At 39.0% G+C, this 115,343-nt stretch carries 107 protein-coding genes, 1 tRNA gene, 1 pseudogene, 2 riboswitches and 1 other annotated feature (1 of these 112 running past the window's edge); of the genes and pseudogenes, 27 read left to right on the forward strand and 82 right to left on the reverse strand.

All coding sequences use genetic code 11. The features are described from left to right. Positions 1-791: 791 nt before the first annotated feature. The 5 genes from mgtE to ACTQ5J_RS08295 all read right to left on the reverse strand — a co-directional run bounded on the left by mgtE (position 792) and on the right by ACTQ5J_RS08295 (position 5,319). Positions 792-2,159 carry a magnesium transporter gene (mgtE, locus tag ACTQ5J_RS08275; protein ID WP_441752300.1) on the reverse strand — a complete coding sequence of 456 codons (1,368 nt, stop codon included), beginning with the start codon at positions 2,157-2,159 and terminating at the stop codon, positions 792-794. Positions 2,160-2,198: 39 nt separating this feature from the next. Beyond that, on the reverse strand, positions 2,199-3,089 hold the full coding sequence (locus tag ACTQ5J_RS08280; protein WP_441752302.1) for an RluA family pseudouridine synthase: 891 nt from the start codon (positions 3,087-3,089) through the stop codon (positions 2,199-2,201). A 16-nt stretch (positions 3,090-3,105) separates the two neighbouring features. After that, entirely contained in the window at positions 3,106-3,717 is a 612-nt protein-coding gene (locus ACTQ5J_RS08285) for a TlpA family protein disulfide reductase (protein ID WP_441752304.1), read from the reverse strand. Positions 3,718-3,792: 75 nt separating this feature from the next. Then, on the reverse strand, positions 3,793-4,650 hold the full coding sequence (locus tag ACTQ5J_RS08290; protein ID WP_441752306.1) for an NAD kinase: 858 nt from the start codon (positions 4,648-4,650) through the stop codon (positions 3,793-3,795). Positions 4,651-4,683: 33 nt separating this feature from the next. Then, positions 4,684-5,319, reverse strand: a complete 636-nt coding sequence (locus ACTQ5J_RS08295) for a GTP pyrophosphokinase (protein ID WP_441752308.1) — start codon at positions 5,317-5,319, stop codon at positions 4,684-4,686. Positions 5,320-5,485: 166 nt separating this feature from the next. On the opposite strand from ACTQ5J_RS08295, the gene ACTQ5J_RS08300 reads away from it, so the two are divergent. After that, positions 5,486-6,076, forward strand: a complete 591-nt coding sequence (locus tag ACTQ5J_RS08300) for a CYTH domain-containing protein (RefSeq protein WP_441752310.1) — start codon at positions 5,486-5,488, stop codon at positions 6,074-6,076. A gap of 93 nt (positions 6,077-6,169) precedes the next feature. Beyond that, positions 6,170-6,850 (forward strand): DsbA family protein, encoded by a 681-nt coding sequence (locus tag ACTQ5J_RS08305; RefSeq protein WP_441752312.1) that lies wholly within the window; start codon positions 6,170-6,172, stop codon positions 6,848-6,850. A gap of 99 nt (positions 6,851-6,949) precedes the next feature. Here ACTQ5J_RS08305 and ACTQ5J_RS08310 read toward each other — a convergent pair whose 3' ends face one another. Beyond that, positions 6,950-7,843: a MetQ/NlpA family ABC transporter substrate-binding protein gene (locus tag ACTQ5J_RS08310; protein ID WP_441752314.1), complete on the reverse strand. Its 894-nt coding sequence runs from the start codon at positions 7,841-7,843 to the stop codon at positions 6,950-6,952. 61 nt (positions 7,844-7,904) lie between these two features. After that, positions 7,905-8,164, reverse strand: a binding site (T-box leader). A 122-nt stretch (positions 8,165-8,286) separates the two neighbouring features. Here ACTQ5J_RS08310 and ACTQ5J_RS08315 point away from each other — a divergent pair. Further along, on the forward strand, positions 8,287-9,456 hold the full coding sequence (locus tag ACTQ5J_RS08315; protein ID WP_441752316.1) for an aminotransferase class I/II-fold pyridoxal phosphate-dependent enzyme: 1,170 nt from the start codon (positions 8,287-8,289) through the stop codon (positions 9,454-9,456). 293 nt (positions 9,457-9,749) lie between these two features. On the opposite strand, the gene ACTQ5J_RS08320 is transcribed toward ACTQ5J_RS08315, so the two are convergent. From ACTQ5J_RS08320 to ACTQ5J_RS08350, 7 genes are all read right to left on the reverse strand, one after another. After that, positions 9,750-11,516 carry an ABC transporter ATP-binding protein gene (locus ACTQ5J_RS08320; protein ID WP_441752318.1) on the reverse strand — a complete coding sequence of 589 codons (1,767 nt, stop codon included), beginning with the start codon at positions 11,514-11,516 and terminating at the stop codon, positions 9,750-9,752. A 12-nt stretch (positions 11,517-11,528) separates the two neighbouring features. Continuing rightward, a complete protein-coding gene (locus tag ACTQ5J_RS08325) occupies positions 11,529-13,262 on the reverse strand; it encodes an ABC transporter ATP-binding protein (protein WP_441752320.1) in 1,734 nt (577 codons plus the stop codon). A 188-nt stretch (positions 13,263-13,450) separates the two neighbouring features. Continuing rightward, a complete protein-coding gene (locus tag ACTQ5J_RS08330) occupies positions 13,451-14,137 on the reverse strand; it encodes an HD domain-containing protein (RefSeq protein WP_441752322.1) in 687 nt (228 codons plus the stop codon). Between the two features lie 181 nt (positions 14,138-14,318). Beyond that, positions 14,319-14,675, reverse strand: a complete 357-nt coding sequence (gene rplT, locus ACTQ5J_RS08335) for a 50S ribosomal protein L20 (RefSeq protein WP_441752324.1) — start codon at positions 14,673-14,675, stop codon at positions 14,319-14,321. A 30-nt stretch (positions 14,676-14,705) separates the two neighbouring features. Beyond that, complete coding sequence (gene rpmI, locus ACTQ5J_RS08340; RefSeq protein ID WP_441752325.1) at positions 14,706-14,903, reverse strand: 50S ribosomal protein L35; 198 nt, start codon at positions 14,901-14,903, stop codon at positions 14,706-14,708. A gap of 61 nt (positions 14,904-14,964) precedes the next feature. After that, positions 14,965-15,489 (reverse strand): translation initiation factor IF-3, encoded by a 525-nt coding sequence (gene infC, locus ACTQ5J_RS08345; protein WP_441752510.1) that lies wholly within the window; start codon positions 15,487-15,489, stop codon positions 14,965-14,967. Positions 15,490-15,728: 239 nt separating this feature from the next. Next, positions 15,729-16,919, reverse strand: coding sequence for an O-antigen ligase family protein (locus tag ACTQ5J_RS08350; protein WP_441752326.1), 1,191 nt, complete (start codon positions 16,917-16,919; stop codon positions 15,729-15,731). 246 nt (positions 16,920-17,165) lie between these two features. On the opposite strand from ACTQ5J_RS08350, the gene ACTQ5J_RS08355 reads away from it, so the two are divergent. After that, positions 17,166-18,392, forward strand: coding sequence for a D-alanyl-D-alanine carboxypeptidase family protein (locus ACTQ5J_RS08355; RefSeq protein WP_441752328.1), 1,227 nt, complete (start codon positions 17,166-17,168; stop codon positions 18,390-18,392). Between the two features lie 494 nt (positions 18,393-18,886). Here ACTQ5J_RS08355 and thrS read toward each other — a convergent pair whose 3' ends face one another. From thrS to pepA, 12 genes are all read right to left on the reverse strand, one after another. After that, a complete protein-coding gene (gene thrS, locus ACTQ5J_RS08360) occupies positions 18,887-20,839 on the reverse strand; it encodes a threonine--tRNA ligase (protein ID WP_441752330.1) in 1,953 nt (650 codons plus the stop codon). Between the two features lie 373 nt (positions 20,840-21,212). Continuing rightward, positions 21,213-21,419 carry a hypothetical protein gene (locus ACTQ5J_RS08365; RefSeq protein ID WP_441752332.1) on the reverse strand — a complete coding sequence of 69 codons (207 nt, stop codon included), beginning with the start codon at positions 21,417-21,419 and terminating at the stop codon, positions 21,213-21,215. Positions 21,420-21,457: 38 nt separating this feature from the next. Further along, positions 21,458-22,375, reverse strand: a complete 918-nt coding sequence (dnaI, locus tag ACTQ5J_RS08370; RefSeq protein ID WP_441752333.1) for a primosomal protein DnaI — start codon at positions 22,373-22,375, stop codon at positions 21,458-21,460. Then, positions 22,347-23,912, reverse strand: coding sequence for a hypothetical protein (locus ACTQ5J_RS08375; RefSeq protein WP_441752335.1), 1,566 nt, complete (start codon positions 23,910-23,912; stop codon positions 22,347-22,349). The genes dnaI and ACTQ5J_RS08375 overlap by 29 nt, the downstream gene beginning before the upstream one ends. Continuing rightward, entirely contained in the window at positions 23,896-24,462 is a 567-nt protein-coding gene (nrdR, locus tag ACTQ5J_RS08380; protein WP_441752337.1) for a transcriptional regulator NrdR, read from the reverse strand. Before nrdR ends, ACTQ5J_RS08375 begins: the two co-directional genes overlap by 17 nt. A 98-nt stretch (positions 24,463-24,560) precedes the next feature. Further along, positions 24,561-25,154: a dephospho-CoA kinase gene (coaE, locus tag ACTQ5J_RS08385; RefSeq protein ID WP_441752339.1), complete on the reverse strand. Its 594-nt coding sequence runs from the start codon at positions 25,152-25,154 to the stop codon at positions 24,561-24,563. Positions 25,155-25,165: 11 nt separating this feature from the next. Then, entirely contained in the window at positions 25,166-26,011 is an 846-nt protein-coding gene (mutM, locus tag ACTQ5J_RS08390; protein WP_441752340.1) for a DNA-formamidopyrimidine glycosylase, read from the reverse strand. A gap of 126 nt (positions 26,012-26,137) precedes the next feature. Then, positions 26,138-28,804 (reverse strand): DNA polymerase I, encoded by a 2,667-nt coding sequence (polA, locus tag ACTQ5J_RS08395; protein ID WP_441752341.1) that lies wholly within the window; start codon positions 28,802-28,804, stop codon positions 26,138-26,140. Positions 28,805-28,885: 81 nt separating this feature from the next. After that, the gene (murC, locus tag ACTQ5J_RS08400) at positions 28,886-30,220 is read right to left on the reverse strand and encodes a UDP-N-acetylmuramate--L-alanine ligase (protein ID WP_441752342.1); all 1,335 of its coding nucleotides are present in this window, start codon (positions 30,218-30,220) and stop codon (positions 28,886-28,888) included. Positions 30,221-30,234: 14 nt separating this feature from the next. Continuing rightward, entirely contained in the window at positions 30,235-30,984 is a 750-nt protein-coding gene (locus tag ACTQ5J_RS08405) for a hypothetical protein (RefSeq protein WP_441752343.1), read from the reverse strand. 237 nt (positions 30,985-31,221) lie between these two features. Further along, positions 31,222-31,848 carry a YtpR family tRNA-binding protein gene (gene ytpR, locus ACTQ5J_RS08410; RefSeq protein WP_441752344.1) on the reverse strand — a complete coding sequence of 209 codons (627 nt, stop codon included), beginning with the start codon at positions 31,846-31,848 and terminating at the stop codon, positions 31,222-31,224. A 67-nt stretch (positions 31,849-31,915) separates the two neighbouring features. Beyond that, positions 31,916-32,992, reverse strand: coding sequence for a glutamyl aminopeptidase (pepA, locus tag ACTQ5J_RS08415; protein WP_441752511.1), 1,077 nt, complete (start codon positions 32,990-32,992; stop codon positions 31,916-31,918). Positions 32,993-33,229: 237 nt separating this feature from the next. Here pepA and ACTQ5J_RS08420 point away from each other — a divergent pair, with 237 nt between their 5' ends. The 3 genes from ACTQ5J_RS08420 (at position 33,230) to trmB (ending at position 35,146) form a co-directional block, all read left to right on the forward strand. After that, the gene (locus ACTQ5J_RS08420) at positions 33,230-33,586 is read left to right on the forward strand and encodes a hypothetical protein (protein WP_441752345.1); all 357 of its coding nucleotides are present in this window, start codon (positions 33,230-33,232) and stop codon (positions 33,584-33,586) included. A gap of 103 nt (positions 33,587-33,689) precedes the next feature. After that, positions 33,690-34,475 (forward strand): phosphotransferase family protein, encoded by a 786-nt coding sequence (locus ACTQ5J_RS08425; RefSeq protein ID WP_441752346.1) that lies wholly within the window; start codon positions 33,690-33,692, stop codon positions 34,473-34,475. Between the two features lie 29 nt (positions 34,476-34,504). Beyond that, entirely contained in the window at positions 34,505-35,146 is a 642-nt protein-coding gene (gene trmB / locus ACTQ5J_RS08430) for a tRNA (guanosine(46)-N7)-methyltransferase TrmB (RefSeq protein ID WP_441752347.1), read from the forward strand. A 26-nt stretch (positions 35,147-35,172) separates the two neighbouring features. Here trmB and ACTQ5J_RS08435 read toward each other — a convergent pair whose 3' ends face one another. The 5 genes from ACTQ5J_RS08435 to spxA form a co-directional block, all read right to left on the reverse strand. Then, complete coding sequence (locus tag ACTQ5J_RS08435; protein ID WP_441752348.1) at positions 35,173-36,501, reverse strand: hypothetical protein; 1,329 nt, start codon at positions 36,499-36,501, stop codon at positions 35,173-35,175. Positions 36,502-36,881: 380 nt separating this feature from the next. After that, positions 36,882-38,690 (reverse strand): oligoendopeptidase F, encoded by a 1,809-nt coding sequence (gene pepF / locus ACTQ5J_RS08440; RefSeq protein WP_441752349.1) that lies wholly within the window; start codon positions 38,688-38,690, stop codon positions 36,882-36,884. Between the two features lie 77 nt (positions 38,691-38,767). Next, a complete protein-coding gene (locus ACTQ5J_RS08445) occupies positions 38,768-39,883 on the reverse strand; it encodes a competence protein CoiA (RefSeq protein WP_441752350.1) in 1,116 nt (371 codons plus the stop codon). Between the two features lie 84 nt (positions 39,884-39,967). Beyond that, the gene (locus tag ACTQ5J_RS08450) at positions 39,968-40,711 is read right to left on the reverse strand and encodes an adaptor protein MecA (protein WP_441752351.1); all 744 of its coding nucleotides are present in this window, start codon (positions 40,709-40,711) and stop codon (positions 39,968-39,970) included. Between the two features lie 497 nt (positions 40,712-41,208). Continuing rightward, positions 41,209-41,607 carry a transcriptional regulator SpxA gene (gene spxA, locus ACTQ5J_RS08455; RefSeq protein WP_441752352.1) on the reverse strand — a complete coding sequence of 133 codons (399 nt, stop codon included), beginning with the start codon at positions 41,605-41,607 and terminating at the stop codon, positions 41,209-41,211. Between the two features lie 450 nt (positions 41,608-42,057). Here spxA and trpS point away from each other — a divergent pair, with 450 nt between their 5' ends. Continuing rightward, on the forward strand, positions 42,058-43,047 hold the full coding sequence (gene trpS / locus ACTQ5J_RS08460; protein ID WP_441752353.1) for a tryptophan--tRNA ligase: 990 nt from the start codon (positions 42,058-42,060) through the stop codon (positions 43,045-43,047). A 143-nt stretch (positions 43,048-43,190) separates the two neighbouring features. On the opposite strand, the gene ACTQ5J_RS08465 is transcribed toward trpS, so the two are convergent. Beyond that, the gene (locus tag ACTQ5J_RS08465; RefSeq protein WP_441752354.1) at positions 43,191-43,655 is read right to left on the reverse strand and encodes a Fur family transcriptional regulator; all 465 of its coding nucleotides are present in this window, start codon (positions 43,653-43,655) and stop codon (positions 43,191-43,193) included. Between the two features lie 207 nt (positions 43,656-43,862). Here ACTQ5J_RS08465 and ACTQ5J_RS08470 point away from each other — a divergent pair, with 207 nt between their 5' ends. Then, positions 43,863-44,957 (forward strand): FUSC family protein, encoded by a 1,095-nt coding sequence (locus ACTQ5J_RS08470; protein WP_441752355.1) that lies wholly within the window; start codon positions 43,863-43,865, stop codon positions 44,955-44,957. Between the two features lie 104 nt (positions 44,958-45,061). Here ACTQ5J_RS08470 and ACTQ5J_RS08475 read toward each other — a convergent pair whose 3' ends face one another. The 4 genes from ACTQ5J_RS08475 to ACTQ5J_RS08490 form a co-directional block, all read right to left on the reverse strand. Continuing rightward, positions 45,062-46,462 (reverse strand): L,D-transpeptidase family protein, encoded by a 1,401-nt coding sequence (locus ACTQ5J_RS08475; protein WP_441752356.1) that lies wholly within the window; start codon positions 46,460-46,462, stop codon positions 45,062-45,064. Between the two features lie 204 nt (positions 46,463-46,666). Beyond that, positions 46,667-46,939 (reverse strand): hypothetical protein, encoded by a 273-nt coding sequence (locus ACTQ5J_RS08480; protein WP_441752357.1) that lies wholly within the window; start codon positions 46,937-46,939, stop codon positions 46,667-46,669. A gap of 142 nt (positions 46,940-47,081) precedes the next feature. Next, positions 47,082-47,675, reverse strand: coding sequence for an RDD family protein (locus ACTQ5J_RS08485; RefSeq protein ID WP_441752358.1), 594 nt, complete (start codon positions 47,673-47,675; stop codon positions 47,082-47,084). Between the two features lie 26 nt (positions 47,676-47,701). Further along, entirely contained in the window at positions 47,702-48,346 is a 645-nt protein-coding gene (locus ACTQ5J_RS08490) for a DsbA family oxidoreductase (RefSeq protein ID WP_441752359.1), read from the reverse strand. A 167-nt stretch (positions 48,347-48,513) separates the two neighbouring features. On the opposite strand from ACTQ5J_RS08490, the gene ACTQ5J_RS08495 reads away from it, so the two are divergent. Next, positions 48,514-48,885 (forward strand): iron chaperone, encoded by a 372-nt coding sequence (locus ACTQ5J_RS08495; RefSeq protein ID WP_441752360.1) that lies wholly within the window; start codon positions 48,514-48,516, stop codon positions 48,883-48,885. Between the two features lie 196 nt (positions 48,886-49,081). Here the strand turns inward: ACTQ5J_RS08495 and ACTQ5J_RS08500 are convergent, their stop codons facing one another. The 3 genes from ACTQ5J_RS08500 to ACTQ5J_RS08510 form a co-directional block, all read right to left on the reverse strand. Then, entirely contained in the window at positions 49,082-49,540 is a 459-nt protein-coding gene (locus tag ACTQ5J_RS08500; protein ID WP_441752361.1) for a DUF1622 domain-containing protein, read from the reverse strand. A 62-nt stretch (positions 49,541-49,602) separates the two neighbouring features. Then, positions 49,603-50,640 (reverse strand): serine hydrolase domain-containing protein, encoded by a 1,038-nt coding sequence (locus ACTQ5J_RS08505; RefSeq protein WP_441752362.1) that lies wholly within the window; start codon positions 50,638-50,640, stop codon positions 49,603-49,605. Between the two features lie 30 nt (positions 50,641-50,670). Beyond that, entirely contained in the window at positions 50,671-52,077 is a 1,407-nt protein-coding gene (locus ACTQ5J_RS08510; protein ID WP_441752363.1) for an aldehyde dehydrogenase family protein, read from the reverse strand. A gap of 155 nt (positions 52,078-52,232) precedes the next feature. Between ACTQ5J_RS08510 and ACTQ5J_RS08515 the strand changes: the two genes are divergently transcribed. Continuing rightward, positions 52,233-52,508 (forward strand): chorismate mutase, encoded by a 276-nt coding sequence (locus tag ACTQ5J_RS08515; RefSeq protein WP_441752364.1) that lies wholly within the window; start codon positions 52,233-52,235, stop codon positions 52,506-52,508. A 411-nt stretch (positions 52,509-52,919) separates the two neighbouring features. On the opposite strand, the gene ACTQ5J_RS08520 is transcribed toward ACTQ5J_RS08515, so the two are convergent. Next, on the reverse strand, positions 52,920-53,360 hold the full coding sequence (locus ACTQ5J_RS08520; RefSeq protein ID WP_441752365.1) for a YtoQ family protein: 441 nt from the start codon (positions 53,358-53,360) through the stop codon (positions 52,920-52,922). 264 nt (positions 53,361-53,624) lie between these two features. Between ACTQ5J_RS08520 and ACTQ5J_RS08525 the strand changes: the two genes are divergently transcribed. Beyond that, positions 53,625-54,299 (forward strand): TMEM164-related integral membrane acyltransferase, encoded by a 675-nt coding sequence (locus tag ACTQ5J_RS08525; protein ID WP_441752366.1) that lies wholly within the window; start codon positions 53,625-53,627, stop codon positions 54,297-54,299. A gap of 51 nt (positions 54,300-54,350) precedes the next feature. Here the strand turns inward: ACTQ5J_RS08525 and ACTQ5J_RS08530 are convergent, their stop codons facing one another. Beyond that, complete coding sequence (locus ACTQ5J_RS08530) at positions 54,351-54,797, reverse strand: hypothetical protein (RefSeq protein WP_441752367.1); 447 nt, start codon at positions 54,795-54,797, stop codon at positions 54,351-54,353. Positions 54,798-55,010: 213 nt separating this feature from the next. Here ACTQ5J_RS08530 and ACTQ5J_RS08535 point away from each other — a divergent pair, with 213 nt between their 5' ends. Then, on the forward strand, positions 55,011-55,706 hold the full coding sequence (locus tag ACTQ5J_RS08535; RefSeq protein WP_441752368.1) for a YggS family pyridoxal phosphate-dependent enzyme: 696 nt from the start codon (positions 55,011-55,013) through the stop codon (positions 55,704-55,706). An 84-nt stretch (positions 55,707-55,790) separates the two neighbouring features. On the opposite strand, the gene ACTQ5J_RS08540 is transcribed toward ACTQ5J_RS08535, so the two are convergent. Further along, entirely contained in the window at positions 55,791-56,957 is a 1,167-nt protein-coding gene (locus ACTQ5J_RS08540; protein WP_441752369.1) for a hypothetical protein, read from the reverse strand. A gap of 190 nt (positions 56,958-57,147) precedes the next feature. Here ACTQ5J_RS08540 and ACTQ5J_RS08545 point away from each other — a divergent pair, with 190 nt between their 5' ends. Beyond that, positions 57,148-57,528 carry a YbaN family protein gene (locus ACTQ5J_RS08545; protein WP_441752370.1) on the forward strand — a complete coding sequence of 127 codons (381 nt, stop codon included), beginning with the start codon at positions 57,148-57,150 and terminating at the stop codon, positions 57,526-57,528. Between the two features lie 412 nt (positions 57,529-57,940). Here the strand turns inward: ACTQ5J_RS08545 and ACTQ5J_RS08550 are convergent, their stop codons facing one another. The 7 genes from ACTQ5J_RS08550 to ACTQ5J_RS08580 are packed head-to-tail and all read right to left on the reverse strand — an operon-like array spanning position 57,941 to position 66,916. Beyond that, a complete protein-coding gene (locus ACTQ5J_RS08550; RefSeq protein ID WP_441752371.1) occupies positions 57,941-59,050 on the reverse strand; it encodes a hypothetical protein in 1,110 nt (369 codons plus the stop codon). After that, complete coding sequence (locus tag ACTQ5J_RS08555; RefSeq protein ID WP_441752372.1) at positions 59,034-61,541, reverse strand: phosphoenolpyruvate synthase; 2,508 nt, start codon at positions 61,539-61,541, stop codon at positions 59,034-59,036. The genes ACTQ5J_RS08550 and ACTQ5J_RS08555 overlap by 17 nt, the downstream gene beginning before the upstream one ends. Before the next feature lie 2 nt (positions 61,542-61,543). Further along, a complete protein-coding gene (locus ACTQ5J_RS08560) occupies positions 61,544-62,443 on the reverse strand; it encodes a prenyltransferase (protein ID WP_441752373.1) in 900 nt (299 codons plus the stop codon). Beyond that, on the reverse strand, positions 62,433-63,302 hold the full coding sequence (locus tag ACTQ5J_RS08565) for a phosphatidylserine decarboxylase (protein ID WP_441752374.1): 870 nt from the start codon (positions 63,300-63,302) through the stop codon (positions 62,433-62,435). Before ACTQ5J_RS08565 ends, ACTQ5J_RS08560 begins: the two co-directional genes overlap by 11 nt. After that, positions 63,295-63,918: a CDP-alcohol phosphatidyltransferase family protein gene (locus ACTQ5J_RS08570; RefSeq protein ID WP_441752375.1), complete on the reverse strand. Its 624-nt coding sequence runs from the start codon at positions 63,916-63,918 to the stop codon at positions 63,295-63,297. Before ACTQ5J_RS08570 ends, ACTQ5J_RS08565 begins: the two co-directional genes overlap by 8 nt. Next, complete coding sequence (locus ACTQ5J_RS08575) at positions 63,915-66,308, reverse strand: PEP/pyruvate-binding domain-containing protein (protein ID WP_441752376.1); 2,394 nt, start codon at positions 66,306-66,308, stop codon at positions 63,915-63,917. The genes ACTQ5J_RS08570 and ACTQ5J_RS08575 overlap by 4 nt, the downstream gene beginning before the upstream one ends. A 14-nt stretch (positions 66,309-66,322) precedes the next feature. Next, positions 66,323-66,916 carry a CDP-archaeol synthase gene (locus ACTQ5J_RS08580; protein WP_441752377.1) on the reverse strand — a complete coding sequence of 198 codons (594 nt, stop codon included), beginning with the start codon at positions 66,914-66,916 and terminating at the stop codon, positions 66,323-66,325. Between the two features lie 587 nt (positions 66,917-67,503). Here ACTQ5J_RS08580 and ACTQ5J_RS08585 point away from each other — a divergent pair. Together ACTQ5J_RS08585 and ACTQ5J_RS08590 are read left to right on the forward strand one after the other, a co-directional pair. Then, positions 67,504-68,088, forward strand: a complete 585-nt coding sequence (locus tag ACTQ5J_RS08585) for a helix-turn-helix domain-containing protein (RefSeq protein WP_441752378.1) — start codon at positions 67,504-67,506, stop codon at positions 68,086-68,088. Positions 68,089-68,211: 123 nt separating this feature from the next. Further along, a complete protein-coding gene (locus tag ACTQ5J_RS08590; RefSeq protein WP_441752379.1) occupies positions 68,212-68,367 on the forward strand; it encodes a hypothetical protein in 156 nt (51 codons plus the stop codon). 425 nt (positions 68,368-68,792) lie between these two features. On the opposite strand, the gene ACTQ5J_RS08595 is transcribed toward ACTQ5J_RS08590, so the two are convergent. After that, positions 68,793-70,112, reverse strand: coding sequence for a ferredoxin reductase family protein (locus ACTQ5J_RS08595; protein ID WP_441752380.1), 1,320 nt, complete (start codon positions 70,110-70,112; stop codon positions 68,793-68,795). 308 nt (positions 70,113-70,420) lie between these two features. Between ACTQ5J_RS08595 and ACTQ5J_RS08600 the strand changes: the two genes are divergently transcribed. Beyond that, the gene (locus ACTQ5J_RS08600; RefSeq protein WP_441752381.1) at positions 70,421-71,377 is read left to right on the forward strand and encodes a glutathione S-transferase family protein; all 957 of its coding nucleotides are present in this window, start codon (positions 70,421-70,423) and stop codon (positions 71,375-71,377) included. A 150-nt stretch (positions 71,378-71,527) separates the two neighbouring features. Here ACTQ5J_RS08600 and ACTQ5J_RS08605 read toward each other — a convergent pair whose 3' ends face one another. From ACTQ5J_RS08605 to ACTQ5J_RS08620, 4 genes are all read right to left on the reverse strand, one after another. After that, positions 71,528-72,310, reverse strand: coding sequence for a M15 family metallopeptidase (locus ACTQ5J_RS08605; RefSeq protein ID WP_441752382.1), 783 nt, complete (start codon positions 72,308-72,310; stop codon positions 71,528-71,530). 64 nt (positions 72,311-72,374) lie between these two features. After that, positions 72,375-73,202 (reverse strand): exodeoxyribonuclease III, encoded by an 828-nt coding sequence (locus ACTQ5J_RS08610; RefSeq protein ID WP_441752383.1) that lies wholly within the window; start codon positions 73,200-73,202, stop codon positions 72,375-72,377. Between the two features lie 74 nt (positions 73,203-73,276). After that, a complete protein-coding gene (locus ACTQ5J_RS08615; RefSeq protein WP_441752384.1) occupies positions 73,277-73,885 on the reverse strand; it encodes a ribonuclease H1 domain-containing protein in 609 nt (202 codons plus the stop codon). 27 nt (positions 73,886-73,912) lie between these two features. After that, on the reverse strand, positions 73,913-74,239 hold the full coding sequence (locus tag ACTQ5J_RS08620; protein WP_441752385.1) for a DUF2568 domain-containing protein: 327 nt from the start codon (positions 74,237-74,239) through the stop codon (positions 73,913-73,915). Positions 74,240-74,532: 293 nt separating this feature from the next. Between ACTQ5J_RS08620 and ACTQ5J_RS08625 the strand changes: the two genes are divergently transcribed. Then, positions 74,533-74,997: a VOC family protein gene (locus tag ACTQ5J_RS08625; RefSeq protein ID WP_441752386.1), complete on the forward strand. Its 465-nt coding sequence runs from the start codon at positions 74,533-74,535 to the stop codon at positions 74,995-74,997. A 499-nt stretch (positions 74,998-75,496) separates the two neighbouring features. On the opposite strand, the gene ACTQ5J_RS08630 is transcribed toward ACTQ5J_RS08625, so the two are convergent. The 11 genes from ACTQ5J_RS08630 to ACTQ5J_RS08680 all read right to left on the reverse strand — a co-directional run bounded on the left by ACTQ5J_RS08630 (position 75,497) and on the right by ACTQ5J_RS08680 (position 87,704). Further along, positions 75,497-76,531 (reverse strand): S41 family peptidase, encoded by a 1,035-nt coding sequence (locus ACTQ5J_RS08630; protein ID WP_441752387.1) that lies wholly within the window; start codon positions 76,529-76,531, stop codon positions 75,497-75,499. Between the two features lie 22 nt (positions 76,532-76,553). Continuing rightward, positions 76,554-77,021 carry a hypothetical protein gene (locus ACTQ5J_RS08635; RefSeq protein WP_441752388.1) on the reverse strand — a complete coding sequence of 156 codons (468 nt, stop codon included), beginning with the start codon at positions 77,019-77,021 and terminating at the stop codon, positions 76,554-76,556. A 1,158-nt stretch (positions 77,022-78,179) separates the two neighbouring features. Then, positions 78,180-78,662 (reverse strand): macro domain-containing protein, encoded by a 483-nt coding sequence (locus tag ACTQ5J_RS08640; RefSeq protein WP_441752389.1) that lies wholly within the window; start codon positions 78,660-78,662, stop codon positions 78,180-78,182. A 587-nt stretch (positions 78,663-79,249) separates the two neighbouring features. Then, positions 79,250-79,555, reverse strand: coding sequence for a MupG family TIM beta-alpha barrel fold protein (locus ACTQ5J_RS08645; protein ID WP_441752390.1), 306 nt, complete (start codon positions 79,553-79,555; stop codon positions 79,250-79,252). A 15-nt stretch (positions 79,556-79,570) separates the two neighbouring features. After that, entirely contained in the window at positions 79,571-80,968 is a 1,398-nt protein-coding gene (locus ACTQ5J_RS08650) for a glycoside hydrolase family 1 protein (RefSeq protein WP_441752391.1), read from the reverse strand. After that, positions 80,961-82,337 carry a 6-phospho-beta-glucosidase gene (locus ACTQ5J_RS08655; protein ID WP_441752392.1) on the reverse strand — a complete coding sequence of 459 codons (1,377 nt, stop codon included), beginning with the start codon at positions 82,335-82,337 and terminating at the stop codon, positions 80,961-80,963. The genes ACTQ5J_RS08650 and ACTQ5J_RS08655 overlap by 8 nt, the downstream gene beginning before the upstream one ends. Before the next feature lie 1,238 nt (positions 82,338-83,575). Further along, positions 83,576-83,923, reverse strand: a complete 348-nt coding sequence (locus ACTQ5J_RS08660; protein WP_441752393.1) for a zinc ribbon domain-containing protein YjdM — start codon at positions 83,921-83,923, stop codon at positions 83,576-83,578. Positions 83,924-84,057: 134 nt separating this feature from the next. Then, the gene (locus ACTQ5J_RS08665; RefSeq protein ID WP_441752394.1) at positions 84,058-85,431 is read right to left on the reverse strand and encodes a DUF2130 domain-containing protein; all 1,374 of its coding nucleotides are present in this window, start codon (positions 85,429-85,431) and stop codon (positions 84,058-84,060) included. A 37-nt stretch (positions 85,432-85,468) separates the two neighbouring features. Then, the gene (locus ACTQ5J_RS08670) at positions 85,469-86,587 is read right to left on the reverse strand and encodes a GGDEF domain-containing protein (RefSeq protein ID WP_441752395.1); all 1,119 of its coding nucleotides are present in this window, start codon (positions 86,585-86,587) and stop codon (positions 85,469-85,471) included. A 112-nt stretch (positions 86,588-86,699) separates the two neighbouring features. Next, positions 86,700-87,221, reverse strand: coding sequence for a cyclase family protein (locus tag ACTQ5J_RS08675; protein WP_441752396.1), 522 nt, complete (start codon positions 87,219-87,221; stop codon positions 86,700-86,702). A 21-nt stretch (positions 87,222-87,242) separates the two neighbouring features. Continuing rightward, positions 87,243-87,704 carry a GNAT family N-acetyltransferase gene (locus tag ACTQ5J_RS08680; protein WP_441752397.1) on the reverse strand — a complete coding sequence of 154 codons (462 nt, stop codon included), beginning with the start codon at positions 87,702-87,704 and terminating at the stop codon, positions 87,243-87,245. 185 nt (positions 87,705-87,889) lie between these two features. Here ACTQ5J_RS08680 and ACTQ5J_RS08685 point away from each other — a divergent pair, with 185 nt between their 5' ends. Further along, entirely contained in the window at positions 87,890-89,347 is a 1,458-nt protein-coding gene (locus ACTQ5J_RS08685; RefSeq protein WP_441752398.1) for an FAD/NAD(P)-binding protein, read from the forward strand. A gap of 149 nt (positions 89,348-89,496) precedes the next feature. Further along, a tRNA-Ala gene (locus ACTQ5J_RS08690) sits at positions 89,497-89,569 on the forward strand. A 67-nt stretch (positions 89,570-89,636) separates the two neighbouring features. Here the strand turns inward: ACTQ5J_RS08690 and ACTQ5J_RS08695 are convergent. Together ACTQ5J_RS08695 and ACTQ5J_RS08700 are read right to left on the reverse strand one after the other, a co-directional pair. Then, the gene (locus ACTQ5J_RS08695) at positions 89,637-90,272 is read right to left on the reverse strand and encodes a pentapeptide repeat-containing protein (RefSeq protein ID WP_441752399.1); all 636 of its coding nucleotides are present in this window, start codon (positions 90,270-90,272) and stop codon (positions 89,637-89,639) included. Positions 90,273-90,586: 314 nt separating this feature from the next. Beyond that, positions 90,587-91,756 carry a cation diffusion facilitator family transporter gene (locus ACTQ5J_RS08700; protein WP_441752400.1) on the reverse strand — a complete coding sequence of 390 codons (1,170 nt, stop codon included), beginning with the start codon at positions 91,754-91,756 and terminating at the stop codon, positions 90,587-90,589. A 361-nt stretch (positions 91,757-92,117) separates the two neighbouring features. On the opposite strand from ACTQ5J_RS08700, the pseudogene ACTQ5J_RS08705 reads away from it, so the two are divergent. Continuing rightward, a pseudogene (locus ACTQ5J_RS08705) lies at positions 92,118-92,545 on the forward strand (IS30 family transposase); the annotation flags it as partial. 225 nt (positions 92,546-92,770) lie between these two features. On the opposite strand, the gene ACTQ5J_RS08710 reads toward ACTQ5J_RS08705, so the two are convergent. The 6 genes from ACTQ5J_RS08710 to zwf form a co-directional block, all read right to left on the reverse strand. Continuing rightward, complete coding sequence (locus ACTQ5J_RS08710; protein ID WP_441752401.1) at positions 92,771-92,926, reverse strand: lmo0937 family membrane protein; 156 nt, start codon at positions 92,924-92,926, stop codon at positions 92,771-92,773. Positions 92,927-93,200: 274 nt separating this feature from the next. Further along, a complete protein-coding gene (locus ACTQ5J_RS08715; RefSeq protein WP_441752402.1) occupies positions 93,201-94,247 on the reverse strand; it encodes a S66 family peptidase in 1,047 nt (348 codons plus the stop codon). Between the two features lie 252 nt (positions 94,248-94,499). Continuing rightward, positions 94,500-95,873: an MATE family efflux transporter gene (locus ACTQ5J_RS08720; RefSeq protein WP_441752403.1), complete on the reverse strand. Its 1,374-nt coding sequence runs from the start codon at positions 95,871-95,873 to the stop codon at positions 94,500-94,502. A gap of 480 nt (positions 95,874-96,353) precedes the next feature. Beyond that, entirely contained in the window at positions 96,354-97,025 is a 672-nt protein-coding gene (locus ACTQ5J_RS08725; RefSeq protein WP_441752404.1) for a YczE/YyaS/YitT family protein, read from the reverse strand. Positions 97,026-97,431: 406 nt separating this feature from the next. Then, a complete protein-coding gene (locus ACTQ5J_RS08730) occupies positions 97,432-98,844 on the reverse strand; it encodes a YfcC family protein (protein WP_441752405.1) in 1,413 nt (470 codons plus the stop codon). A 382-nt stretch (positions 98,845-99,226) separates the two neighbouring features. Next, positions 99,227-100,696: a glucose-6-phosphate dehydrogenase gene (gene zwf, locus ACTQ5J_RS08735; protein WP_441752406.1), complete on the reverse strand. Its 1,470-nt coding sequence runs from the start codon at positions 100,694-100,696 to the stop codon at positions 99,227-99,229. 274 nt (positions 100,697-100,970) lie between these two features. Next, a riboswitch (SAM riboswitch) is annotated at positions 100,971-101,069 on the forward strand. A gap of 67 nt (positions 101,070-101,136) precedes the next feature. Here zwf and ACTQ5J_RS08740 point away from each other — a divergent pair. Further along, a complete protein-coding gene (locus ACTQ5J_RS08740) occupies positions 101,137-101,436 on the forward strand; it encodes a hypothetical protein (RefSeq protein ID WP_441752407.1) in 300 nt (99 codons plus the stop codon). Between the two features lie 56 nt (positions 101,437-101,492). Here the strand turns inward: ACTQ5J_RS08740 and ACTQ5J_RS08745 are convergent, their stop codons facing one another. The 8 genes from ACTQ5J_RS08745 to ACTQ5J_RS08780 form a co-directional block, all read right to left on the reverse strand. Then, positions 101,493-101,633: a hypothetical protein gene (locus ACTQ5J_RS08745; RefSeq protein WP_441752408.1), complete on the reverse strand. Its 141-nt coding sequence runs from the start codon at positions 101,631-101,633 to the stop codon at positions 101,493-101,495. 178 nt (positions 101,634-101,811) lie between these two features. Beyond that, positions 101,812-102,531 (reverse strand): sugar-transfer associated ATP-grasp domain-containing protein, encoded by a 720-nt coding sequence (locus ACTQ5J_RS08750; protein ID WP_441752409.1) that lies wholly within the window; start codon positions 102,529-102,531, stop codon positions 101,812-101,814. A 17-nt stretch (positions 102,532-102,548) separates the two neighbouring features. Further along, a complete protein-coding gene (locus ACTQ5J_RS08755; protein WP_441752410.1) occupies positions 102,549-103,757 on the reverse strand; it encodes a ribonucleotide-diphosphate reductase subunit beta in 1,209 nt (402 codons plus the stop codon). A gap of 11 nt (positions 103,758-103,768) precedes the next feature. Then, entirely contained in the window at positions 103,769-103,993 is a 225-nt protein-coding gene (locus ACTQ5J_RS08760) for a glutaredoxin family protein (protein WP_441752411.1), read from the reverse strand. A 157-nt stretch (positions 103,994-104,150) separates the two neighbouring features. Beyond that, positions 104,151-104,293, reverse strand: a riboswitch (adenosylcobalamin (AdoCbl) riboswitch). 382 nt (positions 104,294-104,675) lie between these two features. Next, positions 104,676-105,017, reverse strand: a complete 342-nt coding sequence (locus ACTQ5J_RS08765; RefSeq protein WP_441752412.1) for a putative quinol monooxygenase — start codon at positions 105,015-105,017, stop codon at positions 104,676-104,678. Positions 105,018-105,148: 131 nt separating this feature from the next. After that, positions 105,149-106,579 carry a 6-phospho-beta-glucosidase gene (locus ACTQ5J_RS08770; protein WP_441752413.1) on the reverse strand — a complete coding sequence of 477 codons (1,431 nt, stop codon included), beginning with the start codon at positions 106,577-106,579 and terminating at the stop codon, positions 105,149-105,151. A gap of 54 nt (positions 106,580-106,633) precedes the next feature. After that, positions 106,634-108,058, reverse strand: coding sequence for a glycoside hydrolase family 1 protein (locus tag ACTQ5J_RS08775; protein ID WP_441752414.1), 1,425 nt, complete (start codon positions 108,056-108,058; stop codon positions 106,634-106,636). Positions 108,059-108,088: 30 nt separating this feature from the next. Then, entirely contained in the window at positions 108,089-108,928 is an 840-nt protein-coding gene (locus tag ACTQ5J_RS08780) for an HAD family hydrolase (protein ID WP_441752415.1), read from the reverse strand. A gap of 175 nt (positions 108,929-109,103) precedes the next feature. Between ACTQ5J_RS08780 and ACTQ5J_RS08785 the strand changes: the two genes are divergently transcribed. Continuing rightward, positions 109,104-110,018 carry a MurR/RpiR family transcriptional regulator gene (locus ACTQ5J_RS08785; RefSeq protein WP_441752416.1) on the forward strand — a complete coding sequence of 305 codons (915 nt, stop codon included), beginning with the start codon at positions 109,104-109,106 and terminating at the stop codon, positions 110,016-110,018. A 132-nt stretch (positions 110,019-110,150) separates the two neighbouring features. On the opposite strand, the gene rsgA is transcribed toward ACTQ5J_RS08785, so the two are convergent. After that, entirely contained in the window at positions 110,151-111,125 is a 975-nt protein-coding gene (rsgA, locus tag ACTQ5J_RS08790) for a ribosome small subunit-dependent GTPase A (protein ID WP_441752417.1), read from the reverse strand. 585 nt (positions 111,126-111,710) lie between these two features. Between rsgA and ACTQ5J_RS08795 the strand changes: the two genes are divergently transcribed. Next, a complete protein-coding gene (locus tag ACTQ5J_RS08795; RefSeq protein ID WP_441752418.1) occupies positions 111,711-112,433 on the forward strand; it encodes a YoaK family protein in 723 nt (240 codons plus the stop codon). A gap of 99 nt (positions 112,434-112,532) precedes the next feature. Here ACTQ5J_RS08795 and ACTQ5J_RS08800 read toward each other — a convergent pair whose 3' ends face one another. Next, the gene (locus ACTQ5J_RS08800; RefSeq protein ID WP_441752419.1) at positions 112,533-113,009 is read right to left on the reverse strand and encodes a GNAT family N-acetyltransferase; all 477 of its coding nucleotides are present in this window, start codon (positions 113,007-113,009) and stop codon (positions 112,533-112,535) included. A gap of 434 nt (positions 113,010-113,443) precedes the next feature. Here ACTQ5J_RS08800 and ACTQ5J_RS08805 point away from each other — a divergent pair, with 434 nt between their 5' ends. The 3 genes from ACTQ5J_RS08805 to ACTQ5J_RS08815 form a co-directional block, all read left to right on the forward strand. Continuing rightward, entirely contained in the window at positions 113,444-113,860 is a 417-nt protein-coding gene (locus tag ACTQ5J_RS08805) for an Rrf2 family transcriptional regulator (protein ID WP_441752420.1), read from the forward strand. 73 nt (positions 113,861-113,933) lie between these two features. Continuing rightward, positions 113,934-114,836, forward strand: coding sequence for an NAD(P)/FAD-dependent oxidoreductase (locus ACTQ5J_RS08810; protein ID WP_441752421.1), 903 nt, complete (start codon positions 113,934-113,936; stop codon positions 114,834-114,836). 12 nt (positions 114,837-114,848) lie between these two features. Next, a protein-coding gene (locus tag ACTQ5J_RS08815) for a class I SAM-dependent DNA methyltransferase (protein WP_441752422.1) crosses the window boundary here: on the forward strand, positions 114,849-115,343 show its 5' portion. Its footprint extends 93 nt past the window's final position; 495 of the gene's 588 nt are visible here — the first part of the coding sequence; the start codon lies at positions 114,849-114,851; its stop codon lies beyond the right edge, outside the window.

A 115,343-nucleotide genomic window follows, 5' to 3' on the forward strand; every position in this document is an offset into this window, starting at 1 on the left:
GAAAGTTAACCTAGAGCGTGTATTATTAAATGGAAAGTTTAATTTTCGGGGCTAATTTAAGCCAATTTCCATTAAATTACCTTTTAATTGTCCCACTCAGAAGATGAGTGGACACGTTAGATTTTTAATGTGACCACTCAAATCACGAGTGGAACAATTAGAGTCGAAAGTTAACCTAGAGCGTGTATTATTAAATGGAAAGTTTAATTTCCGGGGATAATTTAAGCCAATTTCCATTAAATTACCTTTTAATTGTCCCACTCAGAAGATGAGTGGGCATGTTAGATTTTTAATGTGACCACTCAAATCGCGAGTGGAACAATTAGAGTCGAAAGTTAACCTAGAGCGTGTATTATTAAATGGAAAGTTTAATTTTCGGGGCTAATTTAAGCCAATTTCCATTAAATTACCTTTTAATTGTCCCACTCAGAAGATGAGTGGGCACGTTAGATTTTTAATGTGACCACTCAAATCGCGAGTGGAACAATTAGAGTCGAAAGTTAACCTAGAGCGTGTATTATTAAATGGAAAGTTTAATTTTCGGGGCTAATTCAAGCCGATTTCCTTTAAATCCCCTTTTAATTGTCCCACTCAGAAGATGAGTGGGCACGTTAGATTTTCAATGTGACCACTCAAATCGCGAGTGGAACAATTAACGTCGATAGTTAAGCTGCAAACCTAGACTCTAACGCACTCTCGCTTCTCACCTTTTACCAACTTCAAGTCTTCCTACTCTTATGCATAAAAACGCCTGACAGCCACTAATGGTGAGCCGTCAGGCGTTTTATTTATTAAACTAGTTTTTCTAAAAATAGTGACGCAATTGAGAAGTATATCAAAACTGACGTTAAATCACTTAGTGTAGAAATAAAGGGACCACTCGCAACTGCCGGATCAAAACCTAAACGAGTCATTAATTTCGGAATTAAAGCTCCTGCCAAGTTAGCCACAATGATAGCTGCTGCCATCGCAATACCGATGACGAAACCAAGCGTGAAATTCTGCTTCCAAAAACCAGCTACAATGGCAATTGATATACCGACAATCACAGCTGTAATCACACCTGTTAATAACTCAAAGACGAGAGAACCAAAAAATTCATCCTCTTCTGATTTATTCGCTAATTTTCTAACCGAAACGGCTAATGATTGCGTCCCTGCATTCCCTGCTGTACCTGTAATTAAGGTAACAAAAGAAGATAAAACACTAGCCGTCGCAATAACTTCCTCATAACGACTAATTAACGAAGCCGTCCCTAAACCTAGAAACAGTAGGGTGATTAACCAAGGCAGACGACTTTTCGCTGCATGGAATGGTGTCTCATGTTCAACATTAACATTAACAGCCGCTAAACCAGAATAATCGCTATCGGCTTCTTCTTGAATAACATCAATAATATCATCAACCGTAATAATGCCTAATAACTCTTGGTCAAAGCCAACCACTGGTAAAGCAAGTAAATTATAATCCATCACCATCTTAGCGACTTCTTCTTGATCATCGTTTACTTGAACAGCAATCACACGCGTGTTCATTATATCTTTAATCAATTTAGAATCTTCGTTAACAATTAAATCTCTTAAAGAAATAACCCCAACTAAACGACGGTTTTCATCGACCACGTACACATAATAGATGGTCTCTGCTGAACTGGCAACACTTTTCAAATGTTGATAGGCGCTCTTTAAATCGTCCTCTTCTTGAACCGATACAAATTCAGTCGTCATAATCGACCCAGCCGTATCATCCAAGTAATTGATTAACTGACTTATTTCTCGCGCACTCGACGGCTTCATCAAGTGCATATATACATTGACCAAGTCGTGATTCTTTAAATTATTCAGTATATCTACCGCGTTATCAGCATACATATCGCCCAATACAGCTGCCGCATAGGCATTATTCATCTCTTCAAAATAAGCATCCATGTATTCATGTTGCTCGGTCTCTATTGCATCAAAGACATTTGCCAATTCTGAAGGAGAAAGATATTGGTAAACTTTCTCGCGATACTCTTGTTCAAACGCCAAAAATATTCTGGCTTGATCATATGAATGCAAAGCTAAATACTCTGTACGAAAACGTGTCATTCTATTTCCACTGAGTAATTGTTGCATTATTTCAATATTTTCTTCGAAAGATCGTTCAAATACTTCCATGCTTGAACCTCCTGACTATATCATTACCTTACTATCATATCATTGACGGTGTAAAAGAATCCACTCTTGCATATCAGAAGGCAAATCCTGCTTCACAATAATCGGCTCCTGCGTAAAAGGTTGCCTGAAACTTAACTCTCCGCAATGAAGCGCTTGACGCGTTAATGGTGCCTGTAAATGACCACCATATAAGTCATCTCCTAATAAAGGGCCACCCAAATGTTTCATATGGACTCTAATTTGATGCGTCCGTCCAGTATGTAATTGTAGCTTCAATAAACTGCTGTCTTTCAATGCTTCCTCAAGCCAGTATTCAGTTTCAGCTACTTTCCCCGTGTGATGCACACGACGAGTAATAATCGAATTTTCATCACGAGCAATCGGAGCACTGATTAAGCCCTGAGGTAACCAATCAGCACGCGAGCTGATCGCAAAGTATATTTTGTTAATTTGACGGGCTTGAATCTGACGATCCAATAGAGCGTGAGCCAAACGGTGCTTGGCAATCAACATTAAGCCTGATGTGTCGCGGTCTAAACGAGTCACAATATGAATGACTTGATCCGCGTAATTATGTTGAACATAGTAGCCACGTATACGGTTGGCCATCGATCCGCTCGGATTTTTCACCGACGGAATCGACACTACACCGACTGGTTTATTGACCACAAGGACATCGCGGTCTTCATAAACCACTTCTACACCATCAGGTGCTGGCACGACTGTTTCATGCCCCAATTCATCCGGTGCAATCAATGTTAATAAATCCCCCGCTTGAATAGTCTGTCTGACTGTCACCGCTTGATGATTTAACAGAATGCTTCCAGAAAACTTTACCCATGATGTAAAAGCACGTGGAATATCTAAATGCCTTAAAAACAACTTAATAGTCGTAGGCGTTTGCGCCTGATATTGCCAATTGAACTCCAACTAATTCCCAAACTTTCTATTGTGTTTTATCTACAAATTCTAATAAGAATGCTTCAATTTCTTCCATTGAGCTTTCGTGATTTACTTTGCTAGCTACCTTTACGTCCTCAACAATAAAGGCATGTGGTACAGTATCTACGTTATATAATTGCATGGCATCCGCGAAAGTCGCATCATTACCCCGTTCTTTCGTATTATAGTAATGAATTTCTACGCCTAATTCACTCGCCAATTGATTGATTTTCGGCGAGAAAACCTTACAGAAAGGGCACTCATCAAAGCCTAAATAAACAATAGCCGGCGTATTATTCGTCGAAACCATTAATTCTGCATAAGCTGTTTCAGACTCAACAGGCTTTAATTGACTGTAAGCTGCCGTATCCGTCTCACCTGTATAAATAGCTACCTCATCTAATTCGGCATAAACTGCGGCCTTTTCTTCTTCGTCTAAACTTAATAATTGCGTGCCGTCTTCAAAAGTCACTTCGCGCTCAACTAATTCGACAGATTCTACCGCTCCCGTTTCTTCTGAAGATACACTCTCTTCATTCATTTGTGATTGATTACAAGCTGTTAAAACGACTAACACGCTCGATAAACCCACTAATTTAACCAAAGCTTTCTTCATTCAACACTCTCCAAACTCTCTTTATTAAAATCATAAAACTCTTGATGACATCATTTGATCACGTTACAAACGGTATTATTTAAGGTAATTCAGGCTACCACTGGGTTGCCCTTGTTGACGCCCTTGTTTGCGACCGATGAAGGAGTTTTCCACTCGGTCCCAATAATGCATATGTCTAAAGCTAGCAAAACGAATACGTTCTGCTGCTAATTGAATACGAATGCTCTTAACTGGCAAATGATTAAATGTCATATTATCAATCGACATACCAAATTCCTTTTCTTCAGCTTCTACATATAACTGAAACCATTCATCTCTCGGGATAATGATTGGAGAACTTAAGGTTCGATACACTCGGTTATTGACAGAGGCCATTTCCGTTAATTGAATCGCATCTAATCGAGGATGAATCACAGCGCCACCTAAGGATTTATTTAAACCCGTTGATCCTGTTGGGGTTGATACACACAACCCGTCTCCTCGAAATGTCTCAAAAAAGTGCTCTTTAATATAGACCTCACATACCATCGTTCCTTTAAATGAACGGACAGAAAATTCATTTAGTGCTAGCCTTGTTTTTTTAGAACCGTCCTCTAATGTCATTTCAACTTTTAATAGAGGATAACTAACGGATTCACCTTTAGAGTCTAGAATACCTTGAATCACTTCATCTATCTCAAAACTTTGCCAATCAGTATAAAAACCTAGATGGCCCGTATGAATGCCAATAAAACGCGCCGAATTGACCGAATGGGTGAAGTCATGAAAAGCAGAGAGTAATGTCCCATCTCCACCAATAGAAATAATATAATCAGGTGCTTCATCCTTACCAACCACTTTAATCGCGGTCGTTTTCATTTTCTTTACCAATTCTTCTTTAAGTTCTAAAGATTGTGGCTTGTCATTTGAATAAATTAAAACTTTCTTTTCCATAGCTCCTCCTTAGTCATCGCACTAGGCGTGAAACTACATATAACGGCGATCGAAAATTTGAATGGCTTCGCGTATTTCTTCGCGTATTTCTGACATCTCTTCATCTAATAAGAAAGCTGCTTCTGACGCTCTTTCAAGTCTATTTAAGATGGCATCAGGATATTCCCCACTATATTTATAATTCAAAGAATGTTCGATTGTAGCCCAAAAATTCATCGCTAATGTCCGGATTTGAACTTCAACAATCACCGGCACTTCTCCTGACGCTCTTTGGACAGGATACTCTAACACCATATGATACGAACGATAACCACTTGGTTTACGATGTTGAATATAATCGCGAATTAGTATGACTTTAAAATCTTTACGATTCATCAGTAAATTAGCCACTTCATAGATATCTTCTACGAACTGACACATAATACGTATCCCAGCGATGTCTTGAACACCATCTAACATGTCTTCTGCTTCAATATTTCGTACATGCATTTTTTCGAGAATACTTTCTCTTGTTTTGGTTCGTCCTGTTACAAATTCAATCGGAGCATGACGATTGAGAGCATGATATTCCTTTCGAATATTCTTTAATTTTAATTTCAATTCTTCGACGGCTTGTTGATAAGGTGCCAAGAATACCTCCCAATCATCTACAAAATCATCTGCTAACAAAAATCTCACCCCAGGTCTTAGTATTTGACTATAATTTATGTTACTCACAGCACTATTTTAGCACACTTCTGTTTATAATTATGTACTTTGTCCGAAATATGATAAGCTTAAGTGCAAAGAATTTTGACTTGTGTAAAGAATGAGACAAATAGAAAGGGTTCGACTCATGACTGTTGAATTAGAACAAGAACTAAAAGTGTTACTCACTAAGGAGCAATTTGATGCATTGCTTCACCATTGGAAATTAGACAACTCTCAACCAAACTTGAGACAACATAATACCTACTACGATACCAATGACCAATTATTAAAACATTGTGATGCTGCTTTAAGGTTAAGAAATTTTGCTGACTCCAGCGTATGGACCATCAAGCATCGACAAAATGCTTTTCAATCTTTAGAGTATCACCAACCCAATCCTCGTCCACTCTCACCACCCAGCAATCTTTCAAGCGATTTTATTCAAGAGGTTGGTCTGTTAAACTTTTTAAAAGAACAAGCTATTGAGTTAAATGAATTAAAACAAACTTATGACATTCAAACACAACGCTGGTTAATTACCGCAGAGTTTGGAGAATTCGCCTTGGATGCGAGTCAATTTGGTGATCAGTTTGATTATGAATTAGAACTAGAAACTGATCAGCTTGTTCCCGCTCAAATCGCTTTTAAATCATTTTTAGATTCTTTTGGAATTAAATTACTTCAAGCTGAGACAAAGTTGAGTCGTGCAGCTAATTACTTTAAAACAAACTCATAATCAAACGTACAAAAGGCATATCGGTAGTATATTGGCCATGTTTTTGATACTATGATAGTGAGGTATACGACATGTGTAAAGGAGGGATACGAGATGTTACCTAATTATCAAGTCGAATATCAGGTAAATGGAATCCCCAGACTATTTGAGTTTTATCTATTTGTTAATCCATTAGGCAGAAAAAGCTATTATGCGGAGCAAGAATTAAATAAAACTGTAAATATGATTGCCGCCAAAGTAGACATACATATTCTGACTTTCCATAATCAGAAAATCATCACAGAATTTATGAAACATTTAGGCGCACCAGTCAACGACCTAAAAACGCGCAATCAAATCTACCGTACTGTTTATCAAGCGTCTCTGGCTTATAAAGCCGCCTCGATGCAAGGTAAACGCAAAGGTAGAATCTTTCTAATGAAAATGCAACAACATATTCAAGGTGACTTTGACTTATTCACTAAAGAATTTGTCTATGATTTAGTGCGTGAAGTAGGGCTTGACTTAGAAACTTTCCAAGAGGATTTCCAATCAGATTTCGTCCGACAATTATATTTAAATGATCAAAAGATTGCGGTGGATATGCAAGTTGAAAGAACCCCATCCCTAGTAGTATTTGAGAATAGTATTGATGGATTTCTCGTTGATGGGAAAATCACCTGTCAGAATATTCTAAGTCAACTAGACGATATGATGGAAGAAACTTGTCATGCAGATCAGACAAGCAAACCGCACAAACCACATTTATCATTATTAAGAAACAATACACTTTAATTAAATTAAAATCATCTACTTTCCCAAAAAATGTAGTCGATTTTTCACTAAAAAAGCCAGGACGCATTGTCCTGGCTTTTTTCTTTAAATAACTATCGTTTATTCTGCTGATTCGGACGACTCTTCGACACCGTCTTCACCTATTACTGGTGCATTTTCCCAGGCAGGTTTGTCGCCATTATTCGTTGTATCATATAAGGCTTGTGCTACTTCAACTGATTGATAGTAAGAAACAATTTGTAATAATAATGGTTCTTCCACATTTTCCGCTTGTGTCACAATGACGTTACGGTAGGCTTCACTCAATTGTTCTGGATGATCAGCATCGACAAATATTGCATCTTTCGTTAAGGATAAACCAGCATCTGTGGCGAAATTTAAATTAATGAAGGCTGCTGCCACGTCAGGTAAAACTAAAGGTAATTGCGCTGCGTCTAATTCTTCAAATGTGAGGTTCTTTGGATTGTCTGTAATATCGTCTAATGTTGGTAAATAGCCTGCTGCATCATCCACTTCAATCACACCAGCAATTTCTAAGCCAAGAATGGCACGTCCACCGTTAGTCGGGTCGTTAGGAATCGCAACTGTATCCCCTTCTTGCAAGTCATCTAATGAAGAGATCTTCTCAGAATATGCCCCCATTGGTGAAACGAAAGTGAAGCCGATAGGGGTTAGTTCTTCTTCGTTTGCTTCATTCCAGTTTTCTAAGAAGGCAACGTGTTGGAAAGCGTTCAAGTTAATTGAACCATCAGCTAAAGCAATATTTGGTTGAACATAATCATTAAATAATACCAGCTCCAACTCAATCCCATCAGCTGCTGCTTTCTCAACTACGACATCCCAAACATCTTCGGCTGGTCCAGATACGATGCCAACGGTCACTGTTTCTCCTTCGAATTCACTCTGAGCAGAAAGACGCGTGATACTACTTGCTCCTACAAAAACACTTGCTGCTAAACCAACGACACTTAATTTTGTTAATAATTTTTTCATATTTATCTTCTCCCTTTTTGTTATCTGATTTCCAAAACAATGCAAAAAACTCCCGCCCTTAGCAAAGGACGAGAGCGTAAATTCTCGTGGTACCACCTTAGTTTGTTATAACATCACTATTATAACCTCATCCAGTACGCAATAATAAAGAAGCTTGTTATACTGGGGCATTTTAACGGTCGCATCCGTTCATTCTTATTGACTAAGCATTCAGAATGACAGCTCAGTGGCCATTTTCAATTTATCACCTATACTCGCTTTCACCAGACGCGAGCTCTCTAAGATATGTTATAAATTTACTTTCCACTTCAAAGCTTTTTTGATTTAAATATAATATATAGCATAAACTCACATAAATCAAGCCCTTTTTTAATTTAATTTTAATTTAACTTCTGATATGATACACTGGTTCTAATATTTAACGTCGGAAAGGAAGCATATTTATGGATTATAGTAATATTAATCGTCATGTTAAACACGCACCAGAAAACACGATTCGAACTTTTAGCGACCGAATCAGCCACTTAGATAATTTATTAGCTTTTAATATCGGAGAACCTGACTTTTCTACCCCTATGAATATCAAACAAGCTGCCATTCATTCCATCGAGCAAGACCAGAGTTTCTACTCTCATTCTCGTGGTATTCTAGAATTAAGGCAAGAAATTAGCCACTATCTTGAACGTAAATATCAATTGACCTATTCAGCAGAGGATGAAATCATCGTAACTGCAGGAGCAACAGAAGCCTTGTACTTATCCTTAACTGGACTATTGAATCCGGGCGATCAAGTACTTGTAGTAGATCCAAGTTACGTGATTTATCATTCTCAAATCCTTTTAGCAGGTGGAGAAACGGTGCCGATTGATGTGTCAGAAAGTGGTTTTAAACTAACGCCTGCTCAATTAGAATCGGCTCTTGCGGTCAATCCCCGTGTCAAAGCCTTGGTATTTAATTTCCCAACTAATCCAACAGGAGTCACTTATACGAGTCAAGAAATTGAAGCTCTTGCCCTGGTTATTCAAGCTCACGAAATATTTGTGATTGCAGACGAGGTTTACTCGGAGTTTTCATATGAATCTGATCATGTGTCCATTGCGCGTTTTATCCCTGAACATACTTTACTAATTAATGGTGCATCAAAATCTCATGCGATGACCGGCTGGCGTTCAGCCTTTCTAGCAGGACCGGCCCCTCTTTTAGATGTATTCTATGCATTACACCAAGCCGTTGTCACTTCGCCAACCACTCAAGTTCAATACGCTAGTATTGCAGCTTATAGCAAGGAAAGCGACCAAGCAATTCTTGAAATGAAGCATTCTTATCAAGCGCGTCGTGACTTGTTATACGCCGGAATGGAAGCTTTAGGTTTTGAATCAGCACGAGCGACAGGTGCCTTTTATTTATTTACTAAAATCCCGACATGGTATCAAGGGAATGATGTGGAATTTTGTATTGCGCTTGCTGAAGAGTGCCGCATCGCCACAACACCAGGCTCAGTTTTCGGCGCTGCAGGTAAAGGTTATTTTAGAACGAGTTATGTCTCAAGTACAGATAACTTACGCCTATATTTAGAGCGATTAGCTGCTTTCAAAAAGCAGTATATCAAGTAATTTATAAGTTTTCATTGTCTGAGCGTCGTCTTATTCTTCCCCAATATAATAACTTGGAAGACTTGATGAATTGAATATAGTCAATGCTTCCTTGTGTTATATTGGCTTTGAGTGGAGGGGTTCGTTTAACGTGCTGACTGGGAAATTCAGTTAACATGTTAAAAGAAATAGCCTAAGGACTTTGCGGATTTCTTGCGATATTTAGACGAACTTCCAGTGTGTTAATGTTTTGAAGCGATTGATTCTTATAATCAAAAAAAGCCACTTCCGATCGGAAGTGGCTTTCTAGCGTGCTAATCTTTTGCAAATTGACTTTGATATAAATCATAATAGAAACCTTGTTTCTCCAACAATGTTTGGTGGTTTCCTTGCTCAATAATTTGACCGTTTTCCATAACTAGAATTTTATCTGCTTCTTGAATGGTTGATAGACGGTGCGCAATGACGAAACTTGTGCGTCCTTCCATCAAACGACTCATTGCTTTTTGAATCAATTGTTCTAAACGCGTATCAACAGAACTCGTCGCTTCATCAAGAATCAATATCTTCGGATCAGATAGTAAAGCTCGAGCAATTGTCAATAATTGCTTTTGACCTAGCGAAATATTCGAGGATTCTTGATTCATTTCCATATCATAGCCACCAGGTAATGTGCGTATAAAATGGTCAACGTTAGCTGCTTTTCCAGCTTCGACAATATCTTCATCCGTCGCATTTAAGTTACCAAAGCGTAAGTTTTCTTTGATGGAGCCTTCGAATAACCAAGCGTCTTGTAATACCATACCGAATTGTTCGCGTAGTTCTTGACGCGCAATGTCTCGTATATCCACTCCGTCAACTTTAATTGCGCCATCTGTGACATCATAGAAACGCATTAATAAGTTTATCATCGTCGTTTTCCCTGCTCCTGTCGGGCCAACTATCGCCACCATTTCCCCCGGATTCACTTCAACATTAAAGTGACGGATTAACGGCTTGTCTTCAACATATTGGAATGACACGTTTTCAAAGGTTACTCTACCTTCTACCGGCTGAGTGAAACTCGTTGTTTTCTCATTAGGTTCTTCTTCTTGGTCAAGCACTTCGTAAATACGATTAATCGCTGCACTGGCACTTTGAAGTGGTCCAGATAATTGTGAAATCATTTGGATCGGCTGATTGACTTGGTTAACATATTGCGTGAATGCCTGTAAATTACCCAAGGTTAGACGACCAGCTATGGTGAATAAACCTCCGATAATCACGACGAGTAAATAAGTCAGGTGAGAAACAACACTCACGAGTGGCATCATCAAACCTGATAAGAAACTGGCTTTGAAGCCGACATCTTGTAAGTCGTCCGTGATTTTACGAAAATCTTTACTCGATTGTTGTTCACGGCTATACAATTTTATAATGTTAAAGCCTGTGAAACTTTCTTGCACATAACCGTTCAGTCTGCCTAAAGCATCGGCTTGAGCTTTAAAGTACTTTTGAGATAGATTGACAACGTAACGTGCCACTAAATATGAAAGGGGCATACTAATCATAATCACTAGCGCGAGTTTCCAGTTAAGCCAAAGCATCATAACTGCCACAAATAGAATCGATAAAATGGCGTTTACGATTTGTAAGAGACTTTGTTGAAGCGCGTTAGAAACGGACTCAACGTCACTTGTAATACGTCCCAGAATATTTCCGAATTGATTTCGGTCATAATAGGATACAGGTATTAAGTTAATTTTATGAATGATGTCGTTTCTTAAATCTCTGACCATATTCTGAACGGCGACAGTAATAAAGTAATTCGACCCAAAGGTTGTAAATTGATTAACTAAACCTCTTAGACTATATAAAACGAGTATCCAGAAGATATAGTCATAATTAATCCCAGCGCCTTCTACCCCACGTGCCATATCGACTAAATTACTTGTCAGTTCAGTAATGGCTAAACCTAACATGAAGGGCTCAATAACCGTCATAAGGACTGAGACTAACATCATGAAAAAGGACGTGAAGAGAGAAACTTTATAGTGACGTAAATAGCGCCAAATTTTTGATACAACATTGTTTGTTTCCATATTCGCCGCCTCCTATTCTTCTAACGATGCATTTTTGATTTGCGACTCTGCAATTGAACGGTATATCTCGCTTGTTGCCAATAATTCATCATGGGTTCCACGCCCCACAATTTCACCTTTATCTAAAACGATAATTTGGTCGGCATTCATAATTGAAGAAACACGTTGTGCCACAATGACAGTAGTTGCTTCGGTCGTAATTTCTTTTAATCGACGACGTAATTCTGCATCTGTTTTATAATCTAGCGCTGAGAAACTATCATCAAAGACGTAAATATCTGGTTTTTTGACCAAAGCTCTAGCAATGGACAAACGTTGTTTTTGACCACCAGATAAGTTATTACCTCCTTCTGCTAAGAAAGAGCGGTAACGTTCTTGAGTCTTTTCAATAAAATCTTGCGCTTGAGCGACATCTGTTGCTCTTTCTAGTTCACCTTCTGTCGCGCTGTATTTACCGTAACGTAGATTATCACCAATCGTTCCAGTAAATAAGAGTGCCTTTTGAGGAATAAATCCAATTTTTTGACGTAAGGCATCTAATTTATATTTTCGAACATCTACACCATCAACTAAAATGCGCCCTAATGTCACATCAAAGAAACGTGGAATGAGTTGGACCAGTGTCGATTTACCACTACCAGTACTTCCGATAAAGGCAATAATTTCTCCTGGTTTCGTTTTAAAACTAATGTTATGTAAAACAGGATTTTCTGTTTCACCAGGATAAGCAAAAGTCACATTATCAAACTCTAAGTAACCTTTGGTTTCAGTTTCAGTAATCCCTTCTAAATTAGGATCTATTGAAATAGGCATATCCATTATTTCTTCTAAACGATTGGCTGAAACTGACATTCTAGGAAACATCATAAATAGGTTTGAAAACATTAAGAATGAGAATAAGGCATGGAAGGAATATTCAATAAAAGCCACTAAGTTACCTACTTGTAATTGACCTGCTTCAATCGGTTTTAAGGCAAACCAGAATATTAAAACAATCATCCAAATGATAATGTGGAAGAATAAGGGAGAGGCTACCCCCATCAATTTAAATAAATTCCCAGAAATAGTGGCATAATTTTGAACTTCATTTTTAAATCGTTTTTCTTGATAATCTTCACGAGTGAACGCTCGAATGACACGTAAACCCATTAAGTTTTCACGCGCATATTGGTTAATACTATCTAAAGAGGTTTGTTGACTTTCAGATAGTGGGCGTGATTTTTTAGCGATGATATAAATCATTAAAGCTAGGATTGGTAAGGCAGCTAGCATAAACCACGCGAGTGATGGTGCCGTAAGGATGATCATTATGATGCTTCCCACAAACATCATCGGGGCAATAACGCCGAGTCTTAGAGACATTTCAGCAAATTGCATTAACACAAAGGCATCGTTTGTCATTCGCGTAACGAGCGAGGATACACCAATTTTTTCGTATTCGTGATGCGAAAAGAGTTGTATTTTGTCGAAAAGGTCATTACGCATATCCTTTATCATCAGTGTCGTTAATTTACTTGCCACGTAGGTTAATATGACACGTCCTAGTAAGCCTGCCACAATAACCACTAACATCAGTGCACCGAGTCGATATAAGGCACTGGTGTCATTGGGGATAATTGCTTGATCAATCATATAAGCAAAGATGGTAGGTAAGCCTAGGTTTATTAGTACTGAAGATAGGCCCATGACTAGATTTATCACCAAATATTTAGGGTGTTGCTTCAAATAGCTCCAAATATATTGCATGTTTTTAAACTCCTCCTTTAAAATAAATAGTTAAGGGGAACGCTCGCAAGCGTCCCCAGTTTGTTTCCAAATCAAGTCTATCAATGTGTCTTAGTTAAAGTCAAACAAGAGCTCTACTTGTTTATGATTTTATTAAAGACTGATACCTTGTTCGGATGTTTTGGCTAATCGTTTGTTTATGACTGTATTTAACGCTTTGCTTCCCACTCTTGATAAAATTGGTCCAGGAAGTCTTCTAAATAATCGTGACGATTAATGGCTATTTGACGGCCACTTGAGGTATTCATTAAAGCCTTCAATTTCAATAATTTTTCATAAAAATGCATAATTGCTGAATCATTACCACTACGATAATCCTCTAATGTCATATCTTCACGTGGCTTCATAGCTGGATTATGGATTGGTCGCCCTTTATGACCAGAATAATAAATCGTTCGAGCAATTCCAATCGCACCAATAGCATCCAAGCGGTCGGCATCTTGGACGATTTGTCCTTCAAAACTTAAGGGATAGTCATTATTTAGTCCGCCTTTAAATGACATGTTTGTGATAATATCCATGATTGCCATCATCTGACTTTCGCAAACTCCTGAAGTCAATAAAAATTCTTTAACATTAGCAATCGCTACTGCTTCACTCTCTACTAATTTATCATCGATTGTGTCATGTAGCAGCGCAGCTAATACACAAGTCAAGAGATTAGCCCCTTTTTCTTCACGCGCTAATCGAATGGTCATTTTCGTGACACGTGCAATATGCCACCAATCATGGCCGCTTGTATCGTCTTTCAACAAAGTATATACAAAGGCTTGTGTCCGTTGAATCACCTGATTTTCTGCTTCACTTAATTCATTCAGTAGGAATTCTTGTTCCACTTTATCCCCTCACTTTCAATGGTTCAGTAACCAGTTTAACAGATATGAAAATAAAGAGGTATCAACTTTATACTTTTTCAGCCAATTTAATGAGAGCTGCTTTCGACTGAATAAGTGCCCGACAAAAGACAAAATAAAAAACCCTACTTATAATATAGTAGGGATAATAGCTAGCTTAAAATTAAGCTAACGCTTTTTTAGCTTGTTCAGTTAATGCAGTAAATGCTGTTGCATCGTGAACTGCTAAGTCAGCTAACATTTTACGGTTAACTTCGATACCTGCTTTGTTTAAGCCGTTCATTAAAACGCTGTAGCTTAAGCCGTTCATACGAGCTGCTGCGTTAATACGTGTAATCCATAAGCGACGGAAGTCACGTTTTTTCTGACGACGGTCACGGTAAGCATAAGTGTAAGACTTCATCACTTGTTGCTTTGCCATCTTGAAGCTGATGCTCTTCGCTCCATAATAACCTTTTGCTAATTTAATTGTACGTTTACGACGTTGGCGTGTAACGTATCCACCTTTAACACGTGCCATGATTTATTCCTCCTTGAAATGGTTGTTCGATTATAGTGCTGCGACTTGTTGTTTAATACGTTTGTAGTCTCCAGCGCTAACTAAAGATGCTTGACGTAATTGACGACGTTGTTTTTTAGTTTTACCGTGGAAACGGTGACTAGTAAATGCTCTAGAACGTTTTAATTTACCAGAACCAGTTTTCTTAACACGTTTAGCTAGTCCACGGTGAGTTTTTTGTTTTGGCATGATAATTCCTCCTGATTGGTATCTGTTATACTATTGTAAAACAGTGTGACATTGATAGTGCTTATTCAGCATCTTTTGATGAGATTGGCGCTAGCAAGATGAACATGCTGCGTCCTTCCATTTTAGGTCTTACTTCGACCGTTGAAAGATCTTTCGTATCATCGATAAAGTCATCTAGGACATCTTTCCCTAACTCTTTATGAGTAATGGCACGACCTCTAAAACGAATACTCGCTTTAACTTTGTCTCCACTCTCTAAGAACTTAACCGCTTGACGCAATTTAGTTTGATAATCATGATCATCGATGGTTGGACTTAATCGTACCTCTTTTACAGAAACAATCTTCTGAGCTTTACGTTGCTCCTTTTCTTTTTTCTGCATTTCGTAACGATATTTTCCATAGTCCATGATTTTTGCAACGGGTGGTTTGGCATTGGGTGACATTAGTACTAAGTCTAATCCGAAAGATTCCGCAATGGTTAAGGCGTCACTTAGAGACTTCACTCCAATTTGCTCGCCATCTCCACTAATTACACGTAATTCACGTGCTCGGATGTCTTCGTTAATAATTAATTCCTTAACGATAGATTTCCACCTCCATTATATTATGATCAAACAAATAGATTTAAGGCAAAATAAAAAAGGCCAGTTTATAATAATAAACTCGCCGTAACTGCATAAACGTATACTCATACTAATCGTATGGTAAAGAGGTTTATTTGCCAAGCAATTCATCACTTGGCGAGAAACGGCATGTCTCTACTTGTTGTCTCAACTAATATAGAATACCATGCCGCCCACCAGAATGCAAGGACTTTATTAAATTATATATCGATTGTGGCTACTTTTTTTAAAACGTCGGTCGGTACAGACACAACAGCCAAAAATATAAAGCCTGTTTGTAACCAGAAGATGGCCATATCCATAATACCATGGAATAAGACAATCACTATAAAACATGTAATCAAACCGACTTCATCACGAATACTCTTATCACGCAGTGCTGCTAACGTGCGTCTGAAGAAACCCGTAAAACTCACACACAAGATCATCAGGCCATAAATGCCAAAGTTAGCGAGCGTGTCAATAAGTAACTGATGGGCGTGCATTTTCCCTTCATCTACAAATAGATAATAATAGTTTACGTAACTCATCGCCCCACGACCCATTAAAGGTTCCGTTAGGAAGATGTTCCAACCTGTGTCCCAAATAACGAAGCGATCCTCAAAAGCATAAGCTAAGGTTGTCAACCTTGGAAGTAAGTCAGGATTCAGCATTAAACCTACCAGTGCAATCACGCTAGCGCCTATCGCAATAAATGCATACTTCCGGTTTAAAAAATAAATTAACCAAACGACAGCTACCACTACTGTAGGTATTAACCACCTAGAAGCGGTCAAAATAATACTAATTGAATTCAATGCCAAAACGATGACTGATAATAGTTTGGTATGTTTAAAATGACTCCTTTTAAATAAATACATTGCAATGACTACGACGAACACACAATAAAGACCGTAGTAATTCGCATTGAAAAATGTGGCCTCTGCCCGTGTTTGAGGGTTATGGTATTTAAAAATATAGAACATATCATAACCATTTGTATACGAATATAGTAGATACTGATAAATCGACATTAGCGATAGAGGAATACTCCCCCAACAGAAAATCTTAAGTAGTAAAACGTACAGCTCTGCATTTAATTTCCGCTGATAATAAACGAAAAAGAGTGCAATTAAAGCAACCGCAATCGTTGCTAAAACGCCAATCCAATTTCGATTAATGAGTGAGACAATGATCGAATAGGCTATAAAAATACCTAACCAACCGAGTTTTTCAATTGTTTGCTTTAACTGAGCTCGATCTTGCCAACAAAAATGGACAAGAATGACAATTAATATAGGTGCTCCAATAAAAAACGGTAAAAGGATAACGATTGATGCCGAAATTATCCCTAATATCATCACATCGTGCTCTGCTAAGAAATCCTTGAGAGCTTTTGTAGATGATCCCATCGTCTAACCCCTCCTTAATATATCACAGATATTTATTCTTTAAATCACCTTATTTAAAGTTATTAACATATATTAGCACATTTTCTCAACTTGCCCAATAATTAAGATCCACTTTCAGAAATTCTTAATTTAACAGAATTTAATTTCAATAAAAATATTAAGATTACTCTTAACTTTGACTATTACTTGGAAAAAAACTTATCTTTCGCTATAATAGTAAAGAATTCATTTTAGGAGGCGTACGTTTTGTCAGTAAAGCAAAAGTTAAAACACTTGGTGTTAAGCTCACTCGTTAGTATGAGTGTTCTTTCTGTTGGTACAACCGTTTCAGCCCAAGTTGAGAATATTTCGAAAACACCGAACCTATCCCAAGATATTCAAGAGGCTACTCAATATGACCCTGTTGAAATTCCTGAAGAATATCCACAGGAACTTCTTGATTGGTATGCAAGTAATATTGATGCGCGTTCATACGCTGTCATCGATGTTGAAACAAACAAAATTTTAGCACAAACACAAGGGAATGTCCCTTACCCCATCGCTTCAATGTCAAAAATTATGGCAGTTTACCTAGTATATAAGGCAATTGACGAAGGGAAACTCTCATTAGACACAATGGTAACCATCCCTCAAGAAATTGAAGATTATTTCTCATTTAATCCAGAAATGTCAGCTGTAGGGCTATACGCTGGCGAAGAATATAGCGTGGAGGATTTAATCCACGGAATCATGTTCTTATCTGGTAACGATGCTACATCAGCATTATTATGGGAAATTTATGGTACAGAACAAGCTGCAGTTCAAGCGATTCGCGAGCAGTTAACCGAATGGGGCTTTACCGACTTCGAATTTTATACGGTATCAGGCATTCCAAACATGTACTTACCTGAGGAATTATGGATCGATGGCTCAAACGAAACAAGCGAGAATAAAATGTCCGCTGTGGATGTCGCCTTAATGAGTCAATACGTTGTAAAAGAATTTCCACATTTACTAGAAGTCACCTCCAAATATGAATACACCTTTGCTGCTGGCACAGAATTAGAGCAAGTATTCTACACGTCAAACCAATTATTAGAAGGTCAAGCTTATGGTCGTGCAGGAATTACTGGTTTAAAATCTGGTATGACAGATGCAGCTGGTCGTAACTTTGTATCTACAAGTACTGAGAATGGCCGTGAAGTAATTGCGGTTGTTATGGGGCTTTTCCCACGTGAAGATGGACTTGATGTAACGACGTATTGGGAAACGGAAATCTTACTAGATGCTTTATTAGATTATCCTGATTTATATCAATTAGAAGGTCTTCCTTCAAACAAGCGCTTAACGCGTGCTGAACGTGAAGCTGAATTAGCAAAACTTGCTGAGGAAGAAGCACAAGCAGAAATGGCTGAAGAAGGTATTGAATTAGAAAATCGCCGTGACTCTCCAGTCACAAACTTCATGCGTGATTTATTCAACATGTTTAATTAATTACGTTCTAATAAGAACAGTCTCTCGAGCAACTATTCGAGAGACTGTTTTTTTGTGGTTCAGGATGATCTAGCATTATTTTAATGGATTAACTCACAATTTGAGTCGACAGGTTAACCCCTTTAACGTGTTAACTCACTTGGCGAATCGACACATTAAACCCACATCTTCTTCAAACAATTCAATCATTGCACTAAAAGATTCCTCGTTATCAATCCCAACGCCTAATTACTCCCCTTACACAAACTCTTCCTTTGATCATCAAATTTTTTCACACCCAAAGAACTAATTCGTCCTCTGCTACCTTCATTATCTTTCACTACTCGACGTCATCAAGTATCCAAACACTGTCCACGAAAAAAACAGACAAACTGTCCCAGCTGATTTTCAGCTCTAACAAGTTGTCTGTTTGTTTAATGTAATTTTTTTCGCATCATTTGCTTGACTCAAATTCAACTCAATGAGATTTGGATTTCTGTAAGTAGATGACTTACTTAAGCTTCTTCTTCTGGACGACTCTTGCGAGCAACATCTTCAGCTAATCGTTCGATGAAAGCTGTGTAAGCTAAGCTTTCAGATTTACTTGATCCATAAGGACGTATGTTTACTGTGCCGTTTTCAACTTCTTCGTCACCAATTACGATTTGGTAAGGTACTTTTGAAGTTTGCGCTTGACGGATTTTGTAACCTAATTTTTCGTTACGTAAGTCCATTTCTACGCGGTAACCCTTAGATTTTAAGTCATGATAGATTTCTTCAACTTTATCACCATGAGCATCCAAGTTAACAGGTAATAGCACGGCTTGGACTGGAGCTAACCACGTTGGGAAAGCGCCTTTGTACTCTTCGATTAAGTAAGCCACGAAACGTTCCATCGTTGAAACAACGCCACGGTGAATCACGACCGGACGGTGGTTATCTAACCCATCTTCACCCATATAAGTCAAATCGAAACGCTCTGGTAATAAAAAGTCCAATTGAACCGTAGACATTGTCTCTTCTAAACCAATCGCTGTTTTAAACTGAACATCTAATTTAGGTCCGTAGAATGCCGCTTCTCCAATGGCTTCGAAATACTCTAAGCCTAATTCGTCCATCGCTTCTTTTAACATTGCTTCTGCTTTCTCCCACATAGCGTCATCATCGAAGTACTTCTCTTTGTCGGCTGGATCACGGTAGCTTAGACGGAAACGGTAGTCGGTTATATTGAAGTCATCATAAACATCCGCAACCAATTTCAAGACGCGTTTAAATTCATCTTTAATTTGATCTTGACGAACAAAGATATGTGCATCATTCAATGTCATTTCACGTACACGTTGTAAACCTGATAAGGCACCTGATTTCTCATAACGGTGCATCATCCCTAATTCCGCAATACGGATTGGTAATTCACGGTAAGAATGAACATCATTTTTATAGATTAACATGTGGTGCGGGCAGTTCATTGGACGTAATACCAACATTTCGCCTTCGCCCATGTCCATTGGTGGGAACATATCTTCTTGATAATGTGCCCAGTGGCCAGATGTTTTATATAAATCTGTCTTGGCCATAATGGGTGTATACACATGGTCATAACCTAAAGCAATTTCTTTATCCATAATATAACGTTCGATGGCTGTACGAATAGTTGCGCCTTTTGGTAACCAGAAAGGCAAGCCAGAACCAGCTTCTTGAGAAATCATGAAGATGCCTAACTCTTTACCTAGTTTACGGTGATCTCTTTCTTTAGCTTCTTCACGCATGCGTAAAAAGTCATCTAAGTCCGCTTGCTTGAAGAAAGCTGTCCCGTAAATACGTTGCATCATTTTATTATCTGAGTTACCGCGCCAGTACGCACCAGCTAGTGATAGCAATTTAAAGATTTTAATTTTACCTGTTGAAGGCACATGGACACCGCGACATAAATCAGTAAAGTCTTCTTGTTGATAGACTGTAATGATCTCATCAGCTGGTAAAGCCTCAATTAACTCAACTTTATACGGATCTGCAGCAAAAATTTCTAAAGCCTCTTGGCGTGATACTTCACGGCGCTCGATTGGGTAGTTTTGAGAAATAATTCGTTTCATTTCTTTCTCAATTTTTGGCAAGTCTTCTTCTGAAATTTGTTCTTCTTTATCTGTATCGTAGTAAAAACCTGAATCGATGGCCGGTCCTACACCAAAGTGAATTTCTGGGTATAAACGTGTCAACGCATGAGCCAATAAATGCGCAGTTGAATGACGCATAATTTGTAAAGCCTCGTCACTCTTCTCAGTGATAATTTCAATTGTCCCATCTATTTCCAATGGACGGACATAATCGACTAACTCACCGTTAAATTTACCCGCTAAGCCTGCTTTACCAAGCGACTTGCTAATTGCTTGCGCAACACCCTCAGTTGTAATTCCCTTATCGTATTCTCTTTGACTACCGTCTGGGAATGTTAAAATAATTTTTTCCATTTGAATTCCTCCTATAAGTCACTTGCAACCATCAGCCAATACTCATTCAATAAAAAAAAGCCCCACTGTCCAATACAAAGTATCAGACAATGGGACGTGAAATGTTGACGTGGTTCCACCCAAAATTCGTTAAAAGAGACTTCGCCCCTTTAACCTCTACTGATCTAACGCATCAGTCAACGTTCATCCTTAATCGTCAGTGACTTTCCGGATGACATAATATGAAGGGGTCATGATAATCCTTTGTAAGACGTCGCAGCACCCGTCTCTCTCTGTGGACAAAATATGATTAACATGTTGTCTTCATTTACCTATTTTTAATATAGTTAAGTTATATCATGCTTCGTAGAAATTAACAAGTCAAATTCTCAACTTATCTTCTTTTTCCGAACTGATTCATGCGAACTAAAGCAGAAATTGTCATTAAAATACCTAAAATCATTGGAAAGGCTAATATTGTCTGTTTCTCTTTAAAATAATAACCTAATAACACAATGATTTGAATCATTAATGCAATCACTAAGTGTACAATAATAAACCGTTTTTCTTTTAAATACTCTTCGCCATCTCTAGGTGTCAAGTTCCCCCATCCTTTCAATTTGTTTCATCTTTAGATTTTTATTGAGCGTGATGACGTCTGTTTTCTCCGTCCAATGCAACTTCTTTGGCTAAGAAACGAATCCGTTCCATCAAACGATTTGCTTTCACTCTTTCAATGCCATCACGACTTTCAGATAAATGAGTTTGTAAATCATTCATACTGAAGTTTGAAGTGAAGAAAGTCGCTAGTGATTCCTTCATTCTGTATTCTAAAATAACCGCCAAAACTTCATCTCGCAACCAGGCAGAGTTCGACTCGGCACCAATATCATCAAGTATTAGAATCGCTACTTTTTTGACAGTGTTTAAGGTTGCTTGAGTGGTATTAAGAGAAATCGTTCCCTTAATTTCAGTTGTGAAGGTTGGATAGTGTAACATCGTGACACCTACATTTTGTTTGACTAATTCGTTAGCTAGAGCTCCCAATAGAAATGTTTTCCCTACCCCGAATGGTCCATAAATATACAAGCCTTTAGCTAAAAGTGGTGCTTGACGATATTGTTCGACAAAATCCGCCACTTCCTCCATTAGAGCTTCTTTCCTAGGTGTGTCAAAGGTAACATCAGCCAAGCGTGCGCGACGCACATCAGCAGACATCATACGGTTATCCAATAAGGCTTGACGTTTACGACGTTGTGAGTAATCATAATACTCTTGTGTTGGGACATATGTAATATCAATGTAGCTTGAATTAATAAATAACTGAGGTGTAAAACCGGGATTCTGTCCAGGTTCTCCACGGCGTTGAGCTTTCATTTCGATCACAAACTCATTTAATTTCGATAAACTATTACTAATCATTTCTTGGGATAATTCATTTTGGTGTTGATCCACAAAGTCTTGAACAGCATCAAATTCCAGAATCTCTTTGACAGTTTTACGAAAACTTTCTTGATGTTCCGGTCGATTAAGGTACTTTTCCATCATGTGACGCATCGATTGCATTCCCCTTCACATCCTCTCCGAATAATTTGTTTAATCTCGCGCGAATGGCTTGTTCGTTCTCAGTCGTTGCAGCTGCTTGAGGTTGACTAGTTGCAGGTGTCGTTGACGTTTGCGCTTGTTGCGCTACCTGTTGGTCTTGTTGTTTCATCCAATCTGGAATCACTTCTTGACGACGGTATTTCCGATTATAACCACCTGAAGGTTGAGTCTTAGCATTTTTTGCTTGTCTTGTTTCTTGAATTTGGGCTTTATTACGTATAAACTCTAAGGCATGACCAGTCGACTGAATGTTATGTTGTTGCCATTCACTTGCAGTTCTTTGTAAATCGCCTTTATAGACACTGTCTTTTCGTTCAATAACCAAAAGATAATAAACTAAAAAGTTAATAATTTCTGGTGCTAAGGTCGTTTTAGTTGCTAAATCTCGGACATAGAACTGTTCACTATCAGTTGCGAAGCCATTTTTGGCTTGCTTAGTTCTTTCTAAAAATGTATCATTTGGCATTTGTTCACATAGAACAATCATATGAATATCTTGATCCGAAAACTGCTTGAAAGTCTCTTTAAGATTCGCATGGCGCACTTTAAGTTCTGATTGCGTATATTCATAAGGGAATGTCTGGTTAGTACGTACCTGTTCATCATTAGATGACACCGTTTTCTGTGCATTTGTCGTTGGAGCAAAGGCTGTTTCTTGACGTTTTTGCGCAAAGAACGTTTTCTTGTCCGCAATGTCTTTTAATTTATCCAACTGTATCTGGTCCGTCACATCATTAATTGCCAATAAGACGATTTGAGTCATCTGGACTTCATTCAATTCATAAACTTGACTCGTGCTTAAGACTTGTTCCTTTAAAGCTTGAGTCAACTGAGTATGTTCAACGCCTTCCGCCATAATATAACGTAAGAATTTCGCATATTCAAAATGTTCTTGAGTTGCAGATACTTCTGTTTCAGCGCTTTGTTGTTTAAATTGACGCCCTTGAACAGACTCTTGAATTTCCTCATCTGCATCACGATTAATATAATAGAAAACATCTTCAAAATTAGCGGTGATTTCCGTATATTGGTCTTCGTCAATTGGTTCAACTTGCCACATTCTAAGTAATTGATAGTAATTTTGGTCTCCAATTTGCTTATAAAGGGTCGTACTCAAGAGTGGGTTTCTAAGGAATTGCTTGACATCAAGTGGTTGCTGTAATTCATACAACAAGGTTTGATAGCGCCAATCAGTATGCGATGTGCGGTCGCGGTAAGTTCTTAATAAGCCTGCTGCTTCTAGCCGTTGACGTCCCTCATCACACGCTTTGATACCGACATTCATAATTTGGATTAATTGTGCATGTAGTATCCTTTGGCTTTGATTAGCTGTTTCTAAGGGTTGATTCATTAAGGTTAAATACAAGCTAATTGCTGATGACCCGACAATGGGCTGATACAGTTGCATTAAACTTTGCATCTGTAAAGGTGCCAGACTATATTGGTGTTTCACTAAAAAAGGTTGTAGTGGGTTAATCTTCTGACTCATTCGCCTCATTCTCCAATCTATCAGAATCGGTCGGCGATTCTGTTGATTGGTCTGACACCACATGGGATTCAGACAATGAATGATTATCGCTATTAATACCAGCTTTTTTCATCGCTTCTAACTCTTTCAAGAACATATCACGTGATTGAAACTCACGGTAGACACTGGCGAAACGAATATAACTAACCTCGTCTAATTCCATTAATAAAGGCATCACAAATTCGCCAATGCGTTTCGTTTCAATTTCTTTATCCGTTACATCACGGATCGCATTTTCTACTTGAGAGGCTAAAGTCTCCATTTGCTCACGGCTAATCGGTCGTTTCTCTGCAGAACGGACGATGCCTCTAAGTAATTTATTACGATTAAATTCCTCACGTGTCCCATCACGTTTAACAACTAGCAATGGGGATTTCTCAACACGCTCATAAGTATTAAAACGGTGGCCACATTCTAAACATTCTCGTCGACGTCTAATGGCTGTCCCATCATCATATGGTCTTGAATCAATCACTTTTGATTGTTGATGCTTACATTTCGGACATTCCAATACAATCGCCTCCTTTCAATCTTTATCTTTATTTTATCATAGCTTAGAAATTATTAAACTAATACTCGCTAGAAAACAACATGCTTGAGCGATTTAGTTTAATTATTGATAGACTTTAATAACATCTGTACTTGTTCTCTTGTTTCTTCGATACTACCCGAATTGTTGATGATCACATCAGCTAACTTCTTTTTCTCTTCAATCGATAATTGAGAAGCCATTCTGGCTTGCGCTGCTTCTTGTGATAGTTGATCTCTTTTTTTTAAACGCTCCAATTGAATCTTCTCTGGAATATAGACTAACCAAATCGAATCAAAACGGTCTGTAGCAATTGTTTCAAACAATAAAGGGATATCTAACACGACAAGTGTCTCACCATTTGAATGGTACCGCGCTACTCGCTCAAACATTGTCTCATAAATTATCGGATGCAATAGTTGATTGACTTGCTTGCGAACTTCTTCATTATCAAATAGTTTTTGGGCTAAGACTGGTCGATTCAACTGTCCTTGCGGGTTCAGTAACTCTGCGCCAAAGGTTTGAACCAGTTTTTCCAAACCGGGAGTTCCCGGTTCGACAACTTCTCGTGAGATTAAATCTGCATCAATGACAGGAACACCTAAGGAAAGTAAATAATTTGAAACCGTCGACTTTCCTGTAGCAATCCCACCAGTTAATCCTATCACACGCACGTAATCCCTCCTTATTGCACAATAACTTGACAATGAGGACAAAAATGTGTTCCCCTTTGCGCAAATTGAATTTTATGAATCAGTGTCCCACAGACTACACAAGGTTCATCCTGGCGTCCATAAACCATTAAAATTTGCTGAAAACTCCCTGCTTCCCCGAGTGAGTTTTTATAGGAGCGAATCGTTGAACCCCCCGCTTCAATCGCCTCATCTAAGACAGCCATAATCGTTTGATGTAACAGACTGACTTGTTCTTCGCTCAAGCGATTTGCTGCTGTTCCCGGATGAATTCGCGACCTGAATAAGGTTTCATCGACATAGATATTGCCTAAACCGACCACCAATTTCTGTTCCAACAAAGCCGGTTTAATGGCCTTTTTAATTAGTCTCAGTTGCTTTTGGAATATTTCTAATAGAAATTCATCCGCGACCGGTTCTGGCCCTAATTTTTTCTCTAAAAAATATGTGTCCAAGTCAGCCGTTTTTAGTCGCTCAATGCGTCCAAACTTTCTGACATCATGATAATGTAATTGGCTACCATCCGTAAAGTAGTAACGAACGTGCGTATGTTTGGCCATTTCTGTTTGTAAACTGTTTTCGTCAGGATAATATAAATATTTCCCTTCCATACGTAAGTGAGAAATCAACAGATAGTCACTCAATTGAAAGACTAAATATTTGCCCCGACGACCAATTCCTTCGATTGTTTGGCCAATTAATTCATGTTGCCACTGTTCGAGCGACTCATCTGTTCGAATAATCCTTGGCCATGAAACATGCACTCTCTCAATCGTTTTACCGATCACTAGTTGCGCTAATCCTTTACGAACTGTTTCAACTTCTGGTAATTCTGGCAATCTGGTCAAATCCTTTCTAAACGATTAGTCATTAACTGGTAATTAATGATAAAACAGACACTGACAGCTCCCTATCATTAATGAGCAGATGGATAGCGGTTCTATGTTCATAGTGGGAAGATTTAATTATTTCAATTCAAACCAGTCTTTGCCACTATTGTAGTCCACCTTTAATGGCACTAACAAGTCTACCGCATGTTCCATGACTTGAGGAACAATTTCTTCTAGACGGCTAATTTCTTCAGCTGGTGCTTCTAAGATTAACTCATCATGCACCTGTAATAAGAGACGCGCTTGTAAATTTTCCTTCAGAATCACTTCACGCAACTGAACCATCGCAATCTTCAAGATATCAGCGGCGGTCCCTTGAATCGGCGAGTTAATAGCCGTTCTTTCCGCAAACGAACGTAAATTGAAGTTGCTTGAATGGATATCTGGTAAATAACGGCGACGATTGAACATCGTTGTGACATAACCATCTTCTTTGGCTTGGTCAACAACTTCTTTCATAAACTTCTCAATCCCTGGATATTGCTCGAAGTAGCGATCGATAAAACTTTTCGCTTCCGGACGTGAGATGCCCAAGTTTTGAGACAAGCCATAATCACTGATACCATAGACTATTCCGAAGTTAACGGCTTTGGCTTGGCGGCGATAGTCACTATTGACTGGCTCATCTTCTGGCAGACCAAAGACACGACGGGCTGTCGCAGCATGGATATCTTCGCCGTCTTTAAAAGCTTGCATCATATGTTCGTCTTGACTGATGTGAGCTAAAACGCGCAATTCGATTTGCGAATAGTCAGCGCCAAATAGTTGCCAATCAGCTTTAGATGGCACAAAAGCTTGACGGATTTTACGCCCTTCTTCCAAACGAATCGGAATATTCTGCAAGTTAGGATCCGTACTACTCAAACGACCTGTTTGAGTTAAAGTCTGGACAAACCGTGTATGTATTTTCCCGTCCTCTTTAATATAAGGCGGTAAACCTGCTAAATAAGTGCCTTGTAGTTTAGATAAGGTGCGATATTCCAGAATTTCCGCAATAATTGGATGACTGCCTAATAGTTTATCCAAGACATCTGCAGCTGTACTGTAACCCGTTTTTGTTTTCTTAATGACGGGTAAATTCAGTTTTTCGAACAGAATCGTTCCTAACTGTTTAGGTGAATTAACGTTGAAAGCCTCTCCAGCATGTTCATGAATACTTAATTCCATTTCCTTAAGTAAGGTAATCATTTGTTCATTACGTACCTCTAAGACTTCACGGTTTACCGCAATGCCTCGGACTTCCATTTCAGCTAAGATGAGTGCTAATGGCATTTCAATTTCATGGAATAAGTCGAGCATTTCTAAATCAGTCAGTTTTTTAATTAAAGGTGCTTCAAGTTCACCCATCGTAATGACTTTATTAGCTAAGTGTTGATCTAATACTGTTAGGTCTTCCGGAACTGCTTTTTTAGCCCCTTTTCCATAAACAGCTTCATCGTATAAAACGATATTGGGTACATCGACTAATCGCACAATATCCGTTAACTCTTGAGCATTGTGAACATCAATTAAATAGGTTGCGATTAAAGTATCAAATGTCACCCCGTCTAATTGTGCGCCATTAATGGCAGCAATGACACGTTCACGTTTACTATCAAAAGTTATCTTAGAGTGAGCCGCCGATGCCAACCAGTCCTTGAATAGTTCACTACCATACGCTACTTCAGCCGTTGCAGTATAAAGTGTTTGCGTGTCTAAATCAGACCATGCGACCCCAACAACTTTTCCGAAGTGATAATTATCTTCTAGCATTTCAGTGTATAAGACGGCTTTTTTAGGCAGATGCTCTGCTTTTATTTCTTCTAAACGTAATGTTTCATATTGCGGTAATTGGGCAGCGGCTTCTTGTGAGATAGTCGTATCCGTCATCTCACCTTGAAGTGCTTTCAAAGCCGCATTGAATTCCATTTGACGATAAAATTCCATTAAATCGTCAACATTGCGTCCCTTGTAAGTCAAGTCCTCAATCGTCAACTCAATAGGTGTTTCAAGTAAGATTCTTGCTAAATCCTTACTCATGAAAGCTTGTTCACGGTCATTGATAATGTTTTCTTTCATTTTAGAAGGTTTTAATTGATCTAAATTCTCGTACATATTCTCAACTGAACCAAATTGATGCAATAATTTAAGGGCTGTTTTTTCACCAATTCGTGTAATACCAGGGTAATTATCCGAACTGTCTCCCATTAAACCTTTCATATCAATGATTTGTTCAGGTGTAATATCAAATTTCTCACGAATAACATCTGGCGTATAAGGTTCCAAATCACTGACACCTTTACGTGTGATATATACCGTTGTATTATCGCTCGCTAGTTGAGTTAAGTCCTTATCTCCTGAAATGATAATAACTTCATCTTCTGGTGCTGCTTGATGGGCTAATGTCCCAATGACATCATCCGCTTCATAACGCAAGATGTCATAATGACGGATGCCGTAAGCATCGAGTAATACTCTAAAATAAGGCATTTGTTCTTTAAATTCACTTGGCGTCTTTTGACGGCCACCTTTATATTCCTGGTATTTTTCGGTTCTAAAGGTGATTTCACTTCTATCAAAAGCTACTAAAATATGCGTCGGTTCAAATCTTTTTAATACATCATCTAACATACGATTGAAACTGAATAAGGCGTTCGTATGTAAGCCAGCTCTATTTTTAAAATTCTCAATATTCAAAATTGAATAAAAGGCTCTAAAAGCTAAGCTGCTTCCATCAATTAACATTATTTTACGCTTGGTCATTAAACATTCTCCTCCGTTTTTAGCATGATGACACGAAAAGGCCAACGAGATATTCGAACTATCCATCGTTGACCTGTAGTTTTATAATTTATTAGGTTTCAATTGAGCATAAGATGTTTCAAATTGACGAGCAATTTGGTCAATGTCCCCTGCTCCCATAAATAAGATGACAGCATCTTGGTATTTCATTAAAGGTGATAAATGTTCATTAGAAATAATCTCTACATCATCTTTAATTAAGTTAGCTAAATCCTGAATCGTCACTTCACCAACTGCCTCACGGGCTGAATTAAAGATATCAACTAAATAAACTTCATCTGCTAAGTTCAGCGCTTCAGCGAATTCATGTAATAAAGCAACCGTACGACTAAAAGTATGCGGTTGGAATATAGCAACCACTTCACGATTCGGGTATTTTTGTTTAGCAGCATCAATCGTGGCACGTATTTCCGATGGATGGTGAGCATAGTCATCAATTAGTGTTAAGTCATGAACTTGCTTCACTGAGAAACGACGTTTCACGCCACTGAATGTTTTTAAATGTTCCGCAATATCTGTTGCTTTGAAGCCTTCTAATTGTAAAACAGTGATAATCGCTAAGGCATTTAAGATATTATGTTCGCCATAAGCTGGTAAATGGAAGCGACCAAAGCGCTCACCTTTGATGACAACATCAAAGTCAGAACCATCGACTGTCCGTTCAATCTTCGTTGCATATACATCAAATGCTTCATTAAAACCGTAGTAATAGATCGGCACATCAGCTTTTAAATCTGGCAAATAGTCATCTTCTCCACATGCTACAATCGCTTTTTTTGCTTGCATAGCAAATGTTTGGAAGGCTTGGAAAACATCTTCAATCGAACGATAGTAATCCGGGTGATCAAAATCAATATTTGTGATAATGGTATAATCTGGTTGATAAGCTAAGAAATGGCGACGATATTCACAAGCTTCTAAAGCAAAATAAGTCGACGATTCGTCACCATAACCTGTACCATCACCGATTAAATAACTTAATGGTGCTAAATTTTTAAGGGTGTGTGATAACAATCCTGTTGTCGATGTTTTACCATGAGAACCTGTTACCGCAATACTTGTATATTGTGAAATCAAATTTCCAATAAAGTCATGGTAGCGTGAAATTGGTAAATCTAATTCACGCGCACGAACAAGCTCTGGATGGTCGTCTCCAAAAGCATTCCCTGCTATAATTGTCTGACCAGCTTGAATATTATCTGCATCAAACTCCAACATGTTAATGTTTTGGTTTTCAAGTTCTTGTTGGGTAAAGAAATACTTCCCAATATCGCTTCCTTGAACTTTAAACCCTTCGCCGTGAAGAATTAAAGCTAAGGCACTCATACCAGAGCCTTTAATGCCGACAAAATGATAGGTCGTATTTTTGTTAATCATGTAAATTGTTCCTCCTAATGTTCAAACAGCAAAAACGTCTCTCGCGTTTTTACCAAACGTTTCGCAAGCTCCCTTATTTCTTCCACATCTTCTTTGCGTCGTTCATGACCTTTATAAGGTTTAGGAAGTTCTGTCGGTTGAAAGACAGTCTTGGACGATGGCTTTTCTTTCACACTTGTGTCATACGTCGTCGATGTCTTTACAGATGTTTCAATAGTTTCTTGCTGGTTCTCTTTTAGCGTCTTTGTAAGTTGTGGATAAGTTTCTGCAAGCGTTCGAGCTGGTCGATTAGGTTGAACAGGTTTACTCATCGGTTGTGTCTGTCTTTCATTCATTGCGTTTTCTAAAGACGCTTGATTTAATTTTTTTATTTGCTTTTCATGGTTCTTCAAAAAAGGGATCTCATAATCAGCTTGTGGGGTTGCACGATTGGCTTGTTCAAATGTCGAACGTTGAATCTGTTGTTGCGACGATTGCCCTTGCCCTTCATATTCTGGTCGTTTTTCTCTAACATCCATTTGTGAAGCAATCGCTTCGTGGTCACTTGCCTCTTTAGCTTGTTGCGTTGGAAGCAGCGGATGATCCGACCTATTGGATGCCTTTGGCATGTCTGATATTGTCGGAAACACTTTTCTGCGTTCTTTCATCGCAGGCTCAAAATATGTTTTAGAAGATTCACGTTGAGAAAGCTGATTAAAACGACGGTTCTTTAATGAGTGTGATTCTTTCTTTTGGTTAAAAGCAGGTCCATCATATTCAGTCATCGTTTTCCCCCTTCTTGATGTGCCATTATATTATAAAGCATTATCACGAAATACATTTGAGCAAACCAGTGTGACTTCATAACAAACATCGGCGTTTCAATGACTAAACATTAAAACGACTCGCTTACATAATCAGTAGTGGTCGCTCAACTATTATCGATTATTTAGAATAATTGGAATAATTGGAATAATTGGAATCATGGTGTTTATTCATACCACTTTCCTGATTCAATTGACTTAGTAAGCTGCCACTACATCTTTTAATGAAGTGCCTGCTTCAAACTGAGGTCTCAGTTCCCAGATCCCTGGCAAGTCTTCCAGGTAGGCTAAACCTAGTTCACGAGTTGAACAAATCATGCCCAAGCTTTCAACGCCACGTAAAGCACCTGCCCAAATAATGGCACCAGAAGGCATGACTGCGCCTGGCTTAGCCACCAAAACGTGTTGACCTTTTGCAATATTACGAGCACCACAAACAATTTGCAAGACTTCATCTTCGCTTACGCGTGTTTGAGTGATGCTTAAATGATCGCTATCTTGATGTGCGACACATTCTTCCACGTAACCTACGACAAATTTAGGTGAATTATCGAAAGCCACTGTCACATCAAAACCAGCTGCTTGAATTAATCCATTCACACTATCTGCTTGTTCTTGACTCAATGCTACTAGGCCATTGCCCGCTATTTCTAACGTTTTAGAAATATTGAAAAGGTTGAGCGCAACGACTGATTCGTTTGTACGATCTTTGATAAGTGTGACATCTCCATTTGATTTTGTAACAACATGATCATCTGAAATTGATCCACTTGTTAACATTAAAACATCACCAACGGCTTGTTGATTATAAAAAGCTAACCACATGTATAATATAGTCCTTCCTTGATTTAAAATGATTGTTATCTATAGCTCTACTATTCTACTACATTTCTTAACTGTTTTGAAGAATAGTTTCTAAAGTTGTTCGGTCAAAAGTAGTGACTATTTTTTGAACCATTTCTTTTGCTGCGTCATAATCAGAAATTCTGAATAATGTCTGGTGTCCGTGAATGTAACGTCCTGCTACTCCGATGACTGCACTGGGCACACCGGCATTCATTACATGAGCCGCCCCAGCATCCGTTCCACCTTTAGAGAAGAAGAATTGATAAGGGATGTTGTGCGTTTGTGCAGTGTCGAATAAAAATTCACGCATGCCTTTATGAGTGATATGTCCAGGATCTTGTACACGTAATAAGAAACCTTCGCCTAATTGACCGAATTCATCTTTTTTACCTTCTGTATCATTTGCTGGTGAACAATCCACCGCTAGGAAAACATCTGGTTGATACTCATGTACCGCTCCTTTAACGCCACGTAAACCGACTTCTTCTTGAACAGTCGCGCCAGCAATTAAAGTAGAGTCTAATGCTACATCTTTTACAGCTTGTAATGTTTCCAACATCACTGCACAACCATAACGGTTGTCCCAAGCTTTCGCTATAATATTCTGCTTATTGGCCGTATAAACGGTCTCAGTCTCTGGCACAATGGAATCGCCTGGACGAACGCCATACTCTAAAGCTTCTTCTTCAGATACAAAACCTGCATCAAATAAAATATCTTCTACTTTTAACTTGCTGTCTCCTTTAGCCCCTCTTAATAAATGTGGTGCTACAGAACTAGAAATACACACATAGTCTCCTTTGCGAGTTTGTAGTGTATAACGCTGCGCTGAGACACTGTAAGGATTCCAGCCACCAATTGGTACAACAGCTAAAGAACCGTTTGGGGTAATACGGCTAACCATAAAACCAACTTCGTCCATATGTGCTGCTAACATCAACTTAGGTGCATTTGTGTCGGTATTTTTTTTCACACCAAAAACATTCCCTAAACCACTAATGTTCACTTCATCTACTAATGGTGTCATGTGTTCTTTTAAGTATTGGCGAACACGGCCTTCATTACCGGAGATACCTTGTAATTCCGTTAAGTCTTTAATTAATTTAAATGTTTTATCTTCCATATGCATGTGACAGAATAAATCTGCCGCCTCCTTTTTAACAACATTATTCATCTGTATATCTATTCCATTTTTACACAAACCCCTTGTAAAATCAATGTTTTGCTGTTTAAGATAGCTCTCAAGTCTTTAATAGATTCTTAACTTTTGAAGACTGTAATCTACTACATTATTTTTCGCAGAAAAGACTGAATAATGTTACAATGTATGATACTAAGTGTACATACAAGGAGTGTAAGCATGTTAAATAATCGTTCGAACAACCTATTAAATACCTTACTCGTAGCCACAGGAATCATAATCGGTGCAGCAGGTGTTGCTTTCTATAAAGAAAACCGTGCGTTGAATGCAGGGAAAGTCTTAAATCAAGTCCGCAGTATTTTCTCTGTACAAGGTCCGATTGAAGGCTCATGGATAGATTACGAAGCCGTAGAATATGAAACCTTCGATAGCCAGCCACTTGTGTATATTGGCGGGATTAGCCGCATTGAACAAGATCGTTTGGTTCAGTATCAATTCGCTTGTGATATCTACACAGGTGACATTTTAGATACCTTTGTCATAGCAAATGATGCAGTCAAACAACAATATCATTAAATTTTAATGTCAAAAGGGCTTGACCCTACACATTTGCGTGATACAATGTAATTTCGTGATTAATTAAGGCAAGACTCTAAAAAATGAAGAAAGGAGCACTATTATGGCATTTAAAGAGAAAGAAGACTGGCAATTACACCCGATTGGTGGGAATACTGGCCGAGCATATATGGGTGTAAAAAGTGACGAGAAAGTCTTTCTCAAACGTAATACCTCTCCCTTCATCGCTGCACTATCTGCTTCAGGTATTACTCCCAAATTAAGATGGACACAAAGAACTTATTCTGGAGATATTCTAACGGCTCAAGATTGGACCGAAGGAGAATTACTTACAAAAGACAATATGGCAGATGAAGCAGTTATTAAACTGATTAAAGATATCCATGATTCAACTTACTTATTGAACATGTTACGTTTTGTAGATGGGAAAGTGTGTCGTCCACTCGATTTAATTGATTTGTATTTCAGCGACTTAGCTCCCTCACTTCAAAACCATCAATATTTTAATCAAGTTATCCAAAGTCTTGAAGACTCTATCGATGATGATTTTTACCAAGTAGACTATGTAGTGTGTCACGGCGACTTAAACCATAACAACTTTTTGGTTTCAGCCGATGAACAACTTTATCTTGTCGATTGGGACAACGTCCGTGTAGCTGATCCATTAAGCGATATCACTTTACTACTCGTCCAATACTTTACACCAAGCGAGTGGATGGAATGGTTCGAAGCTTATGACTTTAACATGAGTGAAAGTTTCTATAAACGTGTGAGATGGTATAGTATTTTAAACTGTTTATTCTTAATCAAACAATATTTCAACGAAAATCGTCACCATAAATTGAACGAGATCGTCTTATTACTAAAAAGTATTTACGAACAACATTAACAAGCAATAGACAAGGAGTCAGCCGAACAATGCGTCTAAGACACAAACCATGGGCAAAAGATAAATTAGCTGAATACCCACAATACGTTCCAGAAAAACCGGAAGACTTAATCGGCAAATGGCAAACACGCTTTGCTAAAGAGCAACCGATTCATCTTGAAGTAGGTTCAGGTAAAGGTAAATTCATTGTGGAAATGGCCGCAGCTCATCCAGAAATCAATTACATCAGCATGGAATTACAGACTAGCGTCATCATTTCTGTGCTTGAATTACAAATCGAAGCACAATTACCTAACTTACAAATTGTGAATGCTGACGGACGAGACTTATCTCAATACTTCAGCCCAGGTGAATTAGACCGCGTCTACTTAAACTTTAGTGACCCATGGCCTAAAAAACGTCATGAAAAAAGACGCCTAACCTCTTCTGATTTTTTAAAACAATATCAAATCATTTTAAAACCCAAAGGTGAGATTCACTTTAAGACCGATAACCAAGGCCTATTTGAATTTTCACTCGCCAGTATGTCTGAATACGGCATGTTCTTCAAACAAGTATGGCTTGACCTACATCGCTCAGGTTACGAAGGCAACATCATGACCGAATACGAAGAAAAATTCTCATCCAGAGGGTCAAGAATTTACCGTCTTGAAGCCGCTTTTCGAGATTAAATCATCAAAAAAAAAAGAAGAAGCCACTAGGCCTCTTCTTTTTTTATTTTCTGTTGCTTATCACGAAAAATTCCTTCATTAATAATAAACTTGGCCGAAATAAAGGACCATTCCTTTTGAGACTCACGCTCAAAGTATTCTAAATATGCCCCTGGAGTCAACACCCCATTCAAAGCTAGTATATCCACACCACTAGTGCCTATTAATTGATCTGCCAATAAAACACAATTCGTCCCTAGGACAAAATAAGTCTTAAACTTACCTCTTGAAAACTTAAAGAGCGTCGCTTCAGTTGCCTTCTGCATTTTCCCAACGTAATCTTGCCTTTGACTCTCTTCAGTTAACTCCCAACTTTGCGTATCTGCCATTAAATTTTCTAACTCTGCCTCTAATGCAATTTTCTGTTGACTTGATAAGCGAATCGCATAAACAAAAACCGTCGATCCTTCACTCATACAGAATTCAATATACTTAAACTTATCTGCAACGAATAAGACCCCATCACCAATCAAATCAAAGACCTTTCGAGACTCGATGTCATGATTGCCATAAGAATAGACCTGATTCTTATAACTAATATCCACATGTCCTACACGGTCAAAGCCAGTTTTCCCTACATGAATAAACACTTCTAAATCTTCGGCATTATACTGATTATAAGTCTTTCTATTCGCTTCAACTATTGCTACTGAAGTATTCGGACTCACACCTTCTACGGTAAAATACTGATTAAATTCACGAATCAAAGTATCAGGTAAAAGAACGGTAAAAATAACCGGAGCCCCAATTCGCCACCGTCTCTTATGACTGACAGATCTAACTGCTTGTTTAGCTGCATCTCTGCCATCGATAATTGACGCTACGCCTAATAGAATGAAGTACCACCCCACCCTAATCAATGTACTATCCACTGCGGTCGGCAAAACTAAACTAGATAAACCAAAGAATAAATGGATAGTCGCTCTAATTAATATATCAAAGTGGTGTTTCACTCCATCATTTACCATCAATAAATAAGACATCACATTGATTACTGCCATCAATAATTGATAATAACCAATGGCTTTTACAAGGAATACCGTCGTGAAATCTTGTTCGAGCAGTAGCCAAGACGCTATCATTAAGTGAGCACAAGCCACTAATAATTGCATAATAATTTGAGATAGTTGCTTATTCGATCGTTGCCACATAACCACCTGCATAAATTTAGCACCACCATTGATAAATAAGAAAGCAATAATCACTTGCGTAAAGAAAATAATGACTTGCTCGCGAAAGATAAACAAGGCGATTGCGAGACTAATCGATAAGATTCCACGCAAAATCAAATTCAAATTCTCATAACGATTTCTCATCCAATCACCCCTTAATCATTTTGTAGTTAGCTATAAGTATATCTGATTAACCGTTTGATTCAAGCTAGAGCTTAATTCAACATAAAAAATTCACATATTCTCCCAACTCCTCCGATTTCTTGGATCGTCACCTTGAAATGAGTGGTAGATGTGGAATGGTCAGTGAAATAAGAGAAGAGAGTTAACTTGAATGAATCCTTTCAATTTTTGTTTTTAAACCTATCGACCCAATCATTTAGTTGACATATTTAATCTCAATACCCAAGATAGCAACTTAAAATAAAAACTCTCACATATCACCAGTCCATTCACTTACAGTATATAAACTGTAAGCAACAATAGTTTGGCTAATGTGAGAGAAAAGACTCAATCGATTAAGCTTATTGTTTTGCTAATAATGTTTCGAATTCATTTAGACGCTCTGCAAAGACATCTAAAGCAGCATCAATATAATCACTTTGTGTCATATCAAGGCCAGCAATTTTCATTGTGTCAATGGCATAATGACTATTACCCGACTTCAAGAACCCTAAATAGTTATCCAATGCGCCTTCTTCTCCAGCAAGAATTCTATCTGAGAAAGCTGTCGCAGCAGCGAAACCAGTCGCATATTGGAATACATAATAGTTATAATAGAAATGCGGAATACGCGTCCACTCTAAAGCAATCTCAGAGTCTGAATTTACAGCAGGACCATAGTATTTAGCATTCATTTTCTGATAATTTTCTGATAAAAATTGTTGCGTTAATGGAATACCATTAGCATCAGATTCATACATAAAGTGCTCAAATTCAGCAAATTGTGTTTGACGGAACATCGTTCCTTTTAAGCCATCTAAGAAATGATTCAAGACATACAATCTTACCTTTGGTTCAGTGTATGTTTCTAACAGATAGCTTGTTAATAAGTTTTCGTTCGTTGTCGACGCAATTTCTGCTAAGAAAATTGAATAGTTACCATAAACAAACTCTTGGTTTTTATGCGTTAAGTAGCTATGTGCACTATGGCCCAATTCATGAACAAGCGTATATAACCAATTAACGTTATCTTGCCAATTCATTAATATATATGGCTTGCTATCATAAGTACCTGAAGAATAGGCACCGCTTCGTTTGCCTTTGTTTTCAAATAAATCAATCCAACGCTCATCAAAGGCTTCTCGCATAATTCCGACATATTCTTCACCTAATGGCGCTAAAGCTTTCAGTGTGATTTCTTTGGCTTCTTCGTACGTAAAGTTAATCGGTGCCTCACCAAGTAACGGTGTGTACATATCGTACATTTCTAAGTCTTCAACATTCAATAAGTCTTTACGTAAGTTAACATAGCGATGTAATAAATCTAGTCGATTTTCAACCGTTCCTAACAATGTATCGTAAACAGATTCTGGAATGTTATTTTGGAATAAGGCTGCTGCACGCGCTGATTCGAAGCGACGCACCTTTGCTTGATAGTTATTTGTTTTAATTTGAGTACTTAAAACAGAAGCCATCGTGTTTTTGAATTGTTCGTAAACACGATAAAAACCTTTGAAAGTATCACGTCGCACACGTCGATCTGAACTTTCTAATAGTTTCCCATATAAACTATGGGTTAATTGAACTTTCTGACCCTTCTCGTCTTCAATCGATGGGAAAACTAAATCTGCATTATTTAATAAGCCGAAAGTTTTCGTCGCTCCATCGAAAATTTCACTTGCTTGGGCTAGTAACATCTCTTCTTCTTTTGATAAAACATGGGCACGAAAACGCGTTCTGTCGTCTAACATCTGACGATAAACTGCTAAGCGTGGGTTTTCTTCTAACCATTTAGTAAGTGTTTCTTCCTCAATCGCAAGTAATTCTGGTTCAAAGAAAGACACTGTTTGAGAAAATTGGCTATACAATTGGCCAGCACGTGCATCCAGTGTTTGATAAGTTGAGTTGTTTTGATCTTGGTCATTTTTCATTGAAGCATAAACATATAAGTTACTTACGGTTCTTTGCGTATCCAAGAGCACTTCAATTGCTCCAACTAATTGATCCGAACTTTCGCTCAAACTGCCTTGAACGGCACTTAATTTAGGTAATTTTTCTTGTAATAATTCGAAATCAGCTTCCCAAGCTGCATCGTCTGCGTACATCACACTTAAATCCCAAGTGTATTTTTCCTCGACTTGGTCACGAGTCATGATTTGTTGAGTAGACATCCTCATCCTCCTAAGATAATTATCATAATTTTCACTACAAAATAATCTTAACACACGGATAGCCAATTTAAAACGTTTTAGCTATGAACTTTGGTATGTAATTTCCAGCGATGATAGCCAGCTCTTTCTATCAGTTCTTTTTCAAGAAACAGATTAACGAGACTTGGTACTAGTAAAGAAACAAGGTCCTCTTCAATAAGTGGCATGTCCGCCATTACTAAGTGACCTGCTTGAACCAATGCATGGATGCCATTTTCTAAATCAGTTTTGGTAAATGAGTCATGTTCACATTGACTGATAAGATAGAAGCACCACGCCAGGCAAAGCCAGCCCGGTGATTTAAACACAAGCATTTGCCATCTTTCCATCACCATCCATTGAGGCAAAGTTTGTAACAGAACCCCTTTAGCGTATAAATCACGAATTGCTTTTTGGTAGGTGCTTTGTGTCATGATTTGCTTTATGTGTCTATAATAGGTCGCTTGACGCTGTGGTCGTCGGTATAAAGGATAGTGAACCTTGTCATTCACATAGTTTTCAGGGAACTCCCAGACATTGTATAAAGGAACATCCAAGTCTAACCGTTTCTCGGACAATTGAATTCGATGCGCTTGATAAATGATCGGCATCTTAAATTTGATGACCCACTCTCGTTTCGAAACGTTCAATGCTTGCCAATGAAAGCCTAGGACACTAGAATAGGCTACCATCGTTTGAAGCCACGTTTGACGGTAGCCTCCTTTAAATACTTCTTCATCAATTAGCCAAGTACACTTATCGACAGCTTGAAGATAATTCTGTGTGCGTGAACGAATCAACTCAGCCCCAATGGGGACTCTTTGAAATTCAATCACTTGGCGCGGTGTCAAAGAATGACTATTTAATAAATAGACATCTGCTATTTGTTGAGCTATCTCGATTGGATGTTCTATCTGGACAGCATAGCCCGATGCTTCGAGAGTGTTTTGAAGTAATCGTTTGGCAGTGAGATGGGTTTCGGACTCTTGTGTGTGCCTTGCTGGTAAATCATTCTGGCAACTAGTTAGATGACTGAAGTAACCCTTGCCGGTACTACTGATTTTGTGAGTGAGCACTTGTTGGCAAGTCGGACAATAAAAAGTCGGCTGCTCAGCCGTCTCTTTCATTTCATTGGCATAGATGATTTGACCGTCACTTGTAATGGCTGCGTACATAAAAAAATCCCCTCCTATGTATAAATACACATTTAGGAGGGGATTATGCTTTTTTAATTGTTAAATTTTTGATAAGTTTTTAAACTAAAAATTTAACCCGAAAAATTCTAAGGCATCGCCTTCTCTAATTAAGGTTCCGTGTTCAGCTAAAACCGCTTCAGTAGTATGGTGTGTTTCACCATATTCAAGCATTGTTAATACTTTATGGTAAGCAGCTTCTTCCCTGATAGACATATCCACTTCAGTCACTACTAAGTAGTAACGTTCACTCATATGATATAAATTAGCAATTAATTTATCCGTCGGCAATTCACGGGCCATCTTGATAAAATCATTCAATTGATTGAAAACAATTACTTCGTCGTCATAGTTCATTTCTTCAGTATCATCTTCATTGTTCGCATATTCAGGGTTAAATAAGTCTAATAGAGTCATATGTTTGTCCTCATCGCTGCTTTTGACTTCTTCAGGCTCTTCGTTATCAGCTTGCTCGTTGTTTTGCTCTTCTTGGGCTTGTTTGCGCTTTTCGTTTTTATGTTTACGAATACGCTTTGTCACTTCATCTTCCCAGAATTCGTCCATCTCGTTTAGGTTTGTACGGCTAATATAGAGCTCTAGTCCTTCAGAACTAGGCATTACTTGAAAAGTAACCGCCTCTGACTCGTGGAAATGATTATCAACATCTACTTCTTCTAAAATTGAATAAAAGAACTGTTCGATGCTAGATTGATCTCCGATTAGATCGAGAAAATTAATTCCACGCTCTTCTAAATCATCCACGCCAATCATCACCTTGATTAAATTTTCATTTATACGTTCCATTTCCATATCGTCACCCCCTATTGATTCTATATCTATTATACAACTAATCAGACTAGAAACAAACTAATTGTCTTCCTATCATAGCACTTCTCGGTAGATAAATTCAAGATGTAATTCAGATTACTTTCAAATTCTAATATTAACTTGACTATCCTGACTGAAAACAAGCTATAAGGGATAGATACAATCCTTCTTCTGTTTTATGATAAACCATGCTTTTCTTAATTTTTAGTTATTCTAACCGTTTGTAAGTTGCTAAGTTCAACCTACAGGAAAGAGTCTAAATTAATTAATTGATCTACGCAGTTCTAGGCTGCGATATTGAATGACTTTAAGTTTAGCGACTCGTGAAGCGTGCTAATAATAATGAATCGGTTCGCATGCTTCCACCGTCAATCCCCGCTTTCATCAATCGCCAGCACCCTATAAATACACAAAGAAGTGAGACTAAGCCTAGGCTTAATCTCACTTCGTAAAATTCAATATAAGTCAGCTCTTAAGAATTACTCATTAACTAAAGCGCGAGCTCTTTGTAATTCTCTTGCACGTACTTCACGTGGCAAGAAACGACGGATTTCATCTTCATTAAAACCAATTTGAAGGCGTTTCTCGTCAATTAAAATCGGACGGCGTAATAGGCCTGGTTGAGTTTGAACCATTTCAAAGAAAGTATTAAGGGGTAGCTCACTTAATTCAACATCTAATTCAGAATAAGCCTTAGAACGAGTGGATACAATATCCTCAGTTCCTTCTTCGGTCATTCGTAAAATCGATTTGATTTCCGTTAAAGATAATGGCTCAGTGAAAATATTGCGTTCTACATAAGGAATGGAATGTTCTTCCAACCACGCTCGTGCTTTTCGACAAGACGTGCAGCTAGGAGTAATATACAATGTTACCATAAAAGATCTTCCTTTCTTTTCTTGAACATGTTTCCAGCTTCTATTCAACTAAATTACGTGCGTTTTCCTAAGTGTTGCTTACTTTATTGTTGCATTCTGACTTTAAGGATAAAAATAATTTTCAAAATCTATCCTAACTTAAACAGTACACTCCGTATAGCATTTCACAATATTATTCGCTTTATGATTTAAAGTATAGCATTGCCACACAAGAGGTTCAACTTGTCTTGACAACAACAAATCAATAATTTGAATTCTGCCATCATTTAATTGAAGGTCAATTTTTGTATATTATAAAATATTTAAATGATGAGAAACGCCTAATTATTTTGTTATTTAGTCGAATTTAGGCTATAATGAATTATCAATAACTTTTAAAAATATATAAAATTCGAATTAAATTTCATGTATTCTTAAGTATTTCTTATCATTTAGAAGCGAGGTAATTTTATGAAACCGACTATTTTTTCAGGCGTTCAGCCTTCTGGCATTCCAACCATCGGCAATTATATTGGGGCAATGCGTGGCTTTGCTGAATTGCAAGACACTTACGATGCCACTTATTGTATCGTCAACCAACATGCCATCACAGTTCAACAAGATCCAAAAGAATTAAAACTGATGACGCGTCAACTAGCAGCCTTATATATTGCATTAGGGATCGATCCAGAGAAATCAACGATTTTCGTTCAATCTGATGTTGCTGCACATGCACAAGCGGCATGGATTGTAATGTGCAATACAGGTCTTGGGGAATTAGAAAGGATGACTCAATATAAAGACAAGTCTTCAAAACAGGAATCCATCGGTGCTGGTTTACTTGTCTACCCTCCTTTAATGGTGGCAGACATTGTCCTCTATAATGCACAATACGTTCCAGTTGGTGATGACCAAAAACAACACGTTGAATTAACACGTGATTTCGTTGACCGTTTCAACTCACGTTACGGAAAAAAACTACTAGTAAAACCTGAAGGCATCTTTCCTAAAGCCGGCGGTCGCGTGATGAGTTTACAAGATCCAACCAGTAAAATGAGTAAATCAGACACGAATCCTAAATCATATATTTCAATGTTAGATACACCAAACGTAATTACAAAGAAAATTAAAAGTGCGGTGACTGACTCTTTAGGCATCGTTCAATACGACAAAGCCAACCAACCAGCCGTCGCAAATTTATTAGAAATGTACTCTGTTTTAAACAACGAAGCAATTGATGACATTGTGGCTCGTTACGAGGGGCAAGGATACGGGAAGTTTAAAGGTGATTTAGCTGAAGTAGTGATTTCTGTGCTCGAACCAATTCAAACACGTTATTCAGAATTACTTGAAAGTGACGAATTAGATAAAATCTTGGCAACAGGAGCTGCCAAGGCAAGTGAAATAGCTAATCGCACGTTAGCTCGTATGGAAACAGCTATCGGTCTAGCTTACACATAATAAATCAACCAATCGCTTACTTGCTTAATGGCAGTAGGCGATTTTTTAGATGGAAAACGTCCTTCAGAATATGATTCAAAGTAATATCGTAAGTTTTACTAGACCTTGTAGGATGTTTTAGAGTTTTATACCAATTAACTATATTAAAGTGTCGATTGAATAGCCGATTGACAAGTTGGACAGAGTCCATGCACCTCTAAGTTTGTATGATAAATGAGATAGCCTGTTTGTGATTGAGCAGCCTGTTCAACTTTCTTTATCTCTGCAAAATTAAAATCGGCAATCCGACCGCAATTCTCACAAATCACATGATGATGATCGTGAGCAATGAAATCATAATGACTGGTTGAACCAGATATCTTAAGCTCCTTGACAAGACCTTCATTAACAAAAGTTCGCAAGTTATTGTAAACCGTTGCTAGACTCATTCCAGGATAATCTGGCAATAAATCTAGATAAATTTCTTCAACTGTCGGATGGCGATGACTATTCACCATGTAGGTCAAGATTGCATGACGTTGTGGTGTTATTCGAATACCTTTTAATTTTAAATCATGAATGACTTCTTCTATCAAATAATCATGATTATGAGGATGTTCCTTGGTCATCCTAACGCCTCCTTACACAAATTACTTTATCTTCATTATAGCAAACAATCCGAAATTTCCAATATCTAATCAAACTCTTAATCGAATAAAACTTATGTTAAATTGAGGATACATGCTTGAATTTTTTCGTAGATGTTTTATGATAAGGTATAATGAATTTTTCTTTTTTGCAACCATAAAATTTAAATGACATAGGAGCTTATACATATGAAAATTGGCGCACGGGTTCTTAAGACCGGTCTTGCCATAACATTATCGATTTATGCCTCAATCTTATTGTTTCCAGACAGTAGTGGGGCCCTAGCCGGTATTGCGGCAAGTTTATCTACTCAACCTTCCGTTAAAAAATCTTTTGAAACTTTTATTAGTCGTGTTGTTGCCAACTCGATTGGTGGTTTACTCGCCGTTCTAATGATTTATGCGATTGGTAATTCCCCTATTGCAATCGGGGTATCTGCTGTTTTGGCAATTGCTGTATTGAATGGTTTAAAATTGAGTGATGTAATTCCATTAACCATTGTAACAATTGTTGTTATTATGTTGAGCACTGACACTGATTATATCATGACAGCTTTTGCTCGTGTCATTGAGACAGTCATTGGCGTTTCGATTTCATTTGTTATCAACTTACTGATACATCCCCCTAAACATGATGCTCAGTTCTTTAAAACATTAGAAACAGTCACTAGTGAAGTACTTCTATTATTGCGAGCCACCCTGCGTAAGAACACGGACTTTTCAATCCTACACCGTGATCTTCAGTGGGCCAAAAAACAAATGAGTCAATTCAATACATTATTTCGATTAATCAGCGAAGAATGGATCATTTCAAAATCTGAACGTGTAGCACGCGCTCGAAAATTAGTCATTTACCGACACATGGGCCGTACGACTCAAAGTGCTATCGATTTATTAGATGCTTTACATAAATACAGTCATATCTATTATGATTTTCCAGATGAGTTCCGGACGATTTTCCGAGAACGTCTTGAAACATTATTTACGGCTCATGAGCAAATCATCATGAAATTTTACGGAAAGGTCCCACCTGAAGCTGTCAATTACATGGAAATGAACCGTGAAAACCGAGAAGATTATTTAGATATGTTCTTTTCTGAAGCAAAACATCAAGAAGAAGTGAAGGAACATCATCAATTTGAAGCCAATGGTGTGACTCATATCATGGCTGCTAGTTTCACTTACGAAGAGAAATTGACTAACTTAAATCGTCTGGTCCGAAATTATAAATTGCAAAACGAAGGTCAGCAATACGATACCTCGCACGATGACCTAAGAAATTAATACTAATAAAAGCCAGTTTCGAGTACAACCGTCTAACGGTTCACTCGAAACTGGCTTCTTTTTTCATTATTAAATGAAAACATATGTGCTAGTGCTTATATTCTTTAGAAAATAACTACAGGCATGCCATAATAAACAAGTTCAAAGACATCTGGCATTACACCTGGCGGTGTATTGATACAACCTAGGGAACCATTACTCAAGTATGCTTCGCCCCCAAAAGAAGATTGCCAGTTCGCATCATGAATGCCTTGTGCTTGATCATCAAATGCTATCCAGTAATCAACTGGCTGTTCATAATCCATTTCAGTTCGTGGATTGTAACCGACCAAAGTACTCTCTTCTTCCATGTTCCACACTTGGTAAGTTCCTGGCACTGTATTGGTGCCCGGCGTTCCAGTTACAATAGCTGTTTGCAAAGCAACTTCGCCTTCAATATAAATGGTCATCATCTGATGATAAACATCCACTTCAACATATGAGGCACCAATGTCATCACTGATATCTACCCCATAACCACTTCCACCAATCGCCGGTTCACGTGTCGCATCTTCACCTGCTAAAACATTGGCAGCTATATTCTCCGCTTCTGTATAGCGATCAATATACCAGCCATAAGTCCCAGGTTCCAATGTGACTGTCCCTTGGTATGTACTTTCAAACTGACGTGTTTTGAATAATGAAGCGTAAGTCTCATTTAAACCGTATAAATAATCTTCAATCAATTCTACATTCACTTGTGGTTCTTGACTTTCATCAACAAAAATCCAACTCGCAATTTCATCACTTGGTATCACAATCGATTCTCCATCTAATTTCAACGTTATAGCGACATTTTGCATCTTATCCAAGCGTGCTTGTAAATCAGTCACCTCAGCTGTATCCTGACGCACCAATGGTTGAATGTAAGCTGAAGCTAAATCGAGACTATTCTTTCCATTTTCTAATTGCTTTTCTAATGCTGATTCAAATGACGTGGCAGAAATTTGTTGACCATATACTTCTTCTTTAATTTGATAGACGCCCGCTTCGCTAATCCCAATATAAGCATCAGCGCTGGCAGTACGCTCATTGTTATTGACACCCACACTAACCATCAAGCCTTCTATCATTGACGAATCGAACGTTACATACTCATCCAACTGCTCAACCGATTGTGGTGAAGCAAACAGATAAACAGGCCATTTGGCTGCAGATTGTTGCTCCAATAATTGCTGTAAAATCGCTGTTGTATCTGATTGAACATTGAGTTGAGATAATTCAATATACCCCAATTCTTGCTCATTTTCAGTTAACATCACTTGCTGTTCTTCTAATTCTTTTTGAACATGTGCTTGGGCATTTTCAAGTGTCAATTGGCTAACGCTAATTGCACCCACCTTCGTGTTAGGGACGAAGTGCGATTGGAAAAACCATATGCCAAGCAAATATAATAGAATGAAAATCCCGATACCGACTGCCGGTAGAACATATTTTATATGCTTTTTAATAAATTCTGTGTTCATATCCACTTGCTCCTTATACTCACTAATCTCACGATTAAATCACTCCATTAATTAGCAACCGCCTTCACACAAAACTCGAAAGGCTTATTTGAAAATCAACAGTCTAATTCATAAGTTAATCACTATTTTACCACATTTTACCATGACAAAGCCCCTATGAGAATAAAAAGAGTAGCAATTAAGCTACTCTTTCAAAATTTTCAACTATTTCACTAAGTTCAATTTGACGACCTTTCGTTCTTTAACTGTACTCATCATCCCAAATGCTCGTTGAAAAGGATTTTCAGTTTCAGCCAGATTAGCGTCGCCTAAGTGACAGACATATTGTCTACCTTCAATTTCGATAACAGGTTCCATCGACTCTTTAATAATCGTTAAATCCAGTCCTTCGCGTTTTTTATATTTAAGCAACTCTCGAGAAAAGTCCTTGATTGCTTTAATCGGTTCTTTAGGCTCGAATACTCTACACGGTTTCATTCTATTCACCTCATAAGATTAATAGAAGCATTATACATCTTGCAAAAGGATAAAGCTAGAGTATTGTTTAGCTTTTAAAAAACTTAATTTTCAATCGATATTCCTGCTTGTCAAACAGTAAACAAACACCGTCCTAACAAGATTACCCCTCTGATTTCTCTGATGAATTCGTCGCTTGAACTACTTGAGAACCTGCGATTAAATCAGCAAGATGACGTTTATCCAAACGGTACAAACCCATATACAAAAATAGGACTAATAATCCCACAGACAGACCATAACTAACGATGCCAAAGGCGTCAATTTCTCCAAACATAAAATGAATGACAGCCATATGTCCAAACTGCCACGGTAAGAATTTAATAATATTTCGCAATAAGCTTCGTCCGAAGGATAGTTTTTTAAATCGAACTGTTAAGCCTGCGAAGCGCTTCCCTAGTGTGCCTGCCCAACGATAATCTAACCAAGCAAAAATTAAGCTGATGGGTACGCTCGTCGTAAAGGTCGCGATTAAATGACTATACCGTTCATCTTGAGCCGGTAAAGCTTCACCATAAACAAAGTAGTTAACAATTAACATAACTAGGAAAAGACTAATCAAATACAAACAGATCATCAGCCAGTCAACTAAAAGTTCTGTCAACCGTTGCTTTTTGCTGATAGGATTTTGTGCCAAAAGTGTTTGGCTATCTTCAACTTGATCGCTCACTGCTTCAAGTGTATCTTTATGGCTCATTAATCATCGCCTCACTTTCCATTTATTTAGGCATCTGCTTGCTCTTGCCATGCTTGGGTTAGAGCTTCTTTAAATAATTCAGTGGGTTGTGCACCTGACACGGCGTATTTATTGGCTAAGACAAAGAACGGAACACCTTGGACTCCAATCATTTGCGCTTGTTGAATGTCTGCATAAAACGCGTCTTGATAATCTTCGGATGCTAGGATTGAGCGTACAACTTCTTCATCTAAACCAACTTCTTTCGAAAGTTTTACAATCACTTCTGCTTCTCCTAAGTTCTCACCTTGTGTAAAGTAAGCTTGGTAAAAGCGCTCAAAATACTCATTACCTTTCCCGTTTTCTTTAGCATATTGAAAGACCCGGTGAGCATCTTGAGTTGGCGCATATTTAGCCTGTTCAAAATCTATAGCCAAACCAGCGGCTTGTCCCATATCCACTACACGCTGAGTCATTTCCTTTGCTTGTTCAAGCGGCATGCCTTTGTCGTCTGCTAATGATTGTAGATAGCTTTTATTGTCATCATATTTCGCCTCCGGATTTAATAAAAAACTCTTATATTCAATTTCTACCTGATCACCAAAATCCAATTCTGCCAGAGCTTTTGCCAAATGCGCTTCACCAATATAGCAAAAAGGACACACAAAATCAGACCAAATCGTAACATTCATTTAAACACTTCCAATCATTTTATTTACCTACTGCCATTACTTGTTGTTTATTATAATGTAGATTTGAGTGAATGTACAATCTGACAAACCGTACCACCTATTCTTTTCACTACCTATTTTCAATCATTTACCCTACAATATAGCTAATACAAACTAAGGAGGACCACATGGAAACTTTTGACGATTACCTAGCGACCATTACCAATGAGGAACATCAAAAAATCACACGCGATGTGCTGAATTGGGTGAGGGAAAATTATCCCGATATGACTGAACGAATCGCATGGAGTTCACCAACCTTTGTTGCCCATGGCACCCATATCATCAGCTTTAAACATACCAAGAAACATCTTGCTGTCTCCATCGAAGGAAAAGCTGTCCGACACTTCGCTGAAACTTTCGATGAAAACGACCTAAACTACGGAACAATGAACGTAAATTTCCCTTGGAAAACACCTATTAACCTGTCCTTATTAAAAGACATCATCGATTATAACCTTGAAGATAAAAAAGACCTCACCAGTTACTGGCGTAAATAAACCATTGACCATAGTTTCTGGTCTCAGCTAGCCCAGCTGATGAGATTACACCCAAACTTATTGTTGTCTACATAGACGACTCGTGAATTGATAACGAAGCGCCCCATCAAGCAAAGAATTTTTGCCACACCACTTTCAAATCCAACACCAAAAAACGCCGCTAGGAGTATAACCCAAAACTCCTAGTAGCGCTTTTTTACTTCTTGCTTAAATCATCCGCTGACTTCATCGCCACCTCAGCATTTGACACAGAGTCAGTCGATTTAACCTCATTATTTCGATAGAACACCGGTTGAATCGCCTGACCCGAACGTTGAATATCACCAGTAATAATCGCTTGCTTAACCTCCCAATGAATCAACAACGTCAAAACAATTCTCAGCACGACAACAAAAGCAAGTATAATTAATTCATTTAAATCGCGAACAATGACCGTTTTAATAATCTCTGCGCCCAATTTAAACTCTAAACTCAAAGCTAAAGCTTCACCAAGTGTAATCTTGACAAGTGAATTATTTAAATCCATTCCACTTTTGAAGAAAATCATCAAGGCCTTGACGCTACCAAAGATAATCATAAAAATCCCGATAAGTTCAAGCGCATGTACTACAATTGGACTGAAAGACTCTTCGATAAAACGCAATAATTCTAACATCTTTATCACCCTACTTTACTCTTTCTTGATGCAAGCATACCAAGTGACAAAGACAGATGCAACTATAATTTCATCACTAAATTCATCAACATCCGGATCGATAAATCCGGACGAGCCATTTGTTGTAAAGTGCCAACCAAAAACAAGTCGCCTTGCGGATAATAAAAAGCAAAAGCACCAGTCGAACCCGTATGTCCCAACAACTCAACTTGCTTAAGCCCCTCTTTCGTCCGTTTCCTTAATGGCAATTTCATAAAGCCGGCGCCATAACGAATCGGAGCCCAATCCGCTTGCAACTCATGGTAACTCTCAAGCCTTTTAAAAATTCTAGGGTCAAATAGCTGACCAGTATAGAAAGCCTTAAGAAAAATCATTAAATCACGGGCTGTCGTGACTAAGCCACTACTAGCGTCTTGGGCAAGAAACCTCGGACGATTCAATACTTGCTGTTCAAAGTAAACATTTGGCAACTCAGCTGAATCTTTTTCTATTAAATAAGTTTGACTTAAAGCCAATGGCTGGCAAATTCTTTCCTTAAATAATATGGCTAATGGTTGCTCCAACACGTTTTCCAACAGCTGACCCAGCAAATTAAAATTAATGTCGGCATAAAACGCTTTGCCTGTTGTTCCTGGCTTGAAATGAGCACTCAAGCTTTTCGTTAATTGAATTCTTTCCTCATTCGTCACACTAAAATCTTCGCTCACTAAACGCTTAGAAAAATTGCTCGGGCCCTCCAAATAGCTATCCGCCAAGCCACTCGTCTGAAACAATAAATCCGCTACCGTCAAGTCAAAACTATAATCTTTACCTTCGAAAACATGTAAACCCTCTAACGTCCCCCGGTCAAAATAAGAAACTAATCCATCTGCCAAATTGAGACGCTCCTCTTCAACTAGCTGTAATATCAGACAAGTTACAAACATTTTGGTCAAGCTAGCCGCTAAGAAGGGACGGTCGATAGTCAATTCACCTTGCCTCGCTTGATGAGTAAAAGTGCCTTTTGAGTCTTCTATAAATAATATTGCTTCGGGCACTTGCGCTTTTTTTAAATATTTTTTAAAGATTTGATTGATAAGTGTTGGGCGAAGTATTGTCATTCCTATTTTGGCATCCTTTCTGTTTGGACTTTAAACAAAAATGGTTTTAATTTCAACGTAGTCCTCAACACCGTACAAGCCGATTTCACGGCCAATTCCTGACTGTTTATAGCCACCAAAAGGCGCGCGTGGATTGCGTGCCCCATTATTAATGTAAACATTCCCGGTTCTCATTTCCTTAGCAACTCGGCGGGCCTGTTCTGGCGGGCCTACAACAGCTCCAGATAAACCATAAGGCGAATCATTGGCAATCTCAATCGCATCATCGACAGTGTCGTAAGTAATCACGACTAAGACTGGGCCGAAAATTTCTTCACGCGCGATGCGCATATCGTTGGTTACATTGACGAGAATAGTTGGCTCCACGTAAAACCCTGTTCTTTCAATCGTTTGACCGCCCACTAATACTTCAGCCCCTTCTTCATGTGCAATTTCTAAATAATCGAGGACTGTTTGACGTTGGCGATTCGATACCATCGGACCAACCATAGTACGATCATCAGTTGGATCTCCAATAACAACTGTTTCATCATAGTAAGTTTTCAAGGCTTTAATGACTGTATCATATTCATTGGCAGGCACTAACAGACGTGACAAGGCCGCACAGGTTTGCCCTTGGTTATTCAACACAGTATCTACGGATTTTTTTACTGCTAAGTTTAAATCACCACCTGGTAAATAAATTAAAGCGGACTTGCCGCCCAATTCCAGTACCAATTTCTTGATTGTGCTACTGGCTTTAGCATAGAGTCCTTGCCCCACATCTGTTGAACCTGTAAAGGAAACTATCGCCACATCGGGATGACCAGCTAAGTAATCACCGGCATCACTTCCACTTCCTGTAATTAAGTTAAAAACTCCAGACGGTAAGCCGGCTGCATCAACAATTCTCGCTAGTAATAAAGCGGTAATCGGGGTATCACTCGCTGGTTTTACAACAACTGTATTGCCAGCCAATAGAGCCGGCGTAATTTTACGTTGAATTTGATTTAAGGGATAGTTCCAAGGGGTAATGCAGGCCACAACTCCTGCTCCTTCTTTGACAACAGTCGCATCATCAAGCTGTTCTTCAAAGTCATAATGTTTGATATCATTTAAAGTCGCTCGCATCTCACTGATTGCCAATGGCACTTGCACATTGTTCGAAAATGTCTGTGAACAGCCTAATTCCGCAACAATCGTGTCGGCTAGTAGTTGTTGTTGAGCTTCAATTCCTGACAGAATTCTTTCAACATAGTCTGAACGCTCTTCGATCGACGTACGGTTCCAAGCAGGGAAAGCCTGTTTTGCTGCTTCGACTGCTTGATCTACATCCTCATGATTACTCTTTGAAACTTCTCCTATCACTTCTTCAGTTGCCGGATTAATCACTTCGCTATATTCATTGGATAATGCATCCTGCCATTGCCCGTTAACATAATTTTGATATTGTTTCATAAAATCACCTCATTTTAATTATCTCTTATCCAAAAGAATGACGCAATCAATCTGCCTTCTCTTTTATAGAAGAATACATTAGGGGACTTGTGCCTTCCTTAAGTCTATAACACTATGGTACACTATCCCCAATACTTAAGATGGGAGCTAATTTTATGTTAGAAGTAGAACGTCAACAAATCGATGCAATTGATCGAGAAATTATCCGCTTATTTGAAAAAAGAACACGTACTGTTGAGGAGGTTGCCCGTGTAAAACTAGCTAATCAATTACCTGTTCTTGATGCTAGTCGTGAACAATTAGTGATTGAAAAAGTCCAAAGTTACCTTAAGGATCCTTTGCTAGCTGACCAAGTTGCAGCTTTATATGCCGAAATTATGCGTCTTTCTCGCCAACACCAAGAAGAATGGCTATCTAATAAAAAGGATTAAGCTTAGATAAGATTCGTCATGGAGGGGCTGGGCTCGTTTCTACGGCCAAGGAAAAGTGCGACTCGCCGTCACGACCAGGGCCAAAACTGCAACTCGCCGTCACGACCAGGGCCAAAAACGCAACTCGCCGTCACGCCCAGGGACAATCACTTACCCTCTCCGACAATAACGATGGTAGAGGGGAGTTCGCGCCAGCTCACTACATTTCGTAGAGACAGAGTGTTTATAAAATCGTCAGACACGCAGTGGCTGACACCTTTATCTTTCCACAAGTTGCGTTATCCTTGCGCCATAAATTGTGACAAAGGACTAATGCGTGACAGAGGTTAAAGAGCAGCTAGTGATATTAAAATCCACGCAAAGAGCCTCACACTATTTAATTCGGTGTGAGGCTCTTGCTTTTTAAATGGCTTATTCAGTTAAATAATTTAGCACAGCTACCGCTTGTTCAATTGTTTCAACAGTAACGTTAGCTTTATTCGATAATTCTTTTAATGAGTGAATTAATTCTTCTGGTCGAATTATAATGAGTGGCTTATTTAAATTAATTGCCGTCGACGCATCCATCGCAGTATTCCATTGACGGTATTTGTCGCCAAACAGTGCGATCACAATATCCGCCTTCTGCATTAGAACTTCAGTTCTGAAATTATTAATCGCTGAAGCCGCATCATCTCGGTAGAACTTACCGGGTTGTTCCCCAAGAATTTGCTCACCAATCGCATCTGATAAGTCGTGATTTGTTTGAGGCGCAACAAATTCAAATGGTAAATCAGCTCTCATAACTTGTTCCTTCAACTCTTCACGCCAATTATCATGAATTTGACCTGCTAAATAAACAACAAATTTCATATACAATCTCCTCCATTTTTATTCTCAAATTAATGATACTATTTTACGAAGCTAACCCACAATACCTCTAAACTGTCTAACACTAGAAACATTGGCTTAAAATCAATCGCTCTTCAAGCCAACTATACCTCATTTCTAATGTTAACAAGCCTGCGACTAAGTTGCAAACATAGCCAGCTTCTTACCCAAGTTAATTACTTTCTTACCTTTTTCTGTCATTTTTTGATATGATAAAAATAATTATCAAACTAACAGGAGCAACTTATGGATTATATTCCCATTACCATCTTAGGAAAGTATCACTTACTATATGTAGGCATTTTAACGTTTTTCGGCTTACTATTATTTTTAAATCCCATTAAAGTCCGCCAACACAGACGGAAACTGACGACCATCAGCCTATTCATCAGCCTCTTACAACAATGTTTACTTTATGGATACTTTATTGTATTCGACATTTTTTCGCTCTCAGCTTCCCTCCCTTTACACTTAAGTAGGATTACAAGTATTCTAGGGATTATCTTCTTAATCACTCACAATCATAAATTATTTTCTGTGATAGCCTATTTCAGTTTATTTGCTTGGTTAAGTTTTCTGGTTCCAACGGATATTCAACCAATTAACCATCCATTAGGCGTCAGCTTTTTAACCAATCATGTCATCACCCTACTATTGCCTTTTTACATGATTATCGCCTATCAAGTCACACTACACTCACTAGATAAATACATTGCCTATGCTTGGTTATCCTTATACGTCATAATAGTCTTTTTCTTAAATCCTATTCTTAAGGGGAATTATTTCTATCTCGTAGATAAACCAATTTTCAAAGACCTGGCTGATCCGTTATATTTAATCGGCGTTTATGTCGTGAGCTTCTTGTTATTTCAAATCGGCGAACAAATTTTCAACCGAGTCGACCGCCAGTATAATCAGTAAATTAAAAAAACTGCAGCCCACTCGTAAGAGTCTAGCTGCAGTATCGTTTAGTTATTTAACTGGGTAAACGTCATCTACAGTGTCAGTTGGATGGATTACAATGTATAAGTGACCATTCGATCCTACTTTAGCTGTCATATACACGTTATCTGTCTTATCAGGTGTTGAAGGCTCAAATGGGAAATAAATTTCTTCTTTCTCTTCATCGTCCCAAACTAAGGTCATCCATTCGATATCGTCGTTTTTCACAACCGTTTCAAACATCCCGGCTTCTAAACCACCTTGGTTAATGCTGGTAGACTGGAAGGTATCCGCATCGGGATAAATTTCAATTTTTAAACCCTGAGCTGGATTAATTTCTACAATATCGCCACCTTTGATCCGGCCGATACTTGTTGAAACACGTCTAATCCATAAATCTCCAATATGTTCCATTGCGATTGTCCATTCCCCACCATTGTGAAAGTGAAAACGAAATTCGGTAACTTTTCTTCCCATCATAATCTCTCCTTTATTTTCTGTTCTCCCTTGACTACATCTTTATTATAGAACATGATTGTGAATAAAGCTACAAAGTTTATTTATTTTGTTACAATTGTCACAAATTTGGTTTTATAGTCTATTCTGCACAAAATAGGATACCAATCCTTCTAACCCAAGAAAAGAGGAATATGCTATACTAGGTCATAGAATCTAAAGAAGGAGAAATTTATGTCGACAGAAAACATCTTACAAAAAAATCATGCAACCATTATGAGTCAAGTTGAAGCAGCTACACACGCTGCTAAACGTTCTAAAGATGACATCAAAGTTGTTGCTGTAACCAAAACAGTTTCCCCTGAAATCATAGCGAACTTAATTGATTTAGGTGTCAAAGCCTTTGGTGAGAATCGATCCGATGTACTGATTGAAAAACAAGCAGCCTTAAGTGACTTAAATGAGCCAATCGAATGGCACTTCATCGGTCGCCTACAATCGCGCCAAGTGAAGACCATGATTAATACGATTGATTACTTACACTCGCTTGATCGCCTATCACTTGCCAAAGAAATTCAAAAACGTGCAGAAGAAACTGTGCGCTGTTTCGTTCAAGTCAATGTGAGTGGTGAAGAAAGTAAAGCGGGTTTCGAACCTGAGACATTAAAAGAAACACTTGAAGCCCTTGCAACCTTTGATAAAATTCAAGTTGTTGGATTAATGACTATGGCGCCTTATGACGCTTCAGAAGAAGACTTGCACATCTACTTTAATGAACTGAAACGTTTACAAGTAGAAATGGCAAACTTATCACTTGCCCATGCACCTTGTCACGAAGTGAGTATGGGGATGAGCCAAGACTTCCCAGTCGCGATTGCTGAAGGCGCTAGTATTGTTAGAATCGGTTCAGCCTTTTTCGAAGGCTTATAAAAAAATCCTGCCACACCGACCATCGGCTGTGACAGGATTTTTTTACATTGTGTAGTTAGTATTAAAGAGCATTGTGTCAAAAAATTAATACATTAAGCGCTCTTGTGTGCTATCTAGAGCAATACTTTTAGGTGAAGGTCGTAATTGGCCAGCATTTTCATCACGGCCTTGAAGAACAAATTGTGCATCAGGTCGACCGTACAGACCGTGAGTAAGTTCAACGATTGAACGTGTGTCATCATCTAGCAGACAGTTAAACAGCACATTCAATCTCACCCCTTTAAGGTTCATCATCATATCGTAATCGCCCATACTGTCACCGAATAAAGCAACCGGTTGAGAGTCGCCATGTAGCGGTGCGATCAGATTTAAAATCGCATCCGTTTTGCCCGCTCCCTTGGTGATGTGCGTACCGGCTTCCATCTGAGCCCGAATGTGTCTGTCATGATCAATGCCATAACACATGGCGATGATTTGGTTGAAAGGAACGTTGAAGCCAAACTCCAAAACTGCTGTGCGAACTAAATCAATTGGACTAGCACTTACCACATAAATCGCAATCTGATGGCTTTGTAGAGCCTTATATAAGTCACGAAGTTCCTGAGGAAAGGCAAGTCCTGAGACAAATTGACTCTCGACCATGCCAGCCAGGCCAGGTCGTTCTTCACTACTTGTGAAAACGTGACGTTCAAAAGGTTGCTCAAGTGCTTCGGCTAACATTTGGCGAGACAGCTCAATAAATTCAGTTTGGCTGTAGCCTTGGAACCAGTAAGTAACCCAGGGTTCGCCCGCTTGACGTGTGAAATGCTTATTCACCGCCTTGTAATAATAGCGAAGCTTTGCTTGAAAATCGCGGTAGTAATCCGTTGCCTTGGCTTCATTTAAAGACATGGCTTCATTCATAATATAATGGTCATAGAGCCACTGATAATTTTCGATAATATCCAAAGCTAGATTACGCGGTGTCAATTCTGGACGCCCTTGTGCTAGCTCTAAATCAAAATCAAAGGGGCCACTCGTCAAAATCATCAAGAAATCTTGAGGCGAAAGTTTGTAAAGAAGATGCTTGAGCATATAAATCATCAGATTATCCTCAACATCAGAGATTGCGCTCGTATTGTCGAAATCAAACACCACGTAAGCTTGTTGATTATGTGGCGTGCCATGCGGTTGCTGATACGTATCAATCAGCTCATTTAAACGTTGATAAACAAAAGGTTCCCAATTATTTTGCGGAAAATAAGTTATCATTATTGCCTCCTGTAAAAGTTAGTCTTTTCAATTAGTATAACCTTTTGACTAGTTTCTGTCACATATATCGGTTGTGGGTGGCTTTACACATACAAAAAAGAATAGAACATTTATAAAATTTTATATATCTTCTCGAAGGTTTGTGCTATAATGAACAAGAAGATAAAAAAAGAAAGGTGTGGAAGTAAAAATGAAACGTCTATTATTTATGTCACTCGGTTTTATTTCATTTGGATTAGGAAGTATAGGGACTTTAATTCCTGTGCTACCAACCACGCCCTTCCTATTACTATCCGGCTTTTGCTTTGCCCGTAGCTCTGATAAATTTTATGGCTGGTTAAAGCAACAGAAGATTTACGATTTTTACGTGGGGGATTATGCAGAACACCGAGCGATTCCACGTGCTAAAAAGTACAAAATCATGATCCAAATTTACTTAATAATGGGCCTGTCCATCTTTCTCGCACCGATTATTTGGGTTAAATGGCTAGTGTTTGGCCTGATGATTTTCTTAACAATCATGTTATTTGCAGTCATACCCGATAAAAAAGAAGAAGACAGTCATAGCTAACTATAAGCAAAAACAACCGGATTCACATCAAGTGAGTCCGGTTGTTTTTTTGGAAGTTTGAACCTTTTATTTGAAGCGCTTAATCAGCATTTCTCGCAAGAAAGATAAAAGTGTCCACTTGCGATGACCTGCAATCCCACCGACTATTGCCAATAGGTAACTTGCTTGACACTCCCAAGCGACCAGCCTCAGTTCAGTATGGTTGGTTCAATAAGTCGAGAGTTGGAACGTGTCTCACTGATTGCTTGGCACAATTGATGACTGTTTGTGCCAACAATCGTTGGGTGGTGACACGTTTTGTCTCTAGCTAGTCACTACTAAGCACTGCTAGCCATCTCCTTGCATCTTCCCAATAATAGAAAAGCTAAAAGCGGACTCATTCCAAACTGAATCCGCCTATAACTAACTACCGCTAAATCTTCTTTTCATAAATACCATAATGATGTTGGTAGGCCTGCAAATCCGATACATAATTTTTAGTCACTTTGCCTTGATGAATCAATCCCGCCACCGCATAGGCAGAACGCGCTTCAATCGCCTCGTAAATTAAGTAGGACAAAGCTGAGCCCAAACCTAAATAATCACCATCAACGCCTAAATACATGATCGTATAACGCTTTGCCTTGCGACGGCGCTTGAGAATCTTCAAGATATTCAGACCGGTCATTGGGCGATAAACCAAATGACCATAATCAGGCACAGTGATTACAAAACCAACTAAGCGTTCTTCCTTGTAAGCGAGTTGCACCATCGAAAAATCAAGAATCTGTTGATAGTCGCTAAAAACTTCCGAAAATTGCTCGAAAGAAATCCTCTCAAACAAAGGAAAGTCCCGGTATAAGTCACTTAATAAGCTGAACACCTCGGGCAAGACCTCTTGCCATTGCCCACGTTTAGGTGAAAGAAAACGCACCTCTTCTGCCATAAATTTCTGATAGCGTTTCTTCAAACGCGACTCACGGTACTGTGCAGGAATTTGTTGAAAGAAATTCGACACATAATGTTCCTTCAACTCAAAACCAGCCGCTTCCCATAATTTCGGATAGTAAGCAGGATTATGAGGTTCCCCGGTAAATGGCGCATCCGAAAAACCAGACAACTGCATCCGATAGCCTAGCCAAAAACTCGCTTGAACGGGCCCGATTAAAGTTTCAGCCCCCTTTAAGTCCCTTGCCCTTTGACTTAAAGAACTGATAAACGCTCGCATCAAGCCCTCGTCACGTGTCACACTCTCGAAGTAACCCAAATAGCCAACCCCAGGACGACTGTAGGGAAATGTTAAAGCAGCCCGCATTAATGGTTGACCATCCGCCGTACACATCAGCCAAGCTTCAAACTCATAGGTCACACTCAGCGGGTGATTGCCAGCTAACTGCGCTTGAAACTCACCCGCTGACTGCATCAAACGATCCTCAGGATAAATCAACTGTGGCAAAGCCAGACATAAGATTTCTTCCAAACTCCCCGCTTCAACCTTACGAATCGACACTGAGTTTAGAAACTCTTCATTCTTCGCCTCCATCCGCCTCACCTCCCACTAACTTTTCAACCGTCCCCGCTTGCCCATCCAGTTCAATAACATCACCAGACTTCAAAGCCGACATAATCCCTGGCACATTCACCACCGAAGGAATCCCTAACTCACGCGAAATAATCGCCGTATGTGACAACAAAGAACCACGCTCAGCCACAATCCCCTTCGCCTGGGCCAACAAATGCACCCAACCAGGATCCGTCATACGCGTCACGATAATTTTCCCCTGCGTCTCTCTAGCCGTAATTTGACTAATGTCATCAATCCGAACCACTTCTCCTCTAATACGCCCCCTCGAACAAGCAATCCCCCTAAACAACACTTGATCACTCACCGTCTCGGACAAATTAACCGAACGAACAGGCTTCTCAATAATATCCCCAACATAAAGCAAACGACTAACGGCCGGCAACTGCTTATCTAAAGCCGCCTTACGCTGACGCTCTTCCACTAAAACTTGCGGCTGATGCCCCGACTGCTTTAATGAAAATAATTCATTCATTTCCAGCCAAAAGGTATCCTCCACCTGCTCGAGTTGACCTGTTTCAACTAAACGCTCCCCCATTGTTAAGAAGAGTTGTCGCATCATCCCATAAATTCGTGTGCGATTCAAACGCGAACTTTCGCGGTACTGTATACCCAGTAACGCTTGTTTCTTCACGTAGTTTTTTAAGGGATTGTGTGATGTTAAACGAGCCCCTTGAGGCATTTGGCTGGCATCTTCTGAGTCTTGATAGGACAAGATTGCCTCGATTAACTTAGCTGGATGTGTTTGATAAGTCTGTGTTTCTAACTTTAATTCTTCAGGTACTCGGTTGCCATAACGTTGACGGTAATGTTCAATTTCATGCGTCAAGGGCTGTTGATCACTACTTAAAAACGCAGCCACCTGATCACCTTCTAAGGCTAGTAACTGCTTTTGATAGCTCTTGTCTTTTTGAACTTTTTTAGCTAAAGCATGTAGCGCTCGTGCTGGCTTCATACTTTCAATTTGTTCAATCCCCGCCAATTCAAGTTCGGCTTCTGGACGTTCTTGATTCAACTTCTTAAAGAGCCCTGTAAATACAAAGGCATATAAATCATTCACCAAGGTGATATCCCACTGATCAAGGACGGCCGCTTTGATTTCTTCAAACAACGCTCGCAATTCTTCAATCTCTGTAATGGGTGAATAATTCTTGTCATACAGATCTTCAATCCGGTGAAAGTCTGCTTCTAATTGTGCCATCTGTTTAGGCGCTTGGAAAAATTCCTTTAGAATATTAAAGCTGAATTTTATTCGTTGCCAACCACTAATATGAATCGGTGTCTTAGGCACTTGTGTTTGACGCACACCTAACATGTCTTGCCAAATTGGAATAATCTTATTGGAAAAAGGTAGTAATTGTAAGAGTTGGTACCAATGTTGAATTTGATAATAGACCCGGCTATTGACCATCGCAATCATGTCTTCAAAGGTCTCTTCGTAAGCTGCCAAGACTTTCTTTTCAGCACTTGTCCGATTGCCCACAATTCGACGCCCTAGCCCACGAAAGACGCTCGAATACGCTTCTTTAATAAAACTAAACGTTAAAGGTGTCGTAGTACCCGGATAACTTTCGACGATATTACTGTTATCTAAAATGATAGTAGCTTCCAATTCCCCCTTAGGAAAAGTAGTAATCGGACGCGCCTGTAGGATAAATAACTCATCTTGAACAAAAGTAAATTCAATATCTAGTCGTGGCCCAAATAATTCCATCAGTGTTTGACTCATCTCTTTCAAAGCCGTTATCTGTTGCTCGCTCGGCTGAGGTGAATCTTCCCAAGTGTCATAATAAGTTAAATCGTCTAATGGATAATAAGTGAGTGTTGTAGTCGCAACTTTATCCTCCACCACTTGATCGCCTACACCTTGCCCCAAGACGGCCACATGTTCATTTAAAATCCCTTGTGGATTAGCCGTAAAGTAAATCCCAGAGACATCGCCAACGACCATCTCTTGAATAATGACCAACATTTCGGCAGCTGCTAAGTCAATCCCATGATGTAATAAATACGTTAAAGATGACTCTGAATATAAAGAAGCGATTGTTTCTGCGATAGCTTCAGTCAACTCTTTAACTTCAACATCTAAGGTCGTTTTAAATTGCCCAGCAAAAGAGGTGTCCGGTCTGTCTTCAACTGTGGCTGACGAACGCACTGAAAAAGTCTTGGTACTATTTTGCTCTAATAACTCATCAACCTCATCAAAATATTCTACCAATACCTTTTCTTTAGCCCACACTTGCAGTGTGCGACTCAACTCGGTTATAGTAATTTGTTGGTTTTCTAATAAAGCTTGTTGTGCCTCTAAATAAACAACTGTCTCTGCTTCCGTAAAGAACTGACACTGATAAACTGAAAACGCAGGAACCGGCAAACCGTGCTCCTGCATTAAAGCGAGGTTCAAAGCTTTTGATCCCCATGATTCTTTTGTAGTTTCTTGTAATTTTCTCATGATTACACCCTCAATAAAATCAGATGCCAAACGACAGCAAGAACCATCGTTGCTTCAGTAATATAAGTATAACGCTCCACTCGTACTTTCAAGTCAAAGCGCGTTGGCTCTGCAATATATTGTTGAAATTGGACCGTTACCCAAATGACATTGGCCAGCAAAATGACCACCCCAACTTTCGAAACATTCCATAACAACAACACATTAGTGACAATATCCAGCAAGGTTAGATTTCTAACGAACTTCGTCGCCCGGTCATAACCAAACAATTTCGAATAAGTTACATACTCTGTTTCATCTTTAGGCGCTCTAATCTTACGGCTAATTTCCCAAATTAAACTTGGAAAATACATTGTAAAGGCCAGTAAAAAGGTCGGCCAAGACAGTAGAGGCAAGCCATATTTAAAGCAAACAAAGGTAATAATATAAACATTCAATACCATCATGACCGGATTGTGCGTCACTAAAGCCAGTGGCAATGAGTTTTGAATCTTACTTTTCTGAAAAAACCATAGCGCCATCAAGGTGCCATATATATATAAGAATAAAAACCAATAAAAGTTATTCATATAAATAAAATTCAAAGCTGTTGAACTCACTACAATAAAGGCCAAAGCCCAAGCTAAATCTCGCTTATATACTCGACCCGATGGTAAAGTTCTCTCTGCAAATAAACGGCGATCCAATTCATAATCTTTAAAGTCATCCGCAATTCTCAAAATCATTAAGAAAGAAAAGATCGTATAAACACCGACAAATTCCTGGATGCCTAAATTAAAATTCGCAATCCCGACATTCAATAATAGTACAAAGTAAATCTCCAGAAAATAAATAATAGCTAAACCGAACCGCTGCCCTAAAGGGTACATTTCCTTAAAATAAATTCCTAATCTACTTAACATGATGACTCCCTACTCTCTCTCCTAATCGTACCTGGCTCTCAATGCCCAGTCGCGATTGTTCCATAATATCCTCATCAATCACTAGTGTGTTTGCTGGATAAATCACCAGAATCGTTGAACCACCTAAACTGAAATAGCCCTTCTCGACGCCTCGATATAAAAATTGACCGCTAAAATTATGAATGCTGCCAACAGTTAAAGCGCCGACTTCCATCTGTAAAACTGGCCCAACTTGGCGATGGTCAATCAGGCAATACTCCCGTTGATTCTCTTTATAAACCGGTACGCGTTTCAATGCAATCTCACGAACCGTATGTAACTTCCCTTTGATTTTTTCTTGGTGAAGCACTTTACCCGTTTCACAGGCCACATAGCGGTGATAATCCTCGACTGCTAAGCGGTAAACACACGCGGTTCCTCCTATAAATAGCTTACTGAAATCGTGATTTCCAAGCAAATCAAACAGCTTGTAATCCTGACCTTTGATTGACAAGATGGACTCCTGTGAAATTGTATACACTGAAAGTTTCGCATCAGCCACCGCTATCACGTTACCCTCAGGGCTAATTGGTCGCTTACCTGACTTCAAATGACGGGTAAAAAAAGCGGCAAAAGTTGCATAGTCGCTAGTTTCATAATCCGCTAAATTCAGTGAATACTGTTCGATAAAATCGGCTATTTTTGATTTTGACCATGGCGTATAATCGCGCCAAGTCAACAATTTAGAAAACCACGCTTGGGTTACTAGGACTTGTAAAGGTCGGACCCATTTACTTTCATAAAGCCGCTTCAACCAAACTTCTTGATATTCGATATGTTCAACCACTTGTTTAGATTGACGGTCGTAAACTTTAGCCATTTGCTAACCTCCACAGCGCCACCAGACTAATCACGGCCAAGAGACAAAAGAATACATAGGCCTTTCCTTTGGGTTTAGGCACTGGGCGGTTCATCACAAATGAATAAGCTAAAATTAAAGTCAGCACTGGTAATACTAAGGAATAATGGCCTGGCGACACAGTCTCAGCCACAATAAAAGTGACTGGAAATACTAACGCACTATAAGTCACCGGCACCCCGATGAAATAGGATACATCCTTTGCTTGTGTTTTTGCTTGCGCATTAAAGGTCGCAAGGCGCGTCACAGCCGCTAAGACATAAATCATCACCAGTGGAAGCCCCCACAGTGTGTGAGCTAATTGAGTAAATATCAACACGGCTGGTACAGCTGCAAAATTTATCATGTCACACAAGCTATCAATTTCGATACCATATCTTTTTTGATAAGAACTTCGTTTAAATGAATTTGCCACGCGTCCATCAAACAAATCGCAAATCCCGCTCACAATAAAGCCCATCATGCCCCAAGCAAATTGTCCTTGAAGGAAACAATAAATGGCAATGATCGCAAAGAATAAACCTAAATACGTCACATAAACAAACTTTCCGTATTCTCCTATGAGCAAAGCTCTCACCTACTTTCTTCTATCAAATCTTCTAGAATATGAATCGCGCCACTTGACCCATTCATTTGAATCAACATGCCGGTACGCAAGCTTTTAGTTGCATGTTTAGCGCCAATAATTGCTGGCAAGCCAAACTCACGTGCAACAATCGTCGCATGACTTAGGACGCCACCCGTTTCTGTTATCAAGCCTTTTAAGGAACCAAAGCGGTGACTCCAACCAGTATCAGTAAATGGTGTCACTAAAATCTCATCTGCTTGTAAATGACTGATTTGACTCACATCGGTTAAAACTCTTACTCGCCCTGTCACGACGCCATCGTTGGCTCCAATACCTTGGAGTCCCCCCGTCGACTGTTGCGACTGACCTAGCTCATAACCAGCTTGTAAATCACCGGCTGGTTGATAATGTCGATAAGCCTCACAGTAGCGACGGTTGTATTCGGCTTTTTGTTGGAGCTGAGACATTGACAGTTCCTTATTTATCCATAGAAGGATACTTTCTTTTTCTAGGTAAAATAAATCATCAGGCTGTTTGAGTATCTGCTTTTGAGTGTATTGCTGCCCGAGCATTAAACTGATTTGGCGCACTAAGTGATAATAACGCGTCGAAATATCTTTAAATTCTTCACGCCACCATAATAATTCTCTTAGAGAAAGGATACTTTCTTTAATCTTTTTAGCACGGTGCGGATTGATGGCTTCGGCTTGAAGGATTTGGTCCATTTCTTTTGAACTTAACACCTGATTTAGAGCCTGATTTGGGCGTTTGCCTTTTAATAACGCTTTGATTTTCTCAATGATAATGGCGGGTTCTTCTATAAAACTTGGCCATAATAAGTTGAGCTCTCTTTCAGAATGATAACCATAAGCGTGAAACCAATCGACTAATCGACTGAGATCACCTCGCTGATTGGTAGCCTGCGTTAAGGCTTGGTTCACTTCCATTGTTAGTTGCTCTGTGCTTGTTTTTTGCCAATAGGCCTTTAAGGTCGCATCTTGTTGAATCAGGTCGCTGATTAGCTGCAGGTCTGTCGTTGGACGTAAGTGTGAAACCGTGCCTAATTTAGAAATCAGCTGGAAAAAGGCTTCAAGCGAAATGTGCTTTAAAATGGCCGTCTTCTTCATCGATAATTGAACCGTATTAATAAAGACTTGTTTGAAATAGACAGTTTCGCTCGCTAAGTGACCGTCATAAATAATTTCGCGCCATAAGTTTTCAATACTAGTTAAGGAGTGTTTACTTGAAGCTAATTGAGCAATCTGTTTTTCAAAGTTTTCATAGCGCGCCAATAGATCAACATTTATTTCTTTGGCTTGACTTTGATGTTGGCGGGTTGTGCTCGAAAGTTTTCGAGCGACTTTTGCTAATTGAAGCAAGGTTTTCGGTGTCAGTTGACTCTTAACTCCATCGCCTGAATAAACTTTGTGGATACCCAATTCGTCATCGAATTCGCGCTCGGTGTAACCTGGTATTCTTGACATGGCGGTTTTGACTAAGCCAACATTCCAGTAAGGTCTAGCGTATTTCATCAAGGCTAAACGGTAGACTTCTTGATCCGCTAATAAGCCATGGTCTAATATGAATGATTCCAGTGAGTCTTGCCAAGCCTCACGGTAAAGGCTCCACATAAGAGCTGGGCAGGCTTGAGCTGCCACGCCGCCGTCGCGGAAATTGGCCGTGGTCCATGAGCCCATACTTACTTTTGCTGCTAGACGGGTAATGGGTCTTGCTTGAACTAAGTATAATTGCTCATTTGAGAAACAGAATTCGATATCTAATGGATAGCCAAAATGGCTGACAGCTTTTAGAATACTTTGGCGCAATGCTTCCAACTTTGGATCAGTTTGAGGACTATGCCAAGACAAGATTTGGCGTTGAGGTTCAACGCGACCATCTGCCAAGGCATCCCCGGCACCTTCGATCGTCTCTACAAGTATTTCTTGATCATGATTGTTTAAAGGGTTCATCGAAAAAGCGATGCCGCTGATATCGGCCTCAATTTGTTCTTGCACCAGTATGGCTAATTGCGAGCTGTCTTGGGCTAAACCGAGTTCTTGGCCATAAGCTTTGACCTCGTCTTTGCTTTGGGAAGCTAGGCACGCTTTTATCCCTTGCCACACTTCTTCTAAAGTCTGACAGTCTCTGACGCTTGTGTACTGGCCAGCATAAGAAGCTTTCACGCCATCTTCTTTTTGTCCGCTACTGCGGACAATGTAGGTCGTCCCTTCTTTCAAGAATTGTGATAGTTCTATTGTTAAAGCGGTGTGGTCTTTGGTATTTGTGATGATTAGGCCGTTAGGTACTGGTAATTTGAGTTGTTTAAGTTGGATCAGGCCGTTGATTTTTCCGCCGTTTTCGGGTGTGATGGTGGCGTTTTTTAGTGTTTGATTTGTCATGGTGTCACCTCGTTTTAGTAAGGGTTTCTGCGTAAGTTGAGTTTGTAGAGTATTTGGTTGATGGCTAGGTGGCTGATGCCGCCAAGTAGCACAAAGGCGGTGTAGCGGCCGAGCGTCATTGGGATAAGGGCTGCGAGTACGAGTGTGCAGCCGAGTAGTGAGTCGATTTGGTCAATGATGATAAAGAGCCAGCGTAATTGGTTGTTGGCTTGTTTGCCTGGTTTGATGTCGAGGCGTCTTTTGATAAAACTATTGGGTAGTTCGAATAAGACGTAGGCTAAGCCTAGACTGAACCCGACTACCGTGTTTAGGGCGATGGTGTTCGGCTGGTTTTGGTAGATGTAATTGTGGTTTTCTAGTACGGGACTAATGGTTGAGAGTAGCCCCCATAATATTTGAAAAAGTGTGCCGAAAGCGATCATACCAAAGAAGCCTTTCCAGGTTTTGTTAGCACCTAGTAGGCGTTTTTGGTCTTTGGCCCAGTGGCGACCTGCGTCCATCGGGCGGTTGAAACTTTCTAAGACGGGGTATTTGCAGAATATCATGTTGGTGACGCCGGCTAGAATGACGCTCATTAGGGTGATATACATTGTAAGAATTGTTTGCATTAGGAGGCTCCTTTCTTTCTAATTTGGTTAGGTTGGGTTAAGTTAGGAAGATATTGTTTAGTTTATTTTCTTGTGGATAGTTTTTAGACTTTGCCTGATTGATCCTTTATCGAACTGAAATTTGGCAGCCTTTTGTGTACTAATATTATATCATATAGCCTAATAAGCCTAGCTTGAAACGCCTTATGGGCTTATGCTGGAAATATTAGGTATCAGTCACAACCTACCTACTGATTTTATAGTGGCTTTGAATGCTTTAATCTAATCGTTTTGGCAATCTTTGCTTAACTACTTTTGACAGATAAAAAATGAACGTTTCGATAAATTAATTGCCATACTAAATTATTCTACCCTTCATTTCAAAGCCCTATTGATAGCAAGCATCCAATAATGATTCTTAATCTTGTTTCGGAATTTCATTTAGAGTAATGTGTATCGAACTATAAGTATCAGAGATAATTGCTCCATATAAACAATGCAGTTCTTTAAGTTTTGAAGCTTGTCTTCCACTCTTAGTAACCTAATGTTTGCTGATTACTTCGGCTTTACATATACTAAACTTAATAAGAATATAAGGGGTGTGTCGAATGGATCTATCAGCGTTTATTGAAGATGTCTTAGATTATATTGAAAATCATCTAGAGTCGGTTTTAACGCACGAGCGTCTCGCCAAACGTTTTAATGTTCCTAAGCCCTATTTGCAACGTTTATTTTCAGCAGTTATGGGCCTTTCTTTGAAGCAATACACTCTTGAGCGCAAGCTCAATGCCGCCATCTACTTAATCCAATCGACTGATTATACTTTGAAAGAGATTGGAGCTCATCTAGAATTTTCAACACCGGCCGCATTTTCTCGGGCCTTCAAACGTCAATATTCCATCACACCTTCCAGCTTACGTAAATCACCTCACTTATTAAGTACAGTTGGTGTTCCGTCTGTTGCGGGTCATTTCTTCAAGTCGTTAATCGATGCAGGCGTTACGGATTTTAAGTTGCTTCAAAGAGCGGCCTTTCAAGTGTCGGGTTTGGTTGCTAGCGTCGATATTTCGCGGCCGGATGATATGCTTTTACTTAATGGACAGTTTTCACAGTTGCTTGACGCTTTAGGTTGGGCGCCTGATAGTTCTGGCTATATACTGTACTCGGATGGCTTGCCAGATCAAACTGTATAAACTGCGCTTATTGGCCTTGAGGAGGAAGTCACGCTGGATTTACCCGGCTTATTTGTGGTGGATGTACCGGAATTATTAGGGATCCAATTTAATTATTCAGGGAGTCTTTGAGGAGCTCGTGATGTGGTCAGTTCAGATTTCGCCCAATTCTTGCACATCATTCCAACTGATGGTGCTCAACATGACATTCAGATGATTCAGTCTTTTGATTCGGTGGAAAAACTTGACCAGACCTATCAATTGTTTGTCCCGATTCAAGAAGATGAGTGGGATGGCTAACGTTTTAATGGGGAAGCTTGGTGACAAATTCTGTTAGAAAGCCACACACCACCTAGTAAAAAATCTCTCACACGACAAGAGGAAATAACAATCTGAAGACGAGCTCAGCAAGAAGTGACGGTGATGGTCTGTCGATCGAAGGCGCCTGCCTTTAATCAATTATATTTTCGATTATCAACTAAAGAATTCAAGATGAAAACGACTCTAGCCTGTGGCCATAAGCTACTAAGATTCGTGTATAAAGTATTAAAAGAACGCAGCCGTTACGATCCCAAAAAAAGCACTAGTTCTGCGGCAACAGAGTCTAGTGCACAACCAAAAATATTTTCTCATTTATCGTTTAGCGTAGAAGTTTACCGTAGAGAGTGTTTTTTAACTATTTTTTTCAAAGAAAAGTCAACAACCGAAGTCGTTGACTGATGGTATTAAAAGCCAAACTCTTCTATATGGATTCTTTCGTCCACTACGCCATTTTTAGCTAAAACACCTTTGACTGCATTCATCATAGGTGGAGGCCCACAGATGAAGAAACGAGACTGGCTATAGGCTTCCTCTAAACCAATCGTGGCTAAGTATTCACCGGTTACGAAGCCAAAGGGATAACCAGCGACTTCTTCGTCACTAAAAATAAAGTGATAATTGAAGTTTGGATTTTTAACTTTCATTGCTTCTAGTTCATCCAGTAACATTAAATCTTCTTTATAGGCTAGCGCCCAGACTAAATCAATGGGACGATTGCTTGCTTCTTTCATCTGTTGCCTTAAAATACTCAGTATCGGTGTGGCACCAATTCCTCCAGCGAGTAAGACCATCGCCACTTGAGAGTGTTTAGTGTCTTTATCAAGAAAATGACCATAAGGGCCTTCAAGAGTAGCAACGTCCCCTACTTTCAATTCGTCGAGCCGATTCGTAAAATCACCCGATTTTTTAATCATGACTTCTAGTTTGTTTGCCCCATCGTTCGGTGCACTCGAGATTGAGAATGGATGACTTTCTGCGGGGAGACTTGAGTTTTTCAATCTTACAAAAACATATTGGCCAGGTTCATAGGTCATCAGTTGACCGTTCTTTGGCGTAAATTCAAGGGAAAATAGAGTCGGTGTTGGACGCTTGATTGCGGTGATTTCATATCGAGGTAATTTTAATAGTGATAATTTATAAACAAAGTAACCTCCAATGCCAATTAAAGCGTAAAGGCTGGCCAAGCCAATAAATAGTGTGTTGCTTCTTAAGAAGCCAAATGACAAGAGATGCAAGTAAGCGCCTAAGGAGCCGATGGCGGCTAATCGGTGCAACCAGAGACTGATTTCTCGGTTAAACACTTGGTTTTTCAAGCGTAATAAACGACGTGATTTGCTTATGAAAGTACTGGATAAACCGAACATGCCTGTTAAAGTGGCAACTGTAAAACCAAGTACGCCGAAGAAGCCAGCCCAGGAGGTTAAACTAAATTCGGCTAAACCTTGAAAATCGTCGAAATACATTAACTGATGTATAATAGCCGACAGTGTGAGTACAATGGCTAAGGCACCATGAACCGCATACAAACTTGGTAAGCCATGTGATGGCTCGACTAGTTTAGGCCGAATCGAGATAAACATGACTGTCATGGCGAGTGAATATGCCAAGACTCCCATCATCATTTCCAAAGAAACAGATTCCATTTCGAGTAACAAAGCAGCTAGTAATGAGCCAAATACCACCAAGGCAATACCTGGAAACAACCAATTTTTTAACTCTTTCATACGCATCTCCTCTTTCTTGTATTTTCTGATTTTTAACGGTCTCAAAAGCCTAGTTTAAAACCATTCTCTTCTCACAATTATATAATATTGTTTATAACTAAATAAAAACCTCCTCACAAAGCTTGTCCTTTAAACGTTACTTTAAATTTCAATCGTTTTATTTATTGGTCAATTTAGTTAAATTTTAACAATAATCGACTTAAAATTAAAGTCAAACGCATTTGGGACTATTCGTTTTATTGAGAGATTCATGTTATACTAATAGTATGAAATCGAGATAATGAAGATGAAGAGAAAGGAAGTTTTAAATGGGACTTTTAGTTGATGGTAAGTGGAAAGACGAATGGTATGATACGAAAAGTACTGGCGGACATTTTATCAGAAAAGATTCACAGTTTCGCAATTGGATTACAAAGGATGGAAGTGCGGGACCGACTGGAGAAGCTGGTTTTAAAGCAGAACCGAATCGCTATCACCTTTATGTTTCTCTAGCGTGTCCTTGGGCCTGCCGTACATTGATTATGCGAAGCATTAAAGGGTTAGAAGATATGATTTCCATTTCTGTTGTGAACCCTTTGATGGTTGAACATGGTTGGACCTTTGACGAAGATGAAGGTGTGATTGCGGATCCTGTTTTAAACGCTGACTATATGCATCAAATTTATACGCATGTAGAGCCAACTTACAGTGGCCGTGTGACGGTACCTGTTCTATATGATTTGAAACAAGATAAAATCGTTAATAATGAATCGTCAGAAATTTTACGTATGTTAAATTCAGCTTTTAATGATGTGGGTGCTAAAGAAGGCGACTATTCACCTGATAGCTTGATGGCTGATATTGATGAAATTAATGAGTTAGTTTATCATAAGATTAATAATGGCGTCTATAAAGCTGGTTTTGCGACCTCTCAAGAAGTTTATGAAGAAGAGGTGGATAAGTTATTTGAAGCTTTAGACGAAGTAGAAGCTTTACTCGGTAAACAAGCTTACTTAGTGGGCGATAAAATTACCGAAGCTGACTGGAGATTATTCACGACTTTAATTCGTTTTGACCCGGTTTATTATGGGCATTTCAAATGTAATCTGAAGCATGTTTATGAGTATCCAAACATTTGGCGTTATACAAAAGAATTGTACAACTGGCCAGGTGTAGCTGAAACGGTTGATTTCCGTCACATTAAGGAACATTATTACCGCAGCCATAAAACAATTAATCCAACGGGCGTAGTTCCTAAGGGACCTGTTCTGGATTTAAGTTTATAATTATTTAATGAATAAAATCCCGGCAAACACCTCACAGGATGTTTGCCGGGATTTTGTTCATTAATAAGGAAGCATGCTTTCACCATCTAGGGTTAATCTGTTGTCTTTCATTGTTAGCTATCTTTTGATTTGGCTTATTTTCCCCGTTGGTTATCTGTCAGCTTGTTCTTCTCTCAGATTAATCAAGCTCAAATATTCTTCTAGGGATAGGCCGTATTCGTGCATAAATTGGGCGTGTTCGACGCCGACAAAGCGGAAGTGCCAAGGTTCGTATTCGTAGCCTGTGATATGTGTTTTGCCTTGCATGTATCTTAAGACAAAGCCGTAGTCTTGGCTGTTTTCGGCGAGCCAGATGGCTGATCCGTATTGCCCATAGACTTGGTGTAGGTCACGGCCGTATTCGTTGTAGTCGTAGCCGAGTAAGTCGAAGGCCAAGCCTGTCGAGTGTTCGGTAGCGTCTGAGGGTGCGACGAACATATCTGTCATGTAGAAGGCGTCTGCTTCGCTGTAACCTTCGTTAATGTAGCCGTAGTAGCGTCCGTCGAAGTTGGCGGCTTGGTAGGCCATGGTCCGGTAGGCCGAGATGGTTTGGTAGTGGTAACCTACTTCTTCGGCTGCTGTGATCAAAGCGTTGAAGTCGTCTCGGATCGCCGCATCATAATAGTGCCCGCTAGCTGTTGCCGCAAATTCCATGTGTAAGTCGGCTTCGATGCGGTTTTCGCGGTTGATTAGCATAAGATAGGGATCGTCCAGCGAGGCTGATTCTGGTAAGGCTTTGATTAATTCTTCGGTTGTTAAATCGCTATATAGCGGTTCGATGTCTTCTGCTTCTAGTAAGGTCAGGGCTGCCGCTGATTGTGGCGCCATCATCATTAGTGTTAGAAGGATGCTTAGCAAAGAGAGTACTAAATTTTTCTTCTTTAAGTGTCTCATGTGTATACCCCATTTAGTTGATTTCTTGTGACGTTTTCTGGTCGCGACTCTTGTGTTCATTGGTTTAGATGTTGATTTCTAATAATAATGGCGTATGATCTTGGCGTGTACCCGAATCAATCATGTTTGATTCAACTACTTTATCTACTAGGCGGTCACTGACTAACCAGTAGTCAATTCTCCAGCCAGAGTTATTGATTTTACTCGTTTTAGCACGTTGGTTCCACCAAGAATAAACGCCTTCGATGTCGCCGTGGACATGTCGAAAAGTGTCAGTGAAGCCTTTGGCTAAAAGGTTTGTAAAGCCAGCACGTTCTTCGTCAGTAAAGCCGGCTGAACGTTTATTGGCTTTCGGGTTTTTCAAGTCGATTTCTTTATGAGCGACGTTGTAGTCACCACATGCGATGACAGCTTTTCTAGTGTCTAAGCTTTCGAGGTACTGGGCGTATTGCACGTCCCATTGTTGGCGTTCTTCTAAACGCGACAGTTCGCTACCTGCGTTAGGTGTGTAAACTTGTGTAATATAGAAATCGCCAAATTCGAGTGTAATAATGCGGCCTTCTGAATCCATTGTACTTGGCGCATCAATCGTTGGGAAAGTAACTAAAGGATTAAGTTCTTTTTTATATAAGAACATCGTGCCGGCATACCCTTTACGAGCTGGTTCGATTGAGCTGTTCCATACCACTTCATAGTCGGGTAGGTAGTTCATCAATAGTTCTGTATGCTTTTTCGTTGGGCCTTTGCTTGATAATTTCGTTTCTTGAATCGCAATCACATCTGGTGCTTGTGCCACAATGTTTTCTAGTGTCGCACGCGATAATAAAGCACGTGCTGAATCGCTCGTTAAGGCTGCATTTAATGAATCAATATTCCATGAAATAAGTTTCAAAATAATTCTCCTATTCTATTAGTTACTGTTGATTTAGTTGGGATGGTTTGGAACCCTTGGTTTAGTTCTGGGGATTAGTCTAGTCGTTGATAAGCAGCGTGTTTAGCCAGCTCATCGGCGATTTCGTTAAATTCAACACCCGTATGACTTTTTACTTTGACAAAGTCTACTTGCATGCCAACCGCCACTTCATCGAAGGCTTTCTTATAATTTTGCGAGACGGGCTTGGCTGCTTTCCAATCACCGGTTGCCCAAGATTCGATGCCTTGATAATCATAATAAATGACCACGCGCGTTTCGCCCTGTGCCTTCGCCCACTTAACTGCTTCTACGGTTGCAATCACTTCACCTGCAATTTGGTAACTATCGACATATAAAGGGTCGTTGCCTGGAATTGACAATTTCGCTAAGACATCTTCATTCTTTAAAAAGACAATGCCTGAACCATATTGGCGCATGACTTTATTGAAAGATCCATCCACATACGCTAGTAGGACATCTTTGGGATGACCGTCACTTAGTTTTATTTGGTTGCCACCGCTGATGTAAGCTTGGGCTTCCTCCTTCGTTGGGAAAGACTTATATTGTGCTCCCGCAAATTTTAATACTTGTTTTTGCGCTTCTGTCCAGGTTGTGTAGATGCCTGGTTTGCGCCCTACTCTAATTGCATAAAACTTTGCCATATTGAAAAAACTCCCTAATCATTTTTATTATAGTGTTTCTTGAAAAGCTGACAGTAAAAGGTGGCTTAAGACTAACGTGAAGTAAGCCATAGCCTTTAGGTAATCTGCTTGTTCCACAAAGCCATAAGCCGGTGCGGACAGAATAAGCAACTTACCCCAGAACAGCCAGCGTGGTGCTAACCTATTTGAAGCTTTGGGTGAAAAATATCTACCCCAAAGAAAAGAAAATAGTAATAAATGAATGCCAGCTAATAGTCCGCTTCTTTGCCATACCCAATAGGTGACAAAAACTAATGCGACTAATTCAAGTCCAAAGGCAATAAAGTAAGCATTGATTACTTTGCTTGGTTTCATAGTTAGCTCCCTTTTTTAGTCGTCTATCTGCTTATTTAATTTTCGCTGCCTCTTATTATAACATGCAGTAAAAATACAACAAAGCTTCTTTCCTGTTATTCATGACTCGACACTTATTATACCAATAAGCGACTGTAAGTTCTTGTTCTAATTTTGACTTTAGCATAGAGAGAAAGACTCACTTTGCCAGGAGGTCGTATTTTGTTATTATTTCGATAAAATAGTCAGTCCAATTTGGTCCGAAAGGATGGCTGTGATAAACTGAGTTTAACTAGATGAAAGGTGGTTTCCAGATGAATCGAATCGTGCCATCGCTGTGGTTTGGCGATAACAATTGTGAAGAGGCTGTCAATTACTATGTCACTGTTTTCCCAAACTCGCAAGTTCATTTCATGCAATACTATCCCAAGGAGGAGTTGAGTGAGCATTTCGTCGGTATGGTTGGAAAGGTGATCACGGCTGAGTTCTCACTGGATGGTCAGAAATTTATTGGGCTTGATGGAGGTCCTGTCTTCAAGTTTTCTGAGGCTATTTCTTTTACTATTGAGTGTAAAGACCAGGATGAAATCGATTATTATTGGGCGAGACTTTCCCATGTTCCGGCTGCTGAGCAGTGTGGATGGGTGAAGGATCGTTTTGGTTTATCTTGGCAAATTGTGCCTGAGAATATTGGTCGTCTTCAACAAACGGATGCTCAAATTCAAGTGTTAATGGGGATGAAAAAGATTATTATCGCTGAGTTGGAAGCGGCGGGATAATAAAGACACCATAATAAAATGATCTAATCAGGGGGGATTTCTCCATAGGTTAGATCTTTTTTGCTTATTTTTTGGCGCGAACGGAGACATTTGAATAGTAGAGAAATCGTTTTAAGTCTACTAGGGGAGAACGTTCTAACGTGTGTTTAAATCAACAAACAGTTAAAAACTGTTTGTTTACATTATTATCAAACTAGTTTTAGGATGATTTATCCAAAGCTTAAGAATTTACAAAAACAAGGATTTGTTGAAAAGTAAATTAGAAGAGCTGTTATGCTTTTTTCCCACAGCTTAATTACAACAAAAACCGCCACAAACGTTTTTCTAACAACGTTTTTGGCGGTTTTGTAGTTTGAAGGCGTATGACACAGCCCCTTAAAAACTGTCGAGATTCTTCACCCGTTGATTTAGATTTCGTCAGGATTGAGTGGGTAATCATTTTTTTGTGGTCTATAGGACGCGTGTGCATTAAGTATTTCAGATAATTTATATCCTAAAATTACTTCAATAACCATTCTTCTGCCCTCTGAATTACGTTCTCTTCTTTAAAATTAATCAAAGTGTCAGGAACTACTGGTTCATCTAAGTAGGTTTCACCTGATAACGTCACAATACGATTAGTTGCAAGGTACATATAGTAGTCTTCTCCAATGTAATACAATGTTAATCCTGATGTAAATCCTCCACTATTCTGTCCAAAAATTTGAACGTCGTCTCTATTCTCAAACATAAGCGCCACAATTTCTGGTGTGCTGACTGTTTGTTTGTTTATTATAATGGCGACTTTTGTGTGAAGTATACTCTTAACTGGCGAAAATTCCAGCACGTTTTCGTTGTTCATTGAGACTTGATCTGCCTTTAGTTCAATCGCTGATTGCTTACCCTCGTTATCCTCATAATACAATAATTCACCTTCAGGTAAGAAGGCAGCTAGACTCGCAAGAACCGTCGGGAAATACCCACCATAATTATTTCTAAAATCAATAATTATTCCCTCTACCACTTCGATTTCATTGAAATAATCATGAATCGTCTGTACATATTTATCAATCACATAGCTCGGTATGTAGCCCGGAGTCGGTATTGTCAGCAAATAGATATCATTACCTAGCGTATCAATCGTTGGATAGTCAAACCACTCATTCTCTACTTCGAACGTTTCAATTAACTGCAGTTTCTCTTCTTCTGTCCAGTCACTACCCAAGTCAAATGTTTTATAATTCTCTGCCATAGCTTCTGTTGACTCATCGCTTAGAAGCCCATAAGAATGCTCCCCTCCGCCTTTCCTGATTGCTTTATAGAATAACTCATGTTTCATGATAGCTTCACTGACATCTTCTTCAAGATGTGGCATAGCATCATAATATTCCAGCCATGCTTCACTCGCTGCATAAATACTTTCGTCATTAATTAATTCAACTGCTCGTTCATATACCTCATATGGCGTCAATGTTTCCTCTTCTTCAGCATTTGCAGTAAAAGAAGGAAACGATATACATAAAATGATGACTAAACTCACCCAATACTTTTTCAATAGACCAAATCCTTTCCAATAATTAGCTTGGTGTCACCCATTTGGCGACAATATCTTTGTGTTGTAAAACGGTTGGTACAGAGTCAGCATCAAATTCTTTATCAGCCATTGTGTTTGGCACCTTAAAATAGTCGAAGAAAACTTTAGATTGGGCGACAAAACCAAGTTCCGTTAATTGCACATCCACTAGTTGATAGCCACTCCCCACACGAGTCGCGTCATTGGTATTTTCAACAAATTCTACGATAGATTCAAACACGAAATAAACTTTCCCATCTATGGTGAAATATAAATTACCATTGGCGTCTCTTTCCAAATATTCCACTACTTTTTCAAACTCAGTTGCCTGATACAACCCGATTCCTTCGAAATGTAGTTTCATATAGCCCGTGCGATATAAGTTTTTTTCCGTGGATGAGTACTGTTGATCACAATAAACATTTCGCATGAAATCCCGATTATCTGGTCTAACATACGTCGCTTTTATCATTAGCTCACCATGCTCCAGAATATTCTGAAAAATAAAAATGCTCCATTGCTAACCATTGTTCATATATCCCATCACCACTTTCTTTTATCTAATCTCATAATTCTATTTAAGATTTACTTTTTAGGTTTTTAAAATTTATTACCTGACTTGTCATCAGAGTAAAACAAGACAATTATGTTACCAACAAAAAAACCTTTACATTCCAACATGATGGAAGTTCCCTTAAGACAATAAGATTAACTATTTAAGTTGTCGAATTTTTATGGCTACACGAGAACTATAAAAATAGACACTCAACCATGGATCTATTAATATAAATTTACTCAAAAGGAGCAATTTATCTAGCCAATTAAAACCAGCATTTTAGATAATCTTTTAAACACAATTTAAGACAAAGTAATTTTATCGACTATTGATTCACTAATATTATTAATACACAACAAATGTAATGATGCAACGAATGGAGTTAAATATATATGGAATCGAAACAGCCTATCAACTTTTTAATTTAACTCGATAGAAGCTAGTTAGCCGGAGTAATTTTAGGAATGTTCATCCCCTTTTTGAAAATACGCATTCGAATATCATTCTAATGTTAATTAATATCAAGATGCTCTAACAGATTTAGACAAAAAAATTCCGGACTTAATCAAAAAACTATCTTTTAAAATGAGCCATTTTTTCTATTCGTAAAGGTTACGTGATTAAAATATTAGGAGAGGAATCAACTGAAAACTGGACAGAAACAGATTTTTAAATTTTGAGATTGAGTGAAAAGCGGTCAATATTAAACAAATGACAATTGAAATGGGAGGTAAACTTTCAATCATTTACGTAATATAAGTTATTCTCTAAAATCTTATTTATCTATCAAAGCAAACTAGCCCATTGCCATTGCCATTGCCATTGCCATTGCCATTGCCATTGCCATACATATTTTCCTCAATGCTAATATCAGAAGCAATATACTGAATCTACTTATACGTGTGAAATAAAACCGTGGAATGGTGAATGGTTATGCGTATAGTTCCTTTCAAGAATATGAAAATCGGAACATCCAATGTTTATAACTCAGCACCTAGTGGCCCGAAGAAGCGGAGGTAATGATATCATATTCAAGGTGTTGTGGCGTCGACTACGGCTTAATTCCTTGCCTGGTTAAAGGGTGATGGTTCTCGCATTGAATAACACTAAGTAAACATCTAGTGAATGATTGTTGAGGAATTGATTGATTTCGTCGCGCGCTACATCGTAGGCGGCTTGGGGCGGGTAGCCGTAAATGCCACTTGAAAGTAGTGGAAAGGCGATACTTTTCAAGTCATGTTGGAGTGCTACATGTAAGGCCGAATGATAGGCTTTTCTTAGTAGTTGCTCACTCTCCTCTTGTGAGTGTTGATTGTATATCGGTCCGACCGTGTGAATCACATGTTTTGCCTTCAATTGAAAGCCAGGCGTTAAAACGGCCTCTCCTGTTTCGATGGGACCGATCGAGTTACAGGCTGCTTGCATTTTCTGGCTACCGGCTGCTTGGAAAATTGCGCCACATACGCCTCCACCCATTTGAAGTGCTTTATTGGCAGCATTGACGATGGCATCCACTGCTAGTGTCGTGATATCTTGTTCAATGATTGTTAAGGTCATAGTTCTGTCTCCTTTTTTATGGTTTGCACTGATGCTCGTCGTGAGTTCTAGCTCGTTTATTCTACCCAAGTATAACAAGACTTCTGTTTCAATTGAAATAATCTGAGTGGTTCTTGCGGGAATCATTTGAGGTTCGACTTATTCGCTTCAGAACTGGTGCTTTTTTTGAAGTGATTAATAGATTAAAGGATTAGAATCTGCCAGTCTTTGGCTGCCAGGCTTCTAAGTCTTGAGTACTCTATAGCTTAACTGGCGAGTGCTCAATTAGTAAAGTTGTGATAATTAGTTAGGCTGAAGGCATAGAAAAGCCAATCAAAATATCCGCTCAATTCTCTAAGGATTTCTGTAGATTCGCCAGCCATTTTTTTCATCACGCTTTCCCCTAATAGAACAAGTTACTAGCCCCGACTGCCTCCTTAATTCATAGGTACAAAAACCTAACATCCCCTTGAGTAAAGGCAGTTCTCTACTGAAATCTTCTCCCTTTTTTCAATAAAATAGAAGCAAAGAATTTTAACTGAGTCACACTCAAGTCTCCCCTTTAAATCAGCAATTCAAGCTCACTCTTTATTCCTAACTATTTCCATCTAAAACAGTGGCTCGTCTAAACGTAAGCCGTCTAACCCAAAGGCTTTGCCGTTTCCAACAATTTGCCCTTGCCAGTTCAGCTGATCAATCAGATTTTGATTAATATCCGCAATCACAAGCAAGTGCTTGCTTCTACATAACTCGATAATCGCTTGATACTTTTCCATCATGGCGTCATCGCGCACGTCCATTTGGAGTAAACTTAAAAACACGCGTTGGAAAGGATATTGCGTCAAACGTTGGATATAAGCCGTCATCTCTTCAAGTGAATGTTGATCGGGATAGAGAGAAAATCCTAAATTCATTTAAACTCCTCCTTCTTAAAACCCATTATTTTGACTCAAGGCTTTGAACCAGTGACCTGACTTTTTAATCGTACGCTCTTGCGTTTCTAAGTCGAGTTCAACTAAACCGTAGCGGTTTTTATAAGCGTTAAGCCAAGACCAGCAATCGACAAAGGTCCATAACATATAACCATGACAGTTGGCACCATCTTCGATGGCTTGATGTAATACTTTTAAATGGTCTTCAATAAATTCAATCCGGTAGTCATCTTGAATGACACCATCTTGTTTGAATTTTTCTTCGCCTTCAACACCCATACCGTTTTCAGTTAAAATCCATTCGATATTGTCGTAGTCTTCCTTAATCATCATCGCGATGTCGTATACACCTGATTCATAAATTTCCCAACCACGATGTGGATTAATTTTACGGCCTGGCATCACATAATGAGCGAAATAGTAATCTAAGTTTGTTGGACCAGACACGTCACTTGCGGCATCTACTGAACCTGTGGCATCTTCCGGCGCTTGAACGCGTAGTGGTTGATAATAGTTAACACCTAGAAAATCGACCGTATTCTCACGAATCACGGCTAACTCTTCCGACGTATAATCGGGTAGTAAAGCATGCGCCTTAATAATCTCCACTAATTCTTCAGGATAATAGCCCTTAACGGAAGGATCCAAGAAACTCTTTGCTTGGAATAACTCGGCAATACGAGCTGCTTTTAAATCCTCTGGGCTATCACTGCGTGGATAAGCCGGTGTTAAGTTTAAAATCACACTGATACGATGCGCTGGATTCAAACGGTGGCACGCTTCAACGGCTAAAGAACTCGCTAATTGCGTGTGGTAACCCACTTGAACCGCTGCTTTTAAATCAACTTTAGCTGGGGAGTGAAAGTCACCTAAGTAACCTGCCTCGACCGGTACAATCGGTTCGTTGAAAGTAAACCATGTATCGACTAAATCACCAAACAGTTCAAAACACTTGGTAGCGTAATCACGAAAGGCATCAACCGTCTCCTTGTTTTCCCAACCGCCTTTGGCTTGGAGCGCATAAGGTAAATCGAAATGATACAAGTTGACCATCAATTGGATGCCCTTGTCATTAATTCGCTTAAACACCTCACGGTAAAACTCGACCGCTTTTGGATTTACTTCGCCCACTCCCTCTGGGATTAAGCGCGACCATTGAATCGATGGTCTAAAGGTCGTATGACCTGTTTGTTCGAGTAACTCGATATCTTCTTTATAATTTTTATAGAATGTCGAGGTTTGACCGGGACCGATTTGGTTATGGAATTTCTCTGGCGCAATGCTGAACCAGTAATCCCAATTACTCATGCCCTTGCCGTCCCCTTTTTCAATGCCTTCACTCTGTGGTGCTGAAGTGGATGTTCCCCACAAGAAGCCATCTGGAAACTTATACATGTAATTCCTCCTTCAAGGTCTTTATCTTCTCAACAAGTTGCGGTTTAACCGCTTTAATTGTTTGAATCACTTGTTCAAACTGCGGTAAATGAACTTCATGAGCCAATAACATTTCCTGTAATAATTCTTCGGTTATTAAACCGTTCTCAATTAATGGATTTAATAAAAAGGCTTGATAGGCTAAATCATAGCTACCTTCAATTGCAGCTTGGATTGTCAATTCTTCCATCGCCTTAATCGTTTGCAGATAACCTCTAGCAAACACTGGCAAGTCAGGTGACGTTAAAGGAATTGGCCCTTGAGCGGTAATCACACAGGTCGTTTCAACCACCACATCAGCCGGTAATTCCTTGACGGCTCCATTATTTAAAGTAGACACAACTAATAATTGATGCGTATTATTCTCAATCGCATTAACCAACTCACAGGCGACTTCACTATAGAATGCCCCTCCACGCTCTTCCAAAGCCTTAGGCTTGGTGACTTGCGTCTCATCGGCATACACTTCAAACAGTGACTGCTCAACCTCTTTAACTTGTTGCGCCCGAATCTCACCACGCTCAAACTGCTCTAACATATCCGCTAACATCTCTTGTTCTAAAAAATAATAACGATGATAGTCACAAGGCAATAAACCAAGCGCTTTCAGCATTGGTGTATTGAAATTCATATTAGAAATATTCTTGACCGTATAATCCTTTGTCTGCGTGCCATACAAAGCCTCGATGACTTCCTGAGTTCTCTCATTGCCCGCTTCATCCCACACTTGATGGAAATGAAAATGATTAATGCCCTGATGGCGCAAGGTTAAATGACCTGTCGCAAGTACTTCACTAGCTGCACGCTCTTGCCCGATTGGAATATTACATAGACCAACCGTTCGTTGCCAACCCAAATACTTAATCACAGCCTCAGTCACCATCCCAGCAGGATTCGTAAAGTTAATCAACCAAGCATCCGGACACTGCTCTTTCATATCGGCCACTATGCCTTTGAATACTTGAATCGTACGAAACGCTTTCAGAATACCACCGGCACCGTTCGTTTCTTGGCCGATCATTTGGTGAGTTAAAGGAATTGCTTCATCCAAAATTCGCGCATCCATCTGCCCGACACGAAACTGTGTCAACACATAATTCGCCCCAGCCAGTGCTGCATGACGATCTAAAGTAGCCGACACCTGCCATTGAATCCCCGCCGCCTTCAACATCCGCTTTGTAAATGCTTCGATTATACTCAACTTCGCTTTCCCTTCGGGAACATCAACCAACACAATCTCGTCGATCGCTAAAGTTTCCTTGCGAGCAATTAAACCACTGATTAACTCAGGACTATAACTTGACCCGCCACCAATAATCACTAACTTCATGAGTCATCACTCCTTTTATAATGCACCTTTATCATAATTTGCTAACCTCTCACTGTAAACACTTTTATTGTTAATCTTCTTCCGTCATGAACCGGAAACTTCCTGACATGATACTATGAAGTTATTAATACATTTAATAAAACGAATGATTTAATCAGAAACACACACCTTTTCAAGGGAAAATAAGACCTCAAAACTCTAACCTAAAAACCCTCCATTGTGTTTCCACAAAGATGGAACCGCTCAACTAGATTGTTCAAAAAGAAAGGGAGTAAGCAAAATAAACTCGTAAATAATTACTAATCCTGTTAAAAACTGTCTTCAAGAAGAATTATCTGTATAGAAAATAAGCACACTTACTCAAAAAAATACGCTGACTCCATCTAGTGTCTTTTATATAAGTTAATCAACTTTATTTTATTCTAACGACCGTTACTTCCATATCGCTCGCGTCTTCTCGCCTAATTGAATCTCAAATAGGACGCCGTGCAAAGCGCTACATCACCTTGGTGTGATATAGCAAAGCGATACATCACCTGGAAGTGATATAACAAAGCGCTACATCACCTGGAAGTGATATAACAAAGCGCTACATCACCTGGAAGTGATATAACAAGTCGATACATCACCTGGAAGTGATATAACAAGTCGATACATCACCTGGAAGTGATATAACAAATCGCTACATCACCTGGAAGTGATATAACAAAGCGCTACATCACCTGGAAGTGATATAACAAGTTGCTACATCACCTAGAAGTGATATATCAAAACGCTACATCACCTAGAAGTGATATATCAAAACGCTACATCACCTGGAAGTGATATAACAAAGCGCTACATCACCTGGAAGTGATATAACAAGTCGATACATCACCTGGAAGTGATATAACAAATCGCTACATCACCTGGAAGTGATATAACAAGTCGATACTTCACCTGGAAGTGATATAGCAAAACGATACATCACCTGGAAGTGATATAGCAAAACGATACATCACCTAGAAGTGATATAGCAAAACGCTACATCACCTGGAAGAGCCATACTACCTTGGAAAGCTAACCAAACTTCACTCCTAAAGCTTGTCACGATTGAAGTTCAAATCGGACTTGTCTCTAAATACAACCTCTCCCCTCACCCAAAGCAAAAAAACACGCTCATCCTATCAATGATTAAGTCTCTTCAATCATTTAGATAGAACAAGCGTGTTCGCTACAATTTAATTAGTTTGATAAATTTAAGCTTTTTTGACGAATTCTGATTTCAGTTTCATGGCACCGAAGCCATCAATACGACAATCGATGTCGTGTCCATCAGCGGCATCAAAAATTAATTTAATATTCTTTACTTTGGTTCCAAGCTTAATAGCAGTTTTAGACCCTTTTACAGGTAGATCCTTAATCACAACGACATCATCGCCGTCTTCTAAATCGTTCCCATTAGCATCTTTAATTGTAGCTACTGCAGTTTCTTCTGCAGCTTCAGCTGCTGTCCATTCATGTGCACACATTGGGCAAACAAATAAACTTCCATCTTCGTAAGTGTATTCTGAATCACACTGTGGGCAATTTGGTAAAGTATCCATAAATCAACCCTCCTATTTTATTTACTAGACAATATTCTACCATGTCTTCAAAAATAATACGACAGCTTAAATTGCCAACTTTTTAGTGATAACTAAGCACTTTCAACAGCTACTAAAAAAGTTGCCACAAGCCCTTACTTTAAAGCGTCAAACTTCTCTTTCATGGTTGGATTATTCCTAACCAGTTTCTTGACAGTCAAATCTTCCGCTTTATTATTAGCTAAACGTAAATTATTTTCAGAGGATAACAAAGCTTCCTTTGTTTTTTGGAGATTTCTAATTGTCTTATCAATCTCATCAATCGCCGTCATGAATTTTCGACTAGCCAAATCGTAGTTTCTCGCAAAGCCAGTTTTGAAGACTTCTAAGTCTTCTTCGAAGTTCGTGATATCAATCGTCTGTTCACGCATCAAGGCAATCTCTTGTTTATATTCTAAAGAATTCATCGCCGCATTACGCAATAAAGTAATAATCGGAATGAAAAATTGCGGACGAATTACATACATTTTAGGATACTCATATGAAACATCGACGATACCGTTATTGTATAACTCATTATCTGCTTCTAACATCGACACTAAAATTGCGAATTCACACTTTTTGTCTTGACGGTTCTTATCGAGTTGTTTGAAGAAATGTTCATTTCTCTTCTTAGTAGCTGTTTCGTCACCTTCGTTTTTCATCTCAAACATAATTGAAATAATTTCATTACCATATTCATCGTGTTCACGGTAAATATAATCGCCCTTACTTCCTTTAGAAATATCATTATCTTTTCCAAAATAAGCATTTTTAAAAGCTGTCATGCGCAAACGGTTGAACTCGATCTCGCAATGCTGTTCCAAGGTTTCGCCAATCATTTTCGTCGATTGCTTAGCCTTAAAATCTTTATAGAAACTAATAGTCTCGTCTTTCATACGCAATTCATTTTCGTATTTATCCTTTAAGCTATTTTTCTCTAGCTCACTTTCCTTATGATGCAGATTAAGTTGCGATTGCAAGGCCATTAACTCTTTTTCCTTGGTGGATTGAATCTTCGTCAATTCCAATTGCTTCTCATTCTCGCTCGACTGTAAGCGCGATTGTAACTCAGCCAAAGTTTGATCTTTCTCGCTCAGAGCCTTTTGTAAATCCAATGCTCGTTCTTTTTCTTTTTCACGAGATTGACTTTCCAAGGCTGCGATTTGAGCCGCTTGTTGTGTCAGTTGCTCCTTCAGACTAGTTTCAACTTTCGCAACCGCCATCGCTTTTTCTTGCTCATGTGCACGCATCGACGCTTGCATTTCTGCCAGCTCTTTTTCTTTTTCTGTTAACTGTTTATCAAAATTATTTTTAGTTTGTTCTTCTATTAAGGCTAGTTGACTGTCATGTTGCAATTTAGCCTGTGCTAATTTCTCATGAATTTCCTCATGAAACTCCTGGTTACGCACTTGATTGAGAATATCCGCATAGCTTGCCTCATCAATCGTAAACACGCTCTGACAATGGGGACATTTAATTTCGTTCATTCAATCTTCCTTTCAAAATTACATTCACTCTATTATATTAAGTTGCTTGCCTACGAATCACAATCTTGTTCTTCCCTGAATTTTTTGCTTTATATAAAGCAGCATCCGCTACTTTAAATAACTCAATCGGACTCGAGCTGTGACGTGACATCCCCGCAATTCCACAGCTTCCCGTCACACCATTATTATTCATCTCAGAAAAACTCAAACGCTCAATATTTAACAGAATCTCTTCACACAAAACTGAAGCGGCATCGACTGACTTCTCCGGAAAAACAAACACAAATTCTTCACCACCAATTCGAAAGGCATAAAACTCATCCATCGCTGCTTGACGAATAATATAAGAAATCATCAATAATACACGATCACCAACCGCATGCCCATAGGTATCATTGACTTGTTTAAATTCATCAATATCTAGTACCGCTAATGACAATAACTGATATGATGCACGACAATCTTCCATAATTTTAGGCAGCATGTCTTGGTAAGCCTTACGATTATATAAACGGGTTAAAGGATCAAGCTTCAATTCCAGCTCTAACTGTTCGTTATTTTGAATGATATGTTGATAATTAGTATAAGTCGAACGACTATGTAGAATTTGAACTCTAGCCAATAAACAAGCCCCGACTAACATACCTGAAGCAGTCAACACCTGAGTCCAACTGTCGAAAGTACTACGCGAAGTCCCATACATCATATACGCACTCACCAGCATTAAAACCTGAGCAATCAAAAAGATCTGACGCGTTAACCTGAAATTAGAAAATAACGTAGAAATTAAAACCGGAGCGATAAAAGAAGCTAATAAAACACTCGCTTGACGATACTGCAGACACAAACAGGCACAAAAGAAAATCAATAAAATAATGGCCAAATACTCCTTCACCAATAAAGGCAGTCGCCAAGAATTCACCAGCCAGTTCACTGAGAAATTGGCCGTCAACATCCAAAAAGTCAGCTGAATTCGCTCAACAAAACTCACATCGAAATGAACGGATTCACTCACAGACGAAGCATAAAACCACAATGCAATGTGCGCCATAAAATTAATAGCAACAATCCAATAGGACACTGCAACCAACTGCTTAACCCAATAATCCTCACTTGCCTCAGACTCACGACGAACAGAAAAAGGAATTCTACTCACAGCTTACGTTGCCCCCTAAGCACTCATCAAGCTTAAACAAGAGCTCGATAAAATTTGTCAGTTAATTGATAGATTTCTTATAATATATCACATTTGGTATTCATTAGTATAGCTATTCTTTCAACAATGCAACCGCTCGCACAGGGGACCCATCCCCGCCTTTGATATTCAAAGGCAAGCCAAAAAAAGAAAAAACACTCCCTCGTGGCAAACAATCCAAATTCACCAAACCCGTATAAGTCACAATCCCCTGCCCCAACAAAGCTCGCTCCAACTCAACACTCAACTCTCCTCCCACAAAACCCGGACCCGAGTCAACAATCTTATCAAAATAAGCCCTCCCAATTTCTTCAGTAAAAAACAAACCCAACCCACTTGGCCACTCAGCGTCTAGATCAACGACCATCCCTGAACCAAAAAAACGCGTCAAATCCATCTCATCTAACCGGCTCCCCTCAGGATGCATATGCGAAAAAGCATCGACATGCGTCCCAGTATGGCTTCCTAAAGACAGCTGACGCAACTCCCAGCTGTTTTTTTCATGAGTATGAACAACTTCAATTGAAACAGCAGGGTCTCCCGGATAAACCGGCATCGCGTCATACAGTGGCGCGCTTAAATCGATTACTTTCATTATTTGACTCCTTTTTTAAAGTTAAACTGAGCAATGTTTATAATGCATAATATACTCTTGATGTTCTTTGTTATAACCGGCTTCCTTGAATCCTAAGCTCGTTAACAATTGCTTCATCACCTCGTTACCTTCCACATAATCAGCGACAATTGTTCGCTCTGGGTAGTTGAGGGCTGCTTCTTCAATGAGTGTCTTCATGGCTTGACGCCCATAACTTTTGCCTTGAAACTGTTGACCAATCATTAGTCGCCAAATCAATAACTCCTGACTATCGGCTTCAATTTCTAATAGGACAAACCCAACCACTTCCTCCTCAAAGTATATCGCATTTGGAAAACAATCATTATTCTCGCGGTAAAGCCAACACTGTGCCAGTGAAAACACATTGTCCGATAACCATTTTGCTTCTTTTTGAGTAGGTGTCATCTCTAGTTGAACGACCGCCATAAAATTACTTTCGTCTACAGCTTTTATCTTAATCATCGTAAAACTCCTCGTCAAAACGTACTAAAGTTAGCTTCTCATTTCTTCAAGTAAAAATCAATTGGCAATTAACTGCTTCTGTCATTAGCCGCTAATTTAAAACCATTCTATTTTAGAATGATATTTGGCCTTAGGTAAGCTATAATGAATTTAATCTTATTTCGACTTAAAAGGAGTGCTCTTTCATGAAAATTGCTATAGTAGGTGCTGGTGCGAGTGGTTCCACACTCGTACGTAAATTTATTCAAGCGAGCGAGGTGTTAAACTCGCTGCACATCGATGTCTTCGAGAAGCGTGATCAACTTGTCGTTGGCCAACCGTATGAACAAGATACGACCCAAGCGATTATGAACGAGCATGCGCAAGATCTTAGTATTCAAGCGGACCAACCAAGTGACTTTCTTGATTGGTTAGGCGATCATTATCCAGAATTAGCCTTTAATGATGCTTTTCCACCGCGTACTTATTATGGGGAGTATTTGAGCGACCGGTTACTCCCCTTCTTTCATCGGCCACAAGTCAATGTGATTCCTGAATCAGTTATCGACTTAGACTGGCAAGGCGACAAACAAGGATTGCTGACTGATACTGGTCGATGGTATCAAACCTATGACGCTGTCTTTTTCACGATCGGTCACCCGCCTTATGCGGACCGCTATCAACTCAGCGGCACACCCGGCTATATCAATCACCCTTACCCCATTCAATCCGTTCTCAATACACTTGATCCTAAAGCGCGTGTCGGCGTGATTGGCAGTGGACTGACTTCGATGGATGTGATTAAGTATCTTTTGAAAGAATATGATTGGCAGGAAACGCCTAAATTATTTATTCGTGATCAAAATCCCTTTAGAACGGTTAAGTTCAAACGATTCCAAGGGGAATTACAGATGACTTTTGCTCCCGAATGGATCACCGACCAAAGAAACGAAACGGGACATATCGCCTTAGATCTCATGGTCGAAACCTTTCGCAAGGATTTGGCAGACAACGGCATCGATTTCAAACGCCTGATTCATCTTTATGGTAAAGGGTCCCTGGCTGAAGTCGAAAAAGCACTACAAAGCCCTGACCTAACTCTAGGGCAAATTCGACGATACGTTGTGCGGTTAACCCAATTATTGCCCGACCTATACAATGCCTTGACGCCAAGTGACCGTGATAATTATTCTAGAAATTATGAGGCTATCTTTAATCATTTCCGCAGCCAAATGCCTGTCGAGTCCTTAAAGAATGTTATCAATGCCTTGGGTGAACATTCTTTAGAACTCATTACGGACGTCCAAAGCATTGACTATGAAGATAATATCTACCATGTTAAAACAAAAGCTGGTGAAAAACACCTAATGGATGTGTTAATAAATTGTGCTGGCTTCCAACTAGATTTAAAAGCCGCTAGCAACTTCGATTTATTGTTAAACAATTTATATAATAAGGAAATTTTCACGCCCTACTACCGTGGAGGCATTGCCGTCACTTGGCCACAGTGCCAAGTGCTCAGTAATAAATATGGTACGATGCCCAACACTTTCCTACTCGGACATTGGATTTCACCCATCCACTATGGCAATAACAATATTCACTTATGCATCAAACAAGCCGAACGCGTGGCCGATGATTTTATCCAAAATCATAAAAACTAAACACGAATCTAGTTTGTCTAACCAAGCCCACAAACTAGATTTTTCTTTTTATCTGGTCTGAATGATCAGCAAATAAACTATCTGATATATCTAAGGAGGATTGCTTTATTTTTAATACCAAGTATAATGGTATTCAGTTGTTAATATTTGGGGGTATAGCTCAGTTGGGAGAGCGCTTCGCTGGCAGTGAAGAGGTCGTCGGTTCGAGCCCGTCTATCTCCATCCTTTATACATCCAAAATAAAATAGTCCTTATCCGGTATAAATCTGGATAAGGGCTATTTTTGTTATTAGTGAGTCACAATTAGTCCTAATAAAGAAGCAAATTGAACAGCTTGGTGTGACGAGACGCGACAGCCTTTCAGATTATCAACCGAGACACTCAGGCGATCAAAGGTTGATGTGCTGATATCAATGCCTTTAAGGGGCGTTTGTTCAAAGGTCGCTTCATTTAAATCACACTGATTAAAGGCAATTTTCTTAAATTTACATTCGAAGAAGTCTGCATTTTTTAAGATACTTTCGTCAAAGTGAACACTTTCGATTTTCGCATGACTGAAGGTGCTGAAATTGAGAATCGAGTGTTTGAATGTCACATGATTAATATAGGCATCAGGAAAGTTACTACCGAGCAACTTACAATTAATAAATTCTACTCGGCGCATAGAGGCCCCCATGAAATTTACATTCGATAAATCACAATTTTCAAAGCGCACATCGAGTGCATCAAAATGATTGAATGTTGTTTTCATGAATTTACAATTTTTAAAGACAACTTGATCGAGATTAATTCGTTCCATCGACTCATTCTCGAACTCTGCTTCAACTATCAGACAGCGATCAAGACTAGGGTCCTCATGTTCGAATACGTCTTGAAATGCACTTACTTCTAAATCTGGTGCCACTTTAGGGTAATCTATTTTCATTCTTGGCCTACTTTCAACAAACTATTTATCTACTATACTAGCACATCACGCAGCAATTATCCGTCTTACTTAATTCTATTAGACAGTGTCAGTCGTTCAACACTCACGACGGCAAAAGTTAACGACTGACTTTCTTAACTCATTAGTTACTAACGTTTCAGATGAGTTATTTCTTTCAACTAGCGACGTTTAGGATAGTCTCATTCGACCTGAAGAAAGTGCTGTTTGTCAAAGTTTGCTCCCCCCATTTACAGCTTATAAACCTATATAAACAAACAGCGCCCTCCTTTCTTATGATCGGAGGGCACTTCTTGTCAAACTTCTTTCAATAAATCGAGACGGTCAAATTTAATTCTGACTCGGTAATCACCAATCTCTTGATGAATTTTTGCTTTAATGATTTTTAATAATTCTTCATCCGTTTGTGCCGTATTATCTGGTAAAACGACATCAAATAAAATAAGGTCTTGTTCATTTGATTTTTCAACTTTAAAATCATGAAACTTCACTTCTAGATGCAATGACTTTAGGATTTGTTTAATCTGACGATAAATCGCGGTATCATGTTCACTTTGAATGGCGATAGGATCCAGATGGCAGACTAACTCGACCGCAAGTTTTTCTTCGAAATCCGTTTCAATATTATCTATCACACGGTGGGCTTTTTTGATATCCCAACTATCATCGATTTCGATATGAATCGTTGCGAAAATTTGATTAGGGCCATAACTATGGACTAGCAAATCATGATAACCAACAATCGAATCGTATTGATCTAACAATTCCTTCATCTGAAGAATTTCTTTCTTCGATGGACGCGTCCCTAGTAAATCATTACTGGATTCACGAATCGCTTGAAATCCGCTGTAAATAATCACGATCGATAAGACAGCTCCTGCATAACCGTCAACTTGCCAGCCCGTCCACATTTCAACTGCCGTAGCGACTAAAACTAAGCCCGTCACATAAACATCGTTTGTGCTGTCTTGAGCCGCACTATAGAGGGTATTGGATTGAATCGATTCTGCAGCCGTTCGATAAAAATTCCCTTGAACGACTTTCACGATAATTGATATAATCAATAAACCAAAGACTAAGGGCGATGCAGTCAAGCTCGATGGATTCATAATCTGATTAATTGACGTTGTAAAAAATTGAATCCCGACATAAATAATGATGACCGAAATCAATAAGCCACTAATATACTCAGACCGCTCATGTCCATAAGGATGTTCCTTATCCGCTGGCTTAGATGCTGCTCGAAAACCCAATAAGGTTACCAATGACGATGCTGAATCTCCTAAGTTATTCATTCCGTCCGTTATAATTGATAGGCTCCCAGACAAACTCCCTGCTAGAAATTTGATAACAAACAGCAGTAAATTTGATACAAGTCCTACAATCCCAGCGATAACACCCACACTTTTACGCGCTTCTTCCTTCGTCCCATTCATTGAATATTTATTAATCCATATATTAAACATAGCCCACCTCACTTAACTCGTTGGAAAACAGAATAATAGAGTATCATATTTTGACCACTAATGAAAGCGACAGTTTCTTCTCCCATTATACACCACTGACACAATAGGACCATAAATACCCCGCTTGATAAAACCTAGAAAAACGTCTAAGATAGCTAAACTAAGACGTTCTTACTTTCAATCGCTTTTTAATAACGTAAATCAAATTCTAAACTTAAGGGTTCAACAAACTGAAAGTGTTTCTGTGTAAATTCATAAATCAGCTTTCTCAATACATCAATAGACGCTTAGCTGGTATCATGCAATAATACCAGCATATCAACACTCAGCTGTTTTTAAACTCTTTGTAAAAAAAGGTCGCTCATTGGAAACTCAACTTTCCAAAGTCATGATCACTTTGAAGCTTGATGGGTGGAAGTCAAACGATATCGAGAATACACTAAGCCAGTGATTTGAATCGATTCCCAGACATCTATTTAAGTCCATCACCTTTGATTGTGGAAAAGAATGTTGCATTTGGAAAAACCTAAGCAACCAACATGATATCGCCATCAATTTTGCTCATACTGGCCCCCACATCACAGCGCGGGCTGAATGAATAGTTTACCGGGGATCTTTCGAAAAGATAGATTGCCTAAGGAAATGGATTTCAAATTAGTTAATCAAATGTTCATTTCTTCCATCGTAAACAAACGGAACCATATCCCTAGATAAATATTAAATTATCAAACACCTTATCAAGTATTTTTGAGTGACATGGATGAAGACATTCTGTCTGACTTAATTTGACAAACAGGATTGATTAAATCTACTTCCAGCCAAAAAACACGCTGACTTGAGCAAACTCAATTTAGCGTGCGATTCCTTTCATTATATAGGTTTGATGGTACATTTAAAATCATAAGAGAAAGCAAATTCTTTTTGGATGTGTCTTTATTTACATACTTCTTGCAGAATTCTCCAACATCGAAAAAAAGATTCCAAAGCGAGTATGCTTTGAAATCCTTTAAGTCTTTATAATTTTCTTCTGCCAGTAATAAGTTGGAACACAAAGATGATACCGGCGATGACTAATAGTGTATGAATCAATCCACCACCAATTTGTAGTACCAAGCCTAATAGCCATAATACAACCAATACGACAATTATTGTCCATAAAATATTTCCCATTATTTTCACGCCTTTCTACATTGGACCATTGTTATATCCTTTTCTATATTATAAAGAAATTATATCGATAGACCAAACATAACGCTCAAACGGGTTAGACTATGTGTGGTCACGAGCTTTCAGAAGGCCAGATAATGAGTAGTTGTCGCGATAAAACTCTAACATGCGCCATTAGTGACGAACAAGTTCCCTTAGAATAATCGTCCTCTTTCTTCCACTTCCTTTCAAAATCAGCCCCACTCACTTTTAGAAAAGTGGACGGGGCTTGTGATAATTACACTCTCTCAATTCTTACTTGTTGTTTTGATACATCAACTTGAGCCAAGGCGCCGTACTGCATTAACATTTTGGGATAGGCATGTCCGAAGTTTAAATTGTACACAATTGGAAGCTCTCCCTCAAGGCAGTCGATTAAGACGGTTTTATATTCTTCATAAAACACTTCATCTTGCGGTTTCCCAACCAAGACGCCATTGATCCCGTCGAATAGTCCAGCCTCTCGCAAAGTCAGCAGCATGTCTTTAAACTTTTCAGGCGTTGGTCTTTCTTCAGAGGTTTCCAAGAAGACCACCGCATCAGCCAATTGACTTTTAGACGGGAAGAGCTGGTATGTCTCATTGATAGCCTTTTCCTCTGGATAACGCTCGCCGACCAATAACTCATACAGACTCTCCACACAACCACCAATCAACTGGCCAGAAAATGTACCAGAACCTTGAAGTAACTCATAGCCTCTAGTTTCCTGATGAGCAGCCCGATCAAGGCCCAAGGACTGCTCGGAAAAATCCATTCTTTCCTCAAACCATCGCTCGCTGGGCTGATAAACAAACGCCTCCTTGGTAAAAACTTGACTAAACGCTTCTGCCGAATACGCTAACATTGTCTCACCCAATTCCGCAAAACACGTCAAGAAACTCAAGCCATAAAATGACGGCACACCCAATTTATTTAACATCAAATGATTGATCGTTGTATCCGAATAACCCATGAAGAATTTCGGGTGCTCACGAATCACCGCTTGGCTTTCTTCACTTAACAAATAAGGCGCCAACTTAAAGGTATCTTCCCCACCAATTGCACATAAAATCCCCTTGATACTATCATCTTGAAAAGCCATCAATAAATCTTCCGCACGCTTTTTCGGATGCGTTTTGATAAATTCTAGTCCCTTCAAGGCATGTGGCATAAACACCACCTCTAAATCGAAAGTCTCCAAGCGATCGACGCCACGGGCTAACTGATGTGAACAAAACGCCTCACCCAATGTCCCAGCTGACAAACTGACCACCGCCACTTTATCCCCGTGTCTTAATTGAATCATTGCACTCTCTCCTTTTACCTTAGGCACGATAGACCTTGAAACGTCTTGGTGTCTATTCTAGCTAAGTAGTTCTTCATTTCATATTAAATTCCTTCTAGTATAAAAGATAGTGACACTCTTGGCTATTATAATCCCTTGCAATCACTAAATAATTGAATGTTTTATTTGGCCATCAACTATTTTTTATATCTAAATCATACTTGACTAATAGTAAAAAAAACCACCTGTGCACAGCACAAGATGGTCCATTAATTATACAATATCGCTGATAACAGGCTCTATTTCTAAACGCATCACATGTTTTAGACGATAACGAGACAGTGTGAATATGAGAATACCTTTTAAAACCGAGGTTAATGACATGGCAACCCAAATTCCTGACACACCCATTAAAGGCATGAGTAACATGGCTAAAGGGATTCGTATGACATTAAAAGTGGAATTGATGAGAGCTGGTGTACGCGTGTCGCCGATTCCGTTTAGGAAACCGCTCCCACCAATCTCAATACTCATAAACAATTGGCTCATGCCAAAAATGAATAAATAAACAGCCCCTAGTTCAACCGCTTGCGAATCATTTGGAATGAATAATTGGAACAGTTGATAGCGGAAAACTAATAAAACAACGGTCGCAATCATACCGATTGTCGCTACGGATTTCATACTCGTATTGTAAATATCTTTCACACGTTCAAAAAAGCGCGCCCCGAAATTTTGACCAGTGAAGGCTGTGATTGCAGCTGCAAATCCTTCAGTTGTCATCCAAGAAATCGATTCGATGTTAGAGCCTACAGAAGCAACCGCTAGAGGTAAAGCGCCGTAAGATGCTACCGAACGGTTCAACAAGACACTAATCAGTGCGTGAATATTGGATTGTAATGAAATTGGAAAACCTAATCGCGTCATTTCCTTCAATAAACTCAAATCAGGCTGAAAAACCATTGGGCGACTGTGGTTAATCAAATCATCACTACGTTTAATAACGTAGGCAAAACAAGCAAACACAACAAATTGTGCGAAGACTGTTGCGATAGCCGCACCTTGAATCCCCAATGCAGGAAATGGCCCCCAACCGAAAATCAAGAAAGGATCTGCGACAATATTAATCAGTAAGCCGAGTGTATTCACCCTAAATGGCAGGCGACTGTTTCCTAGACTATTGTAGGCACCGGAAAGCACCGGGTTGATGAAAAACAAAGGCATTCCCATCGCAATTACCACTAAATACTGTTCGGTCAAGCGATTGACACTATCATTCAAATTATAAAATTGAATGAGAGCATCTTTAAATACCAGAAGCAAACCGCCGTAAACAATACCCATTAACAGTGATAGCCACAAGCCATTATTAATCGACAATTTAGCGCGCCCACGTTCGCCTGCTCCATAATATTGAGCAGCCAACACCGACATGCCAACTCGAGGAATTAGCGCGAAAGAACTACCAATCCACATCAAGAAACCTACCTGACCAGCTGCGGCCACCGCTTCGGTCCCGATGCGTCCAATCCAAGCGATATCCGTTAAGTTATAGGCCATTTGAATAAAGGCAGTCCCCATCAGTGGCGCCCCAAACCGAATCATCGTCGGTAGTATCTTTCCATGTAATAAATCTAATGACTTCATACCATCCCCCCTTTACTAGATAGAATAATAGCAGAAGACACCCCTAAAGACAATCACATAAATTCTCCGACCACACTAGCTTTTAAAATCCCTCTAGGTAAAACGACTAACTTTCACAACCTTTCTTGAAACCATGGATTATAACGAAGTTACTTCCCCTTTAACTTATTTAAACCACGTCTTTAAGTTTCTTCCCATGACCTCGCGTCTTGTAGAAAGTCTAAGTTTTGAATCACTACGTTCTAGGTGGTTTATTCAGCCAATATATTGACAAACTTAAAGCAACTCTAAAGGTGCCCGATGGACCCCTTCAGTTCTTGCTTCAAGTCCTTTCAGTTGATTTAAAAAGGTGCGCGTGGTAGTTCGTTGACGAAAAGAACGATTTAATTAACGTGTAAAAGCGAAAACCAGCCAACTAACTACGGTTAGTTGACTGGTTTTCAGTGTGTTGCTTAAAGCGCTATTGCGGGCCCAATGCTCTTACACTTCTTCTTCAATTCCTGGACTTAACTTTTCCATGATCGGCATAGTAATTTTATCAGAGAAAAACTCGATGAAAGGACCAGCCACAAAACCAGTAATAAAGGTTGTGACACCAATCGGTCCACTTAAAAAAAAAGCGCCTGCGACTACAATAACATCCTGGCTGATTCGAGCATAACGATAACGCCAGCCCGTCTTATCAGACACTATCGGAGCAATCGCATCATAAGGCGACACGCCGAGTTTGGCATCCTTGTAAACAGCGACTCCAAAAGTGAATATCGCAATCGCCGCGAGGGTTATCAAGAGTTTGAAAACCATCGATAAATCATCGGGCGACAAGAAACTCTCCAATAGGCCCGTAAAGAATTGAATTTGATAACCAACCAAAATCATATTAAATATTGTTCCCCAACCAAGTTGTGAGCGGTCAATGAAAAAGATTATCACCAAAATAATAAGATTGACGACAAGTTGAAAGTTACCTAATGAGAAGCCTAGTAGTTCCGACGCTCCTGTGTTCAATGCTGTAAACGGATCTAAGCCCATAGACATACTTTCGCTTAAAGCAGCCCCAAAACTAATCAAGGTAATCCCAACAATTGAGACAAGTGCACGGATTATGAAATCTTTCCAATCAACCTTTTGTAGTTTTTCTTTGATATCCATTAATTAATCATTCCTTTCCTATAACTAAGGTATCCTTAAGTTTATCTGTCACATTTATGTGTGACTACTTGTTTTGTGGCAGTCTATTTGAGTCTTTCTGACTGTTTTCTAGCTGCTTGCTTCTTCTATTATAAGGAAAAGTTTAAGGAAATACACTTCAAAGACTTACCGAATCTACCTTATTTTATAGGGGGAGTTGATTGGGGGCTGTAGGTGAATTTTGCTGAGTCGACACGTTAGAAAGAAGTAGATGGGATAATTGAAGAGTGAAGCCTTGTCCAACCTACATTTGGCAAACTCTATGATGCATCACTTTAAACTTAACAGTCAACTTATCAAAAAAAAAGCGCACCGATGAGGATTAGTCATCGAAACGCTTGATGTTGTATAATTAAATTAAAGTCTATTAGAAAGGTCCATAATTAATGTAACTTGCAATCACAACAATGACAGCTGCAACTATTAACCAGGTTATGATTAATGGTAAAGCCCACTTCATCCATTTCTTGTAGCTGATATTTCCAATTGCTAAAGCAGCCATGAAATATCCTGATGCTGGCCACAGAATGTTTGTGATACCATCTCCTAATTGATAAGCCAAGATTGTTGTTTGTCTGGTAACAGACGAGATGTCTGCTAAAGGTAACATAATGGGTAAAGCAATGACCGCTTTTCCACTTCCTGATGCGATAACGGCGTTGAATAATGTCGTTACCGTTAGAATACCTACCGAAGCAATCTGACTTGGTAAAGCCACAACAAATCGCGCTAAGAACATAATGATTGTATCCATAACCATCGCATCTGTTAAAACAACCGCGATACTTCTGGCGATACCAATAACAAAAGCACCTACAATCATTTCAATTAAACCGGCAACAAAACTGTCTAATACTTCATTCAATGTCATGCCTGCGACGATACCTGGGATAACTCCTAATAAGATAAAGTAACCAGACATTTCACTAAAACTCCAGCTTAATAAAATCACACCGAAAATTAAGCCAATAAACAGAAGAATTGCTAACAAACCAGCTAAGTGAACTCTTGGATAAACCATTTCACCCGCAGTTTCTTGTGCTGTCAATTCACGCTGTGTCACTAAATCCTGTTCGTAAACTGAACTTGCTTTTGGATCCTTCAAGATTTTCTTTGAGTAAATGGCAATATACAGACAAGAGATAAGCATTAGGACAATCGCTGTAATAATTCTAAATCCCATTCCAGAATAGAGCGGTAAATCAGCGAGTAAATGACCTAAGCCTACTGTTGCCGGCGCTGACCATGCAGCACTAAAACCGGCGGCTGTTGCTGTTAATGAAATAGCGACAGTAACCATTGAGTCAAATCCTAACGCAAACAGTAATGGCATCAATACTGGAATGTAAATTAATGCTAGTTCTGGTACACCAATGAAGCCAGTAATTAAAACAAAAACGGCTGATAACACAAAGATAATTGCTAATTTTTTGTTTTCAAATGTTTTAACTAAACTTGCCACACCAAGTCTCAACATGCCCGTTTTTTTAATGACACCAAAGGCTCCACCAATCATAAAAGTAATAATGATGACATCAATGGACTCCTTTATTCCTCGTGGAATTGCGGTCATAATATTGGTTAGTGATAAATTGTTTTGAGTTACAAATCGGAAAGTATCCGGATCTACTGCTGTTCTTCCATCTGATGTAATCACTCGATCATAAACACCTGACGGGATGAGATATCCCGCAATAACTGCTAAAACAAGCATCACGAGTAGAATGACCCAAGGATGCATCCCTTTATTGTCTTTAGCTTTCACTTGCTCAGTCACCATAATAAATTTCCTCCTTTATCGTTTCGCGCAAATTAAATTGACTCTTTATTAAGAATACTGCCCTTCGAATAGACGTTTAACTTAAATCACCCCAATTGTAACCGTTATCATGTCTTTATATTAACAAATCTAAATTTTTATTACTTTGTATCATTCGGACAAAGCCTACAGATGATTAGCACTTTCGTCCATTGTATTCTTCTGTCATTTATGGAACCGTTATCAATAAATGGTTTGTGTCAGTTCTATCGAACGATATCAGACAAGAAAAACAGTTCGATATTGCATTTTCTGCAAATCAAACTGTTTTCTCTATTGCTTTAATCAACTTAAACTTTACGATGCTACTCATGAGCGAGCATTAACTTCCCCCCACCCCTTTTTAAGCTGTGGGTAGCTCACTGCGGTAAATCCATTCATGTCCATTCTGCTTCACTAATTGTTCTGCTTCAGCCGGTCCAAAACTCTTGGCACGATAATTTGGAAAGTCGGGTTCAGGCAACTCTTGCCACGCATTCACGATACTATCCGCAATCCGCCATTGCTCTTTGATTTCTGGGAAGGTTGGGAATAAGACGGCCTCCCCCTTCAAGGCATCCTCCAACAAATTCTCGTAAGGATCTGGAATGTAGGCTGTTTGATAATTCTTATCATCCGGTCCAAAGAAACTCGTCAGGGCTGCAAACTCATTGGTCGCCTGCTTTTGATCCAAGACAAAAGACAGACCGCGCTTAGGTTCTAACTCAAAGGTCAGTCGATTGGCCACGTTGCCTTCGACATCACCACGATTTTTCAAAACTAAATCAATCGTAAAATGATTTTCAACTAAAGCTTTGCCTGTCCTGACATAGAAAGGCACCCCTTGCCAGCGATCCGAATTGACCGCCAGTTCTGCCGCAAAGTAAGTGTCGGTATTACTGTCTGTGGACACATCTTCTTCATCACGATAATTATGATACTCACCACTCTGATCAGCCTGATATTGCCCTCTGACCACCTTATCTTTGACCATCTTCTTGTCAAAATCAGCCACACTCTTCAAAGCTTTTAACTTCTCTTTATGCACATCCACCGCCTCTAGTGATTTAGGTAAATCCATTGCCACTATAGCTAATAACTGAAGAATATGATTTTGGAACATATCTAAAACTGCGCCATAATCATCATAAAAGCCACCTCGATCTTCAATCGATAAGGATTCTGGCAAAGAAATTTGAACATTCTCAACAAAGTTCTTATTCCAAATCGCATCAATGATTGGATTGAAATAACGTGTCGCCAGAATATTCTGAGCGAAATCCATGGCTGGAAAATGATCATTATAATAGATATTCTCTTCTTCAAACGCCTTCAACAATAATTTATTATACTCTTTGGCCGACGCTAGATTTTCTCCAAAGGGCTTTTCAACAATGACTTTATGATTGCCTTCAATCTCAAGCATGCCCGACGCTTTTAAATGGGTCGTCGTTTCATCGTATAAGTTTGGCGAAATCGAATAGAAATACAAGAAATTGTTATCGAGCTGCTTTTCCTTCACGACTTCATTGATTGTCTCTTTTAACGTCTCAAAATCAGCCGCCTGCATACTATCAACCACCTCATAGCTACACAACTTTAAAAAAACATCATCAAACTCAGTGAAATTCGGCCCCTTTTCTACCGCTTGTTTGACATAGTCCTGAAACTCTTTCTCAGAAAAGTTGGATCGCGCCGCTCCAATAATCGCAAACTTCTCAGCCAACTTATCTCTTACGTATAACTGATGCAAAGCCGGATAAATAAAACGCTCCGCCAAATCCCCGGAAGCCCCAAAAATGACCATCAAACCACTAATTTGTTTATTTTCCATATGTTTCATCCTTTCCACACTTGTTTATCTTCTCTTTTAGTATAGGTAACAGTAGAAAAGCCTGTCAAAGAATCCGACTTACCTTCCCCTTCGGGAGAATAGGTCTATTATTTTGTTAGGAAAAATTATTATATAGTAGGAAAGCAGACAGCACGTCTATCTGACGCTTCTCAAGACGCTCTGGTTAAACCTAAAGCATGTTCTTTGCTTTAAGTGGCCTGCTTTTGAAAATCGCGCTAATCCATGGTATAATATACATACAATTTAAGAACACAACTTATTCAGAGTAAGCAGAGGGAATTGGCCCGATGACGCTTCAGCAACCTACCGTTTGGCAAGGTGCTACATCCAACTCGAAAGAGATAGATGAGTCTAAACCGTTTCGGCATGACTTTTTCAGTTGTGCTTTTTTTATTGAAAAAATTTAGGAGTGGTTTAGTATGACAAAAATTGTAGATGTAAAAGGTCATGAGATTTTCAATCGTTTTTCGTTTGAAACCTCTAATGTGGCAGAACGGGTTCAGTTTTTAAATTTTGCGATTGAGATCAGAGTACAAGAACTTTTAAAAAAGATTGATCCAAAGTTTGTGACAAGTGCCAATGTGGTGAATCGTCGATTGAATATTCCATTAAAATGCAAACAAGATTTAGACCAAATGCTGGAAGATCAAACGTTGAAGGACGCAGCGCGTCATCAACAACTCGATGCCATTCAAACAAGTATCTTTGGTCAGCTATAGACTAAACAAAAAATGCGACGACGTGGTGTATTTTCCCACATTGTCGCGTCTTTTAATTAAAAGGGGAAATCATCGGCCTCTGGATTGGGTTCAATGTCAGCCCATTCTGCTGCTTCTTCCAGCGTAGTTCCATAAGGAAGACCACTTGAGGTAAGTCCCGCAATAAATTCAAAGCCATAATGCTCCTCAAGCGTCATCTGAATTACTACAGAATCTTTGTTCTTGTTTTTATTTTTTTCACAACCAACACCTCACATCCATTAAAAAGCGAAGGAGTATGCTTTTTTTATCTACTTCTAATTATACTAATAGAAGTATTCTGTCCAAATTGCTTGAAATTGTCGTTTTTCTAACATCTTTCCTAGTAATGGAGTCTTAAAGCACTTTATGATAGTGGTAAAAAGCCTTAGCTTTCGGATTCGCAAGGATTGGCTGATGCACTTGATGTAAACTAACTCCTGGTTCACTATTTCCTTCTAATAAGCAAATGCCAGAATTCGTTACGACTACATCCCAGCCTACATATTTAATTTGCTTCATTTCGTAAACATGATTGGCAACAGACAGCATCTTAGTTTTTATTTCTGGCCAATGTGGCACTGACTGTCCAGTCAATTGCATCCCTGTATCGGGATGTTTTTCATACCAGTTAATAACTCCTTGATGAGGAATCACGGCGGCTTTACCTAATTGTCCCGTGTCAAAGGCAATAGAGAGACTTAAGCCTCTTCTCCGGAAATTGTCCGTCGGCATCGATAGACTGGTTCCAACTCGGAAGACCGAAGCAGCAATAAATGCCTTCTGAGTAAACGGATCAATCATCGTAAGCATTCGAATCGTATTTAACGTCTCAGGAAATAATGCTTGAGCAAATTCTCCTTGTTGAATAAATTCTGAGATAAAGTAATCATCCAAATTATCGAGATAGTCTAAAAACATCGGAGGAGTCATATTTTGGCTATTTCTATGAATTTGTCCATCGGCCCAATAAACAACTGAAACACCCCGGCCTTCAGCACCGTCAATTGGCTTGATGACCAGTTTCACGTTGGGATGCGTGGTCAAATAAGTCAACAAGCCCTCTGAATCTTGCAACTCTTCGTTTCGAGAAATTAGTTGACCGATCTCTTCTCAAAGAAATCCACATGTTTAGTTGCGACCACTTCATCATCAAACCAATCTGTTTTTGCAACTTCCACCTCATCCACTTCGAAAATTCGTTCGAGCCCAATGAATTCAAGTGAATTATTCAGTCGATTTTTAATAAATTCTTCTACTGTATAGCGCGGAATAAAATCCAATTCCCCATCTTCAAAGATCCAATTCAAAACCTCGTGTTCTGAAATATATGCGTCGCGACATAACTCATAAATATCTCGAGCCATCTCTTCATCAAACCACTGGGGTTGCTCATTGCGAATCGTGTTAATGAGATCAATCCCAAACTCCCCATGAAGCTGTTCTTCCTTAGAAGTCGCTTCAATCACATTGGATATTCCACTAAACAGATTTTTGTGTTTATTGAATGCCATAATTATTAGAAATTGGCTGAATAAAGAAATATGTTCAATGAAAGCCGAAAATAATAAAATTGCGATCGTGTAATCCCGGTTGCTACCATTTCTGGCATAATCATTATGTTTCTTCAAATAGTTAACGCGATGGTCAAGTGCAGGTATTTCTTCAATTCGTTCGAATTCACTATTAAGACCTAATAGTTCTAATAGATGGGCATAAGCGTCACTATGATGGACTTCGGATTCTGCAAAGGTAAAGCCAACATTCGCAAGTTCTGGTTTAGGGAGACGCTTATACAAATCCCCCCAGAATTCTTTAACATCTACTTCAATTTGGGCAATGGCTAGCATAGAATTCTTTATCGCGGTCCGCTCATGTGGCTGGACATTAATTTTATAATCATGAATATCACTCGTATAGTTGTATTCCGTATGCAGCCAGTAGGAGTGTTGAATCGCTTCTTTGTATAACGCTAATTCTGGATACTCAAAGGGTTTCAGATTCTTTCGGCCTTTAAAAATATCTGGCTTCCGTTCTTCAATTCGCTCATGGCGATAAAGTATATAAGCCTTGGCGGTCTTAGTAAACAGGTTCAACATGAGCTTTTCTTCGACTAAGTCTTGGATCGTTTCTACATCGAGCGATTCTTGATCAATCCCGTTAATAATATTCTGTGTCACACTTTCGATATTTTCTTCTGTCATTTCTTTAGTTTCATTATTAGCTTTAGTGATCGCGATTTTAATTTTTTCTCTATCAAACTCTACGATATCACCCGTACGTTTTATGACTGTTTTGATCATTGTCTGCTCCTTTATAAGTAATCTAATATATCAATAAACTCACTATATTTAATGAATTCATCATCAATCCTTATGCGTGGTAAAGATGTCATACCACGTGATTGAAGTAATTCAAGGGCTGGTTCATTATGACTGACATTCACTTCACTATAAGTAACTTTTTTCATACCTAACCACTGCTTAAGTAGCTGGCACTGACCACAACCATCTTTGGTGTATAGCTCGACTTTCTTCATGCTGGCCTCCTCTAAAATTTATTACAGGATATTCCTCCAGAAGTTCCTGCACAATTTTAGCCAATAAAAAAGACTATGTACAGAAAGCTCCCAGGCCTTTGTCATAATCTTCAAACTTAAAAAAGGACACAAAATGTCCAAAATAAGCAAACAGATATAAACAAATGTTACAAAACCCTGAGATGTAACAATTATTGTTCATAGATGGAGATCTGACTTGCCATTAAATAATGGCTCACAGTAGCATAGGGACTGTGCTGGATTTACACCAGCTTCACCTTAATCTAGATTTACTGCAAGTCTATTTGACCAACACTGAAATAATTGATTATCTAGACAAGTAAGCAAGAGAAAAACCCGAGATTACATCATCGTAATCTCGGGTTTTTCTAATTTTTAAATTTATTTCTGTCAGTTACTTTATCCGCATCATCATTTTAAGATCTGTATTAATCACGAACGCCCTACCTTTGTACTGATTTTATCATGCTTTACAAACTCGCATCGTGTGCTTCAACAAATAAGTGATAAGGACATGGAAATTTACCTGACCAAATATTACTTACTTAAACTTTCGCTTATAATCGCACTCTTTATCTCACTGTCATACTCCAACAGATAATTTCTATCATCTAGATAAATCATGATATGCCTGTCTGGAATCTTCTCTTGAAATTGCAGTTTAGTCCGCTTGCGACTCGCGAATGAAGGTCGCATCATATTCGGGAATTCCATTAGTGTCACTAACGAATCGTTCGACGGTCATCGTCAAGCCATATTTCTCTCGCAAGGCAATGATTTCATCCATCATCGGGGACTGGTGATGCGCATCGAGTGATGATTGCTTAGCCCATGCATCGATTAAAAGAATTGTTTCTGGTTGGCCAAGTGGCGTGAAGTACTCATAGCGTAAGTTGCCTGTTTGTTGACGAATCCGATCAACTAGTCCTTTTTCTTTCATCTCACGGGCAAATTGCTGGGCCTTATCTGCTTTTCCAGTGTAATAAATATTGATGCTTATCATACTCAAACTCCTTTCTGTAGAATAATTATTCTCCTTTCTGAGATAGAACTTCTTTGAAAAAATTTTTTAGAACAAATACGACTCACTATCCCGCGTTGCCGTAAGATTGTGAGTCGCATTCTAGCATTTGATTAAATAGTTTCGCCGTTTGAGGCAATCACTTGCTTGTACCATTCAAATGATTTTTTCTTCGTACGGTTCAAGCTACCATTACCTGCATCATCGCGGTCCACATAAACGAAGCCATAACGTTTCGACATTTCGCCTGTCGAAGCAGACACAAGATCAATCGGTGCCCAACTCGTGTAGCCCATTAAGTCAACACCATCCAATGTCACAGCATCCCTCATAGCACTGATGTGATCGCGTAGATAATTAATACGGTAATCATCTGCAACATAGCCATTCTCGTCCGGTTTATCAATGGCACCTAAACCATTTTCAACAACGAAAAGTGGTTTTTGGTAGCGGTCATAGATTTCGTTCATCGTCGTACGCAAGCCTAATGGATCAATTGGCCAGCCCCACTCACTGACTTCTAAGTACGGATTTTTTTGACCAACAATAATATTACCTGAGGCCTTTTCGTGCATCTCAATATTATCCGGATGAACGGACATATTTGACGTATAGTATGAGAACGTAATGTAGTCGACCGTGTGTTTGTTCAACAACTCCTTGTCGCCTTCTACAAAAGGAATCACAATACCTTCGCGCTCAAAGGATTTAAGAGCATAGGCTGGGTAAGCTCCACGTGCTTGCACGTCCACGAAGAAATAGTTATTGCGGTTATCCTGCTGGGCTTGGAAAACATCTTTAGGATTGGGTGAAGCTGGATAGAATGTCCCTGCCGCCAACATACTGCCTACCCTAATGTTTGGATCAATCTCGCGAGCAATCTTCGTTGCGAGTGCACTTGCGACCAGTTCATGGTGAATCGCTGAGTATTTCGCTTGCTTTTCATTCTCGCCAGGTTCGAACGTTAGACCCGCACCCATAAATGGTAAATGAAGAATAATGTTAATCTCATTAAAGGTAATCCAGTAACGGACTAGACCTTTGTAACGTGTGAATAAAGCGCGTACTAAGTTCGCATAAAAATCCACAACTTGACGGTTTTTCCAGCCACCATATTCTTTAATTAAATGAATTGGCATATCAAAGTGAGTAATAGTCACTAAAGGCTCGATGTTATGCTTCTTCAGTTCTTTGAAAACATTCTCGTAAAACTTTAGTCCTTCTTCGTTTGGCTCAGCTTCATCTCCCATAGGGAAAATTCGGCTCCAAGCAATACTCATTCTGAACACTTTAAAGCCCATTTCAGCATAAAGAGCGATATCTTCCTTATAGCGGTGGTAGAAATCCACACCAACTTTTGCTGGATAGTGATGTGCCTCATCAAAGGCTAAGTGAAGTTTTTTACCTAAGCCAATTGGGAAACGGTCCTCGCCGTGTGGCATGACATCGACGTTCGCCAAGCCGCGTCCACCTTCATTGTAGCCACCTTCGTACTGGTTAGCAGCTGTAGCGCCACCCCATAGAAAATCTTTTGGAAAGCCCATTAATTATTCCTCCTATTATAAGTGAGAGTTTGTCTTGATTGGTTAATTAGTCATTTACTCAGCGTCGTATAAACTTGCCCCATTCGTGCCGATCACTTCTTTATACCAGTTGAAAGATTTTTTCTTATAACGCTTCAAGCTACCTTCTCCATCATCATTGCGGTCAACATAGATAAAGCCGTAACGTTTAGACATTTGAGCGGTTGACATGGATACAAAGTCAATCGGTCCCCAAGAAGTATAACCAAGCAATTCTACGCCATCTTCAATTGCTTCGCCAACTTGTTGTAAGTGAGCTTTCAAGTAAGCAATTCGGTAATCGTCTTCAACGGTAAAGCTACCTGCGCCATCTTCAATCAGTACATCTTTGGCACCTAAGCCATTCTCAACAATGAAGAGTGGCAATTGATATCGATCCCAGAAATCATTTAAAACAAGGCGTAGGCCAATTGGGTCAATTTGCCAGCCCCACTCTGAAGAGTCTAAGTATGGATTTTCTAACCCTCGGAAAATATTGCCTTCACCACTCTGATAAGTTTCAGAATCATGAGCTTGAACTAATGAGACGTAATAAGAGAATGAAATGAAGTCGACCGTATGTTCTTTTAAGATTGCGGCATCATTTTCACCAAATTTAATTTCAATGCCTTGTTCGCGCAAATGACGTTTTAAATAACCTGGGTATTCGCCACGAACATGGATATCTGTAAAGGCATAGTTCTCATTCATAAAGTCTCTAACCGCTAGTTGGTCTTTAGGCTTTGGCGTCATTGGGTAAGTTGGCATCGAAATGACCATACAACCGACTTGCATCTCAGGATTAATCTCTTTAGCAATTTTAGTAGCTGCTGCAGAGGCAACTAATTGGTTATGAGCCGCTTGCCATTTATCAGCTAAAGTAACTTCCATTTCCTCTGGAAAAATAGCGCCGTTAGCTGGTGCGCTTATGATTGAATTAACTTCATTAAATGTTAACCAATATTTTACTTTATCTTGATAACGTTCAAAGACTGTCCGAGCATATGTTTCAAAGAAGCCAATCACTTTACGGTCAATCCAACCACGATAGTTACGAGCTAAATTCAGAGGTGGTTCATAATGCGACAAGGTCACTAATGGCTCCATGCCATGCTTATGCAGTTCATCAAACAAATCATCATAGAATTGTAGTCCTTCTTCGTTTGGTTGGGCGTCGTCACCGTTTGGATAAATTCTTGACCAAGAAATCGATAGGCGGAAGACTTTGAAGCCCATTTGTGCCATTAAAGCTATATCTTCTTTGTAACGATGGTAGAAATCAATTCCTTTTAATTTTAAGTTCTCTTCTGTTGGTTCTAGAGTGGGTGCTGTCATTAAGCCTTTTGGCATCACATCTTGCACACTCAGTCCACGCCCACCCTCGTTATAAGCGCCTTCTAATTGGTTTGCGGCTGTAGCCCCTCCCCATAAGAAATTTTCTGGAAATTTTGGTGTTGTCATAATATATTTGCTCCCTTCAATTCTAAGTAACTAAATTAAACCAAAGTGTTTAAACGCATTATATAAACCATCATCTGAAACTGCATCCGTCACGTAGTCAGCCATGGCTTTTATTTCTTCGCCACCACTAGCTACCGCAACTCCAACTTCAGCATACTCCAACATTGGAATGTCCACTTTGGCATCCCCTACCGCCATTGTATGTTTAGGATTTAACTTATGATGGCTTTCTAAAAATTCTAAAGCTGTCCGTTTATTTATCCCGCCACGCGCCACATCACCGAACAAGGCATGCTCACCTTTACCACCCCAAGAATTCACTTGAAAATCAGCAAAGTATTCCGTCGCATCTAAGTAGTCTTGATAAGTATTTAAGATAAACGATATTTTATTGACATCCTCACGTACAGGCTCTGTACCGTAAATCATATAGGGGAAGGCGTCATCCACTGAGAATGTTTCATCCGTTTCCACACCTTTACCTTCAACATAAGCACGCATGGTTTCTTTGCCACGTTTTTTAAAATTAGTCGAAGCATACAGTCCTGAATTGGCTTCTACATAATATTCCAAGCCTCTTTCATGAAGCCAGTCGACAATCTTTTTGACATCCTCGACTGGAATTGCTAAATGCATTAACGCTTCATTATTTGCCTCAATATAGTTTCCGTTACCTCCAACATAGCCATCTAAGCCGATGCCTAAAATTTCTTCGTACATTTCTGCTTTAGACCGTCCGGTCACCGCATACACCTTATGCCCGTTAGCACGAGCCTCTTTAATTGCTTGCACAGCAGATGCCGGCAGATGGTTATTATAATCAACTAACGTTCCATCCACATCGATAAATATATACCAATTTTCATTCATGTAAACATGCCCCTTTCAAATAGACTTTCCCTTAACTCTAAGTTAACTGAAATGCGATGCCAATTTCAATCAAACTGCCGTAATTATTCACTTTGACACAGCGATTCTAGGAATACACAGTGTTTTTGTGTATAATGAACACAAATCAATACACTTTATGTGTACAGGAGGGCTTATGTTAATAATTGAGCACTTAAGAGCCATGACTTTTTCAGACGCAGAAAATCAAATTGCAGATTATCTCATCCGACACCCACATGAATTAGACCAATTGACGACGCAAAATTTAGCAAGCTTTACACACACGAACCCCAACTCTGTGATTCGCTTAGCCAAGAAACTTGGCTTTGATGGCTGGACGAGTCTTCGCACGGAATACCAAAAGGAATGGCAATACCTCAACAGCCACTTCAATGTCATTGACGCCAATATTCCTTTCGATCACACAGACGATGTCATTACCATCATGCATAAATTAGCCCAACTCGAACAGAATACGATTTCAGATACCGTGAGCTTAGTTGAAAGAGAGTCCCTTGTTAAAGCTCAGAAGCTTCTACTCGACGCTAAGCAAATTATTATCTTTGCTTCACTGACGAATGCTAAAATCGCGACGGACTTTGTGACTAAAATGCGACGGATTGGTATGCCGGTCACCCTTTCGAGTGAATTCGATATCAGTGTCTATGAAGCCTACAATGCCAGCCCAGATACGTGTGGCTTGATTATTTCTTATACTGGAGAAAACGCGACTTATGTGCATTGCGGGAAGTTCCTGAAGCAAAAAGGTGCCAGAATACTATCGCTCACGAATATGGGTGACAACCAAATTGCCCGGATGAGTGACTGCAATCTCAGCATCACGACACGTGAACGTCTCTACTCTAAAATCGGTAACTTCACGTCCAATACTTCAATTATCTATTTATTGGACCTATTGTATTCGGTGGTCTTCGCTGCCAATTACCAGAAAAACCTAGATCATTTGATTCAAATTGGCCAAGCTTATGACAGCCGTACAACGACCAACACGATGATTGAAGAAGTAATCAGCCCTTCGGGACAAGCAGCGAAAGAAAATTTGGAGTAACTTTCGCTAATCCCTTATAAAGTATCAAAAGAACACGCCATCTTTAAAGATAACGTGTTCTTTTTCTTTTGGTGGAATGAACACTATATAGTCGTCTCAAAACCGTTAGCCACTAAAGCTTATTGTGATCATTCACCCTTTTTTTCTATTCTTATCTCGGATATATCTTTCGTAGCCTTCTCTTTTCTTTTTCTGATAGAGAAACCTTGCATACATCTCAGAATCTAATCTTTGATTTTTTATAGCTGACTTCACAGCACATCCTGGTTCACTTTGATGCTTACAATCATTAAATTTACACTCTACTGCTAATCGACTAATATCCTCAAAGAGTATTTCAGAGTCAATTTCTCTTGATGTTTGAATACCTTTAAATCCTGGACTATCTATTAAATATGATTCAGTACTTGTGGCATGATACATTTTAGTCGCAGTGGTCGTATGTTTTCCTTTTCCATCCATTCGAACGTCGTTAGTAATAATTGACACTTTATTTAATAAATAATTGGTTAAGGTGGATTTTCCCACACCTGATGATCCAACCAATAGTGCCGTTTCGCCTGGTTCAAATAATGTGTTTAAATGAAGCAAACTTTCCTCATTTAAAATAGAATAAGAACAGATTCTTAAATGAGGATACACCCGTGATACATCTTCTAATATCTTTTCTGTTTTTAATTGATAATCATTTTTAGAAATAAGTATCTTAATATCCTTTACCATCCCTGAAAATACCATGAGATAGCGTTCTAGCTTGCTTAATGTAAATCGTTGATCAGCGGCAATTAAAATAAATAATTGATCTACATTAGTCGCTAGAATTTGTTCCTCTACATGAAACAAAAAATCTTTACTCGTTGTGTTACGCGCCTTGGATATTACATTTTCTCTAGTTAAACAGTGCGTAATAAATAGCTGATTATCAACGGTGGTGACACTCACAAAATCTCCGACATAATAATCTTTATCGTTAGTAGTAATAGCCTGGAGGTGGTCTCCTTTGTGATTCACTACTTGATAAACATTTCGATTTTTTTCAGTGATTCTTACGATATCTGCTATAACAAACCCATGTTTTATACAATATGCATTAATTCCAAAATCCATCTTTTCCCTCAATTCATATAAAAAGCTCATGTTCAAAATTTCCAACAGTCTGTTAGTCACGACTACAAAGAAAATTTCAAAAATGAGCATTAATCATAATGAATTTAATTTTACACACAGTGAAGTATGAGATTAATGAAATAGACTTTGTATATTATTTTTTTCATTATCTCACCCTCTTTCTAGATAGATAGATTCTAACGTCCTATCGCTAAATACATAGTAACAAAAGTTATAAAATTAAGCTAATTATAAGCGTGCATAATTAGTCTCTCTTTTCGAGTCACACAACACGAGTGGACAAATAATCCAAGTTTAAAACGAACACTGCCAGAAACGATTCACTCTGTTAATCAGGAATTTAATAAACACAGGATACTCTTGAATCTCAGAGTATTCTATATTCTGATGTCACATGACTATCAAGAATACTAACTTTCTATGCCGGAATATCTCTTCTACCTCAGTAAGATTAAAATTTGACACTTTTACTTTCATTAGATTATTATCAGTGTCTATTTGACCACATCTCAAGGAATGCGATAGAATGTAGACTATACAGCACTAGGAATAGAAGGGATTTATTTGAGAAAAAAAGCACTAAAGTTTCAGTTCACTAGTTGGATTTTTTTATTATCCGCCATTGCGGGTTTTATGAATGCTACATCTATAATCTTATTCTCGGCAACTAGTTCCCATCATACAGGTAATTTGACGCATGGTATGATTGTGTTGCTCGAAGGAAATTACGAGAAATTTATTCACTTGTTAATGATTTTACTCGCTTTTTTCCTGGGAAGTCTCTTGAGTGGCTTTTTGTTTCCAGCACAAGTATTTAAATTAACGCGTCGTTATGGGTATATTCAATTAGTCTCTGCCTTTGCGATTGCAGTTGCTAGCTTCGTACTTAAAGATCCATTGTGGTATTCTTTAGGCACTGCCATGATTTTAGGCCTTCAAAACGGCATGTTTGTCTATTATAAAGGTATGATTGTCAGGACGACCCATATGTCAGGAAATCTTACCGATGCCGGCTTAGCCATTGGAAGAAGCTTAGCAGGGAAACCCTCCGAACTCTGGAAAGCACGATTTCAATTGATGAATATTTCTTCTTTTGTAATGGGTGCTTTGGTAGGAGCGGTTTTATTACTCCGCACAGAGGTAAACATTTGGTTTGTGGCAAGCAGTCTCTATTTGGTGTCAGGTATCTTATACTTCTTGTTATATCACCACGTAAATTACCTCAAGCTAAGAAATGAACAATTAAAACTTAACGAACACTCCTTATTTGATTTTCTACTCAAGTAAGTAAATGAAATCATCCGAGACTACGAAATGTCATCTCGGATGATTTTGTATGAATACATTTATTTCCTCATAGGACTCATAGGCTGGTTAACTACTCTACTATGCATGAACGTTTTCCCATGACTTCAATAAGCGGATTTCCGTATATATGACGCCACCAGATTCATACTCGAATACGTCGCCTTCCTTAAAACCTGCTCTTTTATACAGTTCAATAGCCTTTGTATTCTCTACTTCTGCACTCGTATACAGTTTTAAGACCTGCGGATAACTTTCTTTGAAACATTTCAAAAATTGCTTTAAAGCTTGTTTCCCAAACCCACGATTCTGATAGGAGTCAGCAATCATAAAACGACTCATTGACCAGCCCTTTATTTCTTCATCGAAATCATACAAGATAAAACCAATCATTTGCGACTGATTATAAATTGCCAAAGGATATAGATTAGGTTCATAGGCAGCTTGAACTAAAGAATACTGATTGGGTGCTACGAACTTTTCTTGACTCTCATTAACCCTTAACTCTATACACTCGTTATAGTTTGATTGATCAATTGAACGGAATTCTATTGTCATTTTTTAGTACCTCTTAAGCATTCTTTCTGTCTTTTGTTATCAAACTATTTATTGATTATTTTGCTGTGATAAAATCCTTTATCTCTCATTACCTGAAATAGTCTGTTCGTTAATAAGTGTTTTTCCTTTAAACCCACACTGACAAAAGCTCGTTTCCCAAAAGAAGTTATCTCTTTCAATAGTATATTACATCCATCGCTTAGTATGAATGATAATAAATAAAAGGATATGGTATCACCCTAACAATACTATTGAATGGGTCCCTAATTTTCGTTCGGAATAGATTTTTATTACCTAGGCTGACAGTTTAACTAAACTTTCGCTTTCTCAATTATTTTATCAGATATAATTGTTCACTAACTATTGACATCTCCTTTCTTTTGCCTTATATTCAATTACAGACAAACAGAGTCTTTAATTAAGGGGGAAACAGTATGAAATATTCAAAAGCCACGAACTATGCGCTCCATTCGATGGTTCATTTAGCGATGGAAACAGATAATGAGGCTGTTCGAGTCGAAGATCTCGCTCAACTTCAAAATCTCTCACCAACCTATTTATCCAAGATTCTCACTAAACTAGCTAAAGCCAACTTGATTCTGTCGACGCCTGGTGTCAATGGTGGCTACCGCTTGCTAAAATCGCCTGAACAAGTAACTTTTCTGGAAATCATTCAAGCAATCGAAGGTCAAGATGCCCTACTCAACTGCACAATGACACTTGAAGGTAAAGGGCATCATCATGAGTGTCTGATTGAAAAAGCAATCGCCGATGCCGAAGATAAGATGCTTGAAGCCCTGTCACACAAGACAATTGCTGGAATTTTAGCACAAATGCCCGTTAAGGATTAGCTTATGGCTAATTCTCACCCCAATTACAGACAATCTGAGTCTTTAATAGGAAGCTATACGAGGAGGAAATAATATGTTCGATGTTGTGATTATCGGTGGAGGGCCTGCCGGAATGAGTGCCGCCTTAGTTGCCGGAAGAGGTAAACAGAATGTGTTACTGATTGATGAAGAAAAACCACGAAATGCGGTGACAAAAGAATCGCACGCCTTCTTAACACGAGATGGAATTAAACCAGAAGAGTTTAGAGAAAAAGGCAGACAGGATTTACTAAAATATCCTAGTATTTCAATTAAAAATGACCGCGTCCGAGCAATCGTAAAGTTAACTGATGACTCCTTTGAATTGACTACTCAGTCCGGTGTTAACATTCACACTAAAAATATTGTACTCGCCACTGGTTTAAAGGAAACACTTCCCGACGTAAAAAGCATTGAACATTATTATGGGACGAGTATTTTTTCTTGCCCATTCTGCGACGGTTGGGAGATGAAAGAACATTCTCTTATCCTCATCATCGAATCCATACAAGCATTTCACCTGACCAAATTATTAAAGAATTGGACTGATGATCTCGTCATAGCTACTAACGGGAACTATTTTTTAAATAGTGAGCAGAAAGAAAATCTAGCACTAAATAATATTCGCCTTATCGAAGATAAAATCGTCGAACTAAAAGGTGATCAGGGTCAATTACAAAGCGTAACCTTCGAAACTGGCGAAGAACTAGTGCGAACAGGCGGTTTCTGTGCGACTGTATTAGATAATACACTGCCATTCATTGAACAACTAGGCATTGAAGTCAATGACTTCGGTTATATTACAACTGATATGATGGGACATACGAGTATCCCGGGTATTTATGCAGCTGGTGAAATCACAGGTCCTTCTCAATTAATCGTATCTGCCAGTCAAGGCCATATGGCTGGCATTGGCATTATTGCTGACAGCAGTGAAGCACATTTTCTAACTAAATAAGGAGTGACAGAAATGAATCCTATCGACAAATTCAACCAACTCGCAACACGCTATGATACACCATTAAACATTCAAATGGCACATTTAGCAGTAGAAGCGATCCGTCGTTTTAAAGACAAAGACAAGACAAAAACTGCAGCTGATTTAGGCTGCGGAACTGGGCTTATTGGGCTCGACTTATTAGACGACTTTGACTCCATGCTCTTTGTTGATGGATCTAAGAATATGCTTAAAGCAGTAGAGACAAAATTAAGTCAAAGAAGCGCAACTAATGCGAGCGTTCTGCAATCGGATATGGAAAATGACTTACAACTTCCACGCAAAGTTGATACGCTCATCCTCTCTTTAGTTTTACACCATATAGCTAATCATCAAGAACTATTGTCCAAACTTTATAACAATTTAAATGACAATGGACAACTATTTATTATCGAAATGGAAAAGCAAGACCATAACCATCATGGCATAGATTGCTCTGAATTGGCTACTAACTTGTCAGCTATCGGT

The organism is Fundicoccus sp. Sow4_F4 (assembly GCF_052116145.1).
GTDB lineage: Bacteria > Bacillota > Bacilli > Lactobacillales > Aerococcaceae > Fundicoccus.

What these genes read in the sequence shown, in the direction of transcription:
- mgtE (WP_441752300.1), bottom strand. Translation starts at nt 2,159, where the DNA reads ATGGAAGTATTTGAACGATCTTTCGAAGAAAATATTGAAATAATGCAA.
- ACTQ5J_RS08285 (WP_441752304.1), bottom strand. Translation starts at nt 3,717, where the DNA reads ATGAAGAAAGCTTTGGTTAAATTAGTGGGTTTATCGAGCGTGTTAGTC.
- ACTQ5J_RS08290 (WP_441752306.1), bottom strand. Translation starts at nt 4,650, where the DNA reads ATGGAAAAGAAAGTTTTAATTTATTCAAATGACAAGCCACAATCTTTA.
- ACTQ5J_RS08300 (WP_441752310.1), top strand. Translation starts at nt 5,486, where the DNA reads ATGACTGTTGAATTAGAACAAGAACTAAAAGTGTTACTCACTAAGGAG.
- ACTQ5J_RS08305 (WP_441752312.1), top strand. Translation starts at nt 6,170, where the DNA reads ATGTTACCTAATTATCAAGTCGAATATCAGGTAAATGGAATCCCCAGA.
- ACTQ5J_RS08310 (WP_441752314.1), bottom strand. Translation starts at nt 7,843, where the DNA reads ATGAAAAAATTATTAACAAAATTAAGTGTCGTTGGTTTAGCAGCAAGT.
- ACTQ5J_RS08315 (WP_441752316.1), top strand. Translation starts at nt 8,287, where the DNA reads ATGGATTATAGTAATATTAATCGTCATGTTAAACACGCACCAGAAAAC.
- ACTQ5J_RS08320 (WP_441752318.1), bottom strand. Translation starts at nt 11,516, where the DNA reads ATGGAAACAAACAATGTTGTATCAAAAATTTGGCGCTATTTACGTCAC.
- ACTQ5J_RS08325 (WP_441752320.1), bottom strand. Translation starts at nt 13,262, where the DNA reads ATGCAATATATTTGGAGCTATTTGAAGCAACACCCTAAATATTTGGTG.
- rplT (WP_441752324.1), bottom strand. Translation starts at nt 14,675, where the DNA reads ATGGCACGTGTTAAAGGTGGATACGTTACACGCCAACGTCGTAAACGT.
- rpmI (WP_441752325.1), bottom strand. Translation starts at nt 14,903, where the DNA reads ATGCCAAAACAAAAAACTCACCGTGGACTAGCTAAACGTGTTAAGAAA.
- ACTQ5J_RS08350 (WP_441752326.1), bottom strand. Translation starts at nt 16,919, where the DNA reads ATGGGATCATCTACAAAAGCTCTCAAGGATTTCTTAGCAGAGCACGAT.
- thrS (WP_441752330.1), bottom strand. Translation starts at nt 20,839, where the DNA reads ATGGAAAAAATTATTTTAACATTCCCAGACGGTAGTCAAAGAGAATAC.
- dnaI (WP_441752333.1), bottom strand. Translation starts at nt 22,375, where the DNA reads ATGCGTCACATGATGGAAAAGTACCTTAATCGACCGGAACATCAAGAA.
- ACTQ5J_RS08375 (WP_441752335.1), bottom strand. Translation starts at nt 23,912, where the DNA reads ATGAGTCAGAAGATTAACCCACTACAACCTTTTTTAGTGAAACACCAA.
- polA (WP_441752341.1), bottom strand. Translation starts at nt 28,804, where the DNA reads ATGACCAAGCGTAAAATAATGTTAATTGATGGAAGCAGCTTAGCTTTT.
- murC (WP_441752342.1), bottom strand. Translation starts at nt 30,220, where the DNA reads ATGATTAACAAAAATACGACCTATCATTTTGTCGGCATTAAAGGCTCT.
- ACTQ5J_RS08405 (WP_441752343.1), bottom strand. Translation starts at nt 30,984, where the DNA reads ATGACTGAATATGATGGACCTGCTTTTAACCAAAAGAAAGAATCACAC.
- ytpR (WP_441752344.1), bottom strand. Translation starts at nt 31,848, where the DNA reads ATGTGGTTAGCTTTTTATAATCAACAAGCCGTTGGTGATGTTTTAATG.
- pepA (WP_441752511.1), bottom strand. Translation starts at nt 32,992, where the DNA reads ATGGAAGATAAAACATTTAAATTAATTAAAGACTTAACGGAATTACAA.
- ACTQ5J_RS08420 (WP_441752345.1), top strand. Translation starts at nt 33,230, where the DNA reads ATGTTAAATAATCGTTCGAACAACCTATTAAATACCTTACTCGTAGCC.
- ACTQ5J_RS08425 (WP_441752346.1), top strand. Translation starts at nt 33,690, where the DNA reads ATGGCATTTAAAGAGAAAGAAGACTGGCAATTACACCCGATTGGTGGG.
- trmB (WP_441752347.1), top strand. Translation starts at nt 34,505, where the DNA reads ATGCGTCTAAGACACAAACCATGGGCAAAAGATAAATTAGCTGAATAC.
- ACTQ5J_RS08435 (WP_441752348.1), bottom strand. Translation starts at nt 36,501, where the DNA reads ATGAGAAATCGTTATGAGAATTTGAATTTGATTTTGCGTGGAATCTTA.
- pepF (WP_441752349.1), bottom strand. Translation starts at nt 38,690, where the DNA reads ATGTCTACTCAACAAATCATGACTCGTGACCAAGTCGAGGAAAAATAC.
- ACTQ5J_RS08445 (WP_441752350.1), bottom strand. Translation starts at nt 39,883, where the DNA reads ATGTACGCAGCCATTACAAGTGACGGTCAAATCATCTATGCCAATGAA.
- ACTQ5J_RS08450 (WP_441752351.1), bottom strand. Translation starts at nt 40,711, where the DNA reads ATGGAAATGGAACGTATAAATGAAAATTTAATCAAGGTGATGATTGGC.
- spxA (WP_441752352.1), bottom strand. Translation starts at nt 41,607, where the DNA reads ATGGTAACATTGTATATTACTCCTAGCTGCACGTCTTGTCGAAAAGCA.
- trpS (WP_441752353.1), top strand. Translation starts at nt 42,058, where the DNA reads ATGAAACCGACTATTTTTTCAGGCGTTCAGCCTTCTGGCATTCCAACC.
- ACTQ5J_RS08465 (WP_441752354.1), bottom strand. Translation starts at nt 43,655, where the DNA reads ATGACCAAGGAACATCCTCATAATCATGATTATTTGATAGAAGAAGTC.
- ACTQ5J_RS08470 (WP_441752355.1), top strand. Translation starts at nt 43,863, where the DNA reads ATGAAAATTGGCGCACGGGTTCTTAAGACCGGTCTTGCCATAACATTA.
- ACTQ5J_RS08475 (WP_441752356.1), bottom strand. Translation starts at nt 46,462, where the DNA reads ATGAACACAGAATTTATTAAAAAGCATATAAAATATGTTCTACCGGCA.
- ACTQ5J_RS08480 (WP_441752357.1), bottom strand. Translation starts at nt 46,939, where the DNA reads ATGAAACCGTGTAGAGTATTCGAGCCTAAAGAACCGATTAAAGCAATC.
- ACTQ5J_RS08485 (WP_441752358.1), bottom strand. Translation starts at nt 47,675, where the DNA reads ATGAGCCATAAAGATACACTTGAAGCAGTGAGCGATCAAGTTGAAGAT.
- ACTQ5J_RS08490 (WP_441752359.1), bottom strand. Translation starts at nt 48,346, where the DNA reads ATGAATGTTACGATTTGGTCTGATTTTGTGTGTCCTTTTTGCTATATT.
- ACTQ5J_RS08495 (WP_441752360.1), top strand. Translation starts at nt 48,514, where the DNA reads ATGGAAACTTTTGACGATTACCTAGCGACCATTACCAATGAGGAACAT.
- ACTQ5J_RS08500 (WP_441752361.1), bottom strand. Translation starts at nt 49,540, where the DNA reads ATGTTAGAATTATTGCGTTTTATCGAAGAGTCTTTCAGTCCAATTGTA.
- ACTQ5J_RS08505 (WP_441752362.1), bottom strand. Translation starts at nt 50,640, where the DNA reads ATGACAATACTTCGCCCAACACTTATCAATCAAATCTTTAAAAAATAT.
- ACTQ5J_RS08510 (WP_441752363.1), bottom strand. Translation starts at nt 52,077, where the DNA reads ATGAAACAATATCAAAATTATGTTAACGGGCAATGGCAGGATGCATTA.
- ACTQ5J_RS08515 (WP_441752364.1), top strand. Translation starts at nt 52,233, where the DNA reads ATGTTAGAAGTAGAACGTCAACAAATCGATGCAATTGATCGAGAAATT.
- ACTQ5J_RS08520 (WP_441752365.1), bottom strand. Translation starts at nt 53,360, where the DNA reads ATGAAATTTGTTGTTTATTTAGCAGGTCAAATTCATGATAATTGGCGT.
- ACTQ5J_RS08525 (WP_441752366.1), top strand. Translation starts at nt 53,625, where the DNA reads ATGGATTATATTCCCATTACCATCTTAGGAAAGTATCACTTACTATAT.
- ACTQ5J_RS08530 (WP_441752367.1), bottom strand. Translation starts at nt 54,797, where the DNA reads ATGGGAAGAAAAGTTACCGAATTTCGTTTTCACTTTCACAATGGTGGG.
- ACTQ5J_RS08535 (WP_441752368.1), top strand. Translation starts at nt 55,011, where the DNA reads ATGTCGACAGAAAACATCTTACAAAAAAATCATGCAACCATTATGAGT.
- ACTQ5J_RS08540 (WP_441752369.1), bottom strand. Translation starts at nt 56,957, where the DNA reads ATGATAACTTATTTTCCGCAAAATAATTGGGAACCTTTTGTTTATCAA.
- ACTQ5J_RS08545 (WP_441752370.1), top strand. Translation starts at nt 57,148, where the DNA reads ATGAAACGTCTATTATTTATGTCACTCGGTTTTATTTCATTTGGATTA.
- ACTQ5J_RS08550 (WP_441752371.1), bottom strand. Translation starts at nt 59,050, where the DNA reads ATGGAGGCGAAGAATGAAGAGTTTCTAAACTCAGTGTCGATTCGTAAG.
- ACTQ5J_RS08555 (WP_441752372.1), bottom strand. Translation starts at nt 61,541, where the DNA reads ATGAGAAAATTACAAGAAACTACAAAAGAATCATGGGGATCAAAAGCT.
- ACTQ5J_RS08560 (WP_441752373.1), bottom strand. Translation starts at nt 62,443, where the DNA reads ATGTTAAGTAGATTAGGAATTTATTTTAAGGAAATGTACCCTTTAGGG.
- ACTQ5J_RS08565 (WP_441752374.1), bottom strand. Translation starts at nt 63,302, where the DNA reads ATGGCTAAAGTTTACGACCGTCAATCTAAACAAGTGGTTGAACATATC.
- ACTQ5J_RS08575 (WP_441752376.1), bottom strand. Translation starts at nt 66,308, where the DNA reads ATGACAAATCAAACACTAAAAAACGCCACCATCACACCCGAAAACGGC.
- ACTQ5J_RS08580 (WP_441752377.1), bottom strand. Translation starts at nt 66,916, where the DNA reads ATGCAAACAATTCTTACAATGTATATCACCCTAATGAGCGTCATTCTA.
- ACTQ5J_RS08585 (WP_441752378.1), top strand. Translation starts at nt 67,504, where the DNA reads ATGGATCTATCAGCGTTTATTGAAGATGTCTTAGATTATATTGAAAAT.
- ACTQ5J_RS08595 (WP_441752380.1), bottom strand. Translation starts at nt 70,112, where the DNA reads ATGAAAGAGTTAAAAAATTGGTTGTTTCCAGGTATTGCCTTGGTGGTA.
- ACTQ5J_RS08600 (WP_441752381.1), top strand. Translation starts at nt 70,421, where the DNA reads ATGGGACTTTTAGTTGATGGTAAGTGGAAAGACGAATGGTATGATACG.
- ACTQ5J_RS08605 (WP_441752382.1), bottom strand. Translation starts at nt 72,310, where the DNA reads ATGAGACACTTAAAGAAGAAAAATTTAGTACTCTCTTTGCTAAGCATC.
- ACTQ5J_RS08615 (WP_441752384.1), bottom strand. Translation starts at nt 73,885, where the DNA reads ATGGCAAAGTTTTATGCAATTAGAGTAGGGCGCAAACCAGGCATCTAC.
- ACTQ5J_RS08620 (WP_441752385.1), bottom strand. Translation starts at nt 74,239, where the DNA reads ATGAAACCAAGCAAAGTAATCAATGCTTACTTTATTGCCTTTGGACTT.
- ACTQ5J_RS08625 (WP_441752386.1), top strand. Translation starts at nt 74,533, where the DNA reads ATGAATCGAATCGTGCCATCGCTGTGGTTTGGCGATAACAATTGTGAA.
- ACTQ5J_RS08635 (WP_441752388.1), bottom strand. Translation starts at nt 77,021, where the DNA reads ATGATAAAAGCGACGTATGTTAGACCAGATAATCGGGATTTCATGCGA.
- ACTQ5J_RS08640 (WP_441752389.1), bottom strand. Translation starts at nt 78,662, where the DNA reads ATGACCTTAACAATCATTGAACAAGATATCACGACACTAGCAGTGGAT.
- ACTQ5J_RS08645 (WP_441752390.1), bottom strand. Translation starts at nt 79,555, where the DNA reads ATGAATTTAGGATTTTCTCTCTATCCCGATCAACATTCACTTGAAGAG.
- ACTQ5J_RS08650 (WP_441752391.1), bottom strand. Translation starts at nt 80,968, where the DNA reads ATGTATAAGTTTCCAGATGGCTTCTTGTGGGGAACATCCACTTCAGCA.
- ACTQ5J_RS08655 (WP_441752392.1), bottom strand. Translation starts at nt 82,337, where the DNA reads ATGAAGTTAGTGATTATTGGTGGCGGGTCAAGTTATAGTCCTGAGTTA.
- ACTQ5J_RS08660 (WP_441752393.1), bottom strand. Translation starts at nt 83,923, where the DNA reads ATGGATACTTTACCAAATTGCCCACAGTGTGATTCAGAATACACTTAC.
- ACTQ5J_RS08665 (WP_441752394.1), bottom strand. Translation starts at nt 85,431, where the DNA reads ATGAACGAAATTAAATGTCCCCATTGTCAGAGCGTGTTTACGATTGAT.
- ACTQ5J_RS08675 (WP_441752396.1), bottom strand. Translation starts at nt 87,221, where the DNA reads ATGAAAGTAATCGATTTAAGCGCGCCACTGTATGACGCGATGCCGGTT.
- ACTQ5J_RS08680 (WP_441752397.1), bottom strand. Translation starts at nt 87,704, where the DNA reads ATGATTAAGATAAAAGCTGTAGACGAAAGTAATTTTATGGCGGTCGTT.
- ACTQ5J_RS08685 (WP_441752398.1), top strand. Translation starts at nt 87,890, where the DNA reads ATGAAAATTGCTATAGTAGGTGCTGGTGCGAGTGGTTCCACACTCGTA.
- ACTQ5J_RS08695 (WP_441752399.1), bottom strand. Translation starts at nt 90,272, where the DNA reads ATGAAAATAGATTACCCTAAAGTGGCACCAGATTTAGAAGTAAGTGCA.
- ACTQ5J_RS08700 (WP_441752400.1), bottom strand. Translation starts at nt 91,756, where the DNA reads ATGTTTAATATATGGATTAATAAATATTCAATGAATGGGACGAAGGAA.
- ACTQ5J_RS08710 (WP_441752401.1), bottom strand. Translation starts at nt 92,926, where the DNA reads ATGGGAAATATTTTATGGACAATAATTGTCGTATTGGTTGTATTATGG.
- ACTQ5J_RS08715 (WP_441752402.1), bottom strand. Translation starts at nt 94,247, where the DNA reads ATGATTCAATTAAGACACGGGGATAAAGTGGCGGTGGTCAGTTTGTCA.
- ACTQ5J_RS08720 (WP_441752403.1), bottom strand. Translation starts at nt 95,873, where the DNA reads ATGAAGTCATTAGATTTATTACATGGAAAGATACTACCGACGATGATT.
- ACTQ5J_RS08725 (WP_441752404.1), bottom strand. Translation starts at nt 97,025, where the DNA reads ATGGATATCAAAGAAAAACTACAAAAGGTTGATTGGAAAGATTTCATA.
- ACTQ5J_RS08730 (WP_441752405.1), bottom strand. Translation starts at nt 98,844, where the DNA reads ATGGTGACTGAGCAAGTGAAAGCTAAAGACAATAAAGGGATGCATCCT.
- zwf (WP_441752406.1), bottom strand. Translation starts at nt 100,696, where the DNA reads ATGGAAAATAAACAAATTAGTGGTTTGATGGTCATTTTTGGGGCTTCC.
- ACTQ5J_RS08740 (WP_441752407.1), top strand. Translation starts at nt 101,137, where the DNA reads ATGACAAAAATTGTAGATGTAAAAGGTCATGAGATTTTCAATCGTTTT.
- ACTQ5J_RS08745 (WP_441752408.1), bottom strand. Translation starts at nt 101,633, where the DNA reads ATGACGCTTGAGGAGCATTATGGCTTTGAATTTATTGCGGGACTTACC.
- ACTQ5J_RS08755 (WP_441752410.1), bottom strand. Translation starts at nt 103,757, where the DNA reads ATGATCAAAACAGTCATAAAACGTACGGGTGATATCGTAGAGTTTGAT.
- ACTQ5J_RS08760 (WP_441752411.1), bottom strand. Translation starts at nt 103,993, where the DNA reads ATGAAGAAAGTCGAGCTATACACCAAAGATGGTTGTGGTCAGTGCCAG.
- ACTQ5J_RS08765 (WP_441752412.1), bottom strand. Translation starts at nt 105,017, where the DNA reads ATGATAAGCATCAATATTTATTACACTGGAAAAGCAGATAAGGCCCAG.
- ACTQ5J_RS08770 (WP_441752413.1), bottom strand. Translation starts at nt 106,579, where the DNA reads ATGGGCTTTCCAAAAGATTTTCTATGGGGTGGCGCTACAGCTGCTAAC.
- ACTQ5J_RS08775 (WP_441752414.1), bottom strand. Translation starts at nt 108,058, where the DNA reads ATGACAACACCAAAATTTCCAGAAAATTTCTTATGGGGAGGGGCTACA.
- ACTQ5J_RS08780 (WP_441752415.1), bottom strand. Translation starts at nt 108,928, where the DNA reads ATGAATGAAAATTGGTATATATTTATCGATGTGGATGGAACGTTAGTT.
- ACTQ5J_RS08785 (WP_441752416.1), top strand. Translation starts at nt 109,104, where the DNA reads ATGTTAATAATTGAGCACTTAAGAGCCATGACTTTTTCAGACGCAGAA.
- rsgA (WP_441752417.1), bottom strand. Translation starts at nt 111,125, where the DNA reads ATGGATTTTGGAATTAATGCATATTGTATAAAACATGGGTTTGTTATA.
- ACTQ5J_RS08800 (WP_441752419.1), bottom strand. Translation starts at nt 113,009, where the DNA reads ATGACAATAGAATTCCGTTCAATTGATCAATCAAACTATAACGAGTGT.
- ACTQ5J_RS08805 (WP_441752420.1), top strand. Translation starts at nt 113,444, where the DNA reads ATGAAATATTCAAAAGCCACGAACTATGCGCTCCATTCGATGGTTCAT.
- ACTQ5J_RS08810 (WP_441752421.1), top strand. Translation starts at nt 113,934, where the DNA reads ATGTTCGATGTTGTGATTATCGGTGGAGGGCCTGCCGGAATGAGTGCC.